Source organism: Kosakonia radicincitans DSM 16656 (assembly GCF_000280495.2).
GTDB lineage: Bacteria > Pseudomonadota > Gammaproteobacteria > Enterobacterales > Enterobacteriaceae > Kosakonia > Kosakonia radicincitans.
In genome coordinates this window covers 4248438-4363369 of sequence record NZ_CP018016.1, presented here as the reverse complement: position 1 = coordinate 4363369, position 114932 = coordinate 4248438, and the positions used below count along the sequence as shown (strand labels likewise).

General features: G+C 54.1%; 111 protein-coding genes, 1 other RNA gene, 1 pseudogene and 1 other annotated feature (1 of these 114 only partly in view). Of the genes and pseudogenes, 62 read left to right on the top strand and 51 right to left on the bottom strand.

Annotated elements, in window-relative coordinates; genetic code table 11:
- The first annotated feature begins 130 nt into the window (after nt 1–130).
- From Y71_RS21005 to Y71_RS20970, 8 genes are all read left to right on the top strand, one after another.
- Nucleotides 131–643, top strand: coding sequence for a hypothetical protein (locus Y71_RS21005; RefSeq protein WP_035943189.1), 513 nt, complete (start codon nt 131–133; stop codon nt 641–643).
- Nucleotides 644–767: 124 nt separating this feature from the next.
- Complete coding sequence (locus tag Y71_RS21000; RefSeq protein ID WP_007373501.1) at nt 768–1181, top strand: hypothetical protein; 414 nt, start codon at nt 768–770, stop codon at nt 1179–1181.
- On the top strand, nt 1178–1672 hold the full coding sequence (locus Y71_RS20995; protein ID WP_007373502.1) for a hypothetical protein: 495 nt from the start codon (nt 1178–1180) through the stop codon (nt 1670–1672). Before Y71_RS21000 ends, Y71_RS20995 begins: the two co-directional genes overlap by 4 nt.
- Nucleotides 1673–1683: 11 nt before the next feature.
- Nucleotides 1684–3555, top strand: a complete 1872-nt coding sequence (locus Y71_RS20990; protein WP_107146470.1) for a secretin GspD/PilQ domain-containing protein — start codon at nt 1684–1686, stop codon at nt 3553–3555.
- A complete protein-coding gene (locus tag Y71_RS30950; RefSeq protein ID WP_007373504.1) occupies nt 3552–4025 on the top strand; it encodes a type II secretion system protein in 474 nt (157 codons plus the stop codon). Before Y71_RS20990 ends, Y71_RS30950 begins: the two co-directional genes overlap by 4 nt.
- Nucleotides 4012–4374 carry a type II secretion system protein gene (locus tag Y71_RS30805; RefSeq protein ID WP_007373505.1) on the top strand — a complete coding sequence of 121 codons (363 nt, stop codon included), beginning with the start codon at nt 4012–4014 and terminating at the stop codon, nt 4372–4374. The genes Y71_RS30950 and Y71_RS30805 overlap by 14 nt, the downstream gene beginning before the upstream one ends.
- On the top strand, nt 4361–4897 hold the full coding sequence (locus Y71_RS20975; protein ID WP_007373506.1) for a type II secretion system protein: 537 nt from the start codon (nt 4361–4363) through the stop codon (nt 4895–4897). The genes Y71_RS30805 and Y71_RS20975 overlap by 14 nt, the downstream gene beginning before the upstream one ends.
- The gene (locus Y71_RS20970) at nt 4887–5642 is read left to right on the top strand and encodes a prepilin peptidase (protein ID WP_007373507.1); all 756 of its coding nucleotides are present in this window, start codon (nt 4887–4889) and stop codon (nt 5640–5642) included. The genes Y71_RS20975 and Y71_RS20970 overlap by 11 nt, the downstream gene beginning before the upstream one ends.
- 53 nt (nt 5643–5695) lie before the next feature.
- On the opposite strand, the gene Y71_RS20965 is transcribed toward Y71_RS20970, so the two are convergent.
- Nucleotides 5696–6580: a nucleoside-specific channel-forming protein Tsx gene (locus tag Y71_RS20965; protein ID WP_007373508.1), complete on the bottom strand. Its 885-nt coding sequence runs from the start codon at nt 6578–6580 to the stop codon at nt 5696–5698.
- A gap of 291 nt (nt 6581–6871) precedes the next feature.
- Nucleotides 6872–7414 carry a SadB/YajI family lipoprotein gene (locus Y71_RS20960; protein ID WP_007373509.1) on the bottom strand — a complete coding sequence of 181 codons (543 nt, stop codon included), beginning with the start codon at nt 7412–7414 and terminating at the stop codon, nt 6872–6874.
- A 153-nt stretch (nt 7415–7567) separates the two neighbouring features.
- On the opposite strand from Y71_RS20960, the gene nrdR reads away from it, so the two are divergent.
- The 6 genes from nrdR (at nt 7568) to pgpA (ending at nt 11667) form a co-directional block, all read left to right on the top strand.
- Nucleotides 7568–8017 carry a transcriptional regulator NrdR gene (gene nrdR / locus Y71_RS20955; RefSeq protein WP_007373510.1) on the top strand — a complete coding sequence of 150 codons (450 nt, stop codon included), beginning with the start codon at nt 7568–7570 and terminating at the stop codon, nt 8015–8017.
- Between the two features lie 2 nt (nt 8018–8019).
- Nucleotides 8020–9123: a bifunctional diaminohydroxyphosphoribosylaminopyrimidine deaminase/5-amino-6-(5-phosphoribosylamino)uracil reductase RibD gene (ribD, locus tag Y71_RS20950; RefSeq protein WP_007373511.1), complete on the top strand. Its 1104-nt coding sequence runs from the start codon at nt 8020–8022 to the stop codon at nt 9121–9123.
- A gap of 89 nt (nt 9124–9212) precedes the next feature.
- Entirely contained in the window at nt 9213–9683 is a 471-nt protein-coding gene (ribH, locus tag Y71_RS20945; protein WP_007373512.1) for a 6,7-dimethyl-8-ribityllumazine synthase, read from the top strand.
- 19 nt (nt 9684–9702) lie between these two features.
- Nucleotides 9703–10122, top strand: coding sequence for a transcription antitermination factor NusB (nusB, locus tag Y71_RS20940; protein WP_007373513.1), 420 nt, complete (start codon nt 9703–9705; stop codon nt 10120–10122).
- 74 nt (nt 10123–10196) lie between these two features.
- On the top strand, nt 10197–11174 hold the full coding sequence (gene thiL / locus Y71_RS20935) for a thiamine-phosphate kinase (protein WP_007373514.1): 978 nt from the start codon (nt 10197–10199) through the stop codon (nt 11172–11174).
- On the top strand, nt 11137–11667 hold the full coding sequence (gene pgpA, locus Y71_RS20930) for a phosphatidylglycerophosphatase A (protein WP_090397451.1): 531 nt from the start codon (nt 11137–11139) through the stop codon (nt 11665–11667). Before thiL ends, pgpA begins: the two co-directional genes overlap by 38 nt.
- Before the next feature lie 117 nt (nt 11668–11784).
- Here the strand turns inward: pgpA and Y71_RS20925 are convergent, their stop codons facing one another.
- From Y71_RS20925 to xseB, 4 genes are read right to left on the bottom strand one after another with little or no spacing between them, the layout of a single operon-like run.
- Nucleotides 11785–12759, bottom strand: coding sequence for an aldo/keto reductase (locus Y71_RS20925; protein WP_007373516.1), 975 nt, complete (start codon nt 12757–12759; stop codon nt 11785–11787).
- Nucleotides 12760–12817: 58 nt separating this feature from the next.
- Nucleotides 12818–14680 carry a 1-deoxy-D-xylulose-5-phosphate synthase gene (gene dxs / locus Y71_RS20920; protein WP_007373517.1) on the bottom strand — a complete coding sequence of 621 codons (1863 nt, stop codon included), beginning with the start codon at nt 14678–14680 and terminating at the stop codon, nt 12818–12820.
- A 24-nt stretch (nt 14681–14704) separates the two neighbouring features.
- Nucleotides 14705–15604, bottom strand: a complete 900-nt coding sequence (gene ispA, locus Y71_RS20915; RefSeq protein ID WP_007373518.1) for a (2E,6E)-farnesyl diphosphate synthase — start codon at nt 15602–15604, stop codon at nt 14705–14707.
- A gap of 2 nt (nt 15605–15606) precedes the next feature.
- The gene (gene xseB / locus Y71_RS20910) at nt 15607–15849 is read right to left on the bottom strand and encodes an exodeoxyribonuclease VII small subunit (protein WP_007373519.1); all 243 of its coding nucleotides are present in this window, start codon (nt 15847–15849) and stop codon (nt 15607–15609) included.
- A gap of 214 nt (nt 15850–16063) precedes the next feature.
- On the opposite strand from xseB, the gene thiI reads away from it, so the two are divergent.
- Nucleotides 16064–17512, top strand: a complete 1449-nt coding sequence (gene thiI, locus Y71_RS20905) for a tRNA uracil 4-sulfurtransferase ThiI (protein WP_007373520.1) — start codon at nt 16064–16066, stop codon at nt 17510–17512.
- Nucleotides 17513–17640: 128 nt separating this feature from the next.
- On the opposite strand, the gene yajL is transcribed toward thiI, so the two are convergent.
- Nucleotides 17641–18234 (bottom strand): protein deglycase YajL, encoded by a 594-nt coding sequence (gene yajL, locus Y71_RS20900; protein ID WP_007373521.1) that lies wholly within the window; start codon nt 18232–18234, stop codon nt 17641–17643.
- Nucleotides 18197–19108 (bottom strand): 2-dehydropantoate 2-reductase, encoded by a 912-nt coding sequence (gene panE / locus Y71_RS20895; protein WP_007373522.1) that lies wholly within the window; start codon nt 19106–19108, stop codon nt 18197–18199. The genes yajL and panE overlap by 38 nt, the downstream gene beginning before the upstream one ends.
- A 139-nt stretch (nt 19109–19247) precedes the next feature.
- On the opposite strand from panE, the gene Y71_RS20890 reads away from it, so the two are divergent.
- Entirely contained in the window at nt 19248–19739 is a 492-nt protein-coding gene (locus Y71_RS20890) for a YajQ family cyclic di-GMP-binding protein (RefSeq protein ID WP_072438179.1), read from the top strand.
- 41 nt (nt 19740–19780) lie between these two features.
- Here Y71_RS20890 and Y71_RS20885 read toward each other — a convergent pair whose 3' ends face one another.
- From Y71_RS20885 to cyoA, 6 genes are all read right to left on the bottom strand, one after another.
- The gene (locus tag Y71_RS20885; protein WP_007373525.1) at nt 19781–21142 is read right to left on the bottom strand and encodes an MFS transporter; all 1362 of its coding nucleotides are present in this window, start codon (nt 21140–21142) and stop codon (nt 19781–19783) included.
- A 195-nt stretch (nt 21143–21337) separates the two neighbouring features.
- Nucleotides 21338–22225 carry a heme o synthase gene (gene cyoE / locus Y71_RS20880; RefSeq protein WP_007373526.1) on the bottom strand — a complete coding sequence of 296 codons (888 nt, stop codon included), beginning with the start codon at nt 22223–22225 and terminating at the stop codon, nt 21338–21340.
- 11 nt (nt 22226–22236) lie between these two features.
- On the bottom strand, nt 22237–22563 hold the full coding sequence (locus Y71_RS20875; protein WP_007373527.1) for a cytochrome o ubiquinol oxidase subunit IV: 327 nt from the start codon (nt 22561–22563) through the stop codon (nt 22237–22239).
- A complete protein-coding gene (locus tag Y71_RS20870; RefSeq protein ID WP_007373528.1) occupies nt 22563–23177 on the bottom strand; it encodes a cytochrome o ubiquinol oxidase subunit III in 615 nt (204 codons plus the stop codon). The genes Y71_RS20875 and Y71_RS20870 overlap by 1 nt, the downstream gene beginning before the upstream one ends.
- Entirely contained in the window at nt 23167–25158 is a 1992-nt protein-coding gene (gene cyoB, locus Y71_RS20865; protein WP_007373529.1) for a cytochrome o ubiquinol oxidase subunit I, read from the bottom strand. Before cyoB ends, Y71_RS20870 begins: the two co-directional genes overlap by 11 nt.
- Before the next feature lie 19 nt (nt 25159–25177).
- Nucleotides 25178–26125 (bottom strand): cytochrome o ubiquinol oxidase subunit II, encoded by a 948-nt coding sequence (gene cyoA / locus Y71_RS20860; RefSeq protein ID WP_007373530.1) that lies wholly within the window; start codon nt 26123–26125, stop codon nt 25178–25180.
- Nucleotides 26126–26675: 550 nt separating this feature from the next.
- Between cyoA and Y71_RS20855 the strand changes: the two genes are divergently transcribed.
- Entirely contained in the window at nt 26676–28379 is a 1704-nt protein-coding gene (locus Y71_RS20855) for a molecular chaperone HscC (RefSeq protein WP_007373531.1), read from the top strand.
- 5 nt (nt 28380–28384) lie between these two features.
- A complete protein-coding gene (locus tag Y71_RS20850) occupies nt 28385–29722 on the top strand; it encodes a J domain-containing protein (RefSeq protein WP_007373532.1) in 1338 nt (445 codons plus the stop codon).
- 39 nt (nt 29723–29761) lie between these two features.
- Here Y71_RS20850 and ampG read toward each other — a convergent pair whose 3' ends face one another.
- Together ampG and Y71_RS20840 are read right to left on the bottom strand one after the other, a co-directional pair.
- A complete protein-coding gene (gene ampG, locus Y71_RS20845) occupies nt 29762–31237 on the bottom strand; it encodes a muropeptide MFS transporter AmpG (protein WP_007373533.1) in 1476 nt (491 codons plus the stop codon).
- Between the two features lie 40 nt (nt 31238–31277).
- Nucleotides 31278–31856 carry a lipoprotein gene (locus tag Y71_RS20840; RefSeq protein WP_007373534.1) on the bottom strand — a complete coding sequence of 193 codons (579 nt, stop codon included), beginning with the start codon at nt 31854–31856 and terminating at the stop codon, nt 31278–31280.
- A gap of 301 nt (nt 31857–32157) precedes the next feature.
- Here Y71_RS20840 and bolA point away from each other — a divergent pair, with 301 nt between their 5' ends.
- The 9 genes from bolA (at nt 32158) to Y71_RS20795 (ending at nt 42580) form a co-directional block, all read left to right on the top strand.
- Nucleotides 32158–32475 (top strand): transcriptional regulator BolA, encoded by a 318-nt coding sequence (bolA, locus tag Y71_RS20835; protein ID WP_035887285.1) that lies wholly within the window; start codon nt 32158–32160, stop codon nt 32473–32475.
- Between the two features lie 351 nt (nt 32476–32826).
- On the top strand, nt 32827–34125 hold the full coding sequence (gene tig / locus Y71_RS20830; RefSeq protein WP_007373537.1) for a trigger factor: 1299 nt from the start codon (nt 32827–32829) through the stop codon (nt 34123–34125).
- 284 nt (nt 34126–34409) lie between these two features.
- Nucleotides 34410–35033 (top strand): ATP-dependent Clp endopeptidase proteolytic subunit ClpP, encoded by a 624-nt coding sequence (clpP, locus tag Y71_RS20825; protein ID WP_007373538.1) that lies wholly within the window; start codon nt 34410–34412, stop codon nt 35031–35033.
- A gap of 128 nt (nt 35034–35161) precedes the next feature.
- A complete protein-coding gene (clpX, locus tag Y71_RS20820) occupies nt 35162–36436 on the top strand; it encodes an ATP-dependent protease ATP-binding subunit ClpX (RefSeq protein WP_007373539.1) in 1275 nt (424 codons plus the stop codon).
- Between the two features lie 183 nt (nt 36437–36619).
- Nucleotides 36620–38974 (top strand): endopeptidase La, encoded by a 2355-nt coding sequence (lon, locus tag Y71_RS20815; protein WP_007373540.1) that lies wholly within the window; start codon nt 36620–36622, stop codon nt 38972–38974.
- 210 nt (nt 38975–39184) lie between these two features.
- Nucleotides 39185–39457 carry a nucleoid-associated protein HU-beta gene (hupB, locus tag Y71_RS20810; RefSeq protein WP_007373541.1) on the top strand — a complete coding sequence of 91 codons (273 nt, stop codon included), beginning with the start codon at nt 39185–39187 and terminating at the stop codon, nt 39455–39457.
- Between the two features lie 209 nt (nt 39458–39666).
- Entirely contained in the window at nt 39667–41538 is a 1872-nt protein-coding gene (gene ppiD, locus Y71_RS20805) for a peptidylprolyl isomerase (protein WP_007373542.1), read from the top strand.
- Between the two features lie 155 nt (nt 41539–41693).
- The gene (locus tag Y71_RS20800; protein WP_007373543.1) at nt 41694–42074 is read left to right on the top strand and encodes a helix-hairpin-helix domain-containing protein; all 381 of its coding nucleotides are present in this window, start codon (nt 41694–41696) and stop codon (nt 42072–42074) included.
- A 98-nt stretch (nt 42075–42172) separates the two neighbouring features.
- Nucleotides 42173–42580 carry a YbgC/FadM family acyl-CoA thioesterase gene (locus tag Y71_RS20795; protein WP_007373544.1) on the top strand — a complete coding sequence of 136 codons (408 nt, stop codon included), beginning with the start codon at nt 42173–42175 and terminating at the stop codon, nt 42578–42580.
- Between the two features lie 108 nt (nt 42581–42688).
- Here Y71_RS20795 and queC read toward each other — a convergent pair whose 3' ends face one another.
- Both queC and Y71_RS20785 read right to left on the bottom strand, forming a co-directional pair.
- The gene (queC, locus tag Y71_RS20790) at nt 42689–43384 is read right to left on the bottom strand and encodes a 7-cyano-7-deazaguanine synthase QueC (protein WP_007373545.1); all 696 of its coding nucleotides are present in this window, start codon (nt 43382–43384) and stop codon (nt 42689–42691) included.
- 66 nt (nt 43385–43450) lie between these two features.
- Complete coding sequence (locus Y71_RS20785) at nt 43451–45148, bottom strand: SgrR family transcriptional regulator (protein ID WP_007373546.1); 1698 nt, start codon at nt 45146–45148, stop codon at nt 43451–43453.
- 100 nt (nt 45149–45248) lie between these two features.
- On the opposite strand from Y71_RS20785, the gene cof reads away from it, so the two are divergent.
- Nucleotides 45249–46067 (top strand): HMP-PP phosphatase, encoded by an 819-nt coding sequence (gene cof, locus Y71_RS20780; protein WP_007373547.1) that lies wholly within the window; start codon nt 45249–45251, stop codon nt 46065–46067.
- Between the two features lie 41 nt (nt 46068–46108).
- Here cof and Y71_RS20775 read toward each other — a convergent pair whose 3' ends face one another.
- Nucleotides 46109–47155, bottom strand: coding sequence for a PLP-dependent cysteine synthase family protein (locus tag Y71_RS20775; protein WP_007373548.1), 1047 nt, complete (start codon nt 47153–47155; stop codon nt 46109–46111).
- A 115-nt stretch (nt 47156–47270) separates the two neighbouring features.
- On the opposite strand from Y71_RS20775, the gene Y71_RS20770 reads away from it, so the two are divergent.
- From Y71_RS20770 to amtB, 5 genes are all read left to right on the top strand, one after another.
- The gene (locus Y71_RS20770) at nt 47271–47729 is read left to right on the top strand and encodes an Lrp/AsnC family transcriptional regulator (protein WP_007373549.1); all 459 of its coding nucleotides are present in this window, start codon (nt 47271–47273) and stop codon (nt 47727–47729) included.
- Nucleotides 47730–47778: 49 nt separating this feature from the next.
- Nucleotides 47779–49542 (top strand): SmdA family multidrug ABC transporter permease/ATP-binding protein, encoded by a 1764-nt coding sequence (locus Y71_RS20765; RefSeq protein WP_007373550.1) that lies wholly within the window; start codon nt 47779–47781, stop codon nt 49540–49542.
- A complete protein-coding gene (locus Y71_RS20760; protein WP_007373551.1) occupies nt 49535–51313 on the top strand; it encodes a SmdB family multidrug efflux ABC transporter permease/ATP-binding protein in 1779 nt (592 codons plus the stop codon). The genes Y71_RS20765 and Y71_RS20760 overlap by 8 nt, the downstream gene beginning before the upstream one ends.
- 256 nt (nt 51314–51569) lie before the next feature.
- Nucleotides 51570–51908: a P-II family nitrogen regulator gene (glnK, locus tag Y71_RS20755; RefSeq protein ID WP_002891893.1), complete on the top strand. Its 339-nt coding sequence runs from the start codon at nt 51570–51572 to the stop codon at nt 51906–51908.
- 32 nt (nt 51909–51940) lie between these two features.
- Complete coding sequence (gene amtB / locus Y71_RS20750; RefSeq protein WP_007373552.1) at nt 51941–53227, top strand: ammonium transporter AmtB; 1287 nt, start codon at nt 51941–51943, stop codon at nt 53225–53227.
- 65 nt (nt 53228–53292) lie between these two features.
- Here the strand turns inward: amtB and tesB are convergent, their stop codons facing one another.
- Nucleotides 53293–54153 (bottom strand): acyl-CoA thioesterase II, encoded by an 861-nt coding sequence (gene tesB / locus Y71_RS20745; RefSeq protein ID WP_007373553.1) that lies wholly within the window; start codon nt 54151–54153, stop codon nt 53293–53295.
- Between the two features lie 215 nt (nt 54154–54368).
- Between tesB and Y71_RS20740 the strand changes: the two genes are divergently transcribed.
- Nucleotides 54369–54938: a YbaY family lipoprotein gene (locus Y71_RS20740; RefSeq protein WP_007373554.1), complete on the top strand. Its 570-nt coding sequence runs from the start codon at nt 54369–54371 to the stop codon at nt 54936–54938.
- Between the two features lie 32 nt (nt 54939–54970).
- Here Y71_RS20740 and Y71_RS20735 read toward each other — a convergent pair whose 3' ends face one another.
- Nucleotides 54971–55282, bottom strand: a complete 312-nt coding sequence (locus Y71_RS20735) for an MGMT family protein (protein WP_007373555.1) — start codon at nt 55280–55282, stop codon at nt 54971–54973.
- A 165-nt stretch (nt 55283–55447) separates the two neighbouring features.
- On the opposite strand from Y71_RS20735, the gene ffs reads away from it, so the two are divergent.
- Nucleotides 55448–55544, top strand: an RNA gene (gene ffs, locus Y71_RS20730) — signal recognition particle sRNA small type.
- 43 nt (nt 55545–55587) lie between these two features.
- Here ffs and Y71_RS30440 read toward each other — a convergent pair.
- Both Y71_RS30440 and Y71_RS20725 read right to left on the bottom strand, forming a co-directional pair.
- Entirely contained in the window at nt 55588–55728 is a 141-nt protein-coding gene (locus Y71_RS30440; protein WP_154066837.1) for a hypothetical protein, read from the bottom strand.
- Nucleotides 55729–56260: 532 nt separating this feature from the next.
- A complete protein-coding gene (locus Y71_RS20725; RefSeq protein ID WP_007373557.1) occupies nt 56261–57145 on the bottom strand; it encodes a LysR family transcriptional regulator in 885 nt (294 codons plus the stop codon).
- 741 nt (nt 57146–57886) lie between these two features.
- On the opposite strand from Y71_RS20725, the gene Y71_RS30130 reads away from it, so the two are divergent.
- Entirely contained in the window at nt 57887–58087 is a 201-nt protein-coding gene (locus Y71_RS30130; protein WP_007373559.1) for a hypothetical protein, read from the top strand.
- Between the two features lie 141 nt (nt 58088–58228).
- On the opposite strand, the gene Y71_RS20720 is transcribed toward Y71_RS30130, so the two are convergent.
- Entirely contained in the window at nt 58229–58801 is a 573-nt protein-coding gene (locus Y71_RS20720) for a helix-turn-helix domain-containing protein (RefSeq protein WP_007373560.1), read from the bottom strand.
- Nucleotides 58802–59249: 448 nt separating this feature from the next.
- Nucleotides 59250–60671 (bottom strand): MocR-like transcription factor YczR, encoded by a 1422-nt coding sequence (gene yczR, locus Y71_RS20715; protein ID WP_081120840.1) that lies wholly within the window; start codon nt 60669–60671, stop codon nt 59250–59252.
- 84 nt (nt 60672–60755) lie between these two features.
- Here yczR and yczE point away from each other — a divergent pair, with 84 nt between their 5' ends.
- From yczE to Y71_RS20680, 7 genes are all read left to right on the top strand, one after another.
- On the top strand, nt 60756–61367 hold the full coding sequence (gene yczE, locus Y71_RS20710) for a membrane protein YczE (protein ID WP_007373562.1): 612 nt from the start codon (nt 60756–60758) through the stop codon (nt 61365–61367).
- A gap of 87 nt (nt 61368–61454) precedes the next feature.
- Complete coding sequence (locus tag Y71_RS20705; protein WP_007373563.1) at nt 61455–62000, top strand: GNAT family N-acetyltransferase; 546 nt, start codon at nt 61455–61457, stop codon at nt 61998–62000.
- 234 nt (nt 62001–62234) lie between these two features.
- Complete coding sequence (locus Y71_RS20700; RefSeq protein ID WP_007373564.1) at nt 62235–62486, top strand: hypothetical protein; 252 nt, start codon at nt 62235–62237, stop codon at nt 62484–62486.
- Nucleotides 62483–62701, top strand: coding sequence for a hypothetical protein (locus Y71_RS20695; protein WP_007373565.1), 219 nt, complete (start codon nt 62483–62485; stop codon nt 62699–62701). Before Y71_RS20700 ends, Y71_RS20695 begins: the two co-directional genes overlap by 4 nt.
- 256 nt (nt 62702–62957) lie before the next feature.
- On the top strand, nt 62958–64040 hold the full coding sequence (locus Y71_RS20690) for a LacI family DNA-binding transcriptional regulator (RefSeq protein WP_007373566.1): 1083 nt from the start codon (nt 62958–62960) through the stop codon (nt 64038–64040).
- 104 nt (nt 64041–64144) lie between these two features.
- Entirely contained in the window at nt 64145–67219 is a 3075-nt protein-coding gene (locus tag Y71_RS20685; RefSeq protein ID WP_007373567.1) for a beta-galactosidase, read from the top strand.
- Nucleotides 67220–67278: 59 nt separating this feature from the next.
- On the top strand, nt 67279–67632 hold the full coding sequence (locus Y71_RS20680) for a DUF1428 domain-containing protein (RefSeq protein WP_007373568.1): 354 nt from the start codon (nt 67279–67281) through the stop codon (nt 67630–67632).
- Nucleotides 67633–67640: 8 nt separating this feature from the next.
- Here the strand turns inward: Y71_RS20680 and Y71_RS20675 are convergent, their stop codons facing one another.
- From Y71_RS20675 to Y71_RS20650, 6 genes are all read right to left on the bottom strand, one after another.
- On the bottom strand, nt 67641–68186 hold the full coding sequence (locus tag Y71_RS20675) for a flavin reductase family protein (protein WP_007373569.1): 546 nt from the start codon (nt 68184–68186) through the stop codon (nt 67641–67643).
- Nucleotides 68187–68215: 29 nt separating this feature from the next.
- The gene (locus Y71_RS20670; protein ID WP_079518327.1) at nt 68216–69790 is read right to left on the bottom strand and encodes an EAL domain-containing protein; all 1575 of its coding nucleotides are present in this window, start codon (nt 69788–69790) and stop codon (nt 68216–68218) included.
- A 211-nt stretch (nt 69791–70001) separates the two neighbouring features.
- Nucleotides 70002–70661: a methionine ABC transporter permease gene (locus Y71_RS20665; RefSeq protein ID WP_007373572.1), complete on the bottom strand. Its 660-nt coding sequence runs from the start codon at nt 70659–70661 to the stop codon at nt 70002–70004.
- Nucleotides 70658–71449, bottom strand: coding sequence for a methionine ABC transporter ATP-binding protein (locus tag Y71_RS20660; RefSeq protein ID WP_007373573.1), 792 nt, complete (start codon nt 71447–71449; stop codon nt 70658–70660). Before Y71_RS20660 ends, Y71_RS20665 begins: the two co-directional genes overlap by 4 nt.
- Nucleotides 71446–72252 carry a MetQ/NlpA family ABC transporter substrate-binding protein gene (locus tag Y71_RS20655; protein ID WP_007373574.1) on the bottom strand — a complete coding sequence of 269 codons (807 nt, stop codon included), beginning with the start codon at nt 72250–72252 and terminating at the stop codon, nt 71446–71448. Before Y71_RS20655 ends, Y71_RS20660 begins: the two co-directional genes overlap by 4 nt.
- 25 nt (nt 72253–72277) lie before the next feature.
- Nucleotides 72278–73306 carry an isopenicillin N synthase family dioxygenase gene (locus Y71_RS20650; protein WP_007373575.1) on the bottom strand — a complete coding sequence of 343 codons (1029 nt, stop codon included), beginning with the start codon at nt 73304–73306 and terminating at the stop codon, nt 72278–72280.
- A gap of 264 nt (nt 73307–73570) precedes the next feature.
- On the opposite strand from Y71_RS20650, the gene Y71_RS20645 reads away from it, so the two are divergent.
- Both Y71_RS20645 and ykgO read left to right on the top strand, forming a co-directional pair.
- Nucleotides 73571–73831, top strand: coding sequence for a type B 50S ribosomal protein L31 (locus Y71_RS20645; RefSeq protein ID WP_007373576.1), 261 nt, complete (start codon nt 73571–73573; stop codon nt 73829–73831).
- A 3-nt stretch (nt 73832–73834) separates the two neighbouring features.
- Nucleotides 73835–73975 carry a type B 50S ribosomal protein L36 gene (gene ykgO, locus Y71_RS20640; RefSeq protein ID WP_007373577.1) on the top strand — a complete coding sequence of 47 codons (141 nt, stop codon included), beginning with the start codon at nt 73835–73837 and terminating at the stop codon, nt 73973–73975.
- On the opposite strand, the pseudogene Y71_RS20635 reads toward ykgO, so the two are convergent.
- Nucleotides 73972–74674: pseudogene (locus Y71_RS20635) on the bottom strand (GNAT family N-acetyltransferase). The gene ykgO and the pseudogene Y71_RS20635 overlap by 4 nt on opposite strands.
- Nucleotides 74675–74771: 97 nt before the next feature.
- Between Y71_RS20635 and pdxR the strand changes: the two are divergent.
- On the top strand, nt 74772–76217 hold the full coding sequence (gene pdxR / locus Y71_RS20630; RefSeq protein WP_007373580.1) for a MocR-like pyridoxine biosynthesis transcription factor PdxR: 1446 nt from the start codon (nt 74772–74774) through the stop codon (nt 76215–76217).
- On the opposite strand, the gene Y71_RS20625 is transcribed toward pdxR, so the two are convergent.
- The 6 genes from Y71_RS20625 to acrA form a co-directional block, all read right to left on the bottom strand.
- Nucleotides 76183–76662: a YlaC family protein gene (locus Y71_RS20625; protein ID WP_007373581.1), complete on the bottom strand. Its 480-nt coding sequence runs from the start codon at nt 76660–76662 to the stop codon at nt 76183–76185. The two genes, pdxR and Y71_RS20625, sit on opposite strands and share 35 nt — an antisense overlap.
- A gap of 100 nt (nt 76663–76762) precedes the next feature.
- Nucleotides 76763–77323: a maltose O-acetyltransferase gene (gene maa / locus Y71_RS20620; protein ID WP_007373582.1), complete on the bottom strand. Its 561-nt coding sequence runs from the start codon at nt 77321–77323 to the stop codon at nt 76763–76765.
- 65 nt (nt 77324–77388) lie between these two features.
- Complete coding sequence (gene hha, locus Y71_RS20615; protein WP_007373583.1) at nt 77389–77607, bottom strand: hemolysin expression-modulating protein Hha; 219 nt, start codon at nt 77605–77607, stop codon at nt 77389–77391.
- Nucleotides 77608–77630: 23 nt separating this feature from the next.
- On the bottom strand, nt 77631–78005 hold the full coding sequence (tomB, locus tag Y71_RS20610) for an Hha toxicity modulator TomB (RefSeq protein WP_007373584.1): 375 nt from the start codon (nt 78003–78005) through the stop codon (nt 77631–77633).
- Nucleotides 78006–78518: 513 nt separating this feature from the next.
- Complete coding sequence (gene acrB / locus Y71_RS20605) at nt 78519–81668, bottom strand: multidrug efflux RND transporter permease subunit AcrB (protein ID WP_007373585.1); 3150 nt, start codon at nt 81666–81668, stop codon at nt 78519–78521.
- Between the two features lie 22 nt (nt 81669–81690).
- Entirely contained in the window at nt 81691–82884 is a 1194-nt protein-coding gene (gene acrA, locus Y71_RS20600; protein WP_007373586.1) for a multidrug efflux RND transporter periplasmic adaptor subunit AcrA, read from the bottom strand.
- Nucleotides 82885–83026: 142 nt separating this feature from the next.
- Here acrA and acrR point away from each other — a divergent pair, with 142 nt between their 5' ends.
- Both acrR and mscK read left to right on the top strand, forming a co-directional pair.
- Nucleotides 83027–83680 (top strand): multidrug efflux transporter transcriptional repressor AcrR, encoded by a 654-nt coding sequence (acrR, locus tag Y71_RS20595; protein ID WP_007373587.1) that lies wholly within the window; start codon nt 83027–83029, stop codon nt 83678–83680.
- Between the two features lie 128 nt (nt 83681–83808).
- Nucleotides 83809–87165, top strand: coding sequence for a mechanosensitive channel MscK (gene mscK / locus Y71_RS20590; protein ID WP_007373588.1), 3357 nt, complete (start codon nt 83809–83811; stop codon nt 87163–87165).
- A 33-nt stretch (nt 87166–87198) separates the two neighbouring features.
- Here mscK and rsmS read toward each other — a convergent pair whose 3' ends face one another.
- Nucleotides 87199–87342 carry a pleiotropic regulatory protein RsmS gene (gene rsmS, locus Y71_RS20585; protein ID WP_007373589.1) on the bottom strand — a complete coding sequence of 48 codons (144 nt, stop codon included), beginning with the start codon at nt 87340–87342 and terminating at the stop codon, nt 87199–87201.
- A gap of 14 nt (nt 87343–87356) precedes the next feature.
- Entirely contained in the window at nt 87357–87884 is a 528-nt protein-coding gene (gene priC / locus Y71_RS20580; protein ID WP_007373590.1) for a primosomal replication protein N'', read from the bottom strand.
- Between the two features lie 64 nt (nt 87885–87948).
- Here priC and Y71_RS20575 point away from each other — a divergent pair, with 64 nt between their 5' ends.
- The 9 genes from Y71_RS20575 (at nt 87949) to Y71_RS20530 (ending at nt 97367) form a co-directional block, all read left to right on the top strand.
- The gene (locus Y71_RS20575; RefSeq protein WP_007373591.1) at nt 87949–88326 is read left to right on the top strand and encodes a DUF454 family protein; all 378 of its coding nucleotides are present in this window, start codon (nt 87949–87951) and stop codon (nt 88324–88326) included.
- Nucleotides 88327–88477: 151 nt separating this feature from the next.
- Nucleotides 88478–89029, top strand: a complete 552-nt coding sequence (gene apt, locus Y71_RS20570) for an adenine phosphoribosyltransferase (protein ID WP_007373592.1) — start codon at nt 88478–88480, stop codon at nt 89027–89029.
- Between the two features lie 120 nt (nt 89030–89149).
- Nucleotides 89150–91090 (top strand): DNA polymerase III subunit gamma/tau, encoded by a 1941-nt coding sequence (gene dnaX, locus Y71_RS20565; protein ID WP_035943192.1) that lies wholly within the window; start codon nt 89150–89152, stop codon nt 91088–91090.
- Nucleotides 90423–90487 (top strand) — a sequence feature (DnaX frameshifting element). (Overlaps the previous gene by 65 nt.)
- A gap of 81 nt (nt 91091–91171) precedes the next feature.
- Nucleotides 91172–91501, top strand: coding sequence for a YbaB/EbfC family nucleoid-associated protein (locus Y71_RS20560; RefSeq protein ID WP_007373594.1), 330 nt, complete (start codon nt 91172–91174; stop codon nt 91499–91501).
- On the top strand, nt 91501–92106 hold the full coding sequence (recR, locus tag Y71_RS20555; protein ID WP_007373595.1) for a recombination mediator RecR: 606 nt from the start codon (nt 91501–91503) through the stop codon (nt 92104–92106). The genes Y71_RS20560 and recR overlap by 1 nt, the downstream gene beginning before the upstream one ends.
- A gap of 109 nt (nt 92107–92215) precedes the next feature.
- Nucleotides 92216–94090, top strand: coding sequence for a molecular chaperone HtpG (gene htpG, locus Y71_RS20550; RefSeq protein WP_007373596.1), 1875 nt, complete (start codon nt 92216–92218; stop codon nt 94088–94090).
- 175 nt (nt 94091–94265) lie between these two features.
- Complete coding sequence (gene adk, locus Y71_RS20540; RefSeq protein ID WP_007373597.1) at nt 94266–94910, top strand: adenylate kinase; 645 nt, start codon at nt 94266–94268, stop codon at nt 94908–94910.
- 125 nt (nt 94911–95035) lie between these two features.
- A complete protein-coding gene (gene hemH, locus Y71_RS20535; RefSeq protein WP_007373598.1) occupies nt 95036–95998 on the top strand; it encodes a ferrochelatase in 963 nt (320 codons plus the stop codon).
- 64 nt (nt 95999–96062) lie between these two features.
- Nucleotides 96063–97367, top strand: coding sequence for an inosine/guanosine kinase (locus tag Y71_RS20530; protein WP_007373599.1), 1305 nt, complete (start codon nt 96063–96065; stop codon nt 97365–97367).
- Nucleotides 97368–97515: 148 nt separating this feature from the next.
- Here the strand turns inward: Y71_RS20530 and ybaL are convergent, their stop codons facing one another.
- Together ybaL and Y71_RS20520 are read right to left on the bottom strand one after the other, a co-directional pair.
- Nucleotides 97516–99192, bottom strand: a complete 1677-nt coding sequence (ybaL, locus tag Y71_RS20525; protein WP_007373600.1) for a YbaL family putative K(+) efflux transporter — start codon at nt 99190–99192, stop codon at nt 97516–97518.
- Nucleotides 99193–99421: 229 nt separating this feature from the next.
- On the bottom strand, nt 99422–100621 hold the full coding sequence (locus tag Y71_RS20520) for an MFS transporter (protein ID WP_007373601.1): 1200 nt from the start codon (nt 100619–100621) through the stop codon (nt 99422–99424).
- A gap of 169 nt (nt 100622–100790) precedes the next feature.
- On the opposite strand from Y71_RS20520, the gene ushA reads away from it, so the two are divergent.
- On the top strand, nt 100791–102443 hold the full coding sequence (ushA, locus tag Y71_RS20515) for a bifunctional UDP-sugar hydrolase/5'-nucleotidase UshA (RefSeq protein ID WP_007373602.1): 1653 nt from the start codon (nt 100791–100793) through the stop codon (nt 102441–102443).
- 14 nt (nt 102444–102457) lie between these two features.
- On the opposite strand, the gene ybaK is transcribed toward ushA, so the two are convergent.
- The 4 genes from ybaK to Y71_RS20495 all read right to left on the bottom strand — a co-directional run bounded on the left by ybaK (nt 102458) and on the right by Y71_RS20495 (nt 106874).
- Nucleotides 102458–102937 carry a Cys-tRNA(Pro)/Cys-tRNA(Cys) deacylase YbaK gene (gene ybaK, locus Y71_RS20510; RefSeq protein WP_007373603.1) on the bottom strand — a complete coding sequence of 160 codons (480 nt, stop codon included), beginning with the start codon at nt 102935–102937 and terminating at the stop codon, nt 102458–102460.
- A 79-nt stretch (nt 102938–103016) separates the two neighbouring features.
- Entirely contained in the window at nt 103017–103826 is an 810-nt protein-coding gene (locus tag Y71_RS20505) for a TraB/GumN family protein (RefSeq protein WP_007373604.1), read from the bottom strand.
- Nucleotides 103827–103915: 89 nt separating this feature from the next.
- Complete coding sequence (gene copA, locus Y71_RS20500; RefSeq protein ID WP_007373605.1) at nt 103916–106414, bottom strand: copper-exporting P-type ATPase CopA; 2499 nt, start codon at nt 106412–106414, stop codon at nt 103916–103918.
- Between the two features lie 163 nt (nt 106415–106577).
- Nucleotides 106578–106874, bottom strand: a complete 297-nt coding sequence (locus tag Y71_RS20495; protein WP_007373606.1) for a TM2 domain-containing protein — start codon at nt 106872–106874, stop codon at nt 106578–106580.
- 171 nt (nt 106875–107045) lie between these two features.
- Here Y71_RS20495 and cueR point away from each other — a divergent pair, with 171 nt between their 5' ends.
- Complete coding sequence (gene cueR, locus Y71_RS20490; protein ID WP_007373607.1) at nt 107046–107453, top strand: Cu(I)-responsive transcriptional regulator; 408 nt, start codon at nt 107046–107048, stop codon at nt 107451–107453.
- A gap of 3 nt (nt 107454–107456) precedes the next feature.
- Here the strand turns inward: cueR and Y71_RS20485 are convergent, their stop codons facing one another.
- The 5 genes from Y71_RS20485 to tesA all read right to left on the bottom strand — a co-directional run bounded on the left by Y71_RS20485 (nt 107457) and on the right by tesA (nt 111255).
- A complete protein-coding gene (locus Y71_RS20485) occupies nt 107457–107915 on the bottom strand; it encodes an NfeD family protein (RefSeq protein WP_007373608.1) in 459 nt (152 codons plus the stop codon).
- Nucleotides 107912–108829: an SPFH domain-containing protein gene (locus tag Y71_RS20480; protein WP_007373609.1), complete on the bottom strand. Its 918-nt coding sequence runs from the start codon at nt 108827–108829 to the stop codon at nt 107912–107914. The genes Y71_RS20485 and Y71_RS20480 overlap by 4 nt, the downstream gene beginning before the upstream one ends.
- Before the next feature lie 86 nt (nt 108830–108915).
- Nucleotides 108916–109770, bottom strand: coding sequence for a co-chaperone YbbN (locus Y71_RS20475; protein WP_007373610.1), 855 nt, complete (start codon nt 109768–109770; stop codon nt 108916–108918).
- Nucleotides 109771–109831: 61 nt separating this feature from the next.
- The gene (locus tag Y71_RS20470) at nt 109832–110602 is read right to left on the bottom strand and encodes an SDR family oxidoreductase (RefSeq protein ID WP_007373611.1); all 771 of its coding nucleotides are present in this window, start codon (nt 110600–110602) and stop codon (nt 109832–109834) included.
- A gap of 29 nt (nt 110603–110631) precedes the next feature.
- Entirely contained in the window at nt 110632–111255 is a 624-nt protein-coding gene (gene tesA / locus Y71_RS20465; protein WP_007373612.1) for a multifunctional acyl-CoA thioesterase I/protease I/lysophospholipase L1, read from the bottom strand.
- Here tesA and ybbA point away from each other — a divergent pair.
- From ybbA to Y71_RS20450, 3 genes are all read left to right on the top strand, one after another.
- Nucleotides 111226–111912, top strand: coding sequence for a putative ABC transporter ATP-binding protein YbbA (gene ybbA, locus Y71_RS20460; protein ID WP_007373613.1), 687 nt, complete (start codon nt 111226–111228; stop codon nt 111910–111912). The two genes, tesA and ybbA, sit on opposite strands and share 30 nt — an antisense overlap.
- The gene (gene ybbP, locus Y71_RS20455; protein WP_007373614.1) at nt 111909–114323 is read left to right on the top strand and encodes a putative ABC transporter permease subunit YbbP; all 2415 of its coding nucleotides are present in this window, start codon (nt 111909–111911) and stop codon (nt 114321–114323) included. Before ybbA ends, ybbP begins: the two co-directional genes overlap by 4 nt.
- 196 nt (nt 114324–114519) lie before the next feature.
- Nucleotides 114520–114932 carry the 5' portion of a porin gene (locus Y71_RS20450; RefSeq protein ID WP_007373615.1) on the top strand. Its footprint extends 739 nt past the window's final position, so only the first 413 of its 1152 coding nucleotides appear in the window; it begins with the start codon at nt 114520–114522; its stop codon lies beyond the right edge, outside the window.

The window sequence follows — 114932 nt, the reverse complement described above, 5'->3', positions numbered from 1 at the left end:
GAAAACATCTCTTTTGGCTCCGCAGACCATTTTTCTGACTAGTACTATATCCGTAGTATGCCGTTAGTTTTATTTTGATGGTCTGTATTCAGAACGTCATTTATCAAGACTGTCATTCATGGGAAGAATTATGTCTTTTGAACTCCGTCTAAAAGGAATGCCGTTCCTTTGTAACTATTCACGTTCCGTTTATGCGTGTCCTGTTATTATTATTGCGCTGATCCTGACGCTGTATTTATGTGTAACGATGTTTGAGCAATATCAGGAACATCAGGTTCTTGCTCAACAAAATCAGCATATAACTGCGGCAGTCAACAGACAAAATGAGATTATCCGGGCGCTAAAAGTCAAAGCACAACAAAGTCTACCAAATGAAAAAGCATCGGTTTCTATTATTTCGATGCTCAATCCTGTTGCGCAGTTACTCACTTCTGATATTGCGATTGTTTCTCTGGATGCTAACCCAAATAAGAAAATCGTCACACTGGATGTCAGTGCGACATCGTTATCGGCACTGATGGATTTTAGCGCGCAACTTGAGCAAATTCCTGCCCGGGTAGAGTTAAAAAATCATACTCCAGCAAAGAACGCTACCGATAAATGGGCCGTGAATTCGACTCTGATGATCATTTTTGCAGGTTAATCATATGAGACTTTCCTTATCTAATATTCATTGGAGGCTCTCTTGCCTTCTGGAGAAAACGGGGAAAAAAACGCTACTTGCGCTGTTAGTGCCTGTCGCTTTATTGTGCTATCAGCATATTTATATGCTGCCCGATATTACCCGGTTACGTGATGACAACACGCTTTTACAGCAACAATTAAAGAAACCGCTGCCGGTATTAGCTAACGATAAAGGGCAATTGCAAAGCGCGCTGAACGAAACCGAATATCAGCAAGTTAAAACCCTGTTTGATATTCTCCAGCAGAATCATTTACAGGTTGATGGCAGTCATTATCAGTTCAGCAAAGAAGAAAAAAACCGCCAACGCAAGCTTTCGCTCGATATTCCGCTGCAGGGGAAGTGGGCCGGATTAACACGTTCGCTGAGCAAGATGAGAAGCAGCCTGATCTTTAATGTCGACAGGGTATCGGTTACGCGTGCGAACCCGGATAGTGAGCGCCTGCAAATCAACCTGCAGCTGACGCTTACGCTGACATCACGTCTGGAGCCATCATGAAAATCCCGTTATATCTGAAAGTATGCCTGGCACTCACATTGGGTCTGGTGGTATGGGCGCAATTCTTTGGTGATGATTCAGCCGGGGCATTATCCGGCACGCAGACGAAACCCGCCGTCGCGCAAAAAGCGAAGGAGAGTAAAAAGCCCGTTGTGCGCAATGAAAGTGATGAACTGGCGGATTTATTTCCTGTGTACACCCTACCCGTAAAAGAGAAACCCTCTACGACTCCGGTGGTACAGGAAGTTGCTTTTCCTTTTCAGTTGGCAGGACTCTGGATAAGCGATAACCAGAAAATCATCATTATTACGGATGGCATGCAAAACTGGTTGCTTTGTAGCAATTGCGGAAAGAAAGACTTTATTCAACCCGGCGATTTACTCACCCCGGACTGGAAAGTGCAGGCAATAGAACCTGACCACGTGACAATTAAAGCGATGTCCGGCCAGGTTGAAAAACGTATCGATCTTAATTCTCTGAAAATTAAATAACCGTGAAGCAGATGAAAAAAAATATCCTCAGCGTTGCCTGCTCGTTAATTCTGTTAACAGGCTGCGCAAGCGACAGGCTTCCAGAGCCTGAAAAAGTGAATATTGGAAATATTGACACCCTGGTCAGTGAAATACAGCAGATTGATAACTCGATTAAGACCAAACCGGGTGATATTGAACTGCGTACTGAACGTCAGTCAATGGTTACACAATTGGTTAATTATTATCTGTTAGCCGCTAACCAGGCTGTTGCGCGGAATGATTACCTCTCTGCGACGAAATTCTGGCGTTCAGCATTGTCATACCAGCCAGGAAATTTTAGTGCGCAACAGGGGCTAAAAAAGATCGAAGGCTCTCGTGCTCTCGATAAATTATATCAACAGGCTATTGTTCAGTATAAGACCGAGCCGGAACTGGCGCTGCAAAAAATTCAGCAGGTTCTTGAGGAAGATCCTAACTGGCCGCAGGCTGCTGAAATGCGCGATCATCTGATGCGTGAAATTGCATTGCAGAATCAACCAGAAACAAAAATGAATCGTGAGCTGCGTAAGCCGGTGAGTTTTAATTTCCAGAAACATAAGTTGATGGATATTTTCTCTTCGATTAGCAAGATCACCGGTATTAATATTATTTACGATAAAGACGTTCCGGAAACAGCCACTGCCAGCCTGATTGCTAACGATACAACGGCAGAAAACGCCCTGAATTTGCTGCTGCTCTCTAATCAGTTACGTAAAAAGATACTCAACAGCAATACCTTGCTGATTTATCCCGCGACGGCGCAAAAAGAGAAAACCTATCGCGACACCTTAGTGAAAACGGTGTTCCTGGGCTATGCCAAAGCGAAGGATCTCAATGTTGCGCTGCGTAACCTGATTAAGATCCGTGATGTTCATGTTGATGAGCGGACCAACTCGATCACGTTTCGTGGGCCGCGCGAAAGCGTAGAGAAGGCTGAACAATTGCTGATGACCCTCGATCGCCCGGAAGCGGAAGTAACGCTCGGTGTGGAAGTGTTGGAGATTAACGCCAAAGACGAAGAGATTCTTGGCATCAACTTCCCAGGACAGGTGGGCGTTGGCTTTAACGCCAGCGAAGAGAGCACCAATATTCCGCTGAATGGGTTTAACCAGGGCAATATGTTTATCAATCTTGGCGCCAGCCAGGGGATTTCCGCCAATCTGCAAAAAGTGCGTTCTCATGCGCGGGTTCTCGCCAATCCGCGAATCCGTGTGAAGAACAATAAAAAAGCGGTGATCGATATTGGCGAGCGTATTCCGGTACTGACAAGCAGTATTTCAGAGAGTTTTTCTCAGGAGCAGGTTGAGTATCAGGATGTCGGGCTGAAACTCGAAGTGACACCGGATATCAGCGTTGATAGCACCATCTCCATGGATGTGAAATTCAATCTCAGCACTATTGGCGGCGCTGAGCATTCGAAAGACGGCGTGGCTTATTACCGCACCAACAACCGTGAAGCCACGACCGTGTTGAGCAGCCAGAATGGCGAAACACAAGTGCTGGCTGGTCTGATCAAAGAGAGCGACAGCGATGAGCTGACCGGTTTGCCCGGATTATCCGATCTTCCGCTGCTGGGTAAACTTTTTGGCAGCAACGATAACAGCACAGAGCGTACGGAAGTGGTGTTGCTGATTACGCCAACCATTGAACGTAACATCGATCTGCCGGGAACCCATATCAATACCATTGAGATGGGCAGCGAAGAGTCGCAGGGAGAGAGCGGTTATCTGCCTTCCGCCCAACAAGCGAATGATAAAAAAGAGACCTTTACCCCACCGCCACTGATGCCGCCAGCGGACTTCCCGCCAGCCGGTAAACTGCCTGCGCCGACGCTGGCGAAAAGCGAGGGGGATGCGCGGTGAAGTTTCAGCGTGGCTTTACGCTGATCGAGATGATGATCTCTCTGGCGCTGCTGGCGACGCTTGCCAGTGCCGCCATTCCCATCTATCAGCGACAGGAGCAGCAGCGTAATGAAGAGGAGTTGCGCGTCGCGCTGCGTGACATTCGCAGCGCAATCGATCGTTACGGGCAGTTGGTTGAGGAGGGGATCATTGAGAAAGATGCCGATATGACCAACTGGCCTGCTTGGCTCGATCTGTTGGTTGATGGCGTGGTGAATAAAAAGTCCCCGAACAAAGAAAAAATCTATCTGTTGCGCCGGATCCCGCGCGATCCCTTTTGTGACTGCGACGGCAGGAAGAACACCGAAACCTGGCGGGTGCGCGCATCCACCCAGGCGCCGGGAGAGACGACAGGTGGTAAGGATGTCTGGGATGTCAGTTCCACCAGCAGCCAGCCAGGATTGAATGGAATACCCTATGCGCAATGGTGAAAAAGGTTTTACGCTCATCGAGTTACTGGTTGTTATGGCGATCATCGCCACCTTAATGACGCTGGTGGCACCGCGTTTTTTCGGCCAGACCGAATACGCGAAAGTCGTGGTGCTAAAACACAACCGTAATGCGCTGCGCTCGGCAATTGCGGCGTATCGTCACGATCGCCTGCTCGGCCCGGAAGAGCTGGAAGATCTGGTGAACAATGGTTATCTGTTTGAAATTCCGATGGATCCTGTTGCCAATACCCGCGATAACTGGGACGTAAAACGCGATGATGACGGCCAGATAACGGATGTCACCTCTCCCTCTCTGGAAGAAAAGAGCCCGTCAGATGATGAGGAGTAGCCAGCGGCAGGGGGGATTCACCTATCTGTGGGTGTTACTGATGCTGACAATGCTCTCGCTGGCACTGCTGAAAGAGAGCAGTTACCGGCAGGCGGTTTATCGGCAGCAGCAGGAAGAGGAGCTATTTTTCCGCGGCGTGCAGATCCGTAATGCCATTCAGCAGTATCAGAAAGCGGGGAATGGCTGTCTCCCGCTGAGTTTTGACGATCTGCTGCGCGATCCTCGCGGTAAAAAAGTGGTTTATCACCTGCGCCGCTGGTTTACCGATCCGTTGACCGGCTCGCGGCAGTGGGGGATGAGCTACGACAAGCAAGGCCGCTGGGTGGGCGTCTTCAGTAAAGGGAAAGGGCGGCCGCTTCGCACGGCGGCATTTCCGAAAGCGCTGGTGAATTTTAAAAAAGCAGACACCTATCCGAAGTGGATTTTTAAAGTGGATGATGTGGCAAACGCGCCGCTCCCGTCTGCTTGTCGCTCTGCCGACGGCACAACGCATGGCATAACGGTGAAGCAAGATGATCGGTAATACGCTGCTCTTTGCGTTATTAGGTGCGATCCTCGGCAGCTTTGCCAACGTCGTCATTTATCGCTTGCCGCGCATGATGCTGGGGGAGGCGATCAATCTGAGCTGGCCGCCTTCGTTTTGCCCGCATTGCCGGCAGCGTATCAGGATGCGTTACAACATTCCTCTGCTTGGCTGGCTCTGGTTGAAGGGGCGCAGCCAGTGCTGTCGTCAACCCATTAGCTGGCGCTATCCTGGCGTTGAATTCACCATGGCGCTGCTGTTTGCACTGCTGATCGGCTGGCAGGGCGTCAATGCGGCCAGCTTGCTCGATTTGTCGCTGCTGTTCTTGTTGGTCGTCATGTTGTTTATTGATTATGACTACCTGTTGCTGCCCGATAAATTGACGTTGCCCTTTCTGGGGCTGGCGATGTTATCGGCATGGTCGAAACAGCCTGACAGTGCAGCAATGAGCGGTATTGTTGCGGGTGCTGCGGTGGGCTTTCTCATTCCCTGGGCGCTGAATCGCCTGTTTCTGTGGCGCTGCGGACAAGCCGGGATCGGCGTTGGCGATATGAAGCTGTTTGCCGGTATCGGTGCCTGGCAGGGCTGCGAAGCGCTATTTCACATCATGCTTATCGCGTCGCTTTTAGGTCTGGTATATGGCTATTTCATTATTAAAGCCAACCGTTCGGAAGCTTTTCCCTTCGGCCCGGCGATCATTATTGCAGCCGTTGCCTGGCTGTTCCGGGCAATGCTGGCTGCGTGACAGGAATAAAAAAGCCGATCGTGCGATCGGCTTTTTTGTCATTACGCGCGGGCTTAGAAATTGTAACCCACAACCAGGTAACCACCCCAGCCGGTCGAATGTACGCTGAAGTCGCCGTTGCCGAAGTTCAGGCTGGCGTCGTCGTTCCACTGGCCGCCGTGGTGCCAGTAACGGGCAACAACAGAGTAGTGCCAGTGATCGTAACCCAGAGAGAGGATGTGGCTGGACGCGATGGAATCATTAGTACGGGTTCTGATGCCGTTGTTCGCGTTACCGCTCTCATCACCCAGATCGGAGCCCCAGTCGAAGTTGGTAAAGCCGATGTAGCTTAACTGGCCGCCCCACAGGGTGGTGATCGGTACAAAGTATTTCACTTTGAAACGGTAGCCGTCCCATTCGTTCTGGTTAGCGGCGCCGTAGTTCTGCCACTGGTATTTCGCATACACGTTCAGGGAGAGGCTCATCGGCAGGCCGGTGTCGATGTCGGTACCAAGACCCATATACCAGGTGCTCTGACGACCAGAGGCATTGCGGCCCATGTCGTAGATGTAGTTGTTCGCGAAGTACCACTCTTTGAACGGACCGAAGCTCAGATCGGCACCCGTCAGCTTATCGATGGAGAAACGCGGTTCGATTTCCATAAACAGTGGAGAACCGTGGTTCCAGATACCTTTCGCATCCGTATTACCACCGAAGAATACCGGCGCATCCGCATAACCGTAGAAGTCAAACCAGTCTTTTTTGGCGAACGCTTCGTACTCAAGGTAGGTATCGTTGCGGATCTGCGGTCCGAAACGGGTGTGATAGCTGCCCACCACGTTGACGCTCTGGTGCCACCAGTCGGAAACGTATTCAGGTTTAGCGTTATCCGCTGCGTTTGCAGTAAAAGACGCAGAAAGCGCCAGAGCAGCACCGGCTGCGAGGATTGTTTTTTTCATCTTTTCGCCACTGATTGATATCCCAGAAGGGAGTGAAAGAAAGCACGCATTGCAATTAAATGTTTCATATTTCTGTGCGCCTATTATAAGTATCAGCGCTCACAAAAATATGTGTTGTTTCACATTATTGACACATACGTAATCGATTGCGTTCACGTTTGCGTGCAATAAACGGGGCGATTGTACTGGCATTTACCAATATTGCAAATTCGTGAATGTGATGACCGAACGTGGAAAAAGAAGAAAAAGCGTTACAAAACGCAATAAAGGGCGACATCGTCGCCCGGGGAATTACTGCGCGCTGGCGGGCTGAATATCGTGGATACGGACGAAACCTAATTGCTCTGGCGTAATGCCGTTTAACTGCAACGGAATATCGACGTCGCTTGGCGCAAGCGTGCTGGCCGGTGCGTTGATGAGCTGATTCTGTACGTTAACTTCCTGGTAATTCTGCGTGGTGCCCTGAATCTGTCCCCACTCAACCGTACCGCTAAACGCCGGTAACGGATCGTTCGATTCGCCCTGAATGCGCAGCAGAACGCGGGTTCCGGCGGCATTTGGCGCGACGTTTTGCAAAGACATACGCAACATACCAATCTGGCTGTTCAGACGAGCTGGCGTGTTTGCGCCGGGCAGCAGATAGACACCACTGCCGGATTTCGCATTCAGCGCGTTCTGCTGGGTGATTTTCACCGTTTCTTTGTTCAGTTTGCTCATCTCGCTATTCAGCGTGCTGACGCTTTGATGCAACTGACGGACTTCGCTTTGCTGGGCGCAGGCACTGAGGGCAAAAAGGCTTCCCAGTAAGAGTGTTCTTAGGTAACGTCTTGTCATTATGTCTGTTTCCGTGAAAAGAAAGAGTGTTGTAATGGTAGATCGCAACGGCTGCGTTGCCATCGATCCATTATCTCAAAAACGGTCTGCCTTTGTTGTCATGCCAGTTCAGGGTAAAATAGATTTCAGTTAACTCACACGTCAGGACGCCGTATGCATTGCCCATTCTGTTTCGCCGTGGATACCAAAGTAATCGATTCTCGTCTGGTGGGAGAAGGCTCCTCTGTCCGCCGCCGCCGGCAGTGTCTGGTTTGTAATGAGCGTTTTACCACTTTTGAAGTGGCTGAGCTGGTAATGCCGCGCGTGGTGAAAAGCAATGAAGTGCGTGAACCCTTCAATGAAGACAAATTACGTAGCGGTATGCTGAAAGCGCTGGAGAAACGTCCGGTAAGCGCCGACGACGTGGAAATGGCGCTCAACCACATTAAATCGCAACTTCGCGCAACAGGCGAACGCGAAGTTCCCAGTAAAATGATCGGCAATCTGGTAATGGAGCAGTTGAAAAAGCTCGATAAAGTGGCTTACGTCCGCTTTGCCTCCGTTTACCGCAGTTTTGAAGATATTCGCGAATTTGGCGAAGAGATCGCACGCCTACAGGACTGATCATGCAGGACGAAATGTACATGGCGCGGGCGCTGAAACTGGCGCAACGCGGGCGTTTTACCACCCATCCGAACCCACGCGTCGGCTGTGTGATCGTCAACAATGGCGAGATCGTTGGCGAAGGTTTTCACTATCGCGCTGGCGAGCCGCATGCCGAAGTGCATGCGCTGCGTATGGCGGGTGAGCGCGCGCGCGGCGCAACGGCGTATGTGACGCTGGAGCCGTGCAGCCATCACGGGCGTACGCCGCCTTGCTGTGAAGCGCTGATTGCGGCTGGCGTCGCACGCGTTGTCGCGGCGATGCAGGATCCCAATCCGCAGGTGGCCGGACGTGGCCTTTATCGTTTGCAGCAGGAAGGCATTGATGTCAGCCACGGGCTGATGATGAGTGAAGCCGAAGCGCTGAACAAAGGTTTCCTCAAACGGATGCGTACCGGGTTTCCGTATGTGCAGCTTAAGCTCGGCGCATCGCTGGACGGCCGAACGGCGATGGCCAGCGGCGAAAGCCAGTGGATCACCTCCGCGCAGGCGCGCCGGGACGTGCAGCGTCTGCGGGCGCAAAGCCATGCTATTCTCACCAGCAGCGCTACCGTGCTGGCGGACGATCCCTCTCTGACGGTGCGCTGGGAAGAGCTGGATGCCGACAGCCAGGCGCTCTATCCGCAAGAAAATGTGCGCCAGCCGGTGCGCATTGTGATCGACAGCCAGAATCGGGTTACTCCAGCGCACAAACTGATCGGACTGCCGGGTGAAACCTGGTTTGCCCGCACGAAAGCGGATGAGCGCAGTTGGCCTGCGGGCGTGCGCGAGATTATCGTGCCGGAACATCACGGCCATGTCGATTTGGTGATGCTGATGATGTTGCTGGGAAAACAGCAAATTAACAGTATTTGGGTGGAAGCGGGCGCAACGCTTGCCGGTGCGTTGTTGCAGGCCGGGCTGGTGGATGAGCTGGTGGTTTATCTTGCGCCGAAGCTGTTAGGCACGGATGCGCGCGGCCTGTGCGTATTGCCGGGGCTGTCGGCGCTTGCCGATGCACCGCATTTTAAATTCAATGAGATACGGCAGGTTGGCCCGGATGTCTGCCTGCATCTTACCCACGCGTGATGCCTGCTGTAAAAGGGAAGCAGCGCGTAAAATATTATGCTAAAATCCGCCCCCCTGCGGGGTCCGAACTGAACCTGTAAAGGAAGTATATGAACATTATTGAAGCCAACGTTGCTGCTCCGGACGCTCGCGTCGCCATCACCATTGCGCGTTTCAACAACTTTATCAACGACAGCCTGCTCGAAGGCGCGATTGATGCGCTGAAACGCATCGGTCAGACGAAAGATGAAAATATCACTGTCGTGTGGGTACCAGGTGCTTACGAACTGCCGCTGGCGGCTGGCGCACTGGCGAAAACCGGCAAATACGACGCGGTGATCGCGCTCGGCACGGTGATTCGTGGCGGTACTGCGCACTTCGAATATGTTGCTGGCGGTGCAAGCAATGGCCTGGCACATGTTGCCCAGGACAGCGAAATCCCGGTCGCTTTCGGCGTGCTGACTACTGAAAGTATCGAGCAAGCTATCGAACGCGCTGGCACTAAAGCCGGTAATAAAGGTGCGGAAGCCGCACTGACCGCGCTTGAAATGATTAATGTATTGAAAGCCATCAAGGCCTGATTTTAGTAAGGGGAATTCCGTGAAACCTGCTGCTCGTCGCCGCGCCCGTGAGTGTGCCGTCCAGGCGCTCTACTCCTGGCAGTTGTCCCAGAACGACATCGCTGATGTTGAATACCAGTTCCTGGCGGAACAGGACGTAAAAGATGTCGACGTTCTGTACTTCCGTGAGCTGTTGACCGGGGTGGCGACTAATAGCGCATATCTCGATGGCTTAATGCAGCCGTACCTGTCCCGTCAGTTGGAAGAGCTGGGTCAGGTTGAGAAAGCGGTATTGCGTATCGCACTGTTCGAACTGTCTAAACGTGATGATGTGCCCTATAAAGTGGCGATCAACGAAGCTATCGAACTGGCAAAAACCTTTGGCGCTGAAGACAGCCACAAGTTTGTTAACGGCGTGCTGGATAAAGCCGCCCCTGCGATCCGCCCCCACAAAAAATGATCCGTAAGCCGGTGATAAGCGATGCTCTGCGCGCCTGTCCCGGCTTTTTCTTTTTTCTACCGAGGCATTAACGTATGGCATGCGGCGAATTTTCCCTGATTGCCCGTTACTTTGACCGTGTACGAAATTCCCGTCGCGATGTAGAAACCGGCATTGGCGACGACTGTGCTCTGCTGAACGTCGTTGAAAAACAGACGCTGGCGATCAGCGTCGATACGCTGGTGGCGGGCAACCATTTTCTGCCGGATATTGATCCTGCGGATTTGGCTTGCAAAGCACTGGCGGTGAATTTAAGCGATCTGGCTGCCGTGGGCGCGGATCCGGCGTGGATGACGCTGGCGCTTACGTTGCCGGAGGTAGATGAAAGCTGGCTGGAAAAATTCAGCGACAGCCTGTTTGAGCAGCTTAGTTACTACGATATGCAGTTGATTGGCGGCGATACCACCCGCGGCCCGCTGTCGATGACCATCGGCATTCATGGTTATGTACCGCCAGGGCGGGCAATGAAGCGCTCTGGCGCTAAACCGGGCGACTGGATTTATGTTACCGGAACGCCGGGCGACAGCGCTGCTGGCCTGGCGATTTTGCAGCAGCGTTTAGCCGTCGGCGATAAAACCGATGCGGAGTATCTGCTTAAGCGTCATTTGCGGCCAACTCCGCGCGTGTTGCATGGTCAGGCGCTGCGCAACCTGGCAAGCTCGGCAATCGATCTCTCCGACGGCCTGATCTCCGATTTGGCGCACATACTGAAAGCCAGCCAGTGCGGCGCGCGTATCGATTTGGATGCATTACCTTTCTCCGACGCGTTCAGTCGTCACGTAGAGCCTGAGCAGGCGCTGCGCTGGGCGCTTTCCGGCGGTGAAGATTATGAATTGTGTTTTACCGTGCCGGAGCTGAACCGTGGGGCGCTGGATGTCGCCATCGGTCAGCTCGGCGTGCCTTTTACCTGCATCGGGCAGATTAGCGCCGATGTGGAGGGGCTGCATTTTACCCGTGGCGGCAAGGCTGTCGCCCTTGACTGGAAAGGATACGACCATTTTGCCGAGAGCTAAAGATATAGCCAAAAGCCGACTGAACTTGCGAAACCCCTGGCATTTGCTGGCAACCGGGTTTGGTAGCGGCTTAAGCCCGATAGTGCCCGGCACCATGGGTTCGCTGGCGGCGATCCCCTTCTGGTGGGCAATGACGTTCCTGCCCTGGCAGCTCTATTCGCTGGTGGTCATGCTGGGGATTTGTCTCGGTGTGTATCTGTGCCATCAGACGGCAAAAGATATGGGCGTACACGATCACGGCAGCATTGTCTGGGATGAGTTCATCGGAATGTGGATCACGCTGATGGCGCTCCCGACCAATGACTGGCAGTGGGTCGCCGTCGGCTTTGTGCTGTTCCGTATTCTGGATATGTGGAAACCGTGGCCGATTCGCTGGTTCGATCGCAATGTCCACGGCGGTATGGGAATCATGGTCGATGATATCATTGCCGGGATCATCGCTGCCGGGCTGTTGTATCTGATTGGTCACCACTGGCCGATTGGTTTGATCTGAGGGTGATGCGCCGGATGGCGGCCGCCTTATCCGGCGTGTGGGGTCTGCTCTGACATTCGATTACGACAAGTCGGCCCGGTAAGCGCCACCGGGCATTTTACTTTCCCGGGTTACGGGTTATTTAAATCCGACCACCGGGTGCTGTTTGTACGGCGTTTCCAGCTCGGCAATCTGTTCCGGTTTCAGCGTTAAATCCACCGCGCCTAATAACTCTTCCAGTTGCTCTTCGCGGGATGTGCCAATAATCGGCGCAGCGACGCCAGGTTTACTCAGCAGCCAGGCCAGCGCCACCTGGGCGCGGGAAGCGCCAACATCTTCTGCCACGCCGGCCAGGCGTTCAGCTATCTGGCTGTCATTTTCATCGGTTTCGCTGTACAGCGTTTTGCCGAATTCGTCCGACACCAGACGCGCTGTGGTTTCTCCCCACGGGCGGGTTAAACGTCCGCGCGCCAGCGGGCTCCATGGAATAATCGCCACGCCTTCCTTGTAACACAGTGGCAGCATCTCGCGCTCTTCCTCGCGATAGATCAGATTGTAGTGATCCTGCATGGTGACAAAACGCGCCCAGCCATTTTCTTGCTGCAAGGCCAGAGCGTGAGCGAACTGGCGAGCGTGCATCGACGACGCGCCGATATAGCGCGCTTTGCCCGCTTTCACCACTTCATCAAGGGCTTCGAGCGTCTCTTCAATGGGCGTGTGGTAATCCCAGCGATGGATTTGCAGTAGATCGACATACTCCATGCCCAGCCGCCGCAGGCTATCGTCGATGGAGCGCAGGATCTGCGCGCGGGAGAGGCCTTCCGCCAGATCGCCCACCTGGTGATAGACTTTGGTGGCGACAACCACCTCGTCGCGGCGGGCGAAATCGCGTAGTGCGCGTCCGACAATCTCTTCGCTGCTGCCATCGGAATAGCTGTTGGCGGTATCAAAGAAGTTGATGCCGCCTTCCAGCGCGCGCTGAATGATAGGGCGGCTGCTCTCTTCCGGTAGCGTCCAGGCGTGCTTGCCCCGGTCAGGTTCGCCAAACGTCATGCAGCCAAGGCAAAGGCGGGAAACCTTAAGGTCTGTTTTTCCTAATGTGTTGTATTGCATGGTTCCACTCCTGCTATTAAAAACTTACGTTTAAGCATAGCAGGAGCTGCTGGGGGGATCAGTCGAGCCAGTTGCGGATGCGGGATTCGATGCCTGCGGCGTTCAGCCCCAGATCGGCGCGGGCTTCATCCTGCGTACCCTGCGGTATGAAGAAATCCGGCAGGCCGAGATTGAGCACCGGCACCGGTTTGCGGTGCGCCATCAGCACTTCGTTGACGCCGCTGCCTGCGCCGCCTGCGATAGCATTCTCTTCCAGTGTCACCAGCGAGTCATGACGCGCAGCGGTTTCCAGGATCAGCGCTTCGTCCAGCGGTTTGGCAAAACGCATGTCGATAAGCGTGGCGTTCAGGGCTTCGGCGGCTTTTTGCGCTTCCGGCAATAATGTGCCGAAGTTCAGAATCGCCAGCTTCTCGCCCTGGCGTTTCACCACGCCTTTACCGATCGGCAGTTTCTCCAGTGGCTCCAGCGGTACGCCAACGGCATTGCCGCGCGGGTAACGTACGGCGCTTGGGCCATCAGCATAGTGATAGCCGGTAAACAGCATCTGGCGGCACTCGTTTTCATCGCTTGGCGTCATGATGACCATGTCCGGGATACAGCGCAGGTAGGAGATATCAAAAGCGCCCTGGTGCGTCTGCCCGTCGGCGCCAACAATCCCGGCGCGATCGATGGCAAACAGCACCGGCAGTTTCTGGATCGCCACATCGTGGATCACCTGATCATAGGCGCGCTGCAGGAAAGTGGAGTAGATCGCCACCACCGGTTTGTAGCCGCCAATCGCCAGCCCGGCCGCGAAAGTCACGGCATGCTGCTCGGCAATCGCAACATCAAAATATTGATCCGGATATTTGCGTGAAAATTCGACCATGCCGGAACCTTCACGCATTGCTGGCGTGATCGCCATCAGCTTGTCGTCTTTGGCGGCGGTTTCGCACAGCCAGTCGCCGAAAATCTTCGAATAACTCGGCATGCCGCCGCTGCTTTTCGGCAACGTACCGCTGGTCGGATCGAATTTCGGCACCGCGTGGAAGGTGATCGGATCTTTTTCGGCCGGCTCATAGCCGCGCCCTTTTTTGGTCATAATATGCAGGAACTGCGGACCTTTCAGATCGCGCATATTGCGCAGGGTCTGCACCAGCCCCAGCACATCGTGACCGTCCACCGGGCCAATGTAGTTAAAGCCCAGCTCTTCAAACAGGGTGCCTGGCACGACCATGCCTTTGATATGTTCTTCGGTACGCTTGATCAACTCTTTGATCGGCGGTACGCCGGAAAGCACTTTTTTGCCGCCTTCGCGCAGGGTGGAGTAGAGCTTGCCGGAGAGCAACTGCGCCAGGTGATTGTTCAGCGCGCCGACGTTCTCGGAAATCGACATCTCGTTGTCGTTCAGCACCACCAGCATATCCGGGCGGATATCACCGGCGTGATTCATCGCTTCGAAGGCCATGCCTGCGGTGATCGCGCCATCGCCAATGACGCAGACGGTGCGGCGCTGTTTGCCCTCTTTGGCGGCGGCGACGGCAACGCCAATTCCCGCGCTGATAGAGGTGGAGGAGTGACCCACGCTGAGAACGTCGTATTCGCTTTCGCCGCGCCATGGGAACGGATGCAGACCGTTTTTCTGCCGGATAGTGTCGATTTTGTCACGACGCCCGGTAAGAATTTTATGCGGGTAGGCCTGATGGCCGACGTCCCAGATTAACTGATCGAACGGCGTGTTGTAGACGTAATGTAACGCGACGGTCAGTTCGACCGTGCCAAGCCCGGAGGCGAAGTGCCCGCTGGAGCGGCTTACGCTGTCAAGCAGATAGCGACGCAGTTCGTCGCACAGCTTCGGCAGACTCTCTTTCGGCAGCAGACGCAACTCTTGTGTGGTATCTACCAGCGCCAGCGTCGGGTATTTGGCTATATCAAAACTCATCAGCAACTCATCTAGTGTGTCGTTTTATTTATCACGCTGGATTATATAATTCGCCAGTGCTTCCAGTGCCGTCGTATCAAGCGACTGTGCAGCCAGCAGGCTAAGCGCCTGTCGGGCATCGTCAATCAGGTCGCGGGCTTTTGTCCGGGCTTGCTCAAGACCCAGAAGTGCGGGATAGGTACTTTTCCCCAGGTGCTGATCGGCACCCTGGCGTTTCCCAAGGGTGGCAGTATCGCCGACCACATCCAGAATGTCATCCTGAACCTGGAACGCCAGACCGATGCTCTGGGCGTAGCGATCGAGCTGAGGCAAGGCTTCCCGCCCTCTGTCGCCCGCGCTCAGCGCGCCCATTTTTACTGCCGCACGGATCAGCGCGCCGGTTTTGTGACGATGGATCTGCTCCAGCGCTTCCAGTGAGATTTGCTCGCCTTCAGCCGCCAGATCCAGCGCCTGGCCGCCGCACATGCCGGCCACGCCGCTGGAGATCGCCAGCGTTGATACCATCGCCAGCCGATCGTGTGCCGCCACTTCCGGCATCGGCGCATCGGCGAGGATCGAGAAAGCCAGCGTCTGCAATGCATCTCCCGCAAGAATGGCATTGGCTTCGCCAAATTTAATATGGCAGGTCGGCAGGCCACGGCGTAAATCGTCGTCATCCATCGCTGGCAGATCATCATGGATCAGCGAGTAAGCATGGATACACTCCACTGCGGCCGCGGGCGCATCCAGCGTTTGCAGGCTGACACCGAACATCGAACCGGTTGCGTAAACCAGAAACGGACGCAGACGTTTACCGCCCAATAGTGCGCCATACTGGATAGCGTCAACCAGAGGAGTGTTCTGAAAGGGCAGCGGAGCGATAAAACGGCGCAGCGCGTCATTGGCCCGATCGACGCAGGCCTGCAATTGTTGATTAAAATCCATCGTTATTCAGCGTCCGGTGCGAAAGGCTTTAATGACGCCTCTTCGGAATCGGAGAGCAGGATCTGCACGCGCTGCTCCGCCTGCTGTAACTTTACCTGACCCTGGCGCGCCAGTTGTACGCCACGTTCGAATTCATTGAGTGCCTCTTCGAGCGGAAGATCGCCGCTTTCAAGACGAGTGACAATCTGTTCCAGCTCGCTCAGCGCTGTTTCGAAACTGGCCGGTGCTTCGTTTTTCTTTGGCATAGTGAATGTCTGACTCTTCTATTATTCATCCTGACTCAATTTAGCTATGGTAGCGGAGTCGTGGCACTTAGCCAATTACGCTCAAGGGTAATGCATTGCGCAAGGTCTATTCGATGGTGGTATACTTCCGCGCCTGGATGCAGCCGCGGGTATGGGCTGCTGTATTATTTTCCCTTACAGGCCCAGTCGGGCTTGCCAACGAACCATTGCCGCCATGAAGTTTATCATTAAATTGTTCCCGGAAATCACCATCAAAAGCCAATCTGTGCGCTTGCGCTTTATTAAAATTCTGACCGGGAACATTCGTAACGTTCTGAAGCACTACGACGAAACCCTGGCCGTTGTGCGCCACTGGGACCATATCGAAGTCCGCGCCAAAGATGAAAACCAGCGTCTGGCTATTCGCGACGCGCTGACCCGCATTCCGGGGATCCACCATATTCTGGAAGTGGAAGATGTGCCTTTCACTTCTCTGCACGATATTTTTGAGAAAGCGCTGGTGCAGTATCGCGAGCAAATTGAAGGTAAAACCTTCTGCGTGCGCGTGAAACGCCGTGGTAAACATGAATTCAGCTCTATTGAAGTGGAACGTTACGTGGGCGGCGGGCTGAATCAGCATGTCGAATCTGCGCGCGTGAAGCTGACGCACCCGGATGTGACGGTGAATCTGGAAATCGAAGATGACCGTCTGCTGCTGGTAAAAGGCCGTTATGAAGGTATTGGCGGCTTCCCGATTGGCACCCAGGAAGATGTCTTGTCGCTGATTTCCGGCGGCTTCGACTCCGGCGTTTCCAGCTATATGCTGATGCGTCGCGGCTGCCGCGTACACTACTGCTTCTTTAATCTCGGCGGCGCAGCCCATGAAATTGGCGTTCGCCAGGTGGCGCATTATCTGTGGAACCGCTTTGGTAGTTCGCACCGCGTGCGTTTTGTGGCAATCAATTTTGAACCGGTGGTCGGCGAGATCCTCGAAAAAGTCGATGATGGCCAGATGGGCGTGGTACTGAAACGCATGATGGTGCGCGCTGCGTCGAAAGTCGCTGAGCGTTACGGCGTGCAGGCGCTGGTAACCGGTGAAGCGCTGGGACAGGTTTCCAGCCAGACGCTGACCAACCTGCGTCTGATTGATAACGTCTCCGATACGCTGATCCTGCGCCCGCTCATCTCTTACGATAAAGAGCACATTATCGATCTGGCGCGTGAAATTGGTACCGAGGATTTTGCCCGCACGATGCCGGAATATTGCGGCGTGATTTCCAAAAGCCCAACGGTGAAGGCGGTGAAAGCGAAGATCGAAGCGGAAGAAGCACACTTTGATTTCGCTATCCTCGACCAGGTTGTGGCGGAAGCCAGCAATATTGATATCCGTGAAATCGCTCAGCAAACCCAGCAAGAGGTAGTGGAAGTTGAAACGGTTAACGGTTTCGGCCCGAACGATGTGGTGCTGGATATCCGTTCGATTGACGAACAGGATGATAAGCCGCTGAAGCTGGAAGGCGTTGATGTTGTGTCGCTGCCGTTCTACAAGCTGAGCACGAAGTTTGGCGATCTGGATCAGAGCAAAACCTGGCTGCTGTGGTGCGAGCGTGGCGTGATGAGCCGCTTGCAGGCGCTCTATCTGCGCGAGCAGGGCTTCCAGAATGTGAAGGTTTATCGCCCGTAAACACAATGCCGGATGATGGCTTCGCTTTCATCCGGCCTGCAAGGGCACGAGCCTGAACCCGGTGGTGTTCCGGTGGCAAGGCCCGGTTGTAGGCCGGATAAGCGTCAACGCCACCGGCATTTTAATACCTACGCTTCGTAGTAGTTATAAATCCCCGCCGCCATCACCAGCTGTGACGCCACCTCATGGGCTTTTTCGCGCCCGACCAGCAGGTCAATAATCTTCAGGCCAAAATCAATGGCTGTGCCTGGCCCCTGGCTGGTCAATAAATTTACCCGCGGATCCCACACCACACGTTTATCCTGCCACTGCTCGGGCGGAATCGTCTCTTTCAGCCCTGGGAAACCGGTCATATTGCCAATCGGGAAGAGCTGATGCGGCACCAGCACCGTACCGGCGGCGGCACAAATGGCGGCAACAATGCGCCCGGAAAGGTGGAACTGGCGAACGGTTTCAACCAGCAGCGGGCTGTCGCGGAAGCACTCCGCGCCTTTCAGGCCGCCCGGCAACACAATCGCATCGAAATCACCATCCGCTACTTCAACCAGCGGCGCATCGGCCAGCAGTTTAACCCCGCGCGAGCAGGTGATAACCAGGTTGCCGTCGCTGGCGACGCTGGCGGTTGTGACAGCAATGCCGCCGCGGACCAGCAGATCGATCGTAGTGACCGCTTCGGTCTCTTCACTACCAGGGGCGAGGCATATCAGAGCTGATGCGCTCATACTCACTCTCCTTACGTTTAATCATTTCATACAGACGGGCATTTTCCGGCACCGCGATACCGTGCGCGCGGGCGCGTCTGAGCAGGTAGCCAGTAATATAATCGCTCTCGGTGTGCCGCAAGGCGCGCACATCCTGGAGCATCGACGAAATATTTTCCGCTGTATTTTCGATAATCTGGTTCACATAGCTCAGCAAATCATCCGCAGAGATATGATGGCCTTCACGTTCGATAACGGCAGCGACTTCGCGGGTAATTTTTGCCACCTCATCGGGAAATTCGCGCAGATCGCCATTTTTGCAGTCGTGCAGGGCGGTCAGAGGATTGATCACGCAGTTCACCGCCAGCTTGCGCCACAGAGCCGGGCGAATGGTATTGTGCCAGGCTACATCCGGCAGCGCTTCTTGCAGGGTATCTGCCAGCGCGCTGAATTCACCGTCCTGCTGCCGCGCCGGGCCAATATGCGTAGTACCGCTGGCCACATGCACAATCACGTTACCATCGCGGCGAGCAGCGTGAGTCGTGGTACCAATCAGCAGGGGATTCGGCAGCGCTTTTAACTCTTCCACGGTGCCCATACCGTTGTGAATCAGCAGTACCGGCGTCGCGGGAGAAAGCGCCGGTGCAAGGCCTTTTACCGCATCAGAAACTTGCCAGGCTTTCAGCGTCACCAGCAGCAGATCGCTAGCGGCCAAAAATTCAGGATCGTTGGCCGTCAGGGATTCATTAAAAACCGTGCCGTCTTCTTCCACGACATTCACACTGCAAAAAGGCTGAGGCACGCGTAACCAGCCCTGTACTTCATGTCCCTGTTTACACAGCGCTGTTAACCACAATTGCCCTAAAGCACCGCAACCGAGTACGGTAATTCTCATTGTTCCTCCTCACCTGCAACTGCGCCAGGTGTTACTTCAACCATTATAGTGCTGTCGGCTATGCTTCCAGTATTACAAGTTGAGTTATACCTCGTTGCGGGTATTATGCATCGCAACAAATAGAGAGGGAGAAGAAAAGATGCCATCTTTCGATATCGTTTCCGAAGTTGAAATGCGCGAAGTGCAAAACGGCGTTGAGAATGCGACCCGTGAAGTCGCAACACGCTTCGATTTTCGCAACGTTGAAGCCACATTTGATCTGAACGAAGAAAAACAGACCATTAAGGTGCTGAGCGAATCTGATTTCCAGGTTAACCAGTTGCTGGATATTTTACGTGCCAAGCTGCTGAAACGCGGCATTGAAGGGGCATCCCTGGATGTGCCGGAAGAATTCGTCCACAGCGGGAAAAACTGGTTTGTGGAAGCAAAGCTGAAGCAGGGGATCGATGCGCCGACGGCGAAGAAAATCATCAAGCTGATTAAAGACAGTAAACTGAAAGTGCAGGCGCAGATTCAGGGGGAAGAGATCCGCGTGACCGGGAAATCCCGTGACGATCTGCAAGCGGTGATGGCACTGGTGCGCGGCGGCAATCTGGGCCAGCCGTTCCAGTTCAAAAACTTCCGCGATTAATCGCTTTTCCCCTCCCGTCAGGGGAGGGGAAAATGGCCTGCTTAACCTGCGACGGCCTGTTCGACTTCAAAGCGGTTTGTCACTTTGCTGTCGATCTTCACGTAAGCGCTACGCTCTTCTGCTACGACCAATACTTCACTGACGCCCGCCGTGGCGCGCAGACGCTGCTGTAGCGCGTCATCAATAGCCACATCATCAGGAATGGCGATGCGCAGGCTGCTGACATAGGGCGGTTCCTGCATGCTGCTGGCAACCAGCAGCCAGACCACGGCCAGCAATGCGCCAACCAGGAACACCATTTGCGAGTCAAATAAACCATCCACCCAGCCGCCGACCGCGCCGCCAATAGCGACACCGAGAAACTGGCTGGTGGAGTAAATGCCCATTGCCGTCCCTTTATAACCGGCTGGCGCTTCTTTACTGATTAGCGACGGCAGCAGCGCTTCCATCAGGTTAAAGGCGAGGAAGAAGATCTGTACGCCAATCACAATTTCCCAGAAGTAAGCGCCAGCGCCCCACAGCACGATTTCGGCAATCAGCAGTAGCGCAACGCAGAGCACAAAAACACGCTTCATCCGGCGTTTCACTTCGGCGTAGATAATAAACGGCACCACCGAAGCAAAAGAGATAAGCATGGTGACGAGATAGATTTTCCAGTGCTCTGAAGCCGGAAAACCGGCCGATTCAAGCTGACCGGGCAGCGCCACAAACGTCGACATCAGCAGGATATGCAGGCACATAATGCCAAAGTTCAGCTTCAGCAGCTTTGGATTGACGATCACCATGCTAAAGCAATCTTTGACCATTCCCGATTCGCGGTTGCGCACGTGGTGTTTGCTGTCCGGCACTACCCACAGCGTCAGGATGATGCCGATAGTCGCCAGTACGGCAATCATCCAGAACAGCGCATGCAGGCCTAAGAGATGTGTAATGACCGGCCCTAAAACCATGGCTATGGCGAACGTGACGCCGAAGCTGACGCCGATAAATGCCATCGCTTTGGTGCGATTTTGTTCGCGAGTGAGATCCGACAGCAGCGCCATCACGGCGGCGGCAATCGCCCCGGAGCCTTGCAGCGCGCGACCAAGAATAATGCCCCAGATAGAATCGGTGAGCGCGGCAATCACGCTGCCCAGCACGAAGATCGCCAGCCCGCCGACAATCAGCGGCTTGCGGCCGATGCGATCCGAAAGCAGTCCAAAGGGGATCTGAAATACCGCCTGGGCCAGGCCGTAGATGCCGATCGCCAGCCCAATCAGGGCTTCCGATGCGCCCTGCAACGCCATACCGTATGTGGTCAGAACGGGCAGGACCATAAACATGCCGAGCATGCGCAGTGAAAATACAGTCCCTAAACCCCAGGTGGCGCGCAACTCGCCTGGCGTCATTTTATAATCGTTCATTACCACCTCAATTTAAAAACCGGACATAGTGTAGTGCGGAGGCAGGGTAGGGTAAACATGCGGTTATTTAACAAATATTACATAACCTTGGATTTCATCCTGTTATTGGCTTCACCGTAACAGGGCCAGCAAAGGGCTTACTCCAGACGAAAAAAAACCGGGTTTCCCCGGTTTTTCCAGTATGGTGCAGCAAACTTACCAGACGTATGTCAGCAGGCTGTGTGAATCCGGCACCATAAAGTCCACGGACATCATTACGGAAAGGGAAGTGATGGCAACAATGGAGAACACAAACAGTTTGCGCGCCCACACTTTGTCATCTTCCACTTTGTAACCGCGCAGCGCCATGCCCAGCCACCAGAGGCTTACCGCGGCGGCAACGACCAGGTATTTGTACCCGGCATAACCGCCCAGCGACAGCATCAGTGTGGCAATGGCAAACGCCAGGATGTACAGCGTGATATGGTTTTTGGCCACGGAAATGCCTTTCACCACCGGCAGTACCGGAATGTTCGCTGCCTGATAATCCTTAAAGCGGAAAATCGCGATGGCATAGGAGTGAGGCATTTGCCACAGGCTGAAAATCGCCAGCAGAATTGCCGCACCGCTATCGAACTCGTTGGTGACCGCGCAATAGCCAATCACCGGCGGCGCAGCGCCGGAGAGAGAGCCAATCAGCGTGCCGTAAACGGAGTGGCGTTTCATGTACAGGCTGTAAACGCCGACATAAACCACGAACCCCATTACCCCCAGCCAGCAGGCCAGCGGGTTGGCGCCAAACCACAGCAGCATAAAGCCAGCAATACCCAACAAGGAGGCGTACACCAGCGAGACTTTTGGCGAGATCAGCCCTCTGACCAGCACCCGGTTTTTCGTTCGTTCCATCTTTTTATCGATGTCACGATCGATGTAGTTGTTAAATACACAACCAGAGGCGACCACCAACGACACGCCAATCAGCGTGTAGAGGAACAGGGGATAGTCGATGTGGCCTTTGGAAGCCAGCAGGAACCCCCCAATCACGGAGATCAGATTGCCAAAAATAATGCCCGGTTTCGTAACTTGCAGGTATTGCTTAAACATACTCGCCGCTCTTAGTGAACCATCATGTTGTAGTTGAGGTTCCACATAATCCAGATGGAACCGACTACCAGGATAGCGATGATAATCACGGTAAAGATAAAGGCGGTAAGGTTCCAGCCTTCATCAGACTTGGTGTTCATGTGCAGGAAGCAAACCAGATGCACCAGAATCTGAACTACGGCGGTAACCAGGACAACGCCCAGAATTACCGGCTTAGAAGCAGAACCGTTCATCACCATCCAGAACGGGATCACCGTCAGGATGATCGACAGGATGAAACCTGTCATGTAGGTTTTTACGCTGCCGTGGGAAGCGCCATGATCGTTAGAATGACTCATTACATCGCCCCCATCAGATAAACAACAGAGAACACGCAGATCCATACCACGTCCAGGAAGTGCCAGAACAGGCTCAGGCACATGATACGGGTACGGTTAGTGCTGGTCAGACCGCGACGGGAAACCTGGAACATCAGAACCGCCATCCAGATCAGACCCGAGGTCACGTGCAGACCGTGGGTGCCTACCAGCGCGAAGAACGCTGAAAGGAAGCCGCTGCGATCCGGACCCATGCCTTCGGCAATCAGGTGGTGGAACTCATAGAGTTCCATCCCGATAAAGCCCGCGCCAAACAACCAGGTCAACGCCAGCCATGAAACAACCTGGCTTTTGTTGTTTTTGTACATGGCGATAGCCGCCATGCCGTAGGTGATGGAGCTGAACAACAGCAGCGCGGTTTCAACCAGTACGAACGGCAGCTCGAAAATGTCCTTACCGGTCGGGCCGCCCGCTGTGCCGTTCACCAGAACGGCATAGGTAGCGAACAGACAGCAGAACAGAATGCAGTCGCTCATCAGGTAGATCCAGAAACCGAAGACTTTATTCGGCCCTGCATCGTGGTGCCCGTGTTCGTGCGCGTGGGCGTGCGCGTTGGTCAGAGTATCAGTTGCCATTTTTCAGCCCTGCTTTAGTGATCTCATCGAAATGCTGGTTTTCCAGTTTCTCGATTTCTGCAACCGGTACGTAGTAATCCACGTCCTCGTCGAAGCTCTTCACAATCCAGCTGATGATGATGCCAGCGAAACCAACGATAGCCATCCACCAGATATGCCAGATCATGGCGAAACCAAACACGGTTGCAAACGCGGCGATAACAATGCCGGCACCGCTGTTTTTCGGCATATGAATTTCTTCATACTGCGCAGGTTTTTTGTACGCTTCGCCTTTCTCTTTCATTTCCCAGAACGCGTCACGTTCGTGAACGTGCGGGACATGAGCAAAGTTGTAGAACGGCGGAGGAGAGGAGGTTGCCCACTCCAGCGTACGGCCACCCCACGGGTCACCGGTCAGGTCACGGTTCTGATCGCGGTCGCGAATAGAAACGTAGATCTGAATCAGCAGACACAGGATACCGATAGCAATCAGCGCCGCACCGCAGGCTGCGACAATCAGCATGGTGTGGAACTGCGGATCAATCTGCTGGCTCAGGCGACGGGTCATACCCATAAAGCCCAGCACGTACAGCGGCATAAATGCAACGAAGAAGCCGATGATCCAGAACCAGAAAGCGCGTTTACCCCAGGTTTCGTTCAGGGTGTAACCGAAGGCTTTCGGCCACCAGTAAGTCAGACCTGCGAAGCAACCGAAGACCACGCCGCCGATGATAACGTTATGGAAGTGCGCAATCAGGAACAGGCTGTTGTGCAGTACGAAGTCTGCGCCCGGAACCGCCAGCAGCACGCCGGTCATCCCACCTACGGAGAAGGTCACGATAAAGCCGATGGTCCACAGCATAGAGGAGTGGAACACAATGCGGCCCTGATACATGGTGAACAGCCAGTTGAAGATCTTCACCCCGGTCGGGATGGCGATAATCATCGTGGTGATACCAAAGAAGGCGTTTACGTTCGCGCCAGCACCCATGGTGAAGAAGTGGTGCAGCCAAACGATGAACGACAGTACGGTAATACATACGGTCGCCCATACCAGCGAGGTGTAACCAAACAGGCGTTTACGCGAGAAGGTGGCGGTGATTTCGGAGAACACCCCGAAGACCGGCAGCACCAGAATGTACACTTCCGGGTGACCCCAGGCCCAAATCAGGTTGATGTACATCATCATGTTGCCACCCATATCGTTGGTAAAGAAATGGGTGCCCAGATAACGATCCAGGGTCAGCAGCGCAATGGTGACAGTCAGAATTGGGAACGAAGCGATAATCAGCACGTTGGCGCACAAAGATGCCCAGGTAAATACCGGCATTTTGAACATCGTCATGCCCGGCGCACGCATCTTCAGAATGGTCACGAAGAAGTTGATACCGGTCAGCGTCGTACCGATACCCGAAAGCTGGAGACTCCAGATCCAGTAATCGACCCCGACGCCAGGGCTGTATTCAATTCCCGAAAGCGGCGGATAAGCCAGCCAACCGGTCTGCGCGAACTCACCGACGCCCAGAGAGAGGTTAACCAGAATCACGCCCACAACCGTGAACCAGAAGCTCAGGTTGTTCAGGAACGGGAACGCAACGTCGCGCGCACCGATCTGCAACGGAACCACCAGGTTCATCAGACCGATAACGAATGGCATTGCCACGAAGAAGATCATGATCACGCCGTGAGCGGTGAAGATCTGATCGTAGTGGTGAGGCGGCAGGAAGCCCGCTTCACCCGCAGAGGCCAGCGCCTGCTGGCTACGCATCATGACAGCATCTGCGAAGCCACGCAGCAGCATCACAACGGCCACGAGGACGTACATGATACCAAGGCGTTTGTGGTCAACAGAGGTCAACCATTCTTTCCACAGCCAGGACCATTTACCGAAGTAAGAGATCAGGCCAACTACCGCCAGACCGCCGACGATAATCGCAGCAACCGTGACCATGATAATGGGTTCATGATACGGCACTGCATCCAGTGTAAGTTTTCCGAACATCGTTTTCTTCCTCGACCCCTTAGTGAGAGGTTTCCGCGTGGCTCATGTCCATGCCTTCCATTCCTTCGTGCGCGCTATGCTCGCCTTCCGGTTGGGTCATGTCCATGCTCTTGCCGTGGCCCATAAATTTGTTGATAACGTCTTTAAACAAATCGGGTTTCACGCTGGAGAAGTATTCAACCTTGTTGTATTCGCTTGGCGCTGCAACTTTCTCATACGCCGCCATATCTGGCAGGGTGCTTGAAGATTGTTTCGCTTTTGCGACCCACTGGTCGAATGCGGCGCGGTCCGGCGTAGCAATAGCTTTAAACTTCATGCCAGAGAAGCCCGGGCCGCTGTAGCTGGCGGAAATGCCATCGTACGTACCTGCTTCGTTAGCGATGAGATGCAGTTTGGTCTGCATACCAGCCATTGCGTAGATCTGGCTGCCCAGACGCGGAATAAAGAACGAGTTCATCACGGAGTTGGAGGTCACTTTGAACTCTACCGGTGTGTTCGCCGGGAAGGCGATTTCATTTACGGTAGCAATGCCCTGTTCCGGGTAGATGAAGAACCATTTCCAGTCCATGGCGACCACTTCAATGGTGATTGGGTGTTCGTCATGTGCCAGCGGTTTGCTCGGTTCGAGCGAGTGGGTGGTTTTCCACGTCAGTACAGCAAGGAACAGGATGATCAGAATCGGCACCGTCCAGACCACAGCTTCCACTTTATTGGAGTGTGACCAGTTCGGGCTATACTTCGCATCTTTATTGCTCGCACGATACTTCCAGGCGAAACCAACGGCCATCAAGATGGCGGGAATAACGACAATCAACATCAGGCCAAAAGCCGTCAGTATCAGCGAACGTTGCTCCAGTCCAATCTGTCCTTTGGGGTCAAGAAGTGCAGAATCGCAACCACTGAGTAAAACAGTGCCGGCGATTAATGACAACCATCCCAAACTTTTATTGTATTTCCTGAGTCTCATTTAACGACCTCAATTCCACGGGATCTGGTGGCGCTTAAAGTGTGCGGGCATTTTACGGAAAGGTTACGTTACTGTAAACATACTTGGCTCTGTGTCAGTAAGGTGTTACTGGGTTCTGCCGTTTATGTCACACGGAATGCAACAAACTGTAAAATCGGGCATTCGCACAGCCTGAAGTTGAGATTATAACGAAAATATTACATTACAATCAGCGCTGAGGGTGAATTGGTATAACCAATCAATTTATTAAACAAATAATTAACATATATTCAGCAATTACCGTACATTATTGGAACTAATGTGAAACCAAATAATTAATAACAGTGCTGAATCGTTAAAGAATAGCCCTTAATTTATAGCGCACAAAATAATTAAAGAAAATGTATACATATAACGATAAATAACCGATTAGGCCTGGATTAAAATAATGGTTATTAATTGTACGAAATAATAACCATCATGAATTATTTAGTCGGTTTTTTATCCTTGCGATTGATTTTAAAAACAAAAAAATCCGGGGAATTGTTAATTATGAAGGGATGATATTCAGATGTCTGGAAATACCTCGCCGATTATTGGCATCGACTTAGGAACCTCCAATAGCGCTGTCGCCTGGTTCGCTGAGGGTGACACGCAACTGATCACCGGCGCGCAAGGGGAGCGCTTAACACCCTCTGTGATCGGCATCGATGATGGGGGGCACCTGCTGGTTGGTGCCGCAGCTAAAGCGCGTCTGGTCAGCCATCCACAGATGACGGTCGCCAGCTTCAAGCGCTATATGGGCACGGATAAAACCTGGACACTCGGCTCGCGGCAATTTCGCGCCGAAGAGTTATCCGCTCTTATCTTACGTAAACTCAAAACCGATGCCGAAGTGGCGCTGGGCTGCCCGGTAACCCATGCGGTGATCACGGTTCCCGCCTATTTTAATGATGCGCAACGCAAGGCGGTAAAAGCCGCCGGGCGTCTTGCCGGGCTTGAGGTTATGCGTTTGCTCAATGAACCGACGGCAGCAGCGTTGGCTTACGGGCTGGCCGATAACAGCGAGCAAAAGTTCCTGATTTTCGACCTCGGCGGCGGCACTTTTGATGTCTCTATTGTGGACATTTTCGAGGGCGTGATCGAAGTGCGTGCCAGCAGCGGCGATGCCTGGCTGGGCGGTGACGACTTTACCGATCTTATTCGCCAGTGGATGTTAAGTACTTCTCCGGCATTAAAGGACGCGCCGTTAACCTGCTCGGCACAATTAACTTCACTGGCGGAAGAGCTTAAACAGACGCTCAGCGCGCAGGATAACGCCTCCGCGCAGCTCGCTTTTGCCGGTGAAACGTACCGCTGGCAACTGGACGGCGAAACCTTTGCCGGGCAGGCTGCCGGGTTACTTTCACGGCTGAAAAAAACAGTCGTGCAGGTTTTACAGGATGCACAGTTTGATCCCCGCGATCTTGATCACGTCATCCTGGTGGGCGGCGCGACCCGGATGGCGCTGGTGCGCCAATTGGCAACGCGAATGTTTGGCCGCTTTCCGCGTAATGAGCTTAATCCGGATGAAGTCGTGGCGCTTGGCGCAGGAGTGCAGGCCGGGCTTATCGCCGAAGACCGCGCGCTGGACGATATCGTATTGACCGATGTGATGCCGTACTCGCTGGGCGTGGCAGTGGCCCGGCGGCTCGAAGGCGGTAAAACTGACGACGGCTATTTCATGCCGCTGATTGAGCGCAATGCGTTTGTTCCGGTCAGCGTTGTCGAAACGGTCGAGACGATGAGTGACAACCAGGATCATATTGTGATCGCGGTATATCAGGGCGAAGCCCGCCGCGTCAGCGATAATTTGCTGCTCGATCGTATGACCGTTCCGGTTCCGGCCCGCCGCGCAGGCGAGGTGAAAATCGATGTGCGCTTCACCTATACGCTGGACGGTATTCTGGAAGTGGAATGTAAAGTGCAGGGTGAAAGCACCGCTTCAACGCTGATCATCGAAAAAGCCCCTGGCGTGTTGAGTGAAGAAGAGATTGCCGAGCGTTTACGTCAGCTTGATGGCCTGAAAATGCACCCTCGCGATGTGCCGGAAAACCGGCAATTGCTGGCGGAGGCGTCACGCCGTTACGAACAGCTTTTAGGGCAGCGTCGGCAACTGATCGACCACTATGCCACGCAGTTTGAAATGGCGCTTAATCGTCAGGATGTGCGTGCTATCGCTGCGGCGCGTGATGAACTGCGCCGGGCATTAGATATGCTGGATGACGGGATGTAATAGCGATGACTATCTGGGAAACCCTTGGCATTGATGCCACTACGGATGAATCCGCCATCCGCCGGGCTTACGCCCGCCAGCTTAAACTGCATCGCCCGGATAAAGATCCTCAGGGTTATCAGCAACTGCGGGAAGCGTTCGATCTCGCGAAGCAATACGCCAGCAATGCGGCGATGTGGCAGGACGAAGAAGAGGATGCGCCTGAAGCGGACGAATCCGAACATAGCGAAGTGACACTTTCCAGCGCGCAGGATTATCTGCGTACGCTGGAAGGGCATCACGACATCGCCCTGCAACCCGACTGGCAACGCGAGACGCTGGAAGATGACGCAGAGCGTTTTTCCGTCCGGCTGTTAACCGATGAAATGCCTGCGCTGAAAGCGTTGCGTGAGTATCTGGATCATGAACTGCCGGATGCCCTGGACGCGCGCGCTGTTTTCAGCCTTGCGCTGGCGCAGGCGTTAAGTGAGCGCAAAGGCATTACGCGCAGCCTGGTCAGTGAAGTCTCCGCTATTATGGGCTGGGAGCTGGACGGCTATCGCGTCAGGCATATCCCATACTGGGTGGTTGAGGCCATTGAACAGCAGGTTGCGCTGAGTGAAGCCGAAGAGCACTGGGCGTATCTGGCGCGGCAAAGCACAAATGACAGGCAAGCGAAACTGGCCTGGCGACTGCTGGCTGGCGAGATGAAAAGGGTGCCGTGGTGGGCGAAACTGATTCCCGGTTTCACGCAACAACTGGTCAATCATGTTGCGACAATTAAATATCACTATCCGCAACTGCTGGATCGCCTGAATCCCGAACTGCTGGAATATATCTCTTCGCCGCACCTTTTGTTGAGTTGGAGAGAGGTTGCAGCGCTCTGGTTCTGGGGCGTGGCTGCCTGGTTACAGGTGCGGGCCGCACCCGCAATGGCAGGGCAGGCTGCGGCGATAGTAGGGAGCCTTATCGTCTATCTGTGGGTCATGCCGCTTTTACTGGCGTATTATGCACAGGGAAAACGTATCGCCAGGGCAGTGCTGCCGCTCTTGTGGCTGCTGGGATGGATTATGCTGGCGATCCCGTTGTTTCATTTATATGAAGTGGTCTTCAACTACCCGCCAGTGTACAAAGGTGTTTCTCGCGTCATGATGCTGACCGCGGTGCTGGCTTATCCCGCCTGGTGGGTGATTAGCCGTAACCGACATCAGTGGTACGCGATGCCCTTCAAAGGGGTTGCGTTTATGTTTGTGTTACCCATCGCGTTTCTGCAGCAATTTTCGCCAATTATTACCGCCGTTGGCGTGATTATTTTACCGGCGCTCTTCACGCACGTTCTTCGCGGGTTATTTTTCTTCTATTAATAGCACCAGCGCTTACCTTTCATCGGGTAAGCGCTGTGTTCACATTAGCCGCGTTTTGCGCAGCGCCAGCAGATCCAGCAGCCCGCCGAACAGAATGCCGACAATCGCCAGCAGCGCGCCGCCTTCGAGAAGCCTGGTGCCAATGGCCCAGTTCGCCATTCCGCTGGCCGTCACAATAAGCACCACCAGCCAGCCGCTAAGCAGCAGGCAGCCGACACTCAATATGCGCAAGGCCAGACGGTAGGCCGCCGGATATTTGTTGCGTGGCATGAAATGCCCGGTCTGCTGGGTAAATTCCAGCGTCCGCTTACACATCGCCAGCAGCAGCAGGCCCGGCGCAGCAGCAATAATGGAGAAGAGATAAAACGTTGACCAACTGTAGGTTTCTACAAACCAGCCCGCCAGCGGGCCGACGTACACGCGTCCGACAGCGGATAGCGCTGAAAGCAGAGCAAACTGGGTTGCGGAGAAGGATTTATTGCAAAGCGTCATTAATAACGCGACAAACGCCGCCGTTCCCATGCCGCCGCACAGATTCTCGAAGAACACGGCGGCACCCATGTTGACGATATCTTTCTGCGTGGTGGACAGCAGCCAGTAACCGGCATTGGAAACCGCCTGTAAAAATCCGAAGATCATTAACGCGCGGAACAGAGAGAGGCGCTGCATTAATACCCCGCCATACAGCGCGCCAATGATTGTTGCCGCCAGCCCCAGCGTTTTGTTGACCACGCCGACTTCGCCCGCGTCAAACCCGACGCCGCGAATCAAAAAGGTGGTCGTCAGGCTCATGGCGAAAGCATCGCCGAGTTTATACAGCACGATCAGCAGTAAAATCAGCCAGGCATTATTGCGACCGAAGAAATCACGCAGCGGCTCGACGACGGCCTGCTCCAGCGTTTTCGGCACCGGAATGGTGTCTGTTGGCTCCGGCGCCAGCAGGGTGGCAATAATACATGGGATCAGCAGTGCGGCCATCAGCCAGTACATTCCTTGCCAGCCGAGCCAGCGATCGGCGAGCCACAGCGCCAGCCCACCGGAAACCAGCATGCCAAGGCGATAGCCGAGTACGCTAATGGCTGCGCCAGCGCCGCGCTCTTCAACAGGCAGGACATCCGTCTTCCAGGCATCGAACACAATGTCCTGCGAGGCGGAACAGAAGGCAATCAGTACAGCCAGTGCCGCCATCCAGCGCAGGTGGTTGGCCGGATCAAGGAAGCCCATGCCGGCGATGGAGGCCAGCAGCAACAGTTGCGTCAGCAGTAGCCAGCCGCGACGCCTTCCCAATAGCGGCAGCGTGTAGCGATCCATGAGCGGCGACCAAAGGAATTTAAAGACGTAGGCCTGGCCGACCAGCGAGAAGAAACCGATGGTTTTAAGATCGACGTTTTCAACGGTCATCCATGCCTGAAGCGTACCGCTGGTCAGGGCAAGGGGGAGACCGGAGGCAAAACCCAGGATAAGCAGAATTGCTGATTTGGGCTGCGTGAAGATGCGTAAGTAGTGGCTCGACATGAGTTAAAAACTGGCCCGTAAAACCGGGCCAGTGCAGCAATTAACGGGCGTTTTGCTTGATGAAATCGTGGATGCTGGTGTCCTGAGACATATCCGCGATAGTGTCGGTCAGCACGCTATTAACCGCGGTCGTGATTTTGTCGTTAGTCGCCTGGAAAGCGCCTTCAACGTTATAGCTGGCACGGTAGTTTTTCGTCATCTTATTACCATTAGCTGCGGTGGCAATGATGGCGATATCCGCTTTGGTGGCGATGTTGTAACGCACGTTGCCTTGAGAAACGTCGGCATACAGTTGGTTAACAATGATTTGCAGATTTACCGCGCCGTTCGGCCCGATCATATAGCCGCGCGCCGTCATCTGTTTCTCCAGCACTTCCTGTAAAAGGAAACGCAGATCGCGGGAGGCGGTTAAAGTGACCAACTGGTTGTCACGCGTTACTTTCGCCAGCGCCTGGTCCTGACGTTGATCGGCGCCAGTAATGCTAACGGTCACGCCCATCAGGCTCGGATCCTGCTGCGGCAGGGTGATTTTCGGTGAAACTTCAAGGGTTGTCGGCGGGGTAGCGCACCCGGCCAGCATAAATAAAGCGACCAACGGGAAGAGTAGTTTTTTAAACATGTTCAGGCTCTCAAGGGATCGTAAGCGTTTGGGGAAAAATTCTCGCCATCATAACATTGCCGCCGTTAAGGGGAAGTCCTCAACGTATGTAAATTCATCACCTTGTGCTTTTTCGGCATCAAAAAACAGGTTGTTGAAGCGGGATGGCAAAAATCCGCCGTCTTTTAGTAGACTTTATCGCGTTGAGCCGGCAAATCAGACGAACGCTAATTTTTTGTTGTTTTATTGTTATGAAAACGGTAAAAGCGGCTAACATTTAAAGAGATGGCTGGCATCTCAGCGTTGTCGGAGGCGTAACATCATGATGATGCGTGAACAGATAGAAGCAAAATTGAAAGCGGCATTCGAGCCTGTATTACTTGAAGTCGTAGATGAAAGTTACCGTCACAACGTTCCGGCGGGTTCCGAAAGCCATTTCAAAGTGGTGCTGGTAAGCGACCGCTTCACCGGAGAACGTTTTCTTAATCGGCATCGCATGATTTACGGTACGTTGGCTGACGAACTGGCAACGACAATTCATGCACTTGCACTGCATACTTACACCCTCAAAGAGTGGGAAGGCTTGCAGGATACCCTCCTGACCTCGCCGGCATGCCGGGGCGCCGGAAGCATCGCTTAGAAAACCAGGTTGCAACCGTCTGAACTTTTCCAGTATGTTGCATGCAGATTATGTAAAAACGGCCTGCGGGCCGTTTTGTTTTGCCTGAATTTTGAGCGAGAAACGCAATTTTTTGAGCGAAATTGCTTCAGAAGTGTGAAAAATGGCGCATCATTGCGCCATTCCCCTTCTCGACTCATATCTGTGATGCCGCTATAATGCTGCGTCTTATTTTTCGGAATGTCTTCGGGATGCTTCTGACGACAGGGAATGTGTTTTCTGATTGGAGAGAACATCCCGGTTCTGCAAAGCGAAAAGGTTTGCTTCGCAGAGTAGAGTTGACCGAGCACTGTGATTTTTTGAGGTAACAAGATGCAAGTTTCAGTTGAAACCACTCAGGGCCTTGGGCGCCGTGTAACGATTACAATCGCTGCTGACAGCATCGAGACCGCTGTGAAGAGCGAGCTGGTCAACGTAGCGAAGAAAGTGCGTATTGACGGCTTCCGTAAGGGTAAAGTACCGATGAACGTCGTTGCTCAGCGTTATGGCGCTTCTGTTCGCCAGGACGTGCTGGGCGACCTGATGAGCCGCAACTTTATCGACGCGATCATCCAGGAAAAGATCAATCCGGCTGGCGCGCCGAACTATGTTCCGGGCGAATACAAATTGGGCGAAGACTTCACCTACGCAGTAGAGTTCGAAGTGTACCCGGAAGTTGAGCTGAAAGCGCTGGACACCATCGAAGTTGAAAAACCGGTTGTTGAAGTGACTGACGCTGATGTCGATACCATGCTGGATACCCTGCGTAAGCAGCAGGCGACCTGGAAAGACAAAGACGGCGCTGCTGATGCGGAAGATCGCGTTACTGTCGATTTCACCGGTTCTGTTGATGGTGAAGAATTCGAAGGCGGCAAAGCGACTGATTTCGTACTGGCGATGGGCCAGGGTCGTATGATCCCTGGCTTCGAAGACGGTATCAAAGGCCACAAAGCGGGTGAAGAGTTCACCATCGACGTGACCTTCCCGGAAGAATACCACGCAGAAAACCTGAAAGGTAAAGCGGCGAAATTCGTCATCAACCTGAAGAAAGTTGAAGAACGTGAGCTGCCGGAACTGACTGAAGAATTTATCAAACGTTTCGGCGTTGAAGATGGTTCTGTTGCCGGTCTGCGCGCTGAAGTGCGTAAAAATATGGAACGCGAGCTGAAAGGCGCAGTGCGTAACCGTGTTAAATCTCAGGCGATCGAAGGCCTGGTGAAAGCGAACGAGATCGACGTTCCTGCTGCACTGATCGACAGCGAAATCGACGTTCTGCGTCGTCAGGCTGCACAGCGTTTTGGCGGTAACGAGAAACAGGCTCTGGAACTGCCGCGTGAACTGTTCGAAGAGCAGGCAAAACGCCGCGTTGTGGTTGGTCTGCTGCTGGGCGAAGTGATTCGTACCCACGAGCTGAAGGCTGACGAAGAGCGCGTAAAAGGCCTGATCGAAGAGATGGCGTCTGCTTACGAAGATCCGAAAGAAGTGATCGAGTTCTACAGCAAAAACAAAGAGCTGATGGACAACATGCGTAACGTAGCGCTGGAAGAACAAGCGGTTGAAGCGGTTCTGGAAAAAGCGAAAGTGACTGAGAAAGCCACTTCCTTTAACGAACTGATGAACCAACAGGCTTAATCGGCTTCAGCATTAGCGAAATGTAATAAGCCCGTCACCTGCTGGTGGCGGGCTTTTTTTATCGTATTGACATTTACAGATGTGTGCTAAAAGAGCGTTTCAGTATTAGCGTAACAGCAAAAGATTGTTATGCTTGAAAACAGACTTGGTCATCCCCACTAAAGAGGGTATTGGCGTAAAGGCTCTGGCTGATAATCCGTCCGTGAGGGGTCATAGTCAGATCCCGCTCACTCAAGTACAATCAGTACAGCAGGTTAGTTTATTTTTTTATCCAGGAGACGGAAATGTCATACAGCGGCGAACGAGATAACTTTGCACCCCATATGGCTCTGGTGCCAATGGTTATTGAACAGACCTCACGCGGTGAGCGCTCTTTCGATATCTACTCCCGTCTTCTCAAGGAACGCGTGATTTTTCTCACCGGCCAGGTCGAAGACCATATGGCAAACCTGATTGTGGCTCAAATGCTCTTTCTGGAAGCGGAAAATCCGGAAAAAGACATTTACCTGTATATTAACTCTCCGGGCGGTGTGATTACTGCCGGGATGTCGATTTACGACACCATGCAATTTATTAAGCCGGACGTCAGCACCATTTGTATGGGCCAGGCCGCGTCGATGGGCGCATTCCTGCTGACGGCGGGCGCTAAAGGCAAGCGTTTCTGCCTGCCGAATTCACGTGTGATGATTCACCAGCCGCTGGGGGGCTATCAGGGCCAGGCGACGGATATCGAAATCCACGCTCGTGAAATCCTGAAAGTGAAAGGCCGTATGAATGAACTTATGGCGCATCACACGGGTCAATCTTTAGAGCAAATTGAACGTGATACAGAGCGTGACCGCTTCCTTGCTGCGCAAGAAGCCGTGGATTACGGTCTGGTTGACTCAATTTTAACCCATCGTAACTAATGCTCAGATTGCATGTGCCGCTATACTATGTGATGCAAGCGGCATCATGTTTGAGTAACGTTTTGCGCCTGGAATGGCATTTGCGTCGTCATGTGCGGCACAAAGAACAGATTAAGAGGTTTTGACTCATGACAGATAAACGCAAAGATGGTTCGGGCAAACTGTTGTATTGCTCTTTTTGCGGCAAAAGCCAGCATGAAGTGCGTAAGCTAATCGCCGGGCCGTCCGTGTATATCTGCGACGAATGTGTGGATCTGTGTAACGACATTATTCGCGAAGAGATTAAAGAAGTTGCGCCGCATCGCGAGCGCAGCGCGCTGCCGACCCCGCATGAAATCCGCCACCATCTGGATGACTATGTCATTGGCCAGGAACAGGCGAAAAAAGTGCTGGCAGTGGCGGTCTATAACCACTACAAACGCCTGCGCAATGGCGATACCAGCAATGGCGTTGAACTGGGCAAAAGTAACATTCTGCTGATTGGGCCGACCGGTTCCGGTAAGACATTGCTGGCTGAAACGCTGGCGCGTTTGCTGGATGTGCCATTCACCATGGCGGATGCCACTACGTTGACCGAAGCCGGTTACGTGGGGGAAGACGTCGAAAACATTATCCAGAAATTGCTGCAAAAATGCGATTACGACGTGCAGAAAGCGCAGCGCGGGATTGTTTACATTGATGAGATTGACAAGATCTCCCGTAAATCAGACAACCCGTCAATTACGCGTGATGTTTCCGGTGAAGGCGTGCAGCAGGCGTTGCTGAAGCTGATCGAAGGCACCGTGGCTGCGGTTCCGCCGCAGGGTGGACGTAAGCACCCGCAGCAGGAGTTTTTGCAGGTTGATACCTCGAAAATCCTGTTCATTTGCGGCGGTGCATTTGCTGGTCTCGACAAAGTGATTTCTCACCGTGTTGAAACCGGATCGGGCATTGGTTTCGGCGCGACGGTGAAAGGCAAATCTGAAAAAGCCAACGAAGGCGAACTGCTGGCGCAGGTTGAGCCGGAAGATTTGATCAAATTTGGCCTGATTCCTGAGTTCATCGGCCGTCTGCCGGTGGTGGCGACGCTGAGCGAGCTGAGCGAAGAAGCGCTGATTCAGATCCTGAAAGAGCCGAAAAATGCGCTGACCAAGCAGTATCAGGCGCTGTTCAATCTGGAAGGCGTGGATCTTGAGTTCCGCGACGAAGCGCTGGATGCGATCGCCAAGAAAGCAATGGTGCGCAAAACCGGTGCTCGTGGCCTGCGTTCAATTGTAGAAGCCGCTCTGCTCGATACCATGTACGATCTTCCATCGCTGGAAGACGTTGAGAAAGTGGTCATTGACGAGTCGGTTATCGCTGGTCAAAGCAAACCGTTGCTGATTTACGGCAAACCGGAAGCGCAGCAGGCATCTGGCGAATAATTCACCAATTCTTACAATCAGTTAACCAAAAGGGGGGGATTTTATCTCCCCTTTTATTTTTCCGTATTCCCGCCGTTGAATGTGTGGGAAACATCCCCATATACTGCTTTACATGTTAATGGTGCGTGTTGCACAGTCACGTCACCTGATTACCTGGCGGACTTTAAACTAAGAGAGAGCTCTATGAATCCTGAGCGTTCTGAACGCATTGAAATCCCCGTATTGCCGTTGCGCGATGTGGTGGTTTATCCGCACATGGTCATTCCCTTATTTGTTGGACGGGAAAAATCGATCCGTTGTCTGGAAGCGGCCATGGACCATGATAAAAAAATCATGCTGGTTGCGCAGAAAGAAGCGTCAACGGATGAGCCGGGTGTAAACGATCTTTTCACCGTCGGGACCGTGGCGTCTATTCTGCAGATGCTGAAGCTGCCTGATGGCACTGTAAAAGTGCTGGTCGAGGGGCTGCAGCGCGCGCGCATTACCACGCTTGCCGATGATGGCGAGCACTTCTCTGCCAAAGCGGAATATCTCGACTCGCCGGCTATCGACGAGCGCGAGCAGGAAGTGCTGGTACGTACGGCGATCAGCCAGTTTGAAGGCTATATCAAACTGAATAAAAAAATCCCGCCGGAAGTGCTGACTTCGCTGAACAGCATTGACGATCCCGCACGTCTGGCTGATACCATCGCTGCCCATATGCCGCTGAAACTGGCTGATAAACAGTCTGTTCTGGAGATGTCCGACGTTAATGAACGTCTGGAATATCTGATGGCGATGATGGAATCTGAAATCGATCTGCTCCAGGTTGAGAAACGCATTCGCAACCGCGTTAAAAAGCAGATGGAAAAATCCCAACGCGAGTACTACCTGAATGAGCAAATGAAAGCCATTCAGAAAGAGCTGGGTGAAATGGATGATGCGCCGGATGAAAACGAAGCGCTGAAACGCAAAATCGATGCGGCAAAAATGCCGAAAGAGGCAAAAGAGAAAGCCGAATCCGAGCTGCAGAAGCTGAAAATGATGTCGCCGATGTCTGCAGAAGCGACCGTCGTGCGCGGCTATATTGAATGGATGGTGCAGGTGCCGTGGAACGCGCGCAGCAAGGTCAAAAAAGACCTTCGTCAGGCGCAGGAGATCCTCGATACCGACCATTACGGCCTTGAGCGCGTGAAGGATCGTATCCTTGAATACCTTGCGGTGCAGAGCCGTATGAACAAGCTGAAAGGGCCGATTCTGTGTCTGGTTGGGCCTCCGGGGGTGGGGAAAACCTCGCTGGGGCAATCTATTGCCAAAGCCACCGGGCGTAAATACATCCGTATGGCGCTGGGCGGCGTGCGTGACGAAGCGGAAATTCGCGGTCACCGCCGTACCTACATCGGTTCTATGCCGGGCAAACTGATCCAGAAGATGGCGAAAGTGGGCGTGAAAAACCCGCTGTTCCTGCTCGATGAAATCGACAAAATGTCGTCCGATATGCGCGGCGATCCGGCTTCGGCTCTGCTGGAAGTTCTGGATCCTGAACAGAACGTAGCCTTCAGCGATCACTACCTGGAAGTGGATTACGATCTCAGCGATGTGATGTTTGTCGCGACCTCGAACTCCATGAATATTCCGGCGCCGCTGCTGGATCGTATGGAAGTGATCCGTCTTTCCGGCTACACCGAAGACGAAAAACTGAACATTGCAAAACGTCACCTGTTGACCAAACAGATTGAGCGTAATGCGCTGAAAGATAGCGAATTGACCGTTGATGACAGTGCAATCGTCGGCATCATCCGTTACTACACCCGTGAAGCTGGCGTGCGTGGTCTGGAGCGCGAAATCTCCAAACTGTGCCGCAAGGCGGTGAAACAGTTGCTGCTGGATCCGTCGCTGAAGCACATTGAGATCAACGGTGATAACCTGCATGACTACCTGGGCGTTCAGCGCTTTGATTATGGCCGTGCGGATGATGAAAACCGTGTCGGTCAGGTGACGGGGCTGGCGTGGACGGAAGTGGGCGGCGATCTGCTGACCATTGAAACCGCCTGCGTTCCGGGCAAAGGTAAGCTGACGTATACCGGTTCGCTCGGCGAAGTGATGCAGGAGTCTATCCAGGCGGCGCTGACCGTGGTTCGCGCCCGTGCGGAGAAACTCGGCATCAACGGCGATTTTTACGAAAAACGCGATATCCACGTTCACGTACCGGAAGGCGCGACGCCGAAAGATGGCCCGAGTGCGGGGATTGCAATGTGTACCGCACTGGTTTCCTGCCTGACTGGTAACCCGGTTCGTGCAGATGTGGCAATGACGGGTGAAATTACCCTGCGTGGCCAGGTGTTGCCGATTGGTGGTCTGAAGGAAAAACTGTTGGCGGCGCACCGTGGGGGCATTAAGACTGTTCTGATTCCTTACGAAAACAAACGTGACCTGGAAGAGATTCCGGACAACGTTGTGGCCGATTTGGATATCCATCCGGTTAAGCGTATCGAAGAAGTTCTCAGCCTTGCATTGCAGAACGAACCCTTTGGTATGCAGGTCGTGACGGCAAAATAGTGACCTCGCGCAAAGTGCGTTGATAAAAACAAGGCTGGTGAGTGATTTCGTACTTGCCAGCCTTTTTTTGTATAGCTAATTTAGATTGCTGGTTGGGTGTGTCATCATCAACTGGTGTTGTAAGGGCATGACAGGCCTGATATAACTGCTGCGCGGTCGCGCTGTGAAGGATTCAGGTGCGATATAAATTATAAAGAGAGGAAGAGAAGAGTGAACAAATCTCAGCTGATTGACAAGATTGCCGCAGGTGCTGATATTTCCAAAGCTGCTGCAGGACGTGCGTTAGATGCTTTAATTGCTTCTGTTACTGAATCTTTGAAATCCGGGGACGACGTAGCACTGGTAGGTTTCGGGACTTTCGCGGTTAAAGAACGTGCTGCACGCACTGGCCGTAACCCGCAGACCGGCAAAGAAATCACTATCGCTGCAGCTAAAGTGCCAGGGTTCCGCGCAGGTAAAGCGCTGAAAGACGCAGTAAACTGATTACTTTCCCCGTGTGGGGAGAGTAAGAAAATACAAGGCGCATCGCGAGATGTGCCTTTTTTTATTTGCGAATTCTTACTTTGTACGAGTTTCTGCACGTTGTGGGCTAACAATTGCGCCGGTTTCTTGTCAAAATACGCGCTTACACGCAGCGGGCAACTCTTGCTGCCTGAGATCTAAAGTCACCTACAGCGGAGTGTTGTTACACCATGATGGACAATTTACGCGCGGCGGCGAATCACGTCGTGCTCAAGATCATTCTGGGTTTGATTATCGTGTCATTCATTTTGACTGGCGTGGGTAACTACCTGATTGGCGGTAACAATAATTATGCCGCAGAAGTTAACGGTCAGGAAATTAGCCGTTCGCAGTTTGAAAATGCGGTGACCAGCGAGCGCAATCGTATGGCGCAGCAGTTGGGCGATCAGTTCTCTGAACTGGCTGCCAACGAAAACTATATGAAATCCGTGCGCCAGCAAGTGCTCAATCGCATGATTGATGAAGCGTTGCTGGACCAGTACGCCAAAAAGTTGAACCTCGGCATTAGCGACGAGCAGGTGAAGAAAGCCATTTTTTCCACTCAGGCTTTCCAGGCTAACGGCAAATTCGACAACAACCGCTTTAATGCCATCGTTAATCAGATGGGCATGAGCGCCGATCAGTACGCGCAGGCGCTGCGTAACCAGTTAACCTCCCAGCAGCTCATCAACGCTGTTGCCGGTACTGATTTTATGCTTAAAGGCGAGACCGACGAGCTGGCGGCGCTGGTTGCCCAGCAGCGCGTTGTTCGCCAGGCGGTGATCGATGTGAACGCACTGGCGGCGAAGCAGACAGCCAGCGATGACGAAGTTACTAGCTACTACGATCAAAACAAGAGTCGTTTCATCGCGCCGGAGCAGTTCCGCGTAAGCTACATCAAACTTGATGCTACTGCGATGCAGGAAAATGCCACCGATGCAGAGATTCAGGCTTACTACGATCAGCATCAGGATCAGTTCACCCAGCCGCAGCGCAACCGCTACAGCGTCATCCAGACGAAAACAGAAGACGACGCGAAAGCCGTGCTTGATGAGCTGAATAAAGGCGCTGATTTCGCCACCGTCGCGAAAGCGAAATCCACCGACATTATCTCTGCCCGCAACGGCGGCGATATGGGCTGGCTGGAAGAGGGCACCACGCCGGATGAACTGAAAAATGCTGGCCTGAAAGAGAAGGGCCAGCTTTCCGGCGTTATCAAATCTTCTGTGGGTTTCCTGGTTGCGCGTCTTGACGATATCCAGCCTGCGCAGGTGAAACCGCTCAGCGAAGTGCATGATGAACTGGCTGCAAAAGTGAAACAGGAAAAAGCGCTGGACGCCTGGTATGCATTGCAACAGAAAGTGAGCGAAGCGGCGAGCAACGATAACGAATCTCTGGCTGGTGCAGAACAGGCCGCAGGGGCGAAAGCAGTGCAAACGGGATGGTTCAGTCGCGACACTCTGCCGGAAGAACTGAACTTCAAACCGGTGAGCGACGCGATTTTCAATGGTGGTCTGGTGGGGCAGAACGGCGCGCCGGGCAGCAACTCCGATATCATCACCGTTGATGGCGATCGCGCGTTTGTACTACGTATCACCGATCACAAAGCGGAAGCCATCAAACCGCTGGCTGAAGTGAAAACGCAGGTTACCGACATTGTGAAGCACAACAAGGCTGAGCAACAGGCGAAGCTGGATGCTGAAAAACTGGTGACTGAGCTGAAAGCGGGCAAAGGTGACGATGCGCTGAAAGCCGCAGGCCTGAGCTTTGGCGCGGCGAAAACTCTGGCGCGTACAAGTCAGGATCCAGTAAGTCAGGCTGCATTTAATCTGCCGCTGCCGGAAAAAGATAAACCGTCTTTCGGCTCGACGACCGATCAGCAGGGTAACGTTGTGGTTCTGGCGCTGGACGAAGTAAAAGCAGGAACCATGCCGGATGCACAGAAAGAAGCGATGGTTAAAGGCATCACGCAGAACAACGCACAGATCGCTTTTGAAGCGCTGATGAGCAACCTGCGCAAAGAAGCCAAAATCAAACTCGGCACGATCGCTGAACAACAGTAACGGGTAAAGGCGCGAAGCGTCTCCCAAAAAAAGCAAAATTTTGCAAATCACAAAGGCCGCTTTCGCGGCCTTTTCCATTTCTGCGTTTTGCCCTTTGCCCATATTCCGGCTTCTGTTTATCGTTGCCTCACATTGAAAACAAAGGAGAAAACAGCATGAAACATGGAATCAAAGCCCTGATTATTACTCTGAGCATCGCCTGCTCGTCGCTGAGTTACAGCGCGCTGGCCGCCCCGGTAACCGCAGAGAAAGCGCCGCTCTCGTTGAACAAAAGTGAAAACGCATCCGCAGGAAAAGCAAAAGTACAGGATATGGCAACCAACGCTGATGAGGGGGACGGCACGCGGGTAAGTATTAACAGTGCCAGTGCGGAAGAGCTCGCCCAGGTGATGAGCGGTGTCGGCATCAAGAAAGCCCAGGCGATAGTCAGTTATCGCGATGAGTACGGCCCGTTTAAAACGCTCGACGATCTCAAGCAGGTGCCAGGTATGGGCGGTACGCTGGTGGAACGTAATCTGGCGCACTTGAAACTGTAAGGCGCTTGCGTAGTCGCTAATCTTTGCCAGAATAGAGAGGTCATACCAGTTATGATCTCTCTGTCCCTATAACAATAAACGGTAAAGGTTAAAGCGCTATGCAGACACAAATCAAAGTTCGTGGTTTTCATCTCGATGTTTACCAGCACGTGAATAATGCTCGCTATCTGGAGTTTCTCGAAGAGGCTCGCTGGGACGGGCTTGAGAATAACGACAGCTTTAAATGGATGACGGCCAATAACATTGCTTTCGTGGTGGTGAACATCAATATCAACTATCGCCGTCCGGCGGTGCTCGGTGATTTGCTTACCGTCACCAGCCATGTAAAGCAGATCAACGGTAAAAGCGGCGTTTTAAGCCAGGTCGTCACGCTGGAACCGGAAGGACAGGTAGTCGCTGATGCGCTGGTGACATTTGTCTGCATCGACCTGAAAAGCCAGAAGGCGCTGGCATTAGAAGGGGAACTGCGGGAAAAACTGGAGAAGATGATCCGCGCAGGCGATTAATATTAAAAACGGGCTGGCGAAAACCGTCAAAGACAAATCGCTGCCCGACAAGATTGCAGACCGGATGAGCGTTAGCGCCCATCCGGCACAGATCCCGGAGAGTGTCTTTTATTTCAATCCGGTCTTCTGTTTCATGGCTGCCATTACGCCGCTTTTATCCGCGAGGTAATGTTGCAGGCCGTTGGCGCGCAGGTTGCAGGCTGCACAATGGCCGCAGCCATCGCCTTTAATACCGTTATAGCAGGTCAGCGTTTCGCTGCGCACCAGATCCAGTTTGCCCCAGTAATCCGCCAGCGCCCAGGTTTCGGCTTTATCGATCCACATCAGCGGGGTTTCAAAGCGGATATCTTTCGCCAGGCCAAGATTGACCGCATGGTTAAGTGCCTTAACAAACTCATCGCGGCAATCCGGGTAACCGGAAAAATCGGTTTCACAAACGCCAGTGATCACGGCTTCTGCCTGCACCTGATATGCATACACCGCCGCCAGCGTCAGAAACAGAATATTACGCCCAGGCACGAAAGTATTTGGAATACCGGTGGCATCAGGCTCGTAGTCCGGCACCGGAATGCTGTCGCGTGTCAGGCTGCTGACCGCCAGTTCATTGAGCAGGGTGACATCCAGCACTTTGTGGGCACGGGCACCCAGCGTTAACGCCAGTTCGCGGGCAACATCGATCTCTGCGCGGTGGCGCTGGCCGTAATCAAAGGTGACGCAATGCACTTCGTCATACTGCTGCAATGCCTGCACCAGGCAAGTTGTGGAGTCTTGTCCGCCACTGAACACGACAACGGCACGTTTCATAATTCTTCCTGACAATCGCGAATAAAACGCTATGGTAGCGCGTGCCGCTGACAGCGACCAGCTTCTTCACCGCGCCGGGGCGGGAAGCCACGCTTCGGCAAAGTCAAACCAGCCGCGCGTATTCAGATGGATCCCTTCCACGCCTGGCGGTGCGCTGATACGGTACTGGTAATTAAACAGCGGTGTGAGTGTGGCATTATCCATCAGGGTATCGAACACATCATGCAGCGCCTGGTAACGCTCCTGCTCATTCACCTGGCGCTGCACGGCATCCAGCGTTGCCTGCAAATGCGCGAACTGCGGCGCACTAAGCAGGTTGGGCCATAGCGGGTCGCAACGTATCCACTGCTCAAGAGTATATTCCGGTGTTTCGCCAATCAGCCTGTCTCCCATCATCAGATCGGCAGTCGCAAGCTGGGGGCAGCCATCCCAGTTTTTGCCGTCGTGGAAAATAACTGTCAGTTCACAACCGAGCGTGGCGAGATAAAGCCTGAGTTGCTCCGCCATGATGTGTAGTTCCACCGGTAAATGGTAGAGCAGGGTGAGTTTTGCTGGCAGCGGAACCTGTTCGGCTGGCCATTCAGGCATTTGCCAGCCGGGTAAGAGCTCACGGCTGGGAGTGATCAGATTCTCGTCAAGCGGCAACGTCTGCACCAGCGAAGTGTGATGGATAATCTGTACCAGACGGCGTGACTGCGCCGGGCTCAGGCGCGCGCCTGGCCGCTGGGCAAGATAACAAAACCCAAGGCTGATGCCGTTACTGACGGGTTGCAGGTGACGAAGCTCATCCGGCTCGCCAATGGCAATTTGCACCGGATGCCGGCAACTGGTGCCTAAATCCTGCTCAAACAACTGTGGCGTGATCCAGAACTCTACCGCCTTCAGGAATGGGTGCCCAAGATGATAGTGGTCGTGACTCTCCAGCCGGACCAGTTCGCGGCTGTACGTGACCAGGCGAAACGGCCCGGTACCAACCATGGGCTGCTGCGGATGTGCCAGACGGCTGCCGTAACTGGCAAGGCGGTACGGCAGCCAGAAATCCGGGCGGTGCAGTTTGAATGTCAGACACCAGGGATGCGTAATTTCAATGCTCGCGACGCTGGAAAATAACTTTTGCAACGCAGGCAATTGCAGCAGCCGTTGCAGGCTCTCCTGTAACTGCACAGCCGTGACGGTATCGCCGTTATGCCAGTGCAGCGTGGCATGCAAATGGAATCGCCAACACAAGCCGTCTGCGCTCACATCCCAGTGATGCGCCAAATCGCCCTGCGGTTGAATGCTGTGGCTGACAAAGCGGGTCAGGCCGCTGAAGATCTGCCCGACAAGATGCTGTTCCGCGCGTCCGGGAAGAAAACCCGGAACAAGGGGATCAAGCGGGCGATAGTAGGGAATGCGCAGGGTTGGCGTTTCGTTTTGCCACAAGCCGCCGAGAAACGGATTCAGCAATGTGCGCAGATCATCCGGTGCAATTTGCGCCAGCGCCAACGCGTTCTGCTGCTGACCGGTATTGAGAGCCTGTTCGAGCATCTCACTGCGTATCGATTCCGGCGCGATCAGCAACTGCAACTCGCCGCGTTTACCCCGTCCGGATTGCGATTGCCAGCGTAGCCAGCCAGCGTCCTGCATCTGGCGCAGCAGCGTGCGCATATGCCGCTCGCTGCAAAAACAGTACGCCGCCAGCTCCGTTACGCTGGCAGATTGTGTTTCCCCGGCAGAGATCTGCCACAGGCGTTGGTACTGATTGAGCCGATTGAGGAGTCGCATAAACCCGGAACAATATTTGTCATCTATTCACTATTACTTCCGTATATCTCACGTAATACTGGAACGCAACTGTGAATGAAACATAACCGGAGAAAAGATGATGGCGCGTTTGGCTGCTTTTGACATGGACGGCACCCTGTTAATGCCTGACCACCGCTTAGGCGAGCAAACGGTCAATGCGCTTCAGCGTCTGCGCGAACGGGATATCACCCTGACTTTTGCGACCGGGCGGCACGCGCTGGAGATGCGTAGCCTTATCAGTAGCCTGGCGCTGGATGCTTTTTTAATAACCGGTAACGGAACGCGCATCCATTCGCAGGAAGGCGAGCTACTGTTCCGTCAGGATCTGAACCCGGAAGTGGCGGAGCTTGTTCTGCACAGCACATGGGATACCCGCGCGACCGTTCACGTATTCAATGATTCCGGCTGGTTGACGGATAACGCGCTGCCAGAGTTGCTGCAAGCTCATCTGCTCAGCGGTTTTACCTACCAACTGGCCGATCTCAGGCGCTTACCGGCTCACGAGGTGACCAAAATTTGTTTTGTTGGCGATCATGACGATCTCTGCCGCCTGCGGATTCAACTGAATGAGGCGCTGGGAGCGCGCGCGCACTTGTGTTTTTCTGCCACCGATTGTCTGGAAATCCTGCCGCCAGGCTGTAACAAAGGTTCCGCGCTGGCGGCGCTGAGCCTGTCGCTGGGGCTGACATTGCAGGATTGCATGGCGTTTGGCGACGCGATGAATGACAGAGAGATGCTTGAAAGCGTGGGGCACGGCATGATCATGGGCAACGCCATGCCGCAGTTACGGGAAGCGCTGCCGCATTTACCGGTTATCGGACACTGCCGGAATCAGGCAGTATCACACTTTTTGCTGCACTGGCTGGACACACCTAATCTTCCTTATTCCCCCGAATGAAAAAGATTTTTCCAGCAAGCCGGGTTTTTACCCGGCTTTTTTTATGCCGTCAGACGGGCGATTTCCGCGCGCCAGGGATCGATATCGCCGATGTTTGTCGCCACCCATTGCGGATTGTAGTAGGTTTCCAGATACCGCTCGCCGCTGTCGCACAGTAGCGTCACGATAGAACCGCTGCGTCCTTCGTCGCACATCCGCGCGGCAAGCTGTAGCGCGCCCCACATATTAGTGCCGGTAGAGGCACCCACTTTGCGACCGATTTGCGTTTCCAGCCACTGCGCCGTTGCCACACTGGCGGCATCGGGAACCCGCAACATCTCATCCACTACGTCGGCAATAAAAGAAGGTTCCACGCGCGGACGGCCAATCCCTTCGATTTTGCTGCCTGTCGTGCTGCGCAGGCTGGCGTCGCGCTGCTGCCAGTAATCAAGAAACACCGAGTTTTCCGGGTCCACCACCATCAACTGCGTGCCGTAGCCCTGGCTGCGAATATAGCGGCCAATCGTCGCAGAGGTGCCGCCGGTGCCTGCGCTCATCACAATGTAATCCGGCACCGGATGCGGCTCATTTTTCATCTGACGGAAGATGCTGTCGGCAATATTGTTGTTGCCGCGCCAGTCGGTTGCACGTTCAGCAAACGTGAACTGATCCATATAATGTCCGTTCAGTTCTTTTGCCAGCCGTTCCGATTCCGCATAGATCTCACAGGCGCTGTCAACAAAATGGCAGCGGCCGCCATAAAACTCGATCTGCTCGATTTTGCGTTTAGCGGTGCAGTAAGGCATAACCGCGATAAAGGGCAGCCCCAGCAACCGCGCGAACCAAGCTTCGGAGACGGCAGTTGAACCGGAGGAGGCCTCAATAATGGTCGTGCCTTCTTTGATCCAGCCGTTACACAAACCATACAGGAACAATGAGCGCGCCAGCCGGTGTTTCAGGCTACCTGTAGGGTGCGTGCTTTCATCTTTCAGGTAGAGATTGATCCCCGGAAAAGCTGGCAGCATCAGGCGAATAAGGTGCGTATCCGCAGAACGCTGTGCATCGGCGTTAATTTCATTGATAGCGTATTTGACCCAACTGCAATTCATGGCGGTTATCCGTTTGTCATTTTGTGCCCAGTCTAGCGAAAGCAAAAGAAAAAAGGGTTGCCATTTAGCCTTTGTATTAGACTATAAAGAGAAAAATTTTCTTCAGGATTACCGAATGTTAGATAAAATTGACCGCAAGCTGCTCTCCCTGCTGCAACAGGATTGTTCGCTCTCTTTGCAGACGCTGGCAGATGCCGTTAATCTGACCACCACTCCCTGCTGGAAACGTCTGAAGCGGCTGGAAGACGACGGGATTTTGCTCGGTCGTGTTGCCGTGCTGGATGCTGAAAAACTGGGGCTGAATTTGACCGCCTTCGTGCTGATTAAAACCCAGCACCACAGTAGCGACTGGTATTGCCGCTTTGTCAGCGAAGTGACGCAAATGCCGGAAGTGCTCGGTTTCTGGCGTATGGCGGGAGAGTATGATTATCTGCTGCGCGTGCAGGTGGCAGATATGAAACGCTATGATGACTTTTATAAGAAGCTGGTGAACAGCGTGCCGGGGCTATCAGATGTCACTTCTAGCTTCGCCATGGAACAGATAAAATACACCACGGCTTTACCCATAGAATAACGCTCAGGCTAAACCAACAGCCGGAAAATCACCTTCAGGATATAACCGCGTGCGATTATTTGCCCAGTTAGGCTGGTACTTTCGCCGGGAGTGGCAACGCTACCTCGGTGCAGTGGCCTTACTTATCATTATTGCTATTCTGCAACTCATTCCGCCCAAAGTGGTGGGGGTGATTGTCGATGGCGTAACCGAACAGCATTACACCACATCACAGGTGTGGATGTGGATTGGCGCACTGGTCGCGGTCGCGGTCGTCACCTATCTGCTGCGTTATGTCTGGCGCGTCTGGTTGTTCGGCGCTTCTTATCAACTGGCCGTGGAGCTGCGTGAAGATTTCTATCGGCAGTTGAGCCGCCAGCATCCGGAGTTTTACCTGCGTCACCGTACCGGTGATTTAATGGCGCGAGCAACGAACGACGTCGATCGCGTCGTGTTTGCTGCCGGTGAAGGCGTATTGACGTTAGTGGATTCGCTGGTGATGGGTTGCGTGGTGCTGGTGGTGATGTCGACGCAAATTAGCTGGCAATTAACGTTGCTGTCGCTGCTACCGATGCCGATTATGGCGCTGGTTATCAAGCGTTACGGCGATCAGTTGCACCAGCGTTTTAAGTTAGCGCAGGCGGCATTCTCCGCGCTTAACGATCGCACGCAGGAGAGCATGACCAGTATCCGCATGATCAAAGCCTTCGGTCTGGAGGATCGCCAGTCGGCGCTGTTTGCGGCGGAAGCCGCCGACACCGGGGCGAAAAATATGCGCGTCGCCCGTGTTGATGCGCGTTTTGATCCAACCATTTACATTGCGATTGGCCTGGCGAATATGCTGGCGATTGGCGGCGGTAGCTGGATGATTGTCCACGGTACGCTGACGCTCGGTCAGCTCACCAGTTTTGCCATGTATCTGGGGCTGATGATTTGGCCGATGCTGGCGCTGGCGTGGATGTTTAATATCGTGGAGCGCGGAAGTGCGGCATACAGCCGTATTCGCGACATGCTGGCAGAAGCGCCGGTAGTGAATGACGGCAGTGAGCCGGTGCCGGAAGGACGCGGCAATCTGACTATCGCTATCCGTGAATTTCGCTATCCGCAAACGGAAACTGCCGTACTGAATAATGTTAACGTGCTGCTGACGCCGGGCCAGATGCTGGGCATCTGCGGGCCGACCGGTGCCGGGAAAACCACCTTGCTGGCGTTAATTCAGCGCCATTTTGACGTCGGGCAGGGCGATATTCGTTTCCACAATATTCCCCTTCAGCAATTGAAGCTGGATGCCTGGCGCAGCCGTCTGGCAGTGGTGAATCAGACGCCGTTCCTCTTCTCCGATACGGTGGGCAACAACATTGCGTTAGGCAAACCCGGCGCAACGCAGGAAGAGATTGAACACGTGGCGAAGCTTGCCAGCGTGCATGACGACATTCTGCGTCTGCCGCAGGGCTACGATACGGAAGTGGGCGAGCGCGGCGTGATGCTTTCCGGCGGTCAAAAACAGCGCATTTCGATTGCACGCGCGCTGCTGCTCAATGCCGAGATCCTGATCCTGGATGATGCGCTGTCGGCCGTTGACGGTCGCACCGAACATCAAATTTTGCATAACCTGCGCCAGTGGGGCGAAGGGCGCACAGTCATTATCAGCGCGCATCGCCTGTCGGCGCTGACGGAAGCCAGTGAGATTTTAGTCATGCAGCATGGACATATTGCCCAGCGTGGCCAGCATGAGCAGCTTGCGCGCCTGCCGGGCTGGTATCGCGATATGTATCGCTACCAGCAACTGGAAGCTGCGTTGAATGACGTACCGCAGGAGGCCGCCGATGCGTAATCTCGCACGACAATGGCCGACGCTGAAACGCCTGCTGGTGTATGGCAAACCGTGGCGCAAATCGTTAATCAAAGCGGTGATGATGCTGTGGGTTGCGGCGATTGCGGAAGTCTCCGGTCCGGCGCTGATCAGCTACTTTATCGATAACATGGTGGCGAAAAGCTACCTGCCACTTGCGCTGGTCGCCGGTCTGGCTGCGGTTTATGTCGGCCTGCAACTGCTGGCGGCGCTGCTGCACTACAGTCAGTCGCTGCTGTTTAATCAGGCGGCGGTCGGCGTGGTACAACAACTGCGTACCGATGTGATGGACGCCGCGCTGCGCCAGCCGCTAAGCGAATTTGATACCCAGCCGGTCGGGCAGATTATCTCCCGCGTGACCAACGACACCGAAGTGATCCGCGATCTTTATGTCACAGTGGTCGCGACGGTGCTGCGCAGCGCCGCGTTGATTGGCGCGATGCTGGTCGCCATGTTCAGCCTGGACTGGCGGATGGCGCTGGTGGCGATGGCGATTTTCCCCGCGGTGCTGATTGTCATGCTGATCTATCAGCGTTACAGCACGCCGATTGTGCGCCGGATGCGTGCCTACCTTGCTGATATTAACGATGGCTTTAACGAAATCATTAACGGCATGGGCGTGATTCAGCAGTTCCGCCAGCAGGCGCGTTTTGGTGAACGTATGGGCGATGCCAGCCGTTCCCACTATCTTGCGCGCATGCAAACTCTGCGGCTGGATGGCTTTCTGCTGCGCCCGCTGCTGAGTCTTTTCTCGGCGCTGGTGCTGTGCGGGTTGCTGATGCTGTTTGGCTTTTCCTCCGTGGGTACGGTGGAAGTCGGCGTACTGTACGCGTTTATCAGCTACCTTGGCCGTCTGAATGAACCGTTGATTGAGCTGACGACGCAGCAATCGATGTTGCAGCAGGCAGTTGTCGCGGGCGAACGGGTGTTCGAACTGATGGATCGGCCGCGCCAGTCTTATGGTTACGATGATACGCCGCTGCACAGTGGCGCCATTGATATTGAGAATGTTTCGTTTGCCTACCGCGACGATCAACTGGTGCTGCAGGATATTTCGCTATCGGTTGAGCCGCGCAGCTTTGTCGCCTTAGTGGGGCATACCGGCAGCGGGAAAAGTACGCTCGCCAGCCTGTTGATGGGTTACTACCCGCTCACGCAGGGTGAGATACGCCTCGACGAAAGGCCGCTCTCTGCGCTCAGCCATACAGCGCTACGCAAAGGCGTGGCGATGGTGCAACAGGATCCGGTGGTGCTGGCGGACAGCTTTTTCGCCAACGTGACGCTGGGGCGAGATATCAGCGAAGCACAGGTGTGGCAGGCGCTGGAGACGGTACAACTGGCGGAACTGGCGCGCGGTATGAGTGCGGGCATTCATACCCGGCTCGGCGAGCAGGGGAATAATCTCTCGGTTGGGCAAAAACAGCTGCTGGCGCTGGCGCGCGTGCTGGTTGATACGCCACAGATCCTGATCCTCGATGAGGCAACGGCAAATATCGACTCCGGTACCGAGCAGGCAATCCAGCATGCGCTGGCTGCGGTGCGTAAGCAGACCACGCTGGTGGTGATCGCTCACCGTTTATCGACCATTGTTGAGGCGGAAACCATCCTTGTATTACATCGCGGGCAGGCGGTGGAACGCGGGACACACCAGCAATTGTTGGCCGCGAAAGGGCGCTACTGGCAGATGTATCAACTGCAACTGGCAGGGGAAGAACTGGCGGCCAGCTCGCGAGAAGAGTCGCTTATCGCCTGATGCACCAAAATTAGGCATGCTACTGACAGGATCCTCTGTTGGTGCAAAAAAGTAACGCACCATGCACTGTTATGGTGCGTTTTTCTTTTCTGACACCAGGCCGAATCGCGAGCCTGCATTTTCCCCCTTCTGCTTTTCCCGGCCTGTCTGCACTAACAATCTGAAATTCTCCTCGTTTTCATTGTTGGCACACCACTTGCAATATCTGTCATGTGTTAGCTGCGGCCATTATCGAATTTCGACTGGAGGGGGATCTATGAAGCTGGTTACCGTGGTGATTAAACCATTCAAACTCGAAGACGTTCGTGAAGCACTGTCTTCTATTGGTATTCAAGGGCTGACCGTGACTGAAGTTAAAGGTTTCGGGCGTCAGAAAGGTCATGCCGAGCTGTACCGCGGTGCGGAATATAGCGTCAATTTCCTGCCTAAAGTGAAAATTGATGTGGCGATTGCTGATGATCAACTCGATGAAGTTATCGATGTGATCAGCAAAGCGGCCTACACCGGAAAAATTGGCGACGGCAAAATTTTCGTTGCTGAGTTGCAACGCGTCATTCGTATTCGTACCGGCGAAGCCGACGAAGCGGCACTGTAATAGCTGGCCACACAGTGATAGGGATTGGAACAATGAAAAACACAACATTAAAAACAGGTCTTGCTTCACTGGCATTGCTGCCAGGTCTGGCGATGGCGGCTCCCGCTGTAGCAGATAAAGCAGACAACGGCTTTATGATGATTTCTACCGCACTGGTGCTGTTTATGAGCATCCCGGGCATTGCGCTGTTTTACGGCGGCTTGATTCGCGGGAAAAACGTGCTCTCTATGCTGACGCAGGTGGCTGTCACCTTCGCGCTGGTGTGCGTTCTGTGGGTGGTTTACGGCTACTCTCTGGCTTTTGGCGAGGGCAACAGCTTCTTCGGCAGCTTCAACTGGGTAATGTTGAAGAATATTGAACTGACTGCAGTCATGGGCAGCATCTATCAGTATATCCACGTTGCTTTCCAGGGCTCTTTCGCCTGTATTACCGTCGGCCTGATTGTTGGTGCACTGGCTGAACGTATTCGCTTCTCTGCGGTGCTGATTTTCGTGGTGGTATGGCTGACGCTCTCTTATGTGCCAATCGCGCACATGGTATGGGGCGGTGGTCTGCTGGCAGCGCATGGCGCGCTGGACTTCGCTGGCGGTACGGTGGTGCATATTAACGCCGCTGTTGCAGGCCTGGTGGGTGCTTACCTGATTGGTAAACGTGTGGGCTTTGGCAAAGAAGCGTTCAAACCGCATAACCTGCCGATGGTCTTTACCGGCACCGCTATCCTCTATGTCGGTTGGTTCGGCTTCAACGCGGGTTCCGCAAGTGCGGCTAACGAAATCGCCGGTCTGGCCTTTGTGAATACCGTTGTAGCTACTGCTGGTGCAATCCTGGCGTGGGTGTTCGGTGAGTGGGCGCTGCGTGGCAAACCATCTCTGCTGGGTGCATGTTCCGGCGCGATTGCAGGCCTGGTGGGTATTACTCCGGCGTGTGGTTATGTGGGTGTCGGCGGCGCGCTGATTGTGGGCCTGGTTTCAGGTCTGGCAGGCCTGTGGGGCGTTACTGCACTGAAACGTATGCTGCGTGTTGACGATCCGTGTGACGTGTTTGGTGTGCATGGCGTGTGCGGTATCGTCGGCTGTATCCTGACCGGCATCTTTGCCGCAACGTCCCTGGGCGGCGTCGGTTACGCACAAGGCGTGACGATGGGTCAGCAGCTCCTGGTTCAGTTGGAAAGTATCGCACTCACCATCGTGTGGTCCGGCGTCGTGGCCTTCATCGGCTACAAACTGGCTGACATGACTGTGGGCCTGCGTGTACCGGAAGATCAAGAGCGTGAAGGTCTGGATGTTAACAGCCACGGCGAAAACGCCTACAACGCCTGATTGAATTGAGTTATCTCCTGAGCATAAAAAAGCCTCCTTTCGGAGGCTTTTCCTTTTGTAGAGCCTTAGTTGCGATTGCGCATCACCCCTTCCTGCACGGTTGACGCCACCAGCACGCCCTGTTGCGTATAGAACTCACCGCGTACAAAGCCGCGCGCCCCGGAGGCCGACGTACTTTCCACGCTATAAAGCAGCCATTCATTCATATTGAATGGACGATGGAACCACATCGAGTGGTCAATGGTGGCGACTTGCATACCGTGCTCAAGGAAACCCACACCGTGTGGTTGCAGCGCCACCGGCAGGAAGTTGAAGTCTGAGGCGTAGCCCAGCAGGTATTGATGGACGCGAAAGTCTTCCGGCACCGCGCCGTTTGCGCGGATCCATACCTGGCGCGCAGGCTCGGCAACGTGCCCTTTTAGCGGGTTGTGAAATTCTACCGGTCGGATCTCCAGCGGTTTATCGCTGAGGAATTTCTCTTTCACCAGCGGCGGCAACAAATGGGAGAGTGCACGGGCGATATCGGTTTCGGATTTCAGTGAATCCGGCGCGGGCGCGTCCGGCATCGTTTTTTGGTGTTCGTAACCCGTTTCCGGCGCCTGGAACGAGGCGGTCATATAGAAAATCGGTTTCCCGTTCTGGATCGCCGCCACGCGGCGGGCGCTGAAGCTGTTGCCGTCGCGCAGAACTTCCACGTCATAGACAATCGGTTTCTGGCTATCGCCAGGACGCAAAAAGTAGCTGTGGAAGGAGTGCACCAGTCGCTCGGCGGGGACGGTCTCTTTAGCGGCGTACAGCGCCTGGCCGACAACCTGGCCGCCAAAGACCTGGCGTAACCCTAAATCTTCGCTCTGGCCGCGAAACAGGCCTTCTTCGATTTTTTCCAGATTCAATAATGACAGCAGGTTAGAGAGTGCCTGACTCATAAATTTCCTCAAATAAATAGCGGCTGACTGAGCGAATAACCCGATAAGTATAACCTGGAACAATGAGTGGTCCGATGGGTTCAATAATCTGAATAAATGGGGCTTTGCAGGAATATATCGCGCTTATGTGCCAGACTTGTTCTCGTTACGATGGTTTAACCACCCATCCTGGCAGGCAAGCGTTCTGCCGGTGCATTGAAGATAAGGAGAAATCAATGAAACTCGTGCACATGTTAAGTGGTTTGGCAGTTGCTGTTGCGCTCTCTGCCTGCGCTCAAAAAGGCGCTGACATTCCAACACCAGCACCTAATCCCAGCGCGCCAGCGGCAACCAATAAAGCTGCGATTGCGCAACCTAACGTCTCCGGTACGATCTGGATCCGTCAGAAAGTGGCGCTGCCGCCAAATGCGGTATTAACCGTGACAGTTTCTGATGCGTCCCAGGCGGATGCGCCGTCGAAGGTGCTGGCGCAGAAAGCTGTGCGTACCGAAGGTAAACAGGCTCCGTTCAGCTTCGTGCTGCCGTTTAACCCGGCTGATATCCAGCCGAATGCCCGTATCCTGCTGAGTGCGGCCATTACCATCGACGATAAAATTGTCTTTATCACCGATACGGTTAAACCGGTTATCAATCAGGGCGGAACCAAAGCGGATCTGACGCTGGTGCCGGTGCAGCAAACGGCTGTGCCGTTGCAGCAAAACAGTGGCGCCGCCACGACCGTGCCTTCCACGTCACCCACACAAGTGAACCCGTCTGAAGCCACTCCGGCTCCGACACAGTACTGATAACGGCTCCTCTCCTGCGGGGGAGGAGCGTTTTAGTAGATCCAGCGATAACGTTGTAAATCGATTTGCCCGCTACCTGACACCACCACGCCTTCAGCCAGTAATGCCTGGCGTTGACGCTGTAAATCCGGCCCGGTCAAGGAAATGCAGCCATGACGATTTACCACCCGATGCCACGGTAACGTACTCCCTTCCGGTAAGCGTTTCAGTACGCCGCCCACCTGTCGCGCGGCGCGCGGAGAGCCAGCCAGTTTCGCCACGTCACCATAAGTTGTGACGTAACCTTCCGGTATCGCGGCAACGATTTGCCAGACCCGTTGCGGGAAAGAATCCTGTATATCCATGCTGATATCCTGAGGGAAGTCCTTGCAGCATAAACAGCATAAAGCGTGCTGTGAAGGGACAGTTGCGCAATAAACCAGCATCCGCCCCGGCGCGGCTTGCAATTGCCATCCTGGACAGGGATAATGCGCCAGCGCGTTGATTAACAACGCTCTCAATGGGGGCCCTGTTGGTTCTCCCGCAACGCTACTCTGTTCACCAGGTCAGGTCCGGAAGGAAGCAGCCAGGGCAGACGACGTGTGTGCCGGGATGTAGCTGGCAGGGCCCCCACCCATTTCTGCTTTTGAAGTTCGTTCCGTTTATCTCTTTACATCTTCAGCACACCAGCGGTTGCGCAGCCTGTTTGAAACTGCTTATCGTGCTTGTTAAATACCCTTACTTCATTATCCGTAATGCCGATTTTCCCCATGACGTCAATACCAAACAACTGTGCTGAAAAGGCGACCATGCTGCGCATCTGGCAAAAATAAGTGATTCTAATTTATAGATACCTTCTACTGTATTTGTTAGCGGCGATGTGGAATTATTTAACTCTTGTTTTGTGCGGTCTATTAACCACTGAGTAAAATTGGTGACAAGCTCTGGTTAGCGTCTTGTTCTAAGGGTAGTTAGAAATAACCATTAACCAGGGTATTTTTTATATAACACCATTTTTCCCCTTGTGTAACGTATTTATACGATCTTTACCTGACCTCTGTTATTAATTTATATCCTCTATGAAATAGTGCTCCGGGTGAAGTATGTTCAGGTTGCATGCTTTGGCATACTGCATCGCCGTGTAGAAAAATAAATACACGGATACTTTCCTCCATAACGAAAACTATTATGAATATATAATTCAAGAGAATGTCCATGTTATCGGTGCAGCTAATAATGTCATTTTTGCTTATGTGTAGCGTGCGTAAATACAATGCCTAAAAATATATTCATAATGGGGTTCTGTCTACCCGTCCGATAAGTAAAACTGGTTTCTGGATGCTTTATTCTATTAACGCGTTGGTCATTTTTTTTATGAGCAACTCCGTGAATTTTTTCACGACAGGCTCTCGTTGTGATAAGAAAACAATTTTACGCCTGGGGTTGAAATGGTTGAGTCTGATATACTTCAGCCGGGTATCATTTTTATCCAGGGCAGAAAAATAGGGGAAAAAGGATACATAATCAGACATCGAAATTCGCCAGCGCAATGTTTCAATGTTCATGCCTACGGAGCCTATCTCCGCAAAAAGCCCATATTGATCGCAAAAGCTCATGATCGGATCGTGCAGATTATTTCCATATTCCGGGACCAGAATCTTCAGCTTTTTCAGCTCTGCTTGTTCTAATGATTCTGAAAGTGCATATTGATGTCTGGCTCCGACGCCAATGATCAGTGGTTCATCGAATGATGCGCATTCAAAAAAATCAGAATTTCTGGGCTGTTTGTCCATTATCGCGCACTCCAGAGCACCTGTTTTCATCATTGAAAAGAGTTTCTCCGGGTCGGCTTCATTAAACTGCAGCTCGATTTTCGATGGGAAGTTATCGCAAAGTTCAACTGCATATTTAAATATGTTTGTTGAGACTGATGGCATAATCCCTATACGTATGTTTTGTATACCATACATATGTGGTTTTGATGCCATCTCCCGTAATCGTTCGAGTTCTTTGAGTATCACATGTGTCTGTTTTACCACCCTGATACCCATCGTTGTAAATTTAACTCTTTTATTTGAACGATCCAGCAAGGGCGCGCCAAGCTCTTGTTCTAGCTTTTTCAATTGAATACTCAGCGTTGATTGCGTTACGTTGCACTCGTCTGCTGCATGCTGAAAATGATTGTACTTTGCCAGTGCTGCCAGGTACTCTAAAGATCGACTATTCATTCTGGTTACCACTCTACCTTATCATTTTGTGATGTTCTTTTTTGCTAATAAAAAAAGATACAACCGTTGACAAAAAGCAATTTGGATTTTGCTTCACGACAGAAGAAATGCTTCAGATTGAGAGATTAATCCCGTTAGTAACACGATCATTTATTGATGTTATCTATAATCTTATCTCCATTTTGAATATACCCGGTAAAATTTATATTAAAGTGGCAAGGCGAAAAACCTAAGATCCTGGTATGATCTTTCAATAACAGGGACGCGTAATATAACACTGATATTTTAAATGACAAGCGTAAATGTAATTGAAAAATTCTATTGAGTTTTTTGATTTAAAGAAAACTTATATGGAATAAGATATGTGAACAATAGGGTGTGTTCAGAATGAATATTTATATATCTTATCAAAGACGTGCGATGATACATACTCTCAATCGATTGCTCTCCAATTTAAAAATCCTATCGTGGTTCTGTGATAAGTGTTTTTTTGGGAATGGCATGCATAATAATTATTATGGAATATTTAAATCTACTATCTTACAAAAAATCTATAGAGTTTATCAATTGATATTGTGATGTATATGTGGTGAACTCATCTTCGTTACTGGCTTGAAATATTTTGGCTTATATTATTGTTTTATCTTCGTCAGTATATTAATGAGAAAAAGTCTGGTTTTATATGCTAACGAATCTTTGCTGTCAGGTCATTTTTAATCAACATAACCATGAGGTGATTAGGTGGAGGTTTTGAATTCAATAGCCGAGGAAATAAAAGAAAAAATATTCTGGATGGTAGAAGAAGATAATGTTGATGTTAACCTGGTTGTAATCGATAATGACAGCATTAAAATACGCGTGTCTTTGACGAAAGGTGCCTCTCAACCTGCAATCGAGCGTATCGATATTAATATCAAAAAACTACGTGCAGAGAGTAGCTGAAACATTTCCATTCCTGTGTAGTTGCCAGCGATAGTGATCTAATGCAGGAGGAAATGACTCTCCTGCATACCTTTCTACGGTTTTATCTGCCATATAATGGTGGGGTAGGGAACGCTGAGATGATGAATGTTGGTCAGCGGATTAATGATCAACGGTGTTAAACGCTTCTTTTTGCCTTGAATACCATTCAGTAAATAATTGTGTTCTGCACATAATTCTAAACTCCAGTAATGAATTGCATTCTAACTTTGAAAAAAGGCGGCGCCTGGCAAGGTAAATCGTTTTTATATTGACACCCAACCAGTCGGAAACCGTTGCCTCTGAATAGCCTTCCATATAGGAATGAATCACCGCCATTTCGCGCTCATTGATGCAGCAGTCTGTTTTTAGCGTACTTGATGGTCCCTTGCCGTTTGATATGCGTTTAACTAAATTTTTAAAACCCTTCGCGGTGATGTTCGCTTCACAGCGGTATATTTTGTTGATGTCTGGCAGGAATTTCTGGTAGTTTTTCTCGCAGAGCATAACGCATATCGTATCACCGACTTGATCGAAATTGATTGAATAGTAATTATGACAGTCGAAAACCAGGATAGATGAACTCAGTTCACCCAGATTATACATTTTTTGTATAATCTGTTTTATACCTTCAGCAAGGTAAGTATTATTAATTCTGACGATGTATTCAAAATTACCCCTGGGTTCATAATTCATAAGGATCTTTACTCTCTGCGGATATAATGAGTTTTCCACTCAATCTCTGGCATACCAGTGCAGTGCTCTATAAATAATTATGTGTTATTAACGAGCAAGCAGGTTAGCTATGGCGTCATGTGCAATCTGTGTCATTAATTTTAAGCGCGTAAAGTACAGCGGATGTTGTTCCTGCCCTGCGTTTTCGCAAGCCAGTGTTTTTGATATCTATCCGCTTGTATATTGCATAAAAAACAGATGATGACGTAGTACACCCTCAAAATCAAATTACAAAAACAATAAATAAAGCCTGATTTATTGATGGCATGAAAGCAATTGAGCGATAAGGCGATTAAACATTTCAGGACTAACGGAAATATCAGAAGAGTGTTTGCAACGGCAGAAAGTCTCCCCGTCTGTTCGGGCACATGCCACGGTGCCGTGACATGTGTATTGAACGTTTCCGGCATTACACCATGCTGCGTTTTACCGGGGGATGCGAATAGTTGAGCGCGAGCCACAGGGGTTTGATGCGCAGTAATGCGTTCTCGAGTTCGGTTAATTCCAGTGAAAAGGGCATTCGTAAATAGCGGTCAAAAGCGCCGGAAAGACCAAAACGTGTTCCCGCACCGAGGTGAATACCGATAGTTTCCGCACGGGCGGCAAACTGAGTCGCCAGCATATCGGGCAGTTCTACCCAGTAGGAGAGGCCGCCCTGCGGTGTCTGAAAGCGCCATTCCGGAAAATGCTCGCGCATTAACGCGGCGCAATCATCACGGCGGCTGGCGAGCATTTGTCGACGGCCGGGCAAAAATGCTTCTGCGTTTTGCACTAGCCACAGCGTTGCCAGTTGCTCCAGTAACGGGGAACCCAGATCCAGCGTGTCACGGGTCTGGGCGAGAGCGGCAATTGTGCGCGTTGAGGCGCGGATCCATCCCAGGCGTAAGCCACCCCAGAAACTTTTCCCCGCCGAACCGAGTGTGATCACGTTTCCAGCAGGATCAAAGGCCGCCAGCGGCGGCGGTGGCGGCGCGTCGTACCACAAATCCACCATCGTTTCATCGACCACCAGCGCCGTGCGCGTGCGCGCCGCGATGGCGGCGATGGCTTCGCGAGTGGCGATATCCATACAGCGTCCGGTTGGATTGTGAAAATCGGGCATCAGATAGGCCAGACGCGGCGCGGTCTGTGCCAGCGTGGCGGCAAACCCATCACAATCCCAGCCGGTTTGTGGCAGCGATACGCCAACGGGCCTGCATGACGCCCCCTGGATCGCGGCAATCGCCAGCGGGTAGGTTGGGTGATCGACCACCACGCGATCGCCCGGACCGGTTAGCATGCGCAGTACCAGCGCCAGTCCGCTGACGGCACCATTCACCACCATCACTTCATCGGCGTGAGTTGGCAGCCCGCGCTCGGTATAACGTGCGGCAATGGCTTCACGTAGTGGCAGCAAGCCGAGCTGACCGTAGCCGGTTCGCGTGAGGTAGTGGGGGATCATGCTCAGCGCGTGGGTATAGGCCTGGTGGATCTCCGGCCCGGCGCTCAACGCCGCCGTTGAGAGATCCAGTGCCGTACCGGCTGTTGCGAGCGTTGGAACGCTACGGCTATCAGGCAGAATCACCCGCGATCCGCTACCGTGGCGGCTCTCCAGATAACCCTCATCGCGCAAGTGCGCCAGCGCACTGGCAACGGTGGTGCGGCTGATTTCCAGCGTTGAGGCCAGTTCACGCTCGCCGGGCAGACGTGTGCCCAGCGCCAGCCTGCCATCAAGAATCAGCAAACGCAGGGCATCGGCAAGCTGACGCCATAGCGGCATGCGGGACTCGGGTTGTTGCCAGTGCCCTAACAGGCGCTGCAAAGATTGGCTACCAAAGCGACGGGATGACATATGCAGTCCACTATATGAAAACTGGACATTAATCATAATGCCATTTGCGGAGAAGATGGAAGCATGAACAACCGGAGAACAAAAATGCTACGTCGATTACTGCAACTCTATATTGGTTTGGTCCTGTACGGTGTTTCTACCGCGATGTTTGTCCGCGCGGATTTGGGCGCCGATCCGTGGAATGTTTTCCACCTTGGGGTGGCGAAACTGCTGTCGATGGATATCGGTACGGTGATGATCGCCACCGGCGCGCTGGTATTGTTGTTCTGGATCCCGCTGCGTCAGCGTCCGGGTCTGGGAACCATCAGCAATGTGATCGTGCTTGGGCTTGCCGCCGATGCTGCGCTGGCGTTGATGCCGCCGCTGGAGACACTCCTGGCGCGCAGCGTAATGCTGGTGGCGGCGGTAATTGTCAATGCGCTGGCGACCGGAATGTATATTGGTGCCGGGTTTGGCGCAGGCCCGCGTGATGGCCTGATGACCGGGATCCATGCCCGCACAGGCTGGTCAGTGCGCAGTATCCGTACGGCGATTGAGATTTCAGTCTTGCTGGCAGGCTGCCTGTTGGGCGGCACATTTGGCGTCGGCACGGTATTTTACGCGCTCAGTATTGGCCCGCTGATTCAGCTTTGTCTGCCGTGGTTTCGTCAGAAACCGACGCTAAGCGTGGCGCCGCAAACTGAACCGGTAGCCTGATTTTTCGTTAATATAGCGAAAAATCCCCTGATCTGGCGGAGCGTCTGCAATACTTGCTTCTCTCAGGAAGAAAAGGAGCGATCACCTGTGACGACACCAGAGCTTCAAACGGCACGTCTAATTCTCAAACCGCTGGCATCGGAAGATGCCACGCAAATTCAGCGCATTTTCCCTCGCTGGGAGATTGTCCGTTATCTGGTTGCCAGCGTTCCCTGGCCCTATCCGGATGATGCGGCGCAGAACTATGTCGACAATGTTGCGCTGGAGGCAACGCGCGCGGGGAAAGGCTGGTTCTGGACGTTGCGACGTAAAGAGAATGCCGATGAACTCATGGGCGTGATCTGCCTGATGGATACGCCGGACAATAACCGGGGATTCTGGCTGGCTCCGGAGTGGCAAGGGCAGGGGTATATGACGGAAGCCTGCCATGCGGTAACGGATTTTTGGTTTAACGTGCTTGAACGCGATGTACTGCGCGCGCCCAAAGCTGTCGCAAACGATCGTTCGAAGCGACTTTCTCAACGCAGCGGTATGCGCTTAGTTCGCCTGCAAAAAGGTGAGTATGTTTCCGGGGAGCTGGAGACGGAGTTGTGGGAGATAACCCGCGAAAAATGGAACCAACTGCATCACTGAAACCCGTCGGCGTGCGCGCTGGCGGGTTTTATTCCCGCGATTAGCATTATATTTTTTCGTTTTAAATTATAGTGTCATTTAATTGAAATATTATCTTCATTTTTCTGTCATAAATATAAGGCAGATTATTTATGGGGATTTTTCGCCCTGTTATAATTTTGAAATATAAATCTGGATCGGTTTCATAAGTTCGTGTATTAATTAGCATGTTTATTCACACAAGAAGGGATAATCATGGCCAGTGCAGTATTAAACGTCAAAATTGATGAAGCGCTAAAAGAGAAATTGCGTCATTACGCAGAAGTAAATAGTGAAAATTTAAGCACGGCGACAGAAAAACTGCTGCTGCTGGCGTTCGAAGCAGCGGAAGAGGCGGGAGTCTCGGAAGATGATATTGACAACCAGCACACGGAAGAAGAGAGTGCAACTCCGTTCACTCCTAAAGAGATCAAAGCATTACGTAAACTCCTGAAGAAGAAAAAATGAACCAACAACTGCTATCAACCGCCAGTAACTACGGCGAAGCCTGTGCGATGTTGCGCTCAGGCTTTGTAAAACAAGTACGACTGGACTGGAATATCGGAAGTGATGAGTTTTTTCGTATCGCATCGGACTGGTGTGACGCTGGCGCGAAAATCAAAAAAGAGGGAAACAGTTTTATTATTTCAATAAAAGGATTTCCTATTCCTCGCCAGCAGTAATCTTGTTGTCATGAAACCGTCATTTAAATTGCATTAAAAACTGTGATGATTGTTTCATAATAACTCTACAGAACCATCTCAAAACACATTACGGATGATGTTTCCGGCGAGCCTTGTGGTTCGCCGATATTTCTTTTTGTCTCGCGCAATATATTTTGTGCCGATTGTCTTAGTTCCTGGTATTTTTCACGAAGCGCTCACAGGCAGATCCGGGCAAAACGGGTATACTAATGATCCCTTTGCTGCCAGGAACGCCATGAAAACTATCACACTTTACGACGTTGCCAGCTATGCAGGCGTCTCTTACCAGACCGTATCCCGGGTGATCAATGATGCGGCCCATGTTTCCGTTCGTACCCGTGAAAAGGTGCTCGCCGCAATGGCCGCGCTGCACTATGTTCCCAATCGAGGCGCTCAGCAACTTGCGGGCAAACGCAGCAGAGCGCTGGGACTACTGACTACCGATCTGGCGCTGCATGCGCCGTCACAAATTGCCTCGGCGGTGAAATCCCGCGCCGGTCTTGCCTCCACGAGCGTCATTATTTCGATGCTTGAGCAGCATGACGCCGCCAGTTGTAGCGCGGCATTGCAGGAACTGCTGGCACAGCGTGTGGAAGGCGTGCTTATTAATGTTCCGCTGGAAGATGCGTTGGCGCAGCAGTTGGCGGCGCAGGCGCAACCGACGCCGGTATTGTTTCTGGATGTCAGTGATAAGGCAGCCGTTAACAGTCTGGTGTTTGATGCGGAGCAGGGCGCGCGCCTGGGTGTGGAACATGTGCTGTCGCAAGGCCACCAGCGCATTGCTCTGCTGGGCGGGCCGCAGAGTTCAGTTTCAGCCCGCGCCCGTTTTAGCGGCTGGCTGGCGGCGTTAGCACAGGAGAAACTGACCCCCTGCGCCAGCGAGTATGGGGACTGGAGCGCCGCATCGGGGTATGAAAAAGCCCATCTGCTGCTGGCGGGTCCCCGGCTGCCGCAGGCGATTCTGGTGGCTAACGATCAGATGGCGCTCGGCGTGATGCGCGCCTGTGCTGAGAAGGGCATTGATGTGCCGGGGCAGATTTCAGTGGTGGGGTACGACGACACGGCGGACAGCGCCTGGTTTTCTCCGCCGCTGACCACGGTGCGCCAGGCGTTCAAAGAAGCGGGCGAGCGTAGCGTGGACTGGCTGCTTAATCCGCCCGACAGGGAATTGACCCTCAGTCAGATTCGGCTACCCGTCACGTTGATCGAACGTCTGTCTACGGCTCCGGCGCGCGAACGGCAGATCCGTAGCGGTGAAACTCTTGCCCGGCAACTGAGTGAACTGGCACAGCAGGTTGCCATGCTGGATCGGCGCTAATGCTTTTGTGATCCTCTTCGCTTTCAGCCGATCGCGGACTTTACCTGCGATTAAAAATACGCCATTGTCTCTTTAATTGTGAGCGCTTCGCAAAAAGAGGTTTTATGTCTGTTACCGCATTAAGTTCGCTGGTTTCCCGCCACGACTGGGAAAACCCGGCGATTACCCACTGGCACCGTTTACCGGCTCATGCGCCCATGCGTAGCTGGCGTGATGAAAATGCGGCGCGCGATGATGCCGCTTCACCTGCGCGGCGCCTGCTCAATGGCGAATGGCGCTTCAGCCTGTTTGGCTCGCCGGAAGCCGTACCGGAACGCTGGATAACAGAGGATTGCACCGATGCGGTGGCGATGCCGGTGCCATCGAACTGGCAGATGCAGGGATTTGATACGCCCATTTATACCAATGTTACCTATCCGATTCCGGTGACGCCTCCGTTTGTTCCGCAACAAAACCCGACGGGTTGTTACTCGCTCACATTTACAATGGAAGAAGGCGCGCTGGCGCAGGGGCAGACGCGGATTGTTTTTGATGGTGTCAATGCGGCGTTTTATCTTTGGTGTAACGGCCAATGGATCGGCTATTCGCAGGACAGCCGCCTGCCCGCCGAGTTTGACGTCAGTCAGGCGCTAAAAGCGGGGGAAAACCGGCTGGCGGTGATGGTGCTGCGCTGGTGCGATGGCAGCTATCTGGAAGACCAGGATATGTGGCGGATGAGCGGGATTTTTCGCGATGTCTCCCTGCAACACAAACCGCAGACGCATATTGCCGATTTCCACTATGTCAGCGAGCTGAATGCGGACCTGACCCACGCGCAATTACAGGTTAACGTGCAACTGGCCGGGGCGTTTGCAGCGTGTCGCGTTGCCGTTGCCCTGTGGCGCGGCGGAGAAAAAATCGCCGCCGCTCAGCAGTCGCCGGGCAGCGCCGTGGTGGATGAGCGCGGCGCGTGGGCAGAACGCCTGTGCGTGACGCTGCCGGTTGCCGCGCCCGCGCTGTGGAGTGCGGAAACACCGAACCTCTATCGCCTGACATTAACCTTGCTCGATGCACAAGGAAACGTACTGGAAGCGGAAGCCTGCGACGTGGGTTTCCGCAAAGTGGAAATCCGTCATGGTTTGCTGCTGCTTAACGGCAAACCGCTGTTGATTCGTGGTGTAAACCGTCACGAGCACCATCCGGAAAACGGACAGGCCATTGATGAAGCCACCATGCGGCGCGACATTGAGCTGATGAAACAGCACAACTTCAATGCCGTGCGCTGTTCTCACTATCCGAACCATCCGCTGTGGTATCGCTTGTGCGATCGGTACGGCTTATACGTCGTGGATGAAGCCAATATTGAAACCCACGGCATGGTGCCGATGAGCCGCCTGGCGGACGATCCGGGTTGGCTGCCAGCCATGAGCGAACGTGTGACGCGCATGGTACAGCGCGATCGCAACCATCCGTCGATCATTATCTGGTCGCTGGGCAACGAATCTGGTCATGGCGCGAACCACGATGCGCTGTATCGCTGGCTGAAAACGACCGATCCGACGCGTCCGGTGCAGTATGAAGGCGGCGGCGCGAACACGGCGGCCACCGATATTGTCTGCCCGATGTATGCCCGCGTTGACCAGGATCAGCCCTTTCCGGCTGTGCCGAAGTGGTCGATTAAAAAATGGATCGGTTTGCCCGGCGAAAATCGCCCGCTCATTCTTTGCGAATACGCACATGCGATGGGCAACAGCTTTGGTGGTTTTGCCAAGTACTGGGAAGCGTTCCGCGCTTTCCCGCGTTTGCAGGGCGGTTTTGTCTGGGACTGGGTTGACCAGGCATTAACCAAAATCGGTGATGATGGGCAACCATTCTGGGCTTACGGCGGCGATTTTGGCGATATGCCGAATGACCGCCAGTTCTGTATGAATGGACTGGTATTTCCCGATCGCACGCCGCATCCGGCGCTGTATGAAGCGCAGCGCGCGCAGCAATTTTTCCAGTTCAGCCTGCTTAGCACCACGCCTCTGGTACTGGAAGTTGAGAGCGAATATCTGTTCCGCGCCACTGATAATGAATACCTGCGCTGGTCTGTCGCCCGCGATGGAGATGTACTGGCGCAGGGAGAAATCACGCTGGATATTGCGCCGCAAGGCAAGCAGCGTATTGAGCTGAACATACCCGCGCTGGAGGCCGCGCCCGGTGATGTCTGGTTGAATGTGGATGTTTTCCAGCGTGCGGCGACGCACTGGTCGGCGGCGGATCATCGCTGCGCCTGGGATCAGTGGCGTCTGCCCGCGCCGTTGTATATCACTCCGCGCGTAGTGCAGAACTCGCGCCCGACATTGCAGTCCAACGAGCAGGAATTTGTCATCACGCATCAGTCGCAGCGCTGGCACTTCTGTCGCCGCAGCGGCAACCTGCAACAGTGGTGGCGCGATGAGCAGCCGACGCTGCTGACTCCGCTGAGCGATTGTTTTGCCCGTGCGCCGCTGGATAACGACATTGGTATCAGCGAGGTGACACGCATCGATCCCAACGCGTGGGTGGAACGCTGGAAAGCGGCAGGCATGTACGATCTGTCGGCTGAACTGCTTTATTGTGACGTTGAAGAGCGCAGCACCGGGATTGTGGTGAGTACCGGTCAGCGCTGGCTGGGTGCAGGGAAAACCGCGTTTATCAGCCATAAATGCTGGCGAATTGATGGTGACGGCGCACTGCATGGCGATGTCACGGTACAGGTGGCGCGAGATATTCCGCCGCCTGCACGGGTGGGGCTGGTCTGCCAACTGGCGGAGCGGCATCCGCAGGTAAGCTGGCTGGGGCTGGGGCCGCATGAAAACTACCCGGATCGCCAGCTGGCGGCGCGTCAGGGACGGTGGACGCAGCCGCTGTCGGCGCTGCACACGCCCTATATTTTCCCCGGCGAAAATGGGCTGCGCTGCAACACGCGCGCATTGTGGTTCGGTGCGCACCAGTGGCAGGGGGATTTCCATTTTTCCCTCGGCTGCTACAGCGATGAGCAACTGCGGGAAACCACGCACCATCACTTATTGCGCGAAGAAGCCGGTTGCTGGCTGCATCTCGATGCCTTCCACATGGGCGTTGGCGGCGATGACTCCTGGAGCCCGAGCGTGTCGCCGGAGTTTATCCTGCGAGATGAGACGGTGCGTTACGCCTTTTGCTGGCGGCAGAACTAAACTTATCGGGTCTGATGTAGTGGGGCTGTCCCGCTGCGCAGTCATGTGGGGGCCGATGCATGAAATATGTCGATGGTTTTGTGGTCGCAGTGCCAGAGGATGAAAAAGAGGCTTATTGCCAGCTCGCGGCGAAAGCGGCACCGATCTTCAAAGAGTTCGGCGCAACGCGCATTGTCGAATGTTGGGCTGACGACGTACCGGATGGCAAACTCACCGATTTTCGCATGGCGGTAAAAGCTGAAGACCACGAAGCGGTCGTCTTCAGCTGGATTGAATACCCGTCCAAAGAGGTACGCGATGCGGCGAATCAAAAAATGATGACCGATCCCCGCATGCGCGAACTGGGCAATGCGATGCCTTTTGACGGTAAGCGCATGATATACGGAGGCTTTGTGCCAGTGCTTGATGAGTAATGTGACACTCAGGAGACTTTGGTGAAGAGCGCTTTACGCTCAAGCACATCGCCATCGGTACGGAACACGCCGTCGCCGGTGTAATGCAGCGTCTGCGGCCACGTTGGTTCGCGGTTTACCCGCGCTGCAACCACTTCAAAAATAAAGAAGTTGTAGGTATCCACCATTGCGTCGTCATAAAGGCGGCATTCGAACTGGCCGTAGCACTCTTTAATGGATGGCGCGGTCACGTGTTCGCTTTTTTCTGCCGTCAGGCCAAATTGAGCAAACTTATCGACCTCATCGCCCGTACAGTTGCCAATGCGAGAAACGGTGTCGATCATGCTGGCTTCAGGCAGGTTAATTACGGACTCTCCGCTTTGTCGGATGCGTTCGAAGCTGGCATTGCCACCGGAAATCATGCAGCCGACCAGCGAAGGGGAAAACTCCAGAATCGTGTGCCAGCCTAAGGTCATAATATTATTCCGCCCTTGCCAGTGGCTGCTCAGCAGTACCACCGGGCCAGGCTCCAGCCAGTGCCGGACATCGTGCAGCGGCCAGGATTGCTTTTTCATTGTGCTTCCTCCGCGTTGTTAAAACCCTTTTAACAGTAGCAGAGCGCTTTCTCATGAAGGTTATTTTCCGCCCAGCGAATAAACTCCTCCGCCGGTAGCGCTTTGCTGTAAAGCCAGCCTTGCCCATATTCCACGCCACACTGTTTCAGCCACTGCAACTGAGCTTCGGTTTCGATACCTTCGGCAACCATCGCCAGCTTTAAGGCTTTTGCCATCTCGATAATGTGCGGCGTCACGGTTTTGTGCTCCAGCGCATCGACAAACGATTTATCGATTTTAATGATATCGACGTCGAGGTTTTGCAGGTAGCTCAGGCTGCAATAACCCGTACCGAAATCGTCAATGTAGATCGCATGGCCTGCGGCGCGCAGCGTGTTGATCGCCGGGCCGCTGACGACCGGATCGGCAAAACCCCGCTCGGTTAGTTCTAAGGCGATTTGCGACGGCGAAAGCTGCCAGCGCTGTAGTAATTCCGCGAGTAGAGCCGGCAGGCCCGGATCCAGCAGATCGGTGGGTTCCAGATTGACAGAGATATGCTGCTCTGGGTGTTGCTGCAGCCATGGCCCCATATCGGCAAACACATTTTCAATCATCAGCCTGGTCAACTGCGGCATCAGGCCGCTGTGTACCGCGAGCGGGATAAAAATATCCGGCGACAGAAAAGTGCCGTCCTTTTGCTGCCAGCGCGCCAGCGCCTCGGCTCCAACGATACGCCCGCTTTCCAGCGCCATAATCGGCTGGTAATGCGCCATGATTTCACGGCGATGGATGGCCTCCTGCAACTGATAGTGCGGCGATTGCAGACGACGCAGCACTCTGAGTAAAACAAAGGCGAGCAATAAACTCATCAGCAAACTGAACGGCACCCAGATAGTCAATAAACGATGCCAGTTGTTTTCCAGCGGCGTGTCCGGCATCCAGGTTACGGTGGCCAGCCCCTGGCTGGCATCGTATTTAATGTGGTAGGTTGATTCCCGGAAATGCTCTGTCGTTTGCGCGCGTTGCGCTATCTGCTCGAGCACGGTGCGGGGGATCTCCGTACTACCCGCAATGACTTGCCGGGTGCTGGTATTGACCAGCGAGAAGTGCAGCGGAAGCGAGCCGTAAGAGAGGATATCGATAAACGACTGGGGATCGACCATCACGACATAATGCTCATTACCGATGGCAATCATGTTCCGCGATAAACCCAAATCATTGTGACGCGTAAGCCAGACGCGAAAGCCATCTGCGGTAATTTTCTTTGGCGGCGGGAAGGGCGATGTCGAGGTGCCGCTTTGCAACGATGAGCAGCGCGGCTGAAGATCGTCAACGTATAAAACTTCCTGCACATAGCGATGGGCGTAAGAAGCGCGTTGCATCTCCAGCAGATGTTCGGCGGTACAAACCGGGCCTCGCCAGTTTTCCAGTTGCCGGAGCGCGGCTTTACTTTCGTTAACGACACGCAGTGTGCGCATATCCGCCAGCTTTGAATAGCTTTCAAGCTGATCCATAAACGTTTCTTTAGCCTGGCGATGGGTCATCCAGATACTCAGCCCTGGCGGGAGGATCAGCGCGAGCGCCAGAATCGCGATAATAAGAGTTACCAGCCGTCGATTAGTCATGATCAAAAATCCCTCTTTGATACTGATAAACATAGCGTATCTTTCACCCGCAAATGTTATATCACGCGGCAGCAATTGTTTTCTTTCAGGATGAGCAGGGGTGAGGAAAAAAGAGTCTGCGGTGCAGGTTAGCTAAGAAATTTTTACCAAACAAGAAGGGATAAACGGCGCCTCTTTCCTGGTTTTCAGGGCAAAGAAACGCCGGAACAGCTTATCGACGGTGTGCCAGTCGGCGAACCAGGCGATCACCCACCATTTGCACGCCCTGTACCATCACCACCAGGATAATCACAGTGCCGAACATGACCTGGTTGTTAAAGCGTTGGTAGCCGTAACGAATGGCTAAATCGCCCAGCCCGCCACCGCCAATTACGCCCGCCATTGATGAGAAGCCAATCAGCATCACCACCGTTAAGGTAATCCCGGCCAGCAGCGTGGGAAGCGCTTCCGGCAACAGCGCTTTGGTAATCACATGCCAGAGGTTACCGCCCATGGATAAAATAGCTTCAATGCGTCCGTAATCCACTTCGTCGAGTGCGGTTTCCGTCAGGCGCGCGAAGAAGGGAAATGCGCCAATAGTCACCGGCACGACGGCGGCGGTACTGCCGAGCGTGGTTCCTATAAGTAACCGGGTAAATGGGATCAGCGCAATCAACAGCACAATAAATGGCAGCGAGCGGCCAATGTTGATAATCGTACCGAGCAGCGCATTCAGCTTTGGCATCGGCGCTAAGCCATTACTGCGGGAAATAAACAGCAGTACACCCAGCGGCAGACCAATCAGCACGGTAAAGAGTGCCGACAGGCCGACCATATAAATGGTTTCCAGCGAGCCGTTTAACAGCAGCGGCCAGAGATCCTCCCAGCTCATGCGACCCCACATAACGGCCTCCCGGTAAAACCATGACGAGCAAGAAATGCCTGCTCTGCCTGCGGATCGTGCAGCAGCGCCTGGCGCAGTCGCGACCACGGAGCAACCAGCAAATCAGCGATTTTCCCGCTCTCTATGACTTCGCCATTTTCCAGCAGCGCCGCGTGATCGCACAGCGTTTTGACCACTTCCAGTTCATGGGTGATCAACACAATGGTGAGTTGCAGTTTTTGGTTGATGTCTGCCAGTAACTCCAGCACTGACGCGGTAGTTTCCGGATCCAGCGCACTGGTGGCTTCGTCGCACAGCAGCACATCCGGGTGTGCCGCCAGCGCTCTGGCAATGCCGACACGCTGCTTTTGTCCGCCGGAAAGCTGTGACGGGAAGGCGTGCGCTTTTTCGCTTAATCCCACCAGCCACAGCAGTTCTTCTACGCGCGCCTGACGCTGGTCTTTCGCTACACCGGCGATTTCCAGCGGCACGGCGACATTATCGGCGACCGTACGCGCATGCAGTAAATTGAAGTGCTGGAAAATCATGCCGGTGCGCAGCCGATGTTCGCGAAGCCCTGTCTTATTCAGTTGGGTGATGTCATTACCGTTCACGATAATACGGCCCGCAGTGGGCCGCTCCAGCAGATTAAGGCAACGGATTAGCGTACTTTTCCCTGCGCCGCTGCGCCCGAGGATGCCGTAAATCGCGCCTTTCGGTACGTTCAGCGACACCTCTTTTAACGCCGGTCGGCCTGCTCCAGCGTAGATTTTACTCAGCCCTTCAATCTCAATCATGACTGCGGCGCAACCGGGATCACGGAACCGTTATATTGCTTGCGGATAAACTCCGCGACCTGCGGTGAGGTCAGATCTTTGGCCAGTTCTTTGATGCGCGGATCGTTGGCCAATTGCGGGTTGGTGACCAGAATATTGGCATAAGGGTTGTGCTTCGCACTCTCCAGACCGAGCGCATCTTTCGCCGGGCTCAGCCCTGCTTCCAGCGCGTAGTTGCCGTTGATTACCGCCAGATCGACATCATCCAGCGAGCGCGGGATTTGCGGCGATTCAATTTCCAGGATCTGCAAATGTTTCGGGTTCTGGGCGATGTCTTTCGGCGTCGCCAGGGTGGTGGCCGGATCGGTGAACTTGCTGTCGAGTTTGATCAATCCCTGGGCTTGCAGCAGGAACAGGGCGCGGCTCAGGTTAGTGGCATTATTCGGCACGGCCACTTTGGCGTTATTCGGCAGCGATTTGAAATCCTTGTATTTATGTGAATAGATGCCGAGCGGTTCAATGTGTACCGTCGCGGCAACAGCAAAAGTCTTGCCCAGCGCCTTTTCCTGATCCTTCAAGTAAGGCACATGCTGGAAGTAGTTGGCATCGACATCGCCGTTCGCCAGCAGCTCGTTAGCATTGGCGCCGTTGGTTAATTCAACCACTTTCAGATCCAGTTTCGGATCGATCTTTTTGATGTAATTGAGGATCTCCGCGTGCGGTACCGGGTCGGCGGCGACGCGCAGTGCTTCAGCCTGGGCGGAAGTCCATACCAGAGAAAGAGACAGTGCTACCCCTGCCAGAGTAAAAGCGGCATGTTTCATGATGTGTGTTCCTGTGTTGTTATGGTCAGACGATCAATTGTTCAGTGCGTTCGCGCAGCACATCGCGGTAATAACGTTCCGCCACATCCGGATGGGAGCGCAGGCGGCCTTTCAGGTAGTTCCAGCCGACGTCGCGCAGCAGCGGATTGTGCGGATCGCTCTCCGGCCCGCGCGCCTCTTGCGCCAGCTTCGGCGGTAGGGTGTACAACGGCACCACCGCATCGAGCTGGGCGCCGAGGAAGAAAGCAATCGACAAACGCTGCTGTTCCGCAGGGGGCGAAACCACGCGGTGAACGGTGGCGCGCAGATAGCCATTGGTGGCCAGTTCCAGCAGTTCGCCAATGTTGACGACAAAACTGCCCGCCAGCGGCGCGGCATCGATCCAGTGGCCTGGTTCGACTTCTACTTGCAGCCCTTTTTGCTCGTCCTGCAGCAGAAAACTGAGAAAGCCGGAATCCTTATGGGCGCCAACGCCTTGCGCGCTCCGGGTCGAGTGCTGGCCAGGGTAGCGGATCAGCTTGATATGCTCGTTCGGTTTATCGCCATACAGCGCGTCAAAGGCGTCCGCAGGCAGTTGCAGTGCTTCGGCAAACGCCCGCAGCAGTGTGATGGCCATACCGGTCATCGCCTTCTGCCAGGCGAGCAGGGCGGGTTTCAGCGTTGGCAAGGCTTGCGGCCAAAGATTCGGGCCTTGTAAGCGTCGCCAGCCGGGATCGCTGTCGCTGAGCAGTAGCGCCGGGCGTTCCGCGCCAATATCGAACTGCTCGCGCCAGTCCGGTTGCCCGCGGGTTATCTCTGAAGCGGCGCGGTTATAGCCACGAAAATGGGGGGAGTGGATCATCGCCACTTGCTGTTTTTGCTCATCAGTCAGGGCGAAAAAACGTCGGGATTCTTGCTGGACGGCGTGTTGCAGTGCGTCATCGACGCCGTGGTTAATCAGGTAGAAGAAACCGATATCGCGCGCAGCGTGGCGCAGATCGGCAAGAAAGCGTTCGCGCTCAGCGCCGTGCGTATAGCGGGAAAGATCGAGGATCGGTAACGTCGTTGCGTTCATTGTGTTCTCCGAAAGCAGTCAATAATCGTGTTCTGGTCAGGTTCAGGGTTCGGGGACAACAACAGCGCATTTTCTTTTTCCTCTTCGTCAGGTGTGATCACAGCTTGCCTGAGGGGCACCAATTCAACCAATAACGTTCTTTTCTAATTTATGTCCGCGCAGGATCACGTGCTTTTGCGAAAAACGCATAACGCGGATCGCTTGAAATGGAGAAATAACTTCGATAGACTTTTGTTATGTTATAACAAAACAGATGAGTGAATTATGAAAGCTGATATCCATCCTCACTATCGTACCGTGGTATTCCACGACACCAGCGCCAACGAGTATTTCAAAGTGGGTTCAACCATTAAAACGGAACGCGAAATCGAACTGGAAGGCGTGAACTATCCGTACGTCACCATCGACGTTTCGTCTGCGTCGCATCCTTATTACACCGGTAAACAAAAAGTGATTGCTAACGAAGGCAGCGCGGCACGTTTCCAGCAACGTTACGGTCGCTTTTTTAGCGATAAAAAGGAGTAAGTGATGCAGGTACTGAATTCATTGCGCAGTGCGAAACAACGCCACCCTGACTGCCAGATTGTCCGGCGCAAGGGGCGTTTATATGTGATCTGTAAATCCAATCCGCGTTTCAAAGCGGTGCAAGGCAAAAAGAAAAAACGTTAAGCGCGAAGTGATGCCAGGGAGTGACGCTGCTTGCCATCGGCCGTGAAGTTGTCGGCGGCAAGCCAGCGTTGCAGCGCGCGATCAATCTGCGGCCATTCCCCGTCAATAATTGAAAACCAGTCGGTATCGCGATTATGGCCTTTGAGCACCAGCGCCTGGCGAAAGCGGCCTTCATACTGAAAACCGAGACGCAGCGCCGCCTGGCGTGACGGCTCATTCAGACTGTTACACTTCCACTCGTAGCGCCGGTATCCCAGCGTTGTAAAGGCATAGTTCATCAATAACCATTGCGCTTCTGTCGAGGCGGGTGTACGGGTCAGCAACGGCGAGAAATGTACGCTTCCCACTTCCATGACACCGTTTTTCTCATCAATGCGCATCAGCGCGAGGCTACCAACCGGCTGCGAAGTTTTGTTGTCAATGACGGCAAAGTGTAGTGGATCGTGCAGTGTGCAGATGCTCGCTATCCAGTCGCGAAACGCCGCTTCATCTTTTTCCGGCTCCCGCAGCAGCCACGTCCAGCTCCGGTTATCACCTGCGTGTTGATGCGCCTGAAACAGCGCGCTGGCGTGCTCAGTGCCCAGCGGGTTCAAGACGACAATAACGGCCTTCGAGAGTAACGCGCTGCGGGAAAGGGCGTGGCTGCCAGTCAGGCAGCGCATCGCCGATAGGTTGTTGATATTGATTGAACTGGCTCATTGCGTCTCCTTGTGAATACGGAGGCAGCGTAGCGCTGCGGTGGTTCCATAAAAAGAGCCAGCAGGTTATATTTTTATAGAGCCACGCGGAGAAAATAATGAATATTCCTGAGGATGGACTGTACGCGCTGCTGCGACGGGCGCTGAAGGATCGCGCCAGCCTGACGCGGCAGCGCGCGCTGTATGTGGCGCTGCGCGACGCGGTACGGCAGGGGATGTTGAAGCCCGGCAGTCTGTTGCCGGGATCGCGCGTACTGGCGGAGATGCTGAATATTTCGCGTAATACCGTGAATGCAGCGCTGGAACAACTGGCCGTTGAAGGGTATGTGTTGCGCGATCGCCAGGGAACTCGAGTGGCGAAACTGGCGACAGTTGAGCGAACGGATCCGGCGCCGTCGATAACGCTCGCTAAGCGTGTACAGCAACTGCCGGGCGGCGTTTTACGTCATTCGCCCGCGCTGGCGCTGACGCCGGGCATTCCGGCGGCAAATTACTTCCCGCTGACAGTCTGGCGACGGCTGGCTGAACGCGTGTGGCGCGATGAAGGCAGCCCGTTATTGAATTATGGTGAATCCGCCGGTGAATGGCGTTTACGCGTAGCGATAGCCCGCCATTTGGCGATATCTCGCGGCATTGATTGCGATGCTGAACAGATAGTGATCACCGAAGGCGCGCAGGAAGCGCTGATGCTTTGTGTGCATTTACTTAGCGACGTGGGCGAGCATGCATGGGTGGAAGAGCCGGGTTACGGTGGCGCCAAAAGCGCTTTTCTGGCGGCTGGCCTGGAAGTGGCGGGCATGCAGATCGACGATGAAGGGATGGTGCTGAACTCTGCGGCCCGGCCACCGCGCATGATTTACACCTCGCCGTCACATCAGTATCCGCTGGGCAAGGTGATGAGCGCGGCCCGGCGGCTGGCGCTGCTGGACTATGCCCGGCAAGTGGGAAGCTGGATTGTGGAAGATGATTACGATAGTGAGTTTCGCTATCCGGGCGAGCCCATTCCGGCGATGTCAGGCATGGTGGCGAATCCGCCCGTGGTTTATCTTGGTACTTTTAGTAAAACCTTGTTTCCATCGTTGCGTATCGGTTTTATGGTGATGCCGCCCGCGCTGGCGCAGGCTGCCGGACCGGCAATCGGTAGTTTGTTACGTGGCGGTCATCGTGCCGAGCAACTGACGCTGGCGCGTTTTATTGAAGATGGGCACTACGCACGACATCTCGCCGCGATGCGTCGGCTGTATCGCAAGCGGCAAGCGCACCTGCTGGAAGCCGTTCGCAATGAGCTGCACGTTGCGCATCAGGTTTATGGCGGCGGCGGTGGACTGCACTTAACGCTGGCGATCCCGGGGATTGATGATGAGGCGGTAGCCCTCGCTGCGAGGCAATGGCAACTTGCGCCCCATGCATTAAGCCGTTTTTGGCTGCACAAGCGTGCTGCTTCCAGCGGGCTGGTTCTGGGTTACGGCAATACGTCCGCCAGCCGGTTTACGGCGGCGGTACGTACACTTAACCGATTGATTGAGCAGTTTCGGGACGGGTGAGGGTGAAGACGTCATAAAATGAGAGCTCGCCTTTACGCGCAACCATTTTTTCCAGCCGGGATTTGCTCTCTTCCTCGACCTGCGGGGATTGCAGGATCGCGTTAATCAAACCTGACGGAACAAATCGCGTGTTGTACCACTCGCCGTTATAGCAGACCCGGAAATCGAGCACATCGATATCTTCGTAGTGGTAGCGAGGGTAAACGTCAAAAAAGAAGAAACCATTCAGCACCACGAAGAGCACGATCAATAGCCAGACGGAGCCTGAGAGGGTTTCGGACTGCAGCATCACCGCCAGCGTGGCAAGCCAGGCCAGATACATGCCAACAAACAGGCCGGGGTGTTTGCAAATAAAACTGATGCTGAAGCGCGGGCGGTTATCCCGTTTCTCGCGCTGGTTGATCTCTTCAATCGTTTCGGTGAGCAGCCGCTGTATCTCTGTCATCTTACGCCTTTACTGATACTGTTTTGCAGGTGGACACGCTATTTTAAGTTGCCATTTTGTATGAAAAAAGTAACAGTTTTGCCGCAAAAAACGATAACAGTTAGATGGCTGGCAGGGGTTTGATGATCCGCGCCGGGTTGCCACCGACCACGACATTGGCCGGAACATCTTTCACAACGACCGCACCGGAGGCGATGACGGCGTTATCGCCAATCGTTACGCCCGGGTTGATAATGGCGCGGCCACCAATCCAGACATTGTGACCAATGGTGACAGGTTTTCCATATTCCACGCCGCTGATGCGTTCAGCGGCATCCAGCGGATGCGTTGCGGTATAGATATGAACGCCGGGCGCCAGCATGCAGTTATCGCCGATACGAATTGGACAAACATCGAGCATGACACAGTCGAAATTCGCGTAGAAATTGCGGCCGAGAAAAATATTGTAGCCATAATCGCAGCGAAAATTCGGTTCGATGTAGACCCCATCACTGTGGCCGAGAAGGCTGGAGAGAATGTCTTTACGCTCGGCTTTTTCTTCCGGCGCCGAATGATTGTAACGATGCAGCAACTGCCTGGCTCGCAGACGATCGGCGCGCAAGACTTCGTCTGCCGAAAGATAGGGCAATCCGGCAATCATTTTTTGCTTTTCGTCATTCATCTGATTCGAAGACACTCGTCACGGAATCTGAACGTTCTGTTTGCGTAGAAAAATAGTTAGCAGAATTATCGTACAAATTTCCACACGGAGGAGGGGATTTTGTCATACAGCTTATTCATGGTCAGTTCTGCCAGGCGATGATCGGCTGCTGAATAAAACACCGCGAGTTCCTCATCCGGAAGTTCGTATTTATTTTTTTCAATTACACGTTCAAGGGTATCAATTGTCTGACAACGTCTGAGACGCATCAAATAATCAACTTTTGTTAATGGTTTTTCGGACATACCTTCACCTTAGTGTTGAAAAATTAACAAGAGTGGCTAACAGGATTAGCCTTGCTTACATTGACGAAGCAGCGGAACAGCTTGTTACCTGTTTTGCGCCATTTCTGTAAGTCATGTGTATTTATGCCATAGCTACTGAACAACATAAACGTATCGTCAAGATATTCGTCTATCTGTTCAATCAGTTTATTATCTTCATTGTACTTAATTTTATAATTAAGTGCGAAGGTCGCTATGTGTTCTATCAGCTCATTTAACTGCAAGTTCACCGCTGATGTAGGATCGTTAACCCACCCATGATGGCTCTCTTCGAGATTAACAAGGCAGTCATGGTACAGTGTTTCGCAGAGAAATTTGAGCTGCGCGATATCATGCCTTTTTGGCGAGTATTCGTCCATAACGCATCCCCTTCTGAGTGGTAATTTTTTTTTACTGACCGACTGCTGTTTCAGGATGGGAACTTCTGCTCTGACCAGAGACAGACGCTGCTTTATGTTTGTCAATATAACTATAAGCTAGTCTGAATGGGATTTCATTGTGCTATCACGAAAAATTACAAATAATGTTTTTTTTGAGAAAAATGGACAAAATAGGAACATGACGTCGGGATGAAGCGTGTTACGCCTGCGGGCGTTATTGCTTGTTCATCCTTGAGATTCATTAAGTTAGCATGGAAGAGATTATTCCAGTTCGAACGGTATTTTTATACCAGGAATCGTCTGAGTTAAACTGATTGTACCAGATAATTAAAGTTTATAAACGGTAAATGATCGCTGCTTTCAAAATACATAGTTATTATAAGCCTTATATTGGCAGTACAAAATAAACAAACAGACAATAAATGCTTTTAATTTCGGATGTACTGATATGAAAAAGGCCGCTAAGTGCGGCCTTTTCTATTAGAGAAACGATCAGTGCTCCTCAACCTTATGGCTGTGCTCAATATCCTCACCGTGGCGACTAAAGCGGCGGCGCACCACCACGAAGAACACCGGAACGAAGAAGATAGCCAGTATGGTTGCGGTGATCATCCCGCCCATTACGCCAGTACCTACTGCGTTCTGCGCGCCGGAACCTGCACCGGAGCTGATAACCAACGGCAGTACCCCAAGGATAAATGCCAGTGAGGTCATCAGAATTGGACGCAGACGCATACGAACCGCTTCCAGCGTCGCCTCTACCAGGCCTTTGCCTTCTTTATCCATCAGGTCTTTGGCGAATTCGACGATAAGTATCGCGTTCTTCGCCGACAAACCAATGGTCGTCAGCAGGCCCACCTGGAAGTAAACGTCGTTGGTCAGACCGCGGAAGGTGGCCGCCAGCAACGCACCCACAACACCCAGCGGTACAACCAGCATGACCGAGAACGGAATCGACCAGCTTTCATACAGCGCTGCGAGGCAGAGGAATACCACGATCAGCGAGATGGCGTACAACGCAGGCGCCTGGTTGCCGGAGAGACGTTCCTGATAGGACATCCCCGTCCAGTCATAACCGATACCGGTTGGCAGCTTACTGGCCAGTTGTTCCATCATCGCCATCGCTTCACCGGTACTTTTACCCGGAGCCGCCTGGCCGAGGATTTCCATCGACGGCAGACCGTTGTAACGCTCCAGACGCGGTGAACCGTATTCCCAGTGTGTGCTGGAGAAGGCGGAGAACGGCACCATCTGTCCATCGGTTGCCCGCACGTACCAGTTACCAATATCGCTTGGCAGCATACGGTATTTGGCCTGCGACATGACGTACACTTTCTTCACGCGACCACGGTCGATAAAGTCGTTAACGTAACTGCCGCCCCAGGCTGCACCCAGCGTGGTGTTGATGTCGCTAATCGACACGCCCAGCGCCTGTGCTTTTTCCTGATCGATATCGATCTTGAACTGCGGTGTATCTTCCAGGCCGTTAGGACGCACGCCCACCAGCAGATCCGGATGCTGCGCGATTTCGCCAAACAGTTGATTACGCGCCTGGGTTAATTTCTCATGCCCCAGGTTCGCCTGATCAATCAACTGGAAGTCGAAGCCGGTTGCCGTACCGAGTTCAACAATCGCTGGCAGGTTGAAAGCGAAGACCATTGCATCTTTAATCGATGCAAAGTGCGCGCTCGCACGGCCTGCGATTGCCGGTACTTTATTCGCTTCACCAGGACGTTCGTCCCAGTTTTTCAGCGATACGAACGCCAGACCGGTGTTCTGACCGCGACCAGAGAAGCCAAAGCCGTTAACGGTAAAGACGGAGTTAACGTTGTCTTTCTCGTTTTCCAGATAATATTTCGTCACTTCATCCAGCACTTTCTGCGTACGCTCTTGCGTCGCGCCCGCAGGCAACTGGGCCATAGTGAGAAATACGCCCTGGTCTTCATCCGGCAGGAACGAACTTGGCAGGCGCACAAACAGCACCGCCATACCCGCAACGATGACGATATAGAGCAGCAAGTAACGACCGGTGCTGCGCAGAATGTTCCCTACGCTGTCGGTGTAGTGGTGCGTGCTCTTCTCAAACATGCGGTTGAACCAGCCGAAGAAGCCTTTTTTGCCTTCACCGTGGTCGCCTTTGGCAACCGGCTTCAGCATGGTGGCGCACAGCGCCGGCGTCAGGATCAGTGCGACCAGCACAGACAGTACCATCGCGGAAACGATAGTAATGGAGAACTGGCGATAGATAGCACCGGTAGAACCACCGAAGAACGCCATCGGGATAAATACCGCTGACAGCACCAGTGCAATACCAACCAGCGCACCCTGAATCTGCCCCATGGAACGGCGCGTCGCCTCTTTTGGTGGCAGGCCTTCTTCCATCATCACACGTTCGACGTTTTCCACCACCACGATAGCATCGTCCACCAGCAGACCTATCGCCAGCACCATACCGAACATGGTGAGGGTGTTGATGGAGTAGCCAAAGGCGGCGAGTATCGCGAATGTCCCGAGCAGTACCACCGGCACCGCGATCGTTGGGATCAGCGTTGCGCGGAAGTTTTGCAGGAACAGGTACATTACCAGGAATACCAGTACGATCGCTTCAACCAGCGTTTTCACCACTTCGTTAATCGAGATCTTAACGAATGGTGTGGTGTCATACGGATAAACCACTTTCAGGCCGTGCGGGAAGAACGGCTCCAGTTTGGCAATGGTCGCACGTACCGCTTCGGCAGTATCGAGCGCGTTCGCGCCGGTTGCCAGTTTGATACCGAGACCCGCAGCCGGTTGGCCGTTATAACGTGCGATTACGTCATAGCTTTCGCCGCCCAGTTCAATCTTCGCCACGTCGCGCAGACGAACCTGCGAACCGTCAGCGTTCACTTTCAACAGGATCTTACCGAACTCGTCCGTGGAGGTCAGACGGGTTTGCGCGATGATAGAGGCGTTCAACTGCTGCCCTTTCACCGGCGGAGTACCGCCTAACTGACCTGCCGCAACCTGGGCGTTCTGCGCTTTGATAGCCGCAATCACGTCAACTGGCGTGAGCTGGAAATTATTGAGTTTGCTCGGATCCATCCAGATACGCATCGCATACTGCGCACCGAACAGCTGAACGTCACCGACGCCGGAAGTACGGCTGACCGGATCTTTGATGGTTGCGCCGACGTAGTCCGCAATATCTTCCTGCGTCATGGAACCATCGGTACTGATCATCCCGAGAACCATCAGGAAGCTGCTGGATGATTTCTCGACGCTAACGCCTTGCTGTTGCACTTCCTGCGGTAACAGCGGCATGGCCAGTTGCAGTTTGTTCTGCACCTGAACCTGCGCGATATCCGCATCCGTTCCGGAATCAAAAGTAATTGTAATTTGTACCGTACCAGAGGAATCACTGGCAGATGACATATAAAGCAGGTTATCGATACCGTTCATGTTCTGTTCGATGACCTGCGTCACGGTATCCTGTACCGTTTTCGCATCAGCACCCGGGTAGGTGGCCGTGATCTGAATTGCAGGCGGCGCAATGGTTGGATATTGCGCTACCGGCAATTTGAGGATCGAGAGAGCCCCTGCCAGCATGATGATAATCGCGATAACCCACGCAAAGATGGGGCGATCGATAAAAAACTTAGCCATGTCTTAACGGCTCCTGTTTTAGTTAAGACTTCGGTTTTTCTGACTGGCCGCCGGCCTGGGCTTGCTCTTTGTTGTCAGAAGTCACTTCCTGAGCTTTAACCTGCACGCCCGGTTTGACTTTTTGTAAGCCAGCAATAATCACGCGATCGCCGCTTTTCAGACCTTCAGTCACCAGCCATTTGTCGCCAATGGCCTGGCTTGCGACGATATTGCGGACTTCAACTTTATCGCCTTCACCCACCACCATCGCCGTTGCGTCACCGCGCGGCGTACGAGTAACACCCTGCTGTGGAACCAGCATGGCATTCGGGTTAACGCCTTCTTCCAGCTTGGCGCGTACGAACATGCCTGGCAGCAACGAGTGATCCGGGTTCGGGAACACAGCACGCAGAGTGATGGAACCGGTGGTCTGGTCTACCGTCACGCCAGAAAACTCAAGCGTACCTTCCTGGGCGTATTGAACACCGTCGTTGGTAACGAGCTGAACTTTCGCTTTGCCGTTGTCCTGCTTCAGCGTACCGTTCGCCATTTCCTGTTGCAGACGCAGAAAATCATTGCTGGACTGGGTAACGTCAACGTAGATCGGATCAAGCTGCTGCACGGTAGTCAGCGCCGTGGTTTGCCCGCTCTGTACCAGCGCACCTTCCGTGACAGTGGAAGTCCCGATACGACCGCTGATGGGGGAAATCACTTTGGTATACGCCAGGTTGATGCGCGCGCTTTCTACTGCTGCTTTCGCCGCGACAACGGTAGCGTTAGCCTGCTGAGCGTCCGCCTGAGCGGTATCGTAATCCTGTTGGCTGATGTACTTGGTGCCCAACAGTTTCTGATAACGGTTGACGGTCATCTGAGCGATGTTGGCAGCCGCTTGCGCTTTCGCCAGATCGCCTTTTGCGCTGTCATAAGCTGCCTGATAAGTAGCGGGATCAATCTGATAGAGCGAGACACCAGCTTCAACGTCACTGCCTTCCGTGAAGTTGCGTTTCAAAATAATGCCGCTGACCTGAGGACGCACTTCCGCAATGCGAAAAGCAGTCGTTCGGCCCGGTAGCTCAGTGGTGATTTGCAGAGGTTCCGTCTTGACCGTGACGACGCCAACTTCCGGCATCTGCCCCGCACCCTGCTGAGCCGGTTTTTCATCACATCCTGTAAGCGCTAAGCTGCCCGAAAGCATCAGAACGACCGCCAGAGGCGTAAACCCTCTGTTTTTGTTCATAAGTAAACCTCGAGTGTCCGATTTCAAATTGATCAATGGATCAATGGCCCAAAAACCCATTGCTGCGTTTATATTATGGTCGTGCTATGGTACAAACATTCACAAATGTATGTAAATCTGACTCCTGTAAATTCACCAACATATGGCACGAAAAACCAAACAACAAGCGCTGGAGACGCGACAGCACATTCTCGATGTCGCCATACACTTGTTTTCCCGGCAGGGCGTTTCTTCTACTTCGCTGGCTGACATTGCGCAGGCGGCAGGCGTGACTCGCGGCGCGATTTACTGGCACTTCAAAAATAAGTCGGATTTGTTTAGTGAAATTTGGAAATTATCAGAGTCCAGTATTGACGATCTTGAGCTTGAGTATCGGGCAAAATTCCCTGACGATCCACTCTCTGTATTAAGAGAAATATTGGTTTATATCCTTGAAGCTACAGTTGTTGAAGAGCGCCGGCGATTAATGATGGAGATCATTTTTCACAAATGTGAGTTTGTCGGGGAAATGACCATTGTGCAAGAAGCGCAGCGTAACCTGAGCCTTGAAAGTTATGATCGAATCGAGCAAACGCTTACTGAGTGTATTCAGGCAAAATTGCTGCCCGCCAATTTACTCACTCGCCGCGTAGCCGTATTAATGCGCGCCTATATTTCCGGCATTATGGAAAACTGGCTGTTTGCACCGCAATCTTTCGATTTGAAAAAAGAAGCGCGTGATTACGTGGCGATCCTGCTGGAGATGTGCCAGTTATGCCCGACGCTGCAGGCAGACCAGGGCGCCGTCAGCGCCTGACTACCAGAGCCGCCAGGATTTATCCTGGAGGCGAGTCACTTTTCTAGGTTGTTGCATAACGGCGTGATATTCTTGCGTTCGCGGCCATTCCGGCCGCCTTTCCCGTACAGAAAACGATCGCTCAAATTATGTTGCACAACTACCGCACGCGAAACACGCTCGCCGCTTTTGCCGCCGCACTGTTCCTTCTCTTCGCAAGCCTGGTGAGTAACGCCGCCCTTGCGCAGACCACGAACGATTTACCTTCCCGCAGCGACATACAAAGCCAGCTTGATACGCTAAACAAACAAAAAAATCATACCGCGCAGGACAAACTGGTTATTCAGGATTTGACCGAGACGCTGGACACGCTCGACAAAATCGACCGCGTGAAGCAAGAAACCGCGTTGCTGAAGCAAAAAATTGCCCAGGCGCCGGATAAATTGCGCCAGGCGACCGATGCCCTGAACGCGCTGAGTGATAAAGATAACGACGACGAAACGCGTAAAACGCTGGCTTCGCTCTCCTTGCGCCAGCTGGAATCCCGCATCTCACAATTGCTGGAAGATTTACAGTCTGCCCAGAACGATTTATCGAACTACAACAGCCAACTGGTCTCGCTGCAAACGCAGCCCGAGCGTGTACAAAACTCCATGTACTCCGCTTCCCAGCAGTTGCAGCAGATCCGCAATCGTCTGAACGGCACCGCGGCAGGCGAGGGCGCGCTGCGTCCTACGCAACAAACTCTGTTGCAGGTGCAACAGGCGTTGTTGAATGCGCAGATCGAGCAACTGCGCAAAAGCCTTGAAGGCAACACCACATTACAGGATACGCTGCAAAAACAACGCGATTACGTGACGGCGAACAGCAACCGCCTTGAGCATCAGTTGCAGTTGTTGCAGGAAGCGGTGAACAGCAAGCGTCTGACACTGACGGAAAAGACGGCACAGGAAGCGGTAACGCCGGATGAAACGTCGCGCATTCAGGCCAATCCGCTGGTGAAACAGGAGCTGGATGTTAACCATCAGCTAAGCCAGAAGTTGATTGCCGCCACGGAGAATGGCAACTCGCTGGTGCAGCAGAATATTAAGGTGAAAAACTGGCTCGACCGCGCCCTGCAATCCGAACGTAATGTTAAAGAACAGATCTCGGTGCTGAAAGGCAGCCTGTTGCTGTCGCGTATTTTGTATCAGCAACAGCAGACATTGCCGTCGGCGGATGAGCTGCAAGACATGACCAACCGCATTGCGGATCTGCGTCTTGAACAGTTTGAAATCAACCAGCAGCGTGATGCGCTGTTCCAGAGCGATACCTTTGTCGCCAAACTGGAGGAAGGTCATTCCAGTGAAGTCAACGATGAAGTACATGACGCGCTGTTGCAGGTTGTGGATATGCGCCGTGAACTGCTCGATCAACTGAATAAACAGCTGGGCACTCAGTTGATGATGGCCATCAACCTGCAAGTTAACCAGCAGCAGCTGATGAGCGTGTCGAAAAGCCTGCAGGAAATTCTGACGCAGCAGATCTTCTGGGTGAACAGCAATAAGCCAATGGACTGGGACTGGATCAAATCCTTCCCGCAGGCGCTGCATGACCAAATCAAATCCATGAAGATCACCGGCAACTGGGAGAAAGCCTGGCCTGCGGTAGCCATCGCGTTCCTTGCAGGGCTACCGTTGCTGCTGATCGCCGGGCTTATCCGCTGGCGTCTGCGCTGGTTGAAAGATTATCAGGCGAAGCTGGCGGCGCAGGTTGGGCAACTGCGTAACGACAGTCAGTTGCACACGCCGAAAGCGATTCTGATCGATCTTATCCGCGCGCTGCCGGTGTGCCTGATTATTCTGGCGATCGGCCTGATCCTGCTGACCATGCAGCTTAACGTCAGCGAGTTGCTGTGGGCTTTCAGTAAAAAACTGGCATTGTTCTGGCTGGTATTCGGCCTGTGCTGGAAAGTGCTGGAGAAAGACGGTGTCGCTGTCAGCCACTTTAATATGCCCGCCCAGCTTACCAGTCACTGGCGGCGGCAAATTGTGCGTATCAGCCTGGCGCTGTTGCCGCTGCACTTCTGGTCGGTCGTTTCTGAACTCTCTCCGCTGCACCTGATGGATGACGTGCTGGGGCAGTTTGTTATCCTGCTGAATCTGCTGGTGATCACCTGCCTGGTCTGGCCGATGTCCCGCGAAAGCTGGCGCGACAAAGAGTCTCACTCCATTCGCCTGGCAACCATCACCGTGCTGGCCATCGTGCCGATCGCGCTGATGGTGCTGACCGCGACGGGGTATTTCTATACCACGCTGCGTCTTTCCGGGCGCTGGATTGAAACCGTCTATCTGGTGATTATCTGGAATCTGCTTTACCAGACGGTTCTGCGTGGCCTCAGCGTGGCCGCCCGACGTATTGCCTATCGCCGTGCGCTGGCGCGTCGGCAGAATATGGTGAAAGAGGGGGCCGAAGGCGCTGAGCCGCAGGAAGAGCCGAGCATCGCGCTGGAACAGGTGAACCAGCAAACCCTGCGTATTACGATGCTGGTGATGGTCGCGCTGTTTGGCGTGATGTTCTGGGCGATTTGGTCAGATCTGATCACTGTATTTGCCTACCTCGACAGCATCACGCTGTGGCACTACAACGGCACCGAAGCTGGCGCTGCGGTAATGAAGAGCGTAACCCTTGGCAGTTTGCTATTTGCGGTGATTGTTTTTGTTGTGGCCTGGGCGCTAATCCGCAACTTGCCGGGCTTGCTGGAGGTATTGATCCTCTCCAGGCTCAATATGCGGCAGGGCTCTTCGTATGCCGTGACGACGATCCTGAACTACGTCATCATCGCCGTCGGGGCGTTGACGGTATTCGGCTCGCTGGGCGTTTCGTGGGATAAACTGCAATGGCTGGCGGCGGCGCTGTCGGTTGGTTTAGGTTTCGGCTTACAGGAAATTTTCGGTAACTTTGTCTCCGGTCTGATTATCCTGTTCGAACGCCCGGTGCGTATCGGCGATACCGTGACCATCGGCACCTTCTCCGGAACGGTCAGTAAGATCCGCATCCGTGCGACCACCATTACCGACTTTGACCGTAAAGAGGTGATCATTCCGAACAAGGCGTTTGTTACCGAGCGTCTGATCAACTGGTCGCTCTCCGATACCATCACCCGCGTGGTGATCCGCCTCGGCGTGGCGTACGGGTCCGATCTGGATAAAGTGAAAAAAGTGCTGCTGAAAGCCGCGATGGATCATCCAAAAGTGATGCACGATCCGGAGCCGGCGGTGTTCTTCACCACTTTCGGCGCCAGCACGCTGGATCATGAACTGCGTCTGTATGTGCGCGAACTGCGCGATCGCAGCTACACGGTTGATGAACTGAACCGCACCATCGACAAGCTGTGCCGCGAAAACAATATTGATATCGCCTTTAACCAGCTCGAAGTCCACCTGCGCAATGGCAAAGGTGATGAGCTGACTGAAGTTAAGCGCGAACTGAAAGGCGACGATCCGACGCCTTCTCAGGCGGGGTAAATCCTGTCGATCCTCTCCCCGCCGGGGAGGGGATCACTCCTCAAGTTTCTTCTCAAAATCCCGTTTGACGATCTCCAGCGCTTTCAGCACGACGTCTGGCGCAATCTCATGTTGTTCCAGCAACATGATCAGATCCACGGCCAGTTTGACCTCCTCCGGGGCGTTTTCCAGCGACATTCTCTCTCCTCTGTTTAGCGGGTTAAGCGTGCCAGCACGCGCTCAATATTATCCAGCGCCTGGCGGCAACGGGCGAGCCTGCCAGCCAGCGCCTCTACTTCTTTATGTAGTTGCTGCTGTTCGACCAGCGTGTTGACGGCGTTCAAGCGTTGCTCGCGCTCCTGTTTCATCGCCAGCAGACGACGCTCATACTCCTGATGCTGCAAACGCCTGCGTTGCCAGCGTGCAATACCTGGCGATGCATGATCCCATTCGCGCAGCGGCCAGACGGCGCTTTCACGTGTGAGAGCGGCGACTTGCGCGGTCAGGCGTTCCGCCAGCCAGGCAACCTGCTCCAGATGGTTGCCCTCCACAGCGCGGCGCAGCGCCGCCAGATTGGCCGCCGCCTCATCCAGACAGGACTGCATCAGCGTGCTGCGGGTCTGGAAAAGCTGGCGATCAAAACGCGCGCTGATCGTCGTATGCTGGGCCAGCGGCGCGGCCAACTGGCGTAATTTGCCCAGTTGCTGCTCCAGCATGTTTAAAAGCGCGGCGTTTTTCACGTCTCTTCCCCCGGTAAATATCAGTCTGTTACATTAACCGTTCATTTTGCTGATGAAGCGCGCTATGCAACGGACTATTTTACTCATCATTGGCTGGTTGGCGGTAGTGCTTGGTACGCTTGGCGTGGTACTACCGCTCCTGCCGACAACGCCGTTTATTCTGCTGGCGGCGTGGTGTTTTGCGCGCTCATCGCCGCGTTTTCATCACTGGCTGCTTTACCGTTCCTGGTTTGGCGGCTATCTGCGGCACTGGCAAACGTACCGTGCAATGCCGCCTGGCGCGAAGCCGCGCGCCATTGCGGTGATTCTGTTGACCTTTGCCGTTTCTCTGTATCTGGTGAAGATGTGGTGGGTACGCGTGTTGTTGTTGGTGATTCTGGCCGGTCTGCTGCTATTTATGTGGCGTATTCCGGTGATTGATGCAAAACAACAAAAACCATAAACCACAGCAATGACAGTTGCAATTGTGGCGCACAGTCAGTAAATTCGGGCGTTTTCGAGCACGGGTACGGCTGATTAAACGTTAATCAGTGGTTACATAAACTGTAAACGCGTGTACCGTGAGTAATACCGTTTCTATCAGGCAAAAATCCATGACAGCGACTGCGCAGCAGCTTGAATTTCTTAAAAACAGCATCAAAAGCATTCAGGATTACCCGAAGCCGGGCATTCTGTTCCGTGATGTCACCAGTTTGCTGGAAGATCCGCAAGCGTACGCTCTTAGCATTCAATTGCTGGTTGAGCGTTATAAAAACGCTGGCGTAACCAAAGTAGTGGGAACCGAAGCGCGTGGCTTCCTGTTCGGCGCACCGGTTGCGCTGGGGCTGGGCGTTGGCTTTGTGCCGGTGCGTAAGCCGCGTAAACTGCCGCGTGAAACCATCGCCGAGAGCTATGAGCTTGAGTACGGTACTGACCAGTTAGAGATCCATGTTGATGCGATCAAGCCGGGCGATAAAGTGCTGGTGGTCGACGATCTGCTGGCAACCGGCGGCACTATTGAAGCCACAGTGAAACTGATTCGCCGTCTGGGCGGTGAAGTGACCGACGCGGCATTCATCATTAATCTGTTCGATCTTGGCGGTGAACAACGCCTCGAAAAACAGGGTGTTAAGTGCTACAGCCTGGTGCCGTTCCCGGGACATTAATGCCATGTCCGTCTCCTCATCCTTCAGGCCTGCGCCTGAGGGATGAAGTGCATTAACAGCATGTGCTGTGTTAGCATTATCCCTTCGTAAATCCACCTTCCAGCGTTTCAGAGCCTGCCAATGAGTTATCAGGTCTTAGCCCGAAAATGGCGACCGCAAACTTTTGCTGACGTCGTCGGCCAGGAGCATGTGCTGACCGCACTGGCGAACGGCTTATCATCAGGACGCATTCATCATGCGTATCTGTTCTCCGGCACCCGCGGCGTCGGCAAAACTTCTATCGCCCGTCTGCTGGCGAAGGGGCTGAACTGCGAAACCGGCATCACCGCAACGCCGTGCGGCGTGTGTGATAACTGCCGCGAAATTGAGCAGGGCCGCTTTGTCGATTTAATTGAGATCGACGCCGCGTCGCGTACCAAAGTCGAAGATACCCGCGATCTGCTGGATAACGTGCAGTACGCCCCGGCGCGCGGGCGTTTCAAAGTCTATCTGATTGACGAAGTGCATATGCTCTCGCGTCACAGCTTTAACGCGCTGTTGAAAACGCTTGAAGAGCCGCCTGAGCACGTCAAATTCCTGCTGGCGACCACCGATCCGCAAAAACTGCCGGTGACCATTCTTTCCCGTTGCCTTCAGTTCCACCTGAAAGCACTGGATGTTGAACAGATCCGCAGTCAGCTTGAGCACATTCTTACTGACGAGAAGATTGAACATGAACCCCGTGCGCTGCAACTGCTGGCGCGTGCGGCTGACGGCAGCCTGCGCGATGCGCTGAGCCTGACCGATCAGGCGATTGCCAGCGGCAACGGGCAGCTCTCTGCGGCGGTGGTCAGCTCCATGCTTGGCACGCTGAATGACGACCAGGCGCTTTCATTAGTTGAAGCGGTGGTTGCCGCTGACGGTGAACGCGGTATGGGGCTGGTGAACGAGGCTGCATCGCGCGGCGTCGAATGGGAAGCCTTACTGCTGGAGATGCAAACGCTGCTGCACCGTATCGCCATGGTACAACTGACGCCTGCGGCGCTCGGCAGCGACATGGCCCCGATTGAGCAGCGTCTGCGTGAACTGGCCCGCACCGTGCCACCCACCGATGTGCAGCTTTACTATCAGACGCTGCTGATTGGCCGTAAAGAACTGCCTTATGCGCCGGACCGCCGCATGGGCGTTGAAATGACGCTGCTGCGTGCGCTGGCATTCCATCCGCGTGCGCCGTTACCGGCGCCAGAAGTGCCTCAGCAATCCTTCGCCCCCGTGGCGCCCACCGCCGTGATGTCGCCGCAGCAGGTTCCGCCCGCGCCGCAGGCTCAACCGTCGGCGGCACCAGTGCAGAACGACGCACCGCTGCCCGAATCAACCAGCTCGGTGCTGGCGGCGCGCAGGCAACTGCAACGCGCTCAGGGAGCAGACAAAGCAAAAAAGAGTGAACCGGCAGCCGCAACCCGCGCGCGGCCGGTGAGTAATGCCGCGCTGGAGCGCCTGGCTTCGGTCACCGAGCGCGTGCAGTCGCGCCCGGCGCCTTCGGCGCTGGAACAGGCTCCAGCCAAAAAAGAGGCTTACCGCTGGAAAGCAACCACTGTTGTCACCGAGACAAAAGAGGTTGTTGCCACGCCCAAAGCGCTGAAAAAGGCGCTGGAACACGAGAAAACGCCGGAGCTGGCGAAAAAGCTGGCGGAAGAGGCGATTGAACGTGATGCCTGGGCGAAAGAGGTCAGCCAGCTAAAATTGCCGAAACTGGTTGAGCAGGTGGCGCTGAATGCCTGGAAAGAGCAGGAGGGCGATCGCTGGTGTCTGCATCTGCGCAGCTCGCAGCGTCACCTGAATTCGCAGGGCGCACAGAAGGCGCTTAGCGACGCGCTTAGCGAATTGCACGGTTCGACGGTTGAACTGACTATCATTGAAGATGATAATCCGGCAGTGCGTACGCCGCTGGAGTGGCGTCAGGCAATCTATGAGGAAAAGCTCGCGCAGGCGCGTGAGGCAATTATTGCGGATAGCAACATTCAGACGCTGCAACGGTTTTTCGATGCGGATCTGGATGAAGAGAGTATTCGTCCCCTTTGACGGCAAGCTGCGGCTTTCCGTTTTCAACCCTGAATGTGACTTATCGCTCTGGTCAGTCACCACAGCTAAAGAGAGAAGCCTATGTTTGGAAAAGGCGGTCTGGGCAACCTGATGAAACAGGCCCAGCAGATGCAAGAAAAAATGCAGAAAATGCAGGAAGAGATCGCACAGCTGGAAGTGACCGGCGAATCAGGCGCGGGCCTGGTGAAAGTGACCATCAACGGCGCGCATAACTGCCGTCGCGTGGAGATCGATCCGAGCCTGCTGGAAGACGACAAAGAGATGCTGGAAGATCTGGTCGCCGCTGCATTTAACGATGCTGCGCGCCGTATCGATGAGACCCAGAAAGAGAAAATGGCTTCTGTTTCCTCCGGCATGTCTCTGCCGCCAGGCTTTAAGATGCCGTTCTGATGCAGACCAGTCCGCTGTTAACGCAGCTTATGGAAGCACTGCGCTGCCTGCCGGGCGTTGGCCCGAAGTCGGCGCAGCGCATGGCGTTTACGCTGTTGCAGCGCGATCGCAGCGGCGGTATGCGGCTGGCGCAGGCGCTCACCCGGGCAATGTCGGAAATCGGCCACTGCGCCGATTGCCGTACCTTTACCGAGCAGGAAGTGTGCAATATATGCAGCAACCCGCGGCGCCAGGAAAACGGTCAAATCTGTGTGGTGGAAAGCCCGGCGGATATTTATGCCATCGAGCAAACCGGGCAATTCTCGGGGCGCTACTTTGTGCTGATGGGGCATCTGTCGCCGCTGGACGGTATCGGGCCGGATGATATCGGTCTCGACCGGCTTGAGCAGCGCCTGGCCGCAGAAAAACTCCAGGAAGTGATCCTCGCCACCAACCCGACGGTGGAAGGTGAGGCAACGGCTAACTATATTGCGGAGCTTTGTGCGCAATATGGCGTGGAAGCCAGCCGCATCGCGCACGGTGTGCCGGTGGGCGGTGAGCTGGAGATGGTTGACGGCACCACGCTGTCGCACTCGCTGGCCGGTCGCCACAAGATTCGTTTTTAACCAAACGGAGGCAGAAATTTTTGCCTCCGCTTGAAAATTCCCGCCCCTGTCCCCACTTCCCCCTCAACGCACTTTTTACCTTGTAAATGGCATTGTTGAGGTTTTCCCAATGAAAGGACAAGAAACTCGCGGTTTTCAGTCTGAAGTTAAACAGCTTCTGCACCTGATGATCCATTCTCTCTATTCGAACAAAGAAATCTTCCTGCGTGAGCTGATCTCCAACGCCTCGGATGCGGCGGACAAACTGCGTTTCCGCGCACTGTCCAACCCGGATCTCTACGAGGGCGACGGCGAACTGCATGTCCGCGTCTCTTTCGATAAAGAGAAGCGTACGCTGACCATCGCCGATAACGGTATTGGTATGACCCGCGATGAAGTTATCGATCATCTGGGCACCATCGCCAAGTCCGGCACCAAAGCGTTTCTTGAATCAATGGGCTCCGATCAGGCTAAAGATAGCCAGTTGATTGGTCAGTTCGGCGTCGGTTTCTACTCGGCGTTTATCGTCGCGGATAAAGTGACTGTGCGTACCCGCGCGGCGGGTGAGAGCGCAGAAAACGGCGTTTTCTGGGAATCTGAAGGCGCGGGCGAATACACCGTCGCTGATATCACCAAAGCCGATCGCGGGACGGAAATCACGCTGCATCTGCGCGAAGGGGAAGATGATTTCCTCAATGACTGGCGCGTGCGTTCCATTATCAGCAAATATTCCGACCATATCGCTCTGCCGGTAGAGATCGAAAAACAGGAAGAGAAAGACGGCGAAACCGTGGTTTCCTGGGAGAAGATCAACAAAGCGCAGGCGCTGTGGACGCGCAACAAGTCTGAAATCAAAGACGACGAATACAACGAGTTCTACAAACATATCGCCCACGACTTTACCGATCCGCTGACCTGGAGCCACAACCGCGTCGAAGGGAAGCAGGAGTACACCAGCCTGCTTTATATCCCGTCGCAGGCGCCGTGGGATCTGTGGAACCGCGATCATAAACACGGCCTGAAGCTCTACGTGCAGCGTGTATTTATCATGGACGAAGCCGAACAGTTCATGCCGAACTACCTGCGCTTTGTTCGTGGCCTGGTGGATTCCAGCGATCTGCCGCTCAACGTTTCGCGCGAAATTCTGCAGGACAGCAGCGTCACGCGTAATCTGCGTACCGCGCTGACCAAACGCGTGCTGCAAATGCTCGATAAACTGGCGAAAGATGACGCAGAAAAATACCAGACGTTCTGGCAACAGTTCGGCCTGGTGCTGAAAGAAGGGGCTGGTGAAGACAGCGCCAACCTGGAAGCGATTGCCAAATTGCTGCGCTTTGCCTCTACACACAATGACTCTTCTGCGCAGACCGTGTCGCTGGAAGAGTACGTGTCGCGCATGAAAGAAGGCCAGGAGAAGATCTACTTCATTACCGCAGACAGTTACGCTGCGGCGAAGAGCAGCCCGCATCTGGAACTGCTGCGTAAGAAAGGTATCGAAGTGCTGCTGCTTTCCGATCGCATCGACGAATGGATGATGAGCTACCTGACCGAATTCGACGGCAAACCGTTCCAGTCCGTGGCGAAAGCTGATGCGTCGCTGGAAAAACTGGCCGACGAAGTGGACGAAAACGCGAAAGAGGCAGAAAAAGCGCTCGAACCGTTTGTTGAGCGCGTGAAGACCCTGCTTGGCGATCGCGTGAAAGAGGTGCGCCTGACCCATCGTCTGACCGAAACGCCAGCGGTGGTTGTAACCGATGCCGACGAGATGAGCACGCAGATGGCGAAACTGTTCGCGGCTGCCGGTCAGAATGCGCCGGAAGTAAAATACATCTTTGAACTGAACCCGGATCACGCGCTGGTGAAACGTGCTGCGGAAACCCAGGATGACAGCCAGTTCAGCCAGTGGGTTGAGCTGTTGCTGGATCAGGCGCTGTTTGCCGAACGCGGCACGCTGGAAGATCCGAACCAGTTCATCCGTCGTATGAATCAGTTGCTGATTGCCTAAGTTTCTGTTTTTAGTCTGACCTTACCCCTCTCGTTTCACGCGAGAGGGGTACTCCCCGAAGTAATCTCTCTCATTAACCGTTTCAGCCAGCCCGGCTTCCTTGAGCGATACTCGTTCTGGTGGTATCTTTTAACGCTTTTGAAAAATTGGACCAACTTTTGAGGGGATTTTCGCAATGCGTATTATTCTGCTTGGCGCTCCGGGCGCGGGTAAAGGAACTCAGGCTCAGTTCATCATGGAGAAATACGGTATTCCGCAAATCTCTACTGGTGACATGCTGCGCGCGGCTGTTAAATCTGGCAGCGAACTGGGCAAACAGGCGAAAGACATCATGGACGCGGGCAAACTGGTGACCGACGAGCTGGTTATCGCGCTGGTGAAAGAGCGTATCGCTCAGGAAGATTGCCGTAACGGTTTCCTGCTGGACGGTTTCCCGCGTACCATTCCGCAGGCGGATGCCATGAAAGAAGCTGGCATCGCCGTGGATTTCGTACTGGAATTCGATGTTCCGGACGAGCTGATCGTTGACCGTATCGTAGGTCGTCGCGTACACGCCGCTTCCGGCCGTGTTTATCACATCAAATTCAATCCGCCGAAAGTAGAAGGCAAAGACGACGTGACCGGCGAAGAGCTGACCACGCGTAAAGACGATCAGGAAGAGACCGTGCGTAAACGTCTGGTGGAATACCATCAGTTGACCGCGCCGCTGATTGGTTACTATCAGAAAGAGGCGCAGGCGGGTAACACCAAATACGCTAAAGTGGACGGCACCAAAGCCGTTGCCGATGTACGCGCAGAGCTGGAAAAAATCCTCGGCTAATCGCGTTTTCTCACCCGGAGCCCTCCGGGTGAGAATATTTCTCATCTTACCTTTCGCTGCAATTGGTTCCGTTTAAACGCTTTTACGCTACAATTACCAACCATTCAAAAGGTTAAGAGGCGTGAATGAGTCAGGCGAAAACCGGCATCCTGCTTGCCAATCTTGGCACCCCCGATGCACCCACTCCGGCAGCAGTAAAACGTTATCTGCGGCAGTTTTTAAGCGACAGACGCGTTGTTGATACGTCGCGCTTGTTGTGGTGGCCGCTATTACGCGGTGTGATCCTGCCGATTCGTTCACCGCGCGTGGCAAAACTCTATCAGTCCGTCTGGATGGAAGAAGGTTCTCCACTGATGGTTTACAGCCGCAGGCAGCAGCAGGCTCTGGCGGCGCGGTTGCCGGACGTTCCCGTGGCGCTCGGCATGAGTTACGGTTCCCCATCGCTGGAAAGCGCCGTGGAGGCCTTGCTGGAACAGGACGTTGACCATATTGTGGTGCTCTCGCTCTATCCGCAATACTCCTGCTCAACGGTGGCGGCGGTATGGGACGAACTGGCGCGAATTCTGGCGAAGAAACGCCATATCCCCGGCATCTCCTTTATCCGCGATTATGCCGACGATTCGGATTACATTACGGCGCTGGCAAACAGCGCGCGCGCCTCTTTTGCAAAGCACGGTGAGCCGGATCTGCTGCTGCTCTCTTATCACGGCATTCCACAGCGTTATGCGGCAGAAGGGGACGACTACCCGCAGCGCTGCCGTGATACCACGCGTGAACTGGTCTCGGCGCTCGATCTGCCACCGGAAAAAGTGATGATGACCTTCCAGTCGCGCTTTGGCCGCGAGCCGTGGCTGACGCCGTACACCGATGAAACGCTGAAAATGCTGGGCGAGAAAGGGGTGAAACATATTCAGGTGATGTCGCCAGGTTTTGCTGCAGATTGCCTGGAGACGCTGGAGGAGATAGCGGTGCAAAACCGTGAGTTTTTCCTCGAGGCGGGCGGCGAGAAGTATGAATACATACCGGCGCTGAATGATTCGCCAGAGCATATCGAGATGATGGTCAACCTGACGGCCAAATATCGCTGATCGCCCGGCGGGCTGAGAATGTGTTAACATTCACAGCCCGTATGTTCAGCGCTTATTACAACCCATGAAATTTCCCGGTAAACGTAAATCCAAACACTATTTTCCCGTTAACGCCCGCGACCCGTTATTGCAACAAATCCAGCCAGAAAATGAAGTTGGCACCTGCTGGGTGGTCGGTATCGATCAGACGCTGGTGGATATCGAGGCGAAAGTGGACGATGCGTTTATCGCGCGTTATGGCCTGAGCGCCGGGCATTCTCTGGTGATCGCCGATGATGTGGCCGAAGCATTGTACCAGGAGCTGGTGAGCAACGGTCTGATCACCCACCAGTTTGCCGGCGGCACGATTGGTAACACCATGCATAACTACTCGGTGCTGGCTGATGACCGTTCGGTGTTGCTCGGCGTGATGTGCGACAACGTGAAAATCGGCAGCTACGCCTACCGTTATTTGTGCAATACCTCCAGCCGTACCGATCTGAACTACCTGCAAGGCGTGGATGGCGCGATTGGTCGTTGCTTCACGCTGATCAGCGACAGCGGCGAGCGGACGTTTGCTATCAGCCCCGGGCAGATGAACCAGCTTCGCCCGGAGAGCATCCCGGAATCGGTGATTGCGGGCGCGTCTGCGCTGGTGCTCTCTTCATATCTGGTGCGTTGCAATCCCGGCGAGCCGATGCCGGACGCCACTCTGCAAGCCGTAGCCTATGCCAAAAAGCATAACGTGCCGGTGGTGCTGACGCTGGGCACTAAATATGTGATTGCCGATAACCCGCAGTGGTGGCGCGATTTTCTCAAAGAGAATGTCTCGATTCTGGCGATGAACGAAGAGGAAGGCCACGCGCTGACCGGTGAAAGCGACCCGCTGCTGGCTGCCGATAAGGCGCTTGACTGGGTGGATCTGGTGCTCTGCACTGCCGGGCCAGTTGGCCTGTATATGGCCGGTTTTACCGAAGAGGATGCGAAGCGCAAAACCCAGCATCCGCTGCTGCCGGGAGCGATTGCCGAGTTCAACCAGTATGAGTTCAGCCGGGCGATACGCCATAAAGATTGCCAGAACCCGCTGCGTATCTACTCGCACATTGCCCCCTACATGGGCGGGCCTGAGAAGATCATGAACACCAATGGCGCGGGAGATGGCGCACTGGCGGCGCTGTTGCACGACATTACGGCGAACAATTACCACCGCACTAATGTGCCGAATTCCAGCAAACATAAATTCAACTGGCTGACCTATTCATCGCTGGCGCAGGTATGCAAATACGCCAACCGCGTGAGCTATCAGGTGCTGAACCAGCATTCGCCGCGCTTAACCCGTGGCCTGCCGGAGCGGGAAGACAGCCTCGAAGAGGCGTACTGGGAGCGTTGATTTCACGGGTTTTGCCGGATAGCGGCGTTGCCTTATCCGGCCGACAAAACCGGTATTGATATGCAGGCCCGGCAAGCGAAACACCATCGGGCATTCAGACTCACAGGCCGGATAAGCGTAGCGCCATCCGGCAATTAAAGCCGTTGGTTTACCCCGTCACCGCTTCTTCAACCGGCGGTTTCTCCAGCAGCCTCAGCATGGTATTGGCGATTTCGCGTTCACCCATCACCACCTGATTGGCGCCGCGCTCGGTAATGTAATCCACTTCGTCGTCATAATGCGCGCGGGCAATGATTTCAATGTCCGGGCATTTCTCACGCGCAGTCGCAACAATTTCCCCGGCTTCGTAACCATTCGGAATGGTCAGCAGCAGCCAGCGGGCGCAGTCGAGATGCGCCAGATTCATGATCTCTTCATTGGCGGCATTGCCCAGTACGGCGCGGATCCCGCGCTCGCGCAACTCATCCACCCTGGTGCGCGAGGTTTCAATCACCACCAACGGAATGCCCTGCGCCATCAGTTTCTCGCCCAGCAGGCTACCGACGCGGCCAAACCCAACCAGCAACGCATGGTTGCAGATATCCACCGGGATCTGCTTCTCTTCTTCGATGGCTTCTTCCAGCGTTTGCTCTTCCAGCGTCTCGGTTTTGTCGAGGTACTTCTCCAGCAGCGTAAACAGCACCGGGTTAAGCATAATCGACAGGATCGCGCCTGCCAGCACCAGGTTTTGCCCGGCCTGCGGCAGCAGTCCCAGCGACATCCCCAGGCCCGCCAGAATAAAGGCGAACTCACCAATCTGCGCCAGGCTGGCAGCAATGGTCAGCGCGGTACGCGGCGAGTGGCCAAACAGGCGCACCAGGAAGAAGGCAGCCACCGATTTGCCGAAAATGATGATCGCCAGCGTACCGAGCACTGCCAGCGGTTGTTCGATCAGAACCATTGGGTCGAACAACATGCCGACGGAGACAAAGAACAGCACCGCAAACGCATCGCGCAGCGGCAGAGTGTCGTGCGCAGCCCGGTGACTGAGTTCGGATTCATTCAGCACCATACCGGCGAAGAACGCGCCAAGGGCGAAGGAGACATCAAACAGCTCGACGGCGCCAAAGGCGATGCCGAGCGCCAGCGCCAGCACGGAAAGAGTAAACAGCTCGCGCGAACCGGTTGCGGCGCTACGCGCCATGATCCACGGTACCAGACGACGGCCAACCAGCATCATAATGGCGATAAAGGCCACTACTTTACCGATGGTGATGCTCATATCCAGCGCCAGCGACGCCAGCCCAACGTTGCCTTTTTCCATCATCCCGGCGACGGCAGGCAGCAGCACCAGTGTCAGCACCATCACCAGATCTTCAACAATCAGCCAGCCGATGGCGATTTGCCCGCGCTGGCTGTCGATAAGCTGCCGCTCCTCAAGCGCGCGCAGCAATACCACCGTACTGGCGGTGGAAAGACATAATCCAAACACGATACCGGTCATAAGAGACCAGCCAAGCAGTGCGGAAAGCGCCATACCCAGCAGCGTCGCGACGGCAATTTGCGCTATCGCTCCGGGAATGGCGATCGACTTTACCGCCATCAAATCCTTTAAAGAGAAGTGCAGCCCAACGCCGAACATCAGCAGAATCACGCCTAATTCCGCCAGTTCGGGCGCCAGTTGAGTATCGGCGACAAAGCCCGGCGTAAATGGCCCGGACAGCACACCCGCTAACAAGTAGCCCACCAGAGGAGAAATTCGCAATTTATTGGCAAGCATACCGAGAATAAAGGCCAGTACAAGGCCGCCGACAATGGTGGTGATAAGCGGTGTGGCGTGATGCATTCCGTCTCCTTTCGTTGATGCGTGGATCCCACGGTCGATGACCGTTAACTGAGTTACAGTTTATGACAATTTTCGCCAGTATGTTTATGAATAATTGTTGAATTATGAAGAAAATAGCAATTTGGCAGAAAAAAAGGTGCAACAGGGTCATCCATAACAGAAATCGCGCGGCAGGCGAGGAGAGGCAATAGAAAGCAGCGGCCAAAGAGGGGTTTTGGCCGCTAAGAAATCAATGTTGTGGGCGGTTATCGGGCAGGAATATCGTCAGAATCCCGAGTAATGGCAGGAAAGCACATATTTTGTAGACCAAATCGATGCTGCTGTGATCGGCAACCAGCCCCAGCACCGCAGCGCCAAGCCCTCCCATACCGAAGGCGAAACCAAAAAACAGCCCGGAAACCATGCCGATACGGCCTGGCAACAGCTCCTGGGCATAGACCAGAATGGCGGAGAAAGCCGATGCAAGAACAAAACCAATTATCACCGTCAAAATTCCGGTCCAGAACAGCGATGCATACGGTAAAACCAGCGTGAAGGGGGCAACGCCGAGGATAGAGCCCCAAATCACATATTTTCTGCCGATCTTATCGCCCAAAGGCCCGCCGATAACGGTGCCAGCGGCAACCGCAAACAGGAAGATAAACAGATGCATCTGCGCGTTTTGCACGGATAAATCAAACTTGTGCATCAGATAAAAGGTGAAATAGCTGCTGATACTCGCCATATAGAAGTATTTAGAGAAAATCAGAATCAGCAGGATGCAGACCGCTAGTACTACTTTGTTGCGTGGCAGCGGATTATTCACCGCAGCTATCTTTTTCCCTTTGTTCACGCGGTGCTGGGCTGCGTACCAGCGGCTCACCTGCATCAGCACGATGATCGCCAGCAGGGCGGCCAACACAAACCAGGCGACGTTGCCTTTACCGTAAGGCGCAACGATCACCGCCGCCAGCAACGGGCCGAGCGAGGCGCCAAAATTGCCGCCAACCTGAAAAATGGATTGCGCCAGCCCATGACGGCCGCCGGAAGCCATCCGCGCCACGCGCGACGATTCCGGATGGAACACCGAAGAGCCGGTGCCGACCAGCGCGGCGGCAATCAGTACCGTTGTAAAATTACCCGCCAGCGCCAGCAGCACCAGCCCGCTAAGGGTAAAACACATGCCAATGGGCAGCGACCACGGCATTGGATGTTTGTCTGTCCAGTAACCGACCACCGGTTGCAGCAGCGAGGAGGCGACCTGGAAAGTGAGGGTGATAAATCCAATCTGCACAAATGACAGGGAAAAATCGGCCTGCAACAGCGGGTAAATCGCCAGCAGCAGCGACTGGATCATATCGTTAAGCAGGTGCGAAAGGCTGATGGCGCCAAGAATACCGAACGAGGTGCGCGCGACCGGAGGAGTCTGCGACGTTTCACTGATTGCCATAAATACCACGTATGTTTTGTCAGAAGAGGAAAGAAGAACGGTAATTGTTATCTGCCTAACATTACCTGCGTGGATGCTTTGAAGGAAGTCGCAATGCTGAAAACATATTTGTCTATTATTGTTCAGCATTGTAATTTCGGGTTTTTATCAATGGGTCAGGGAGAGAAGCATGAATTGGCTACCAAAGAGCACCACGTTGGCGCTGCTGGCAACGATGGGCATGGCAAGCTGGCAGGTGCAGGCATACGAGCAGGACAAAACTTATAACGTCACCATCCTGCATACCAACGATCACCACGGCCACTTCTGGCGCAGTGATTACGGCGAATATGGGCTGTCGGCGCAAAAGACGCTGGTGGACGGCATTCGTAAAGAGGTGGCGGCCGAAGGTGGCAGCGTACTACTGCTCTCCGGCGGCGACATCAATACAGGCGTACCTGAATCTGATTTACAGGATGCTGAACCGGATTTTCGCGGCATGAACCTGATTGGTTATGATGCTATGGCGGTCGGCAACCATGAATTCGATAACCCGCTCAGCGTGTTGCGTCAGCAGGAGAAGTGGGCGAAGTTCCCGTTCCTCTCCGCCAATATTTATCAAAAAAGTACCGGCGAGCGTCTGTTTAAGCCGTGGATGATTTTTAATCGCCAGGGGCTGAAGATTGCCGTGATCGGTTTAACCACCGATGACACTGCCAAAATCGGCAACCCGGAGTTTTTCACCGATATCGAATTCCGTAAGCCTGCTGAAGAAGCGAAGCTGGTAATTCAGGAACTTCAGCAGAACGAAAAACCAGACGTGATCATCGCCACCACTCATATGGGCCATTACGACAATGGCGAGCACGGCTCGAATGCGCCGGGCGATGTGGAGATGGCGCGCAGCCTGCCGAAAGGGGCGCTGGCGATGATTGTGGGTGGTCACTCACAAGATCCTGTGTGCATGGCTTCCGAGAATAAAAAGCAGGTTGATTACGTGCCGGGAACGCCGTGCGCGCCCGATCAGCAGAACGGTATCTGGATTGTTCAGGCCCATGAATGGGGCAAATACGTTGGCCGCGCCGATTTCCAGTTCCGCAACGGTGAGATGAAACTGGTGCGCTATCAGCTGATTCCGGTCAACCTGAAGAAGAAAGTTACCTACGATAACGGCAAAAGTGAGCGCGTACTCTACACGCCGGAAATCGCTGAAAACCCGCAGATGTTGTCGCTGCTGACGCCGTTCCAGAACAAAGGCAAAGCGCAACTGGAGGTGAAAATCGGCAACACCAACGGTCACCTGGAAGGGGATCGCAGCAAAGTCCGTTTTGTGCAAACCAACCTGGCGCGGGTGATTCTGGCTGCGCAGATGGCGCGTACTGGCGCGGATCTGGCGGTAATGAGCGGCGGCGGCGTGCGTGATTCCATTGAAGCGGGCGACATCACCTATAAAGATGTGCTGAAAGTGCAGCCGTTCGGCAACACGCTGGTTTACGCCACGCTGACCGGCAAAGAGCTGACGGATTATCTCACTGCTGTGGCGCAGATGAAGCCGGATTCCGGTGCCTATCCGCAGTTTGCCAACGTTAGTTTTGTCGCGAAAGATGGCAAGCTAAACGATCTGAAGATCAAAGGTGAACCGGTTGATACAGCGAAAACATACCGCCTGGCAACGTTAAGTTTCAACGCCACCGGCGGTGACGGTTATCCGCGTCTTGATGATAAAGCGGGCTATGTGAATACCGGTTTTATCGATGCTGAAGTGCTGAAAGAGTTTATTCAGAAAAACTCGCCGCTGGATGCGGCTGCTTTCGAACCGAAAGGGGAAGTGAGCTGGCAGTAACCAGCTCATAAGCGTTAATCGCGGCGGGCGATATCGGCAAATTTCGCGTCCAGCATTTTTGCCAGATCGCTCGCCGCCAGTTCAATATCCAGCCCGCGTTTGCCGCCGGAAACGTAAATCGAGGCGAATTCCTGCGCGGGTGCGTCAATCAGCGTCGGCAGGCGCTTTTTCTGGCCCAGCGGGCTGATGCCGCCCACCAGATACCCGGTGCTGCGCTGTGCGGCCATCGGATCAGCCATATCCACTTTTTTTGCCCCCAGCGCTTTGGCGACCTTTTTCAAATCCAGTTGACCGGCGACCGGCGTAACCGCTACGGCCAGATGTTTCATATCGCCGTTAATCGCCACCAGCAGCGTTTTATAGACCTGATCGGCATTCAGCCCCAGCTTGCGCACCACTTCATCGCCAAAATTGGTTTCGTTGGGATCGTGATCGTAAGTGTGCACCTGAAAAGAGATGTTGTTTTTTTCGAGTAATTTCACGGCGGGAGTCATAGCAAATCCTTCTTACCACAGTCATTTCACGCCATAAGCATACGCCTGTGTGCCTCAACAAAAATAGTACCATCTTGCGCTATTGCGCCATCCGTTGTTGCAGCAGCGCAGGAAGATTGCCATCGCCATAGAGATGAAGAGCGCCGGCTGCCACCACATAACGCCCCGGCGGCAGTGCGAACAGGCGATCGCACCACGCTTGATTACGCTGATGCATCAGAACATCATGCAGCGGCTGGCTGAAGGTTGACGGTAAGCTGAGCAGTTCTGCGGCAGGCGGCGTTTCCAGCCACCAGCTCATCATCACCTGTAACAGGCGCGCATTTTCATGCCAGTGCGTTAAGGTGTCCTGTAACAGTTCGATGCCGTCATCGGGTAACTGGCGCAGAATATCCAACTGGCTGGTGGTGCCTTCCAGTTCCAGTACGCTGACCTGGTGCTGCTGGGCCTCCTGCAACAGTTGATAATCGACGCCATACTCCGGGCGCAGCCCCAACCGTTGAGCCTGGGTAGCCTGCAGCACCAGCGCGATATGCCAGGCCGGGCGCTGTTCAAACTCCTCGCGCGACAGCGAAAGGGTTTGCAGCGTCTGCTCAAGCTGGCTCAGGAGTTGGGGATTCAGGCGCTCTTCGAGCGGCGCAGCGGGAGGAAGGTTATCAAAAGGGGAATCGGAACCGGCAATGTCCGCTTCGACGATCAGCGCGTCGGCATGACGCAGTTTTTGCAGCAGCAATTCCGGCAGCGGCGACATACCATAGGTGCCCATATGAATACTGCCGACCAGGTGCAGATGCTGGCCGCCAGGCAGCGTGATATCCATTGCTGGCCAGCGGTAGCGGCGCACACGAAGCGCGAGAAAGAAGTTTTTCAATCGTTGAAACAGAGTCATACGCGCTTTCCGGGAGAAAATCCCATGCTAACGCGGCAGGCTGCAAGGTGCAAACCCCGCCGCCTGAAAGGCGGGGTAACATTTGCTGACTACTGGTGAGGTTTAAAACGCAGCAGACGGTTGGCGTTGCTGACCACCGTAATGGAGGAGAGCGCCATTGCCGCACCCGCCACAACCGGGTTGAGTAAAGTGCCGGTCAGCGGCCAGAGAATTCCGGCTGCAATTGGAATACCCAGCGAGTTATAGACAAACGCTCCCAGCAGGTTTTGCTTCATATTGCGCAGCGTCGCTTTGGCAATCGCCAGCGCATCAGCCACGCCCAGCAAGCTATGGCGCATCAACGTAATCGCGGCAGTTTCAATGGCGACATCGCTGCCGCCGCCCATGGCGATCCCGACATCGGCCTGTGCCAGCGCGGGCGCGTCGTTTATGCCATCACCCACCATTGCCACCTGGCGGCCCTGCTGTTGCAGGTTTTTGATCGCCTCGGCTTTGCCATCAGGCAGAACACCGGCAATCACCTCATCAATACCGGCCTCTTTGGCAATCGCGTTGGCTGTAATGGGATTATCACCGGTAAGCATCACCAGGCGATAACCGGCGCGGTGCAGGCGTTGCAGGGCTTCCACACTGTCATCGCGCAGCGGATCGCGAATAGCGAACAGCGCCGTGGCGACGCCATCCACTGCCAGCAGCACTGGCGTTGCGCCGAGACTGGCCTGAGTGGCTATCTCATCGTCAAGCGCCCGGGTATCCACATTCTGCTCTGCCAGCAGAGCCTGATTGCCGAGCAATATAGTGCGTCCATCGACAATACCGCTGACGCCCAGCCCGCGTAATGTGCGGAATTGATTCACCGTCGGCAGCGCATCGCTGCCCGCTTTTTCCACGATCGCCCGCGCCAGCGGGTGGCTGGAACCTTGTTCCAGCGCCGCCGCCAGACGCAGCGCCGCCGAATCGTCGCCATCCAGCGTTTTCACGCTGACCACTTCCGGCTTGCCGCGCGTCAGGGTGCCGGTTTTATCAAACACGATCGTATCCAGCGTACTGGCGCGTTGCAGGGCATCGGCATCACGCACCAACACACCAAATTCCGCGGCGCGACCGACGCCGGAGATAATCGACATCGGCGTTGCCAGCCCCAGCGCACACGGGCAGGCAATAATCAGCACGGTGGTGGCGATCACCAGCGTATAAACGATTTGCGGCGCAGGACCAGCGAAGTACCAGATTGCGCCGCTGAATAGGGCGATAGCGACCACCACCGGTACAAATACCGCCGAAATACGGTCGGCCAGTTGACCAATTTCCGGCTTGCTGCTTTGCGCCTGACGCACCATCCGGATGATGCGGGAAAGCGTGGTGTGGCTGCCGACTGCGCTGGCGGTAAACAGCACGCTACCGTCCTGCACTACCGTCCCGGCGTGAATGCTTTCGCCGATACTTTTTTCCTGCGGCACGGGTTCGCCGGTCAGCATCGCTTCATCGAACCAGGCTTCGCCCTGGCTGATTTCGCCATCTACCGGCACGCGATCGCCGGTGGTAAGGCGCAATGTCATTCCCGGCTGTACTTCTGCCAGCGGCAGATTTTTTTCGCCGCCGTCGGTAACGACCCGCGCGGTTGGCGGTGTTAAATCCAGTAAGCGTTCCAGCGCTTTCGATGAACGCTGGCGGGCGCGGGCTTCCAGCATATGGCCGAGATTTATCAGGCCGATAATCATCGCGCTCGCTTCGTAATACAGATGGCGGGCTTCCATCGGGAACCATTGCGGCCAGATGTTAACGCTCATCGAATAGAGCCAGGCGGCACCGGTTCCCAGAGCCACCAGCGTATCCATAGTGGCAGAGCCGTTACGCAGGCTTTTCCACGCGCTGGAGTAGAAGTGCCCACCGGCGACAACCATCACTGCCAGGGTAATCAGGCCGATAAACAGCCACAGAGCGCGGTTGCTGTCGGTGACCATCATATTGTCACCCATCATGCCCCAGACCATGATTGGCACGCCGACCACCAGCGCGACAATCGCCTGCCAGCGGAAGCGCTTCATGGTGGCGAGCGCGGTTTCCTGCTGGCGCTCGCGGCGCTTAATATCGTCTTCTATGGCTTCAGCGCCGTAGCCCGCTTGCTCTACGGCACTGACTAATTCAGCGGCGGGCGCGCTACCCATGACTAACGCGGTGCGCTCCGCCAGGTTGACCCGTGCCTGCGTCACGCCCGGTACGGCCTGCAAGGCTTTTTGTACCCGGGAAACACAACTGGCGCAGCTCATGCCGTTGATCAGCAGTTGTTGGCTGTCATCAAGGTCGCTGGCTGCCGGAAGCTCAGGGGTGGCCGCTGTCAGTGCTTCCGACGGGAGTGATGACTCTGCCAGCGGTTTAGCCTTTGGGTGGCTTAAACTCGCGCCATATCCGGCTTCTTTAATGGTCGCGATCAACGCGTCAGCGCTGGCACTGCCGGTGACTTCCGCGCGTTCAATGGTCACATCCGCCTGTTCAACATCGGGGCGTTTTTCGAGGCTCTCTTTGACGCGTTTAACGCAATGGCCGCAGGAGAGGCCATCCAGGTTTAGTTCTATGGTGTGAGACATGGTAAATCTCCTTGGTTGTGGTGCTTCAATACTGAGTGAAGTGAAGCTTAAACCTTCCATCAAGGGGAAGGTCAAGGCCTTATGTTCACGATGATGGCATTAGCGGTTTATAAACAACAAACCCCGCATCGGGCGGGGTTTGTTGATTGTCAGCGAGTCAAACTCAACCGTATTTACGGGCAAATTCCTGATCGGAGTTGCACAGATAAATAATAAATTCGACGAAAGAGATGATCGCCGGAATAAAGGTCCAGCAAAACAGAAGATAAAGGATCCCCTGTCCTGGTTTCCCTAAATAAAACTTGTGTGCACCAAAACCACCTAAGAAGAAGGCGAACAACGCAGCGGAAATTCGGCTTTTCTTCCCGGCAATATTTTGTGGCGCGCCGCAATGCGGGCAGGCCACCGCTTCTTTATGTATTTCCTTTCCGCAACCACGGCAAAACGCCATATCACTCATAAACACTCCTGTGTGTAAATCATTTATCATTCTTTGAAACATCCGGCCACATGTTATAGCGAAGCGGCAAGGTGGGTAAATAAAAAATATATTAGTTACATGGATATATTTGGTTGATTACATGTTTGCGATTTATATTATAAATCAGAGGTTCGGCAGCAAGGTGAAAAAATGAATATCAGCGATGTGGCAAAAAAAACCGGTTTAACCAGCAAAGCGATTCGTTTTTATGAAGAGAAAGGGCTGGTGACGCCGCCGATGCGCAGCGAGAACGGCTACCGCAGCTACAGCCAGCAGCACCTGAACGAACTGACGCTGCTGCGTCAGGCGCGGCAGGTTGGGTTTAACCTTGAAGAGTGCGGCGAACTGGTGACGTTGTTCAACGATCCGGCTCGCCACAGCGCCGATGTGAAAGCGCGGACATTACAAAAAGTGGCGGAGATTGAGCGTCATATTAAGGAATTACAGGTAATGCGCACGCAATTGCTGGCGCTGGCGGATTCTTGCCCTGGCGATGACAGCGCCGAGTGTCCGATTATTGATAACCTTTCCGGCTGCTGCCATCACGCGAAGGGGTGAGCACTATTCTCTCACGGCTTTAACCCGCAGCGTAATGCCCTCCACGGCAATCACTTCGACGCGCGTGCCGGCGGCGAGATCGTCGTCAGCGCTGACCGGCCATGAACTGTCGCCGACGCGCATATGACCACGCCCATTAACCAGTGCGTTATCCAGTTGAAAGCGGCGTCCCATCAGTTGTTGCCCGCGCAGATTAAGCGAAGCATCGGCGGGTTTCTGCTGTTTCACCCGGCTGCTCAGCCATTTCCACCATAGCCAGGCCGCCAGCAGGGTGAGCAGGGCAAACAGCACCCCTTGCCACTCCCAACTGAAAGGAATGATCCACGCCAGTAAACCGGTGATCACTGCCGCCACGCCGCTCCACAACAAATAGCCGTTACCGCCGAGCATTTCGGCGGCGAGCAGCAATCCGCCCAGCACCAGCCAGGCGAGGTGGGTATGTTCGAGCAGCAGCGCGATCATCGTTTAGTCCGCTCGCTGCTGCTGTCTTTGATAAGCTCAGCGATCCCGGCGATCGAGCCCATCAGGCTGCTGGCATCAAGTGGCATCATCACCACTTTGCTATTATTTGCAGAGCCGATCTGTTGCAGCGCTTCGGTGTATTTCTGTGCCACAAAGTAGTTCACCGCCTGAATATCCCCGGCGGCAATGGCTTCAGAAACCATCTGCGTTGCGCGAGCCTCCGCTTCGGCAGAACGTTCGCGCGCTTCCGCTTGCAGGAATGCCGATTGACGATCGCCTTCCGCTTTCAAAATCTGCGACTGTTTTTCCCCTTCGGCCTTGAGGATTTCCGCCTGGCGAATCCCTTCCGCTTCAAGGATATAAGCACGTTTGGTCCGTTCGGCTTTCATCTGCGCGTTCATCGAGGCAATCAGTTCTGCCGGTGGGCGAACGTCGCGGATCTCAATACGGGTTACCTTCACGCCCCACGGATTGGTGGCCTCATCAACAATGTGCAGCAGACGCGTGTTAATGCTGTCGCGCTGCGAGAGCATCTCGTCCAGCTCCATCGAGCCGAGCACCGTACGAATGTTGGTCATCGTCAGGTTGATGATTGCCAGTTCCAGATTGCTGACTTCATAAGCGGCGCGCGGCGCATCGATCACCTGAATAAAACAGACCGCGTCGATGGTGACGTTGGCGTTATCTTTCGAAATAACTTCCTGCGAGGGGATATCGAGGACCTGCTCCATCATATTGATTTTACGACCAATACGATCCATAAATGGCACCACCAGGCTCAGGCCCGGCTGTAGGGTTCGGGTAAAGCGGCCAAAGCGTTCCACCGTCCACTGGAAACCTTGCGGTACGATTTTGACGCCGGAAATAACCACGACCAGCGCGACAAAGATAAGAGCCAGAATGACGATTGGCATCAAAAAAACCTCCTGTTTAATTTGATGCCATCTTAGCCCGATTTGGCGATCAAAACAGCACGATCGCCAAATTTAGCGGGGGGGAATTAGTAGAGCAGGGAGTAAAGCTGGCGGCGGTATTTCGAGGCCAGTGCGTCGCCGGTTCCCAGCGCGGCAAGAATTTCTTGCAGCATTTTACGCGCTTCGCCGTTGGCGGCACTGAGATCTTTGCGCAGGTGGCTGAACAGCAACTCCAGCGCTTCTTCGTTGCGCCCGACCTGATGCAGTTGCAGTGCGAGTTGCGTTGCCAGCAGCGCGTCCTGCGGGTTGTCGGCAACCTGTTTTTGTAACTGCTGGATCTCCGGCGTATCGGCGGCTTTTTTAAGCAGTTCAATCTGCGCGACCAGCCCCTGATAGCGAGTATCCTGATCCTGTAACGGGATGGTTTTCAGCACGTTTTCGGCTTCATCCGCGCGGTTCAATACAATCAGCGTTTCCGCCAGCAGCAGGCCGATTTCGCTGTTTTGCTGCGAAAGCTGCCAGGCCTCTTTCAGCAGCGGCAACGCCTCGCCGTGCTTGCCTTCCTGCATCAGTTGCATCGCCTGTTGCGCTTTCAGTTCCTCTTCACGCGGCAGGACTTTATCCAGCAATGCGCGGATGGCCTCTTCCGGCTGCGGCCCCTGGAAACCATCAACCGGCTGGCCGTTCTGGAACAGGTAGACGGTAGGAATGGCGCGCAGACCAAACTGCGACGCCACCATTTGCTCGGCATCGCAATCGACTTTCGCCAGAATAAACTGTCCGTTGTACTGCGCGGCCAGGCTTTCCAGCACCGGTGTCAGTTGCTGGCAGTGCTGGCTACGATCGGACCAGAAATAGAACAGCACCGGCGTGGCCATCGACTGCTCAAGCACCTGTTGCAGATTCACTTCGGTAATATTGACAATATTCTGTACGGACATAGGAAATTCTCTGTTTTTTAACTCATTGTTCTTACATGGGGGAGGATATTGCGCCTTCAACTCATCCCCGCAAAATTTTATCCATCATGCGCCCAGGCAGCAGGCGTTTCAGCAGGCTCACTGCCCAGGTTACCAGCGTAACCGGATAGCGCATTTTGGGATGCGCGCTTTCAAAAGCATGGCGCACTTTTGCTACTACCGCCTCTGGGCCAAGGGTAAAACGTGCTGCGATGCCGGGATTTTCCACGGGTTTGTCGCGCTGCGTCTGATTAACGTTGTCGGTAAAACGGGTACGGATAGGGCCCGGCTCAATCAGACTTACTTTGACGCCGCTGTGGCGTAGCTCCATTCGTAAAGCGTCGGACCAGGCTTCAAGCGCATACTTGCTGGCGGCATAGGCACCGCGCCCGGGCGTAGAGATAAGCCCCATCACCGAGGAGGTCATCACAATGCGGCCTTCACCGTGCGGCGTCATGGCGGGCAGCAGGCGCATCGTCAGTTGGTGGGTGCCGAAAAAATTACTCGAAAACTGCTGTTCCAACTGCTGGCGGCTGATGGTTTCCAGCGAGCCGTAAACGCCATAACCCGCGTTATTGAAGAGGCCATACAGGCGGTTGTCGGTCAGAGCGATCACTTCATCGGCGGCGCGATCGACGCTCGCCGGATCGTCAAGATCCAGCAAAATACCGGTAAAGCCTTCCTGGTTCATGCGGGCGACATCGTCCGCTTTGCGGCAGGCAGCCAGTACGCGGAAACCCTGGCGTTTGAGTTCGCGCGCGCTTTCCAGACCGATACCGCTGGAACATCCTGTTATTAAGACCGTTTTTTGCATAACTTTACCTGCGGGGCGTGCCTGAATACTCAGGAGTCGTGGTTAACTAAGGGAGCCAGTCGCGTCGCCATCCAGTCGGCAATAAACGGCTGGGCATCGCGGTTGGGATGAATACCATCATCCTGCATCCATTGTGGTTTCAGATAGACCTCTTCCATAAAAAATGGCAGCAGAGGGACATCCAACTCTTTGGCGAGCTTAGGATAAATGGCGCTGAACGCCTCATTATAGCGGCGGCCGTAGTTGGCGGGCAGCCGAATTTGCATTAACAGCGGTTTTGCATTGGCGGCTTTGATCGTCTGCAACACCTGACGCAGCGTCTGTTCTGTCTGCTGCGGCGCAAAACCGCGAAGGCCATCGTTACCGCCCAGTTCGACCAGTACCCAATTCGGCTGATGTTCTTTAAGCAGCGCGGGCAGGCGCGATAGCCCCTGCTGCGAGGTATCCCCGCTGATGCTGGCGTTCACCACCGTCGGTTTCTGCTGCCATTTGTCATTGAGCAACGCGGGCCACGCCACGTTCGCCGCCATGCGGTAACCGGCGCTCAGGCTGTCGCCCAGAATCAGTAACGTGTCCGCCGCCGCGGCGCGAAAGGTCAACAAAAGCAACAACAGGAAGGGCAAATGCCAGCGGAAAACATTGTTGAAGTTCATCGTCTTAAGAAGTCCGTCGGTCAGGGGGAGCATGAGCTTTCCATCCTTACCGGAGTTGAGCTTGTTGTCAAACCGGCCGAGACCATCGCCCTGATTGGCGAATCGGGATCCGGTAAATCGACACTGCTGGCGATCCTCGCCGGGCTGGATGATGGCAGCAGTGGGGAGGTTCATCTGCTGGGTAAGCTGCTGCATGCGATGGATGAAGAGGCGCGAGCGACACTGCGGGCGCAGAATGTGGGTTTTGTTTTTCAGTCGTTTATGCTGATTCCCACGCTTAACGCGCTGGAAAACGTGGAGTTACCTGCCTTACTGCGCGGAGAAAACGGCGGCCAAAGCCGCGGCAGCGCCAAAGCCCTGCTGGAAGAGTTGGGGCTGGGCAAGCGCCTCGATCACCTGCCTGCGCAACTTTCTGGCGGCGAGCAGCAGCGAGTGGCGCTGGCGCGCGCCTTTAACGGCCGTCCGGCCGTGCTGTTTGCCGATGAACCCACCGGCAATCTCGATCGACAGACTGGCGACAAAATCGCTGACCTGCTGTTTTCCATGAATCAGCAGCACGGCACAACGTTAATTCTGGTGACGCACGATCTGCAACTGGCAGCGCGCTGCGACCGGCGTTTACGTCTGGTTAATGGCGAACTGCGGGAGGAAGCATGATTGCCCGCTGGTTCTGGCGTGAATGGCGCTCGCCTTCGCTGCTGATTGTCTGGATGGCGCTCAGCCTCGCTGTCGCTTGTGTGCTGGCGCTCGGCAATATCAGCGATCGGATGGAAAAAGGGCTGAGCCAGCAGAGCCGCGACTTTATGGCTGGCGATCGGGCGCTGCGCAGTTCCCGCGAAATCCCTGCAGCATGGCTGGATGAGGCGCGCAAACTCGGCCTGAAAGTGAGCGAGCAAATCAGCTTTAACACCATGACTTTCGCCGGAGATACGCCGCAACTGGCGGATGTGAAAGCGGTCGACGATCTTTACCCGCTTTATGGCGAGCTGCAAACCCGTCCAGCCGGGCTGAAGCCGCAGGCGGGCAGCGTATTGCTGGCACCACGGCTGATGGCCCTGCTCAATTTGAAGGTCGGCGATACGATCGATGTTGGTGATGCGACGTTACATATCGCCGGTGAAGTGGTTCAGGAACCTGATTCCGGTTTCAACCCCTTCCAGATGGCGCCGCGCCTGCTGATGAATGCGGCGGATGTGGCGAAGACCGGCGCCGTACAGCCGGGTAGCCGGGTAAGCTGGCGCGCAAAATTTGCCGGTACGCCCGCGCAGCTCGACGCCTACGAAAAGTGGTTGCTGCCGCAGCTAAAACCGGAGCATCGCTGGTACGGGATGGAGCAGGATGATGGGGCGCTCGGTAAATCGCTCCAGCGTTCGCAGCAGTTCCTGCTGCTTTCTGCGCTGCTAACTCTGCTGCTGGCGGTTGCTGCGGTGGCCGTGGCGATGGCGCACTACTGTCGCAGCCGTTACGATCTGGTCGCGGTGCTGAAAACCCTGGGTGCCGGGCGCGCGCAACTGCGCAAGTTGATTGTTGGACAGTGGCTGTTGGTGCTGGTGCTGGCAGTGGTGACGGGCGGTGTACTGGGGCTGGCTTTTGAAAGCTTGTTGATGGTGTTGCTCAAACCGGTGCTTCCCGCTGCGTTACCGCCAGCCAGCCTGTGGCCGTGGCTGTGGGCTGTCGGCGCGATGGTGGTGATTTCGTTGTTGGTGGGTTTGCGTCCTTATCGCTTGCTGTTAGCCACGCAGCCGTTGCGCGTATTGCGCCGCGATGCGGTGGCGAACGTCTGGCCGCTGAAGTTCTATATTCCTGTCATCTGCGCCGTGGCGATTTTGCTGCTGGCCTGGCTGATGGGGGGCAGTATGCTGCTGTGGTCGGTGCTGGCGGGAGCAGTGGTGCTGGCATTGTTGTGCGGCGTGGTCGGCTGGCTGCTGCTCAATGTTTTAAAACGGCTGACTCTGAAAGCGCTACCGCTGCGTCTGGCGGTGAATCGCCTGCTGCGCCAACCGTGGTCAACCCTGAGCCAACTGTCGGCATTTTCCCTCTCTTTTATGTTACTGGCGATGTTGCTGGTACTGCGCGGCGATCTGCTGGAGCGCTGGCAGCAGCAGTTGCCGCCGGAAAGCCCAAACTATTTCCTCATCAATATCGCGCCGGAACAGGTGGCGCCGGTGAAAGCGTTCCTGGCTGAACATCATGTGCGCCCGGAATCGTTCTATCCGATTGTGCGGGCCAGAATGACGCAGATTAACGGTCAATCCACCGAGGGGAATCAGGATGAAGCGCTGAACCGTGAACTGAATCTTACCTGGCAGCAGCAGCGACCGGAGCATAATCCGATCACTGCGGGAAGCTGGCCGCCAAAATCGGGTGAAGTTTCTGTCGAAGAGGGGCTGGCAGAACGGCTTGGCCTGAAGCCGGGCGACAGCGTAACCTTTATGGGCGATACGCAGGAGTTCAGCGCCAGAATCAGCAGTTTGCGTAAAGTTGACTGGGAAAGCATGCGCCCTAACTTCTTCTTTATCTTCCCGCAAGGGGCGCTTGATGGTCAGCCGCAAAGCTGGCTGACCAGCTTCCGCTGGGAAAATGGTAACAGCATGTTGACTCAGCTTAACCGGGAATTCCCCACCGTCAGCCTGCTGGATATTGGCGCAATTTTAAAACAAGTTGGCCAGGTGCTGGAGCAGGTAAGCCGGGCGCTGGAAGTGATGGTGGTGCTGGTCACTGCCTGCGGTCTGTTGCTGCTGCTGGCACAGGTTCAGGTAGGAATGCGTCAGCGTCACCAGGAACTGGTGGTTTATCGCACGCTGGGTGCGGGGAAACGACTGTTACGCGCCACGTTATGGTGCGAATTTGCCTTACTGGGCGCAGTCTCCGGGCTGGTGGCGGCCATTGGCGCAGAAACGGCGCTGGCGGTACTGCAAACCCGGGTATTTGATTTCCCCTGGCAGCCAGACTGGCGGCTGTGGATCACTCTGCCACTGTGTGGCGCGCTGCTGCTCTCCCTTTGCGGCGGTTGGCTTGGCGCGCGTCTGCTTAAGGGCAAAGCACTGTTTCGTCAATTCAGCAGTTAATCATTTCTCAATAACTTTTTAACGAAAAACACACCATTAATTCTAATGGTGTGTTTCCATTTCAAAGTGTAAATGCTTGGTTTCAAAGTATTTAGTAGCACAAAAAATCAAAAAATCCCCAACAGACGCGAACTTTTAGACGTTAGTATCTGCCCGCTAGTACTTACTAGTGGCGTCTATCCATCAAGGAAAAACCATGAAAATAAAAACAACCGCCCTGGCGACAGCCATTGGCGCAGCAGTGGCATTAACATCTTTCGCAACTCAGGCGGAAATCACCCTTCTTAAACAGGATCCACAGGCCGGCGATCCGCTGAGCCGACTGAACTTCACCGTTGGCGGTTCTATCCGTCCGCAGTTCGATAACGCGATGGGCAATAGCGACAAAGGCTCGTACAAACGTAACGGTTATGACGGCGGCACCCGCTTTCGTTTCGCGTCGGACTACTACCTGTTTGATGATATTAGCTGGATTAACTATTACGAACTGGGTGTGAACATTCCGGCGCTGTTCGACTGGGATAGTCACTACGCAGCAGGTTCCAACAATACCACCCGTCGTATGCTGTACACCGGTCTGAAAAGCAAAACCTGGGGTACGATGACCTT

Coding starts and splice junctions, on each gene's coding strand:
- maa (WP_007373582.1), bottom strand. CDS start 77,323: ATGAATGACGAAAAGCAAAAAATGATTGCCGGATTGCCCTATCTTTCG.
- queC (WP_007373545.1), bottom strand. CDS start 43,384: ATGAAACGTGCCGTTGTCGTGTTCAGTGGCGGACAAGACTCCACAACT.
- Y71_RS20655 (WP_007373574.1), bottom strand. CDS start 72,252: ATGAAACATGCCGCTTTTACTCTGGCAGGGGTAGCACTGTCTCTTTCT.
- Y71_RS20520 (WP_007373601.1), bottom strand. CDS start 100,621: ATGGCAATCAGTGAAACGTCGCAGACTCCTCCGGTCGCGCGCACCTCG.
- Y71_RS20800 (WP_007373543.1), top strand. CDS start 41,694: ATGAAACATGGAATCAAAGCCCTGATTATTACTCTGAGCATCGCCTGC.
- Y71_RS20870 (WP_007373528.1), bottom strand. CDS start 23,177: ATGGCAACTGATACTCTGACCAACGCGCACGCCCACGCGCACGAACAC.
- Y71_RS20720 (WP_007373560.1), bottom strand. CDS start 58,801: ATGAATTATGAACCCAGGGGTAATTTTGAATACATCGTCAGAATTAAT.
- Y71_RS30805 (WP_007373505.1), top strand. CDS start 4,012: ATGCGCAATGGTGAAAAAGGTTTTACGCTCATCGAGTTACTGGTTGTT.
- ribH (WP_007373512.1), top strand. CDS start 9,213: ATGAACATTATTGAAGCCAACGTTGCTGCTCCGGACGCTCGCGTCGCC.
- Y71_RS20700 (WP_007373564.1), top strand. CDS start 62,235: ATGGCCAGTGCAGTATTAAACGTCAAAATTGATGAAGCGCTAAAAGAG.
- Y71_RS20485 (WP_007373608.1), bottom strand. CDS start 107,915: ATGATCGCGCTGCTGCTCGAACATACCCACCTCGCCTGGCTGGTGCTG.
- Y71_RS20685 (WP_007373567.1), top strand. CDS start 64,145: ATGTCTGTTACCGCATTAAGTTCGCTGGTTTCCCGCCACGACTGGGAA.
- hha (WP_007373583.1), bottom strand. CDS start 77,607: ATGTCCGAAAAACCATTAACAAAAGTTGATTATTTGATGCGTCTCAGA.
- mscK (WP_007373588.1), top strand. CDS start 83,809: ATGTTGCACAACTACCGCACGCGAAACACGCTCGCCGCTTTTGCCGCC.
- Y71_RS20760 (WP_007373551.1), top strand. CDS start 49,535: ATGCGTAATCTCGCACGACAATGGCCGACGCTGAAACGCCTGCTGGTG.
- acrR (WP_007373587.1), top strand. CDS start 83,027: ATGGCACGAAAAACCAAACAACAAGCGCTGGAGACGCGACAGCACATT.
- ybaK (WP_007373603.1), bottom strand. CDS start 102,937: ATGACTCCCGCCGTGAAATTACTCGAAAAAAACAACATCTCTTTTCAG.
- Y71_RS20665 (WP_007373572.1), bottom strand. CDS start 70,661: ATGAGCTGGGAGGATCTCTGGCCGCTGCTGTTAAACGGCTCGCTGGAA.
- cyoB (WP_007373529.1), bottom strand. CDS start 25,158: ATGTTCGGAAAACTTACACTGGATGCAGTGCCGTATCATGAACCCATT.
- Y71_RS20875 (WP_007373527.1), bottom strand. CDS start 22,563: ATGAGTCATTCTAACGATCATGGCGCTTCCCACGGCAGCGTAAAAACC.
- cof (WP_007373547.1), top strand. CDS start 45,249: ATGGCGCGTTTGGCTGCTTTTGACATGGACGGCACCCTGTTAATGCCT.
- yczR (WP_081120840.1), bottom strand. CDS start 60,671: ATGTCATCCCGTCGCTTTGGTAGCCAATCTTTGCAGCGCCTGTTAGGG.
- Y71_RS20480 (WP_007373609.1), bottom strand. CDS start 108,829: ATGCCAATCGTCATTCTGGCTCTTATCTTTGTCGCGCTGGTCGTGGTT.
- clpP (WP_007373538.1), top strand. CDS start 34,410: ATGTCATACAGCGGCGAACGAGATAACTTTGCACCCCATATGGCTCTG.
- pdxR (WP_007373580.1), top strand. CDS start 74,772: ATGAATATTCCTGAGGATGGACTGTACGCGCTGCTGCGACGGGCGCTG.
- tomB (WP_007373584.1), bottom strand. CDS start 78,005: ATGGACGAATACTCGCCAAAAAGGCATGATATCGCGCAGCTCAAATTT.
- Y71_RS20470 (WP_007373611.1), bottom strand. CDS start 110,602: ATGCAAAAAACGGTCTTAATAACAGGATGTTCCAGCGGTATCGGTCTG.
- xseB (WP_007373519.1), bottom strand. CDS start 15,849: ATGCCAAAGAAAAACGAAGCACCGGCCAGTTTCGAAACAGCGCTGAGC.
- ybbA (WP_007373613.1), top strand. CDS start 111,226: ATGCCAGCGGAAAACATTGTTGAAGTTCATCGTCTTAAGAAGTCCGTC.
- ppiD (WP_007373542.1), top strand. CDS start 39,667: ATGATGGACAATTTACGCGCGGCGGCGAATCACGTCGTGCTCAAGATC.
- Y71_RS20650 (WP_007373575.1), bottom strand. CDS start 73,306: ATGAACGCAACGACGTTACCGATCCTCGATCTTTCCCGCTATACGCAC.
- amtB (WP_007373552.1), top strand. CDS start 51,941: ATGAAAAACACAACATTAAAAACAGGTCTTGCTTCACTGGCATTGCTG.
- cueR (WP_007373607.1), top strand. CDS start 107,046: ATGAATATCAGCGATGTGGCAAAAAAAACCGGTTTAACCAGCAAAGCG.
- ribD (WP_007373511.1), top strand. CDS start 8,020: ATGCAGGACGAAATGTACATGGCGCGGGCGCTGAAACTGGCGCAACGC.
- apt (WP_007373592.1), top strand. CDS start 88,478: ATGACAGCGACTGCGCAGCAGCTTGAATTTCTTAAAAACAGCATCAAA.
- Y71_RS20740 (WP_007373554.1), top strand. CDS start 54,369: ATGAAACTCGTGCACATGTTAAGTGGTTTGGCAGTTGCTGTTGCGCTC.
- dnaX (WP_035943192.1), top strand. CDS start 89,150: ATGAGTTATCAGGTCTTAGCCCGAAAATGGCGACCGCAAACTTTTGCT.
- Y71_RS20925 (WP_007373516.1), bottom strand. CDS start 12,759: ATGCAATACAACACATTAGGAAAAACAGACCTTAAGGTTTCCCGCCTT.
- ampG (WP_007373533.1), bottom strand. CDS start 31,237: ATGTCGAGCCACTACTTACGCATCTTCACGCAGCCCAAATCAGCAATT.
- ushA (WP_007373602.1), top strand. CDS start 100,791: ATGAATTGGCTACCAAAGAGCACCACGTTGGCGCTGCTGGCAACGATG.
- acrA (WP_007373586.1), bottom strand. CDS start 82,884: ATGAACAAAAACAGAGGGTTTACGCCTCTGGCGGTCGTTCTGATGCTT.
- glnK (WP_002891893.1), top strand. CDS start 51,570: ATGAAGCTGGTTACCGTGGTGATTAAACCATTCAAACTCGAAGACGTT.
- clpX (WP_007373539.1), top strand. CDS start 35,162: ATGACAGATAAACGCAAAGATGGTTCGGGCAAACTGTTGTATTGCTCT.
- Y71_RS20660 (WP_007373573.1), bottom strand. CDS start 71,449: ATGATTGAGATTGAAGGGCTGAGTAAAATCTACGCTGGAGCAGGCCGA.
- adk (WP_007373597.1), top strand. CDS start 94,266: ATGCGTATTATTCTGCTTGGCGCTCCGGGCGCGGGTAAAGGAACTCAG.
- dxs (WP_007373517.1), bottom strand. CDS start 14,680: ATGAGTTTTGATATAGCCAAATACCCGACGCTGGCGCTGGTAGATACC.
- ybaL (WP_007373600.1), bottom strand. CDS start 99,192: ATGCATCACGCCACACCGCTTATCACCACCATTGTCGGCGGCCTTGTA.
- tig (WP_007373537.1), top strand. CDS start 32,827: ATGCAAGTTTCAGTTGAAACCACTCAGGGCCTTGGGCGCCGTGTAACG.
- lon (WP_007373540.1), top strand. CDS start 36,620: ATGAATCCTGAGCGTTCTGAACGCATTGAAATCCCCGTATTGCCGTTG.
- Y71_RS20690 (WP_007373566.1), top strand. CDS start 62,958: ATGAAAACTATCACACTTTACGACGTTGCCAGCTATGCAGGCGTCTCT.
- Y71_RS20850 (WP_007373532.1), top strand. CDS start 28,385: ATGACTATCTGGGAAACCCTTGGCATTGATGCCACTACGGATGAATCC.
- yczE (WP_007373562.1), top strand. CDS start 60,756: ATGCTACGTCGATTACTGCAACTCTATATTGGTTTGGTCCTGTACGGT.
- Y71_RS20575 (WP_007373591.1), top strand. CDS start 87,949: ATGCAACGGACTATTTTACTCATCATTGGCTGGTTGGCGGTAGTGCTT.
- nrdR (WP_007373510.1), top strand. CDS start 7,568: ATGCATTGCCCATTCTGTTTCGCCGTGGATACCAAAGTAATCGATTCT.
- Y71_RS20975 (WP_007373506.1), top strand. CDS start 4,361: ATGATGAGGAGTAGCCAGCGGCAGGGGGGATTCACCTATCTGTGGGTG.
- bolA (WP_035887285.1), top strand. CDS start 32,158: ATGATGATGCGTGAACAGATAGAAGCAAAATTGAAAGCGGCATTCGAG.
- Y71_RS20990 (WP_107146470.1), top strand. CDS start 1,684: ATGAAAAAAAATATCCTCAGCGTTGCCTGCTCGTTAATTCTGTTAACA.
- ykgO (WP_007373577.1), top strand. CDS start 73,835: ATGCAGGTACTGAATTCATTGCGCAGTGCGAAACAACGCCACCCTGAC.
- Y71_RS20785 (WP_007373546.1), bottom strand. CDS start 45,148: ATGCGACTCCTCAATCGGCTCAATCAGTACCAACGCCTGTGGCAGATC.
- Y71_RS20675 (WP_007373569.1), bottom strand. CDS start 68,186: ATGAAAAAGCAATCCTGGCCGCTGCACGATGTCCGGCACTGGCTGGAG.
- ybbP (WP_007373614.1), top strand. CDS start 111,909: ATGATTGCCCGCTGGTTCTGGCGTGAATGGCGCTCGCCTTCGCTGCTG.
- Y71_RS20960 (WP_007373509.1), bottom strand. CDS start 7,414: ATGACAAGACGTTACCTAAGAACACTCTTACTGGGAAGCCTTTTTGCC.
- Y71_RS20625 (WP_007373581.1), bottom strand. CDS start 76,662: ATGACAGAGATACAGCGGCTGCTCACCGAAACGATTGAAGAGATCAAC.
- tesB (WP_007373553.1), bottom strand. CDS start 54,153: ATGAGTCAGGCACTCTCTAACCTGCTGTCATTATTGAATCTGGAAAAA.
- Y71_RS20775 (WP_007373548.1), bottom strand. CDS start 47,155: ATGAATTGCAGTTGGGTCAAATACGCTATCAATGAAATTAACGCCGAT.
- Y71_RS20970 (WP_007373507.1), top strand. CDS start 4,887: ATGATCGGTAATACGCTGCTCTTTGCGTTATTAGGTGCGATCCTCGGC.
- Y71_RS20735 (WP_007373555.1), bottom strand. CDS start 55,282: ATGGATATACAGGATTCTTTCCCGCAACGGGTCTGGCAAATCGTTGCC.
- recR (WP_007373595.1), top strand. CDS start 91,501: ATGCAGACCAGTCCGCTGTTAACGCAGCTTATGGAAGCACTGCGCTGC.
- Y71_RS20965 (WP_007373508.1), bottom strand. CDS start 6,580: ATGAAAAAAACAATCCTCGCAGCCGGTGCTGCTCTGGCGCTTTCTGCG.
- Y71_RS20855 (WP_007373531.1), top strand. CDS start 26,676: ATGTCTGGAAATACCTCGCCGATTATTGGCATCGACTTAGGAACCTCC.
- Y71_RS20680 (WP_007373568.1), top strand. CDS start 67,279: ATGAAATATGTCGATGGTTTTGTGGTCGCAGTGCCAGAGGATGAAAAA.
- Y71_RS20795 (WP_007373544.1), top strand. CDS start 42,173: ATGCAGACACAAATCAAAGTTCGTGGTTTTCATCTCGATGTTTACCAG.
- acrB (WP_007373585.1), bottom strand. CDS start 81,668: ATGGCTAAGTTTTTTATCGATCGCCCCATCTTTGCGTGGGTTATCGCG.
- ispA (WP_007373518.1), bottom strand. CDS start 15,604: ATGGATTTTAATCAACAATTGCAGGCCTGCGTCGATCGGGCCAATGAC.
- Y71_RS20495 (WP_007373606.1), bottom strand. CDS start 106,874: ATGAGTGATATGGCGTTTTGCCGTGGTTGCGGAAAGGAAATACATAAA.
- Y71_RS20560 (WP_007373594.1), top strand. CDS start 91,172: ATGTTTGGAAAAGGCGGTCTGGGCAACCTGATGAAACAGGCCCAGCAG.
- yajL (WP_007373521.1), bottom strand. CDS start 18,234: ATGAGCGCATCAGCTCTGATATGCCTCGCCCCTGGTAGTGAAGAGACC.
- Y71_RS20645 (WP_007373576.1), top strand. CDS start 73,571: ATGAAAGCTGATATCCATCCTCACTATCGTACCGTGGTATTCCACGAC.
- Y71_RS20530 (WP_007373599.1), top strand. CDS start 96,063: ATGAAATTTCCCGGTAAACGTAAATCCAAACACTATTTTCCCGTTAAC.
- cyoE (WP_007373526.1), bottom strand. CDS start 22,225: ATGTTTAAGCAATACCTGCAAGTTACGAAACCGGGCATTATTTTTGGC.
- cyoA (WP_007373530.1), bottom strand. CDS start 26,125: ATGAGACTCAGGAAATACAATAAAAGTTTGGGATGGTTGTCATTAATC.
- tesA (WP_007373612.1), bottom strand. CDS start 111,255: ATGAACTTCAACAATGTTTTCCGCTGGCATTTGCCCTTCCTGTTGTTG.
- Y71_RS20885 (WP_007373525.1), bottom strand. CDS start 21,142: ATGAACGATTATAAAATGACGCCAGGCGAGTTGCGCGCCACCTGGGGT.
- copA (WP_007373605.1), bottom strand. CDS start 106,414: ATGTCTCACACCATAGAACTAAACCTGGATGGCCTCTCCTGCGGCCAT.
- thiL (WP_007373514.1), top strand. CDS start 10,197: ATGGCATGCGGCGAATTTTCCCTGATTGCCCGTTACTTTGACCGTGTA.
- Y71_RS20670 (WP_079518327.1), bottom strand. CDS start 69,790: ATGACTAATCGACGGCTGGTAACTCTTATTATCGCGATTCTGGCGCTC.
- Y71_RS20475 (WP_007373610.1), bottom strand. CDS start 109,770: ATGTCCGTACAGAATATTGTCAATATTACCGAAGTGAATCTGCAACAG.
- Y71_RS21005 (WP_035943189.1), top strand. CDS start 131: ATGTCTTTTGAACTCCGTCTAAAAGGAATGCCGTTCCTTTGTAACTAT.
- Y71_RS20770 (WP_007373549.1), top strand. CDS start 47,271: ATGTTAGATAAAATTGACCGCAAGCTGCTCTCCCTGCTGCAACAGGAT.
- Y71_RS20725 (WP_007373557.1), bottom strand. CDS start 57,145: ATGAATAGTCGATCTTTAGAGTACCTGGCAGCACTGGCAAAGTACAAT.
- Y71_RS20890 (WP_072438179.1), top strand. CDS start 19,248: ATGCCATCTTTCGATATCGTTTCCGAAGTTGAAATGCGCGAAGTGCAA.
- Y71_RS30440 (WP_154066837.1), bottom strand. CDS start 55,728: ATGGTCGCCTTTTCAGCACAGTTGTTTGGTATTGACGTCATGGGGAAA.
- panE (WP_007373522.1), bottom strand. CDS start 19,108: ATGAGAATTACCGTACTCGGTTGCGGTGCTTTAGGGCAATTGTGGTTA.
- Y71_RS20840 (WP_007373534.1), bottom strand. CDS start 31,856: ATGTTTAAAAAACTACTCTTCCCGTTGGTCGCTTTATTTATGCTGGCC.
- Y71_RS20995 (WP_007373502.1), top strand. CDS start 1,178: ATGAAAATCCCGTTATATCTGAAAGTATGCCTGGCACTCACATTGGGT.
- Y71_RS20695 (WP_007373565.1), top strand. CDS start 62,483: ATGAACCAACAACTGCTATCAACCGCCAGTAACTACGGCGAAGCCTGT.
- Y71_RS20505 (WP_007373604.1), bottom strand. CDS start 103,826: ATGACTCTGTTTCAACGATTGAAAAACTTCTTTCTCGCGCTTCGTGTG.
- hemH (WP_007373598.1), top strand. CDS start 95,036: ATGAGTCAGGCGAAAACCGGCATCCTGCTTGCCAATCTTGGCACCCCC.
- Y71_RS21000 (WP_007373501.1), top strand. CDS start 768: ATGCTGCCCGATATTACCCGGTTACGTGATGACAACACGCTTTTACAG.
- htpG (WP_007373596.1), top strand. CDS start 92,216: ATGAAAGGACAAGAAACTCGCGGTTTTCAGTCTGAAGTTAAACAGCTT.
- rsmS (WP_007373589.1), bottom strand. CDS start 87,342: ATGTCGCTGGAAAACGCCCCGGAGGAGGTCAAACTGGCCGTGGATCTG.
- thiI (WP_007373520.1), top strand. CDS start 16,064: ATGAAGTTTATCATTAAATTGTTCCCGGAAATCACCATCAAAAGCCAA.